99 protein-coding genes and 1 pseudogene (2 of these 100 only partly in view) are annotated in these 115,343 nt (G+C 40.2%); 43 read left to right on the forward strand and 57 right to left on the reverse strand.

Going from position 1 to position 115,343, the window contains the following annotated elements; genetic code table 11:
- The 4 genes from asnS to hemA all read right to left on the reverse strand — a co-directional run.
- Positions 1 to 1,229: the 5' portion of an asparagine--tRNA ligase gene (gene asnS, locus ACWIB3_RS01670; protein WP_185211227.1), read on the reverse strand. 217 nt of this gene lie to the left of the window's left edge; 1,229 of the gene's 1,446 nt are visible here — the first part of the coding sequence; it begins with the start codon at positions 1,227 to 1,229; the stop codon falls past the left edge of the window.
- A gap of 69 nt (positions 1,230 to 1,298) precedes the next feature.
- Complete coding sequence (hemB, locus tag ACWIB3_RS01675) at positions 1,299 to 2,270, reverse strand: porphobilinogen synthase (protein WP_093101539.1); 972 nt, start codon at positions 2,268 to 2,270, stop codon at positions 1,299 to 1,301.
- Positions 2,271 to 2,331: 61 nt separating this feature from the next.
- Positions 2,332 to 3,918 carry a hydroxymethylbilane synthase gene (hemC, locus tag ACWIB3_RS01680; protein ID WP_185211226.1) on the reverse strand — a complete coding sequence of 529 codons (1,587 nt, stop codon included), beginning with the start codon at positions 3,916 to 3,918 and terminating at the stop codon, positions 2,332 to 2,334.
- Positions 3,919 to 4,024: 106 nt separating this feature from the next.
- Positions 4,025 to 5,266: a glutamyl-tRNA reductase gene (gene hemA / locus ACWIB3_RS01685; RefSeq protein ID WP_093101537.1), complete on the reverse strand. Its 1,242-nt coding sequence runs from the start codon at positions 5,264 to 5,266 to the stop codon at positions 4,025 to 4,027.
- A 332-nt stretch (positions 5,267 to 5,598) separates the two neighbouring features.
- Here hemA and ACWIB3_RS01690 point away from each other — a divergent pair, with 332 nt between their 5' ends.
- Positions 5,599 to 6,012 carry a hypothetical protein gene (locus ACWIB3_RS01690; RefSeq protein WP_185211225.1) on the forward strand — a complete coding sequence of 138 codons (414 nt, stop codon included), beginning with the start codon at positions 5,599 to 5,601 and terminating at the stop codon, positions 6,010 to 6,012.
- A gap of 873 nt (positions 6,013 to 6,885) precedes the next feature.
- On the opposite strand, the gene ACWIB3_RS01695 is transcribed toward ACWIB3_RS01690, so the two are convergent.
- The 4 genes from ACWIB3_RS01695 to rbfA are packed head-to-tail and all read right to left on the reverse strand — an operon-like array spanning position 6,886 to position 9,633.
- Positions 6,886 to 7,524, reverse strand: coding sequence for a hypothetical protein (locus ACWIB3_RS01695; protein ID WP_185211224.1), 639 nt, complete (start codon positions 7,522 to 7,524; stop codon positions 6,886 to 6,888).
- Positions 7,521 to 8,600, reverse strand: coding sequence for an aminotransferase class V-fold PLP-dependent enzyme (locus ACWIB3_RS01700; RefSeq protein WP_454290719.1), 1,080 nt, complete (start codon positions 8,598 to 8,600; stop codon positions 7,521 to 7,523). The genes ACWIB3_RS01695 and ACWIB3_RS01700 overlap by 4 nt, the downstream gene beginning before the upstream one ends.
- Positions 8,578 to 9,246, reverse strand: a complete 669-nt coding sequence (gene aat, locus ACWIB3_RS01705) for a leucyl/phenylalanyl-tRNA--protein transferase (protein WP_454290720.1) — start codon at positions 9,244 to 9,246, stop codon at positions 8,578 to 8,580. The genes ACWIB3_RS01700 and aat overlap by 23 nt, the downstream gene beginning before the upstream one ends.
- A gap of 15 nt (positions 9,247 to 9,261) precedes the next feature.
- The gene (rbfA, locus tag ACWIB3_RS01710; protein ID WP_185211221.1) at positions 9,262 to 9,633 is read right to left on the reverse strand and encodes a 30S ribosome-binding factor RbfA; all 372 of its coding nucleotides are present in this window, start codon (positions 9,631 to 9,633) and stop codon (positions 9,262 to 9,264) included.
- A gap of 1,604 nt (positions 9,634 to 11,237) precedes the next feature.
- On the opposite strand from rbfA, the gene argH reads away from it, so the two are divergent.
- Positions 11,238 to 12,572 carry an argininosuccinate lyase gene (argH, locus tag ACWIB3_RS01715; RefSeq protein WP_454290721.1) on the forward strand — a complete coding sequence of 445 codons (1,335 nt, stop codon included), beginning with the start codon at positions 11,238 to 11,240 and terminating at the stop codon, positions 12,570 to 12,572.
- 188 nt (positions 12,573 to 12,760) lie between these two features.
- Here argH and ACWIB3_RS01720 read toward each other — a convergent pair whose 3' ends face one another.
- On the reverse strand, positions 12,761 to 13,822 hold the full coding sequence (locus ACWIB3_RS01720; protein WP_454290722.1) for an aldose epimerase family protein: 1,062 nt from the start codon (positions 13,820 to 13,822) through the stop codon (positions 12,761 to 12,763).
- Between the two features lie 191 nt (positions 13,823 to 14,013).
- Here ACWIB3_RS01720 and ACWIB3_RS01725 point away from each other — a divergent pair, with 191 nt between their 5' ends.
- From ACWIB3_RS01725 to ACWIB3_RS01775, 11 genes are all read left to right on the forward strand, one after another.
- A complete protein-coding gene (locus tag ACWIB3_RS01725) occupies positions 14,014 to 14,490 on the forward strand; it encodes a hypothetical protein (protein WP_185215946.1) in 477 nt (158 codons plus the stop codon).
- 114 nt (positions 14,491 to 14,604) lie between these two features.
- On the forward strand, positions 14,605 to 15,951 hold the full coding sequence (locus ACWIB3_RS01730) for a deoxyguanosinetriphosphate triphosphohydrolase (RefSeq protein WP_454290723.1): 1,347 nt from the start codon (positions 14,605 to 14,607) through the stop codon (positions 15,949 to 15,951).
- A 68-nt stretch (positions 15,952 to 16,019) separates the two neighbouring features.
- Positions 16,020 to 18,131, forward strand: a complete 2,112-nt coding sequence (locus ACWIB3_RS01735; RefSeq protein ID WP_454290724.1) for a DNA topoisomerase 3 — start codon at positions 16,020 to 16,022, stop codon at positions 18,129 to 18,131.
- A gap of 18 nt (positions 18,132 to 18,149) precedes the next feature.
- Positions 18,150 to 18,800: an alpha/beta fold hydrolase gene (locus ACWIB3_RS01740; RefSeq protein WP_185215949.1), complete on the forward strand. Its 651-nt coding sequence runs from the start codon at positions 18,150 to 18,152 to the stop codon at positions 18,798 to 18,800.
- Between the two features lie 86 nt (positions 18,801 to 18,886).
- Positions 18,887 to 19,867: a hypothetical protein gene (locus ACWIB3_RS01745; protein WP_454290725.1), complete on the forward strand. Its 981-nt coding sequence runs from the start codon at positions 18,887 to 18,889 to the stop codon at positions 19,865 to 19,867.
- A 54-nt stretch (positions 19,868 to 19,921) separates the two neighbouring features.
- Positions 19,922 to 20,356, forward strand: a complete 435-nt coding sequence (locus tag ACWIB3_RS01750; protein ID WP_454290726.1) for an energy transducer TonB — start codon at positions 19,922 to 19,924, stop codon at positions 20,354 to 20,356.
- A gap of 245 nt (positions 20,357 to 20,601) precedes the next feature.
- On the forward strand, positions 20,602 to 23,874 hold the full coding sequence (locus ACWIB3_RS01755; protein WP_454290727.1) for a SusC/RagA family TonB-linked outer membrane protein: 3,273 nt from the start codon (positions 20,602 to 20,604) through the stop codon (positions 23,872 to 23,874).
- Positions 23,875 to 23,896: 22 nt separating this feature from the next.
- The gene (locus tag ACWIB3_RS01760; protein WP_454290728.1) at positions 23,897 to 25,384 is read left to right on the forward strand and encodes a RagB/SusD family nutrient uptake outer membrane protein; all 1,488 of its coding nucleotides are present in this window, start codon (positions 23,897 to 23,899) and stop codon (positions 25,382 to 25,384) included.
- 12 nt (positions 25,385 to 25,396) lie between these two features.
- Positions 25,397 to 26,950, forward strand: coding sequence for a S10 family peptidase (locus ACWIB3_RS01765; protein WP_214648380.1), 1,554 nt, complete (start codon positions 25,397 to 25,399; stop codon positions 26,948 to 26,950).
- Positions 26,928 to 29,357 (forward strand): alpha/beta hydrolase family protein, encoded by a 2,430-nt coding sequence (locus ACWIB3_RS01770; RefSeq protein ID WP_454290729.1) that lies wholly within the window; start codon positions 26,928 to 26,930, stop codon positions 29,355 to 29,357. Before ACWIB3_RS01765 ends, ACWIB3_RS01770 begins: the two co-directional genes overlap by 23 nt.
- Complete coding sequence (locus ACWIB3_RS01775) at positions 29,350 to 32,052, forward strand: M14 family metallopeptidase (protein WP_454290730.1); 2,703 nt, start codon at positions 29,350 to 29,352, stop codon at positions 32,050 to 32,052. The genes ACWIB3_RS01770 and ACWIB3_RS01775 overlap by 8 nt, the downstream gene beginning before the upstream one ends.
- A 28-nt stretch (positions 32,053 to 32,080) precedes the next feature.
- Here ACWIB3_RS01775 and uvrA read toward each other — a convergent pair whose 3' ends face one another.
- A complete protein-coding gene (uvrA, locus tag ACWIB3_RS01780) occupies positions 32,081 to 34,930 on the reverse strand; it encodes an excinuclease ABC subunit UvrA (protein ID WP_254526468.1) in 2,850 nt (949 codons plus the stop codon).
- 128 nt (positions 34,931 to 35,058) lie between these two features.
- On the opposite strand from uvrA, the gene ACWIB3_RS01785 reads away from it, so the two are divergent.
- On the forward strand, positions 35,059 to 36,099 hold the full coding sequence (locus ACWIB3_RS01785) for a DUF2157 domain-containing protein (RefSeq protein ID WP_454290731.1): 1,041 nt from the start codon (positions 35,059 to 35,061) through the stop codon (positions 36,097 to 36,099).
- A 4-nt stretch (positions 36,100 to 36,103) separates the two neighbouring features.
- On the opposite strand, the gene ACWIB3_RS01790 is transcribed toward ACWIB3_RS01785, so the two are convergent.
- Together ACWIB3_RS01790 and lpdA (ACWIB3_RS01795) are read right to left on the reverse strand one after the other, a co-directional pair.
- On the reverse strand, positions 36,104 to 36,598 hold the full coding sequence (locus ACWIB3_RS01790; RefSeq protein WP_185211203.1) for a YdcF family protein: 495 nt from the start codon (positions 36,596 to 36,598) through the stop codon (positions 36,104 to 36,106).
- Between the two features lie 275 nt (positions 36,599 to 36,873).
- Positions 36,874 to 38,262, reverse strand: a complete 1,389-nt coding sequence (gene lpdA, locus ACWIB3_RS01795) for a dihydrolipoyl dehydrogenase (protein WP_185211201.1) — start codon at positions 38,260 to 38,262, stop codon at positions 36,874 to 36,876.
- Positions 38,263 to 38,452: 190 nt separating this feature from the next.
- Between lpdA (ACWIB3_RS01795) and ACWIB3_RS01800 the strand changes: the two genes are divergently transcribed.
- Positions 38,453 to 38,749, forward strand: a complete 297-nt coding sequence (locus ACWIB3_RS01800; protein WP_185211199.1) for a DUF3817 domain-containing protein — start codon at positions 38,453 to 38,455, stop codon at positions 38,747 to 38,749.
- Here the strand turns inward: ACWIB3_RS01800 and ACWIB3_RS01805 are convergent.
- Together ACWIB3_RS01805 and lpdA (ACWIB3_RS01810) are read right to left on the reverse strand one after the other, a co-directional pair.
- Entirely contained in the window at positions 38,746 to 39,153 is a 408-nt protein-coding gene (locus ACWIB3_RS01805; protein ID WP_454290732.1) for an acyl-CoA thioesterase, read from the reverse strand. The genes ACWIB3_RS01800 and ACWIB3_RS01805 overlap by 4 nt on opposite strands.
- Positions 39,154 to 39,408: 255 nt before the next feature.
- Positions 39,409 to 40,815, reverse strand: coding sequence for a dihydrolipoyl dehydrogenase (gene lpdA, locus ACWIB3_RS01810; protein ID WP_185211197.1), 1,407 nt, complete (start codon positions 40,813 to 40,815; stop codon positions 39,409 to 39,411).
- Positions 40,816 to 41,591: 776 nt separating this feature from the next.
- Here lpdA (ACWIB3_RS01810) and ACWIB3_RS01815 point away from each other — a divergent pair.
- Positions 41,592 to 41,876 (forward strand): GIY-YIG nuclease family protein, encoded by a 285-nt coding sequence (locus ACWIB3_RS01815; protein WP_254526464.1) that lies wholly within the window; start codon positions 41,592 to 41,594, stop codon positions 41,874 to 41,876.
- Between the two features lie 283 nt (positions 41,877 to 42,159).
- On the opposite strand, the gene ACWIB3_RS01820 is transcribed toward ACWIB3_RS01815, so the two are convergent.
- The 5 genes from ACWIB3_RS01820 to ACWIB3_RS01840 form a co-directional block, all read right to left on the reverse strand.
- Positions 42,160 to 42,705 (reverse strand): plastocyanin/azurin family copper-binding protein, encoded by a 546-nt coding sequence (locus ACWIB3_RS01820; RefSeq protein ID WP_185211195.1) that lies wholly within the window; start codon positions 42,703 to 42,705, stop codon positions 42,160 to 42,162.
- Between the two features lie 62 nt (positions 42,706 to 42,767).
- Positions 42,768 to 44,393, reverse strand: a complete 1,626-nt coding sequence (locus tag ACWIB3_RS01825; protein ID WP_185211193.1) for a response regulator — start codon at positions 44,391 to 44,393, stop codon at positions 42,768 to 42,770.
- 8 nt (positions 44,394 to 44,401) lie between these two features.
- The gene (locus ACWIB3_RS01830; protein ID WP_185211191.1) at positions 44,402 to 44,971 is read right to left on the reverse strand and encodes a chemotaxis protein CheB; all 570 of its coding nucleotides are present in this window, start codon (positions 44,969 to 44,971) and stop codon (positions 44,402 to 44,404) included.
- Between the two features lie 2 nt (positions 44,972 to 44,973).
- On the reverse strand, positions 44,974 to 45,807 hold the full coding sequence (locus ACWIB3_RS01835) for a CheR family methyltransferase (RefSeq protein WP_185215955.1): 834 nt from the start codon (positions 45,805 to 45,807) through the stop codon (positions 44,974 to 44,976).
- Positions 45,795 to 49,220, reverse strand: a complete 3,426-nt coding sequence (locus tag ACWIB3_RS01840) for a response regulator (RefSeq protein WP_454290733.1) — start codon at positions 49,218 to 49,220, stop codon at positions 45,795 to 45,797. Before ACWIB3_RS01840 ends, ACWIB3_RS01835 begins: the two co-directional genes overlap by 13 nt.
- A gap of 534 nt (positions 49,221 to 49,754) precedes the next feature.
- On the opposite strand from ACWIB3_RS01840, the gene floA reads away from it, so the two are divergent.
- The 3 genes from floA to ACWIB3_RS01855 all read left to right on the forward strand — a co-directional run bounded on the left by floA (position 49,755) and on the right by ACWIB3_RS01855 (position 52,228).
- Positions 49,755 to 50,732 (forward strand): flotillin-like protein FloA, encoded by a 978-nt coding sequence (floA, locus tag ACWIB3_RS01845; protein WP_185211185.1) that lies wholly within the window; start codon positions 49,755 to 49,757, stop codon positions 50,730 to 50,732.
- Between the two features lie 381 nt (positions 50,733 to 51,113).
- Complete coding sequence (locus tag ACWIB3_RS01850; protein ID WP_313260844.1) at positions 51,114 to 51,632, forward strand: KdsC family phosphatase; 519 nt, start codon at positions 51,114 to 51,116, stop codon at positions 51,630 to 51,632.
- Positions 51,632 to 52,228: a Maf family nucleotide pyrophosphatase gene (locus ACWIB3_RS01855; RefSeq protein WP_454290734.1), complete on the forward strand. Its 597-nt coding sequence runs from the start codon at positions 51,632 to 51,634 to the stop codon at positions 52,226 to 52,228. Before ACWIB3_RS01850 ends, ACWIB3_RS01855 begins: the two co-directional genes overlap by 1 nt.
- 68 nt (positions 52,229 to 52,296) lie before the next feature.
- Here ACWIB3_RS01855 and ACWIB3_RS01860 read toward each other — a convergent pair whose 3' ends face one another.
- The 10 genes from ACWIB3_RS01860 to ACWIB3_RS01905 form a co-directional block, all read right to left on the reverse strand.
- Entirely contained in the window at positions 52,297 to 54,960 is a 2,664-nt protein-coding gene (locus tag ACWIB3_RS01860) for a TonB-dependent receptor domain-containing protein (protein WP_454290735.1), read from the reverse strand.
- A 59-nt stretch (positions 54,961 to 55,019) separates the two neighbouring features.
- On the reverse strand, positions 55,020 to 55,472 hold the full coding sequence (locus ACWIB3_RS01865) for a hypothetical protein (protein ID WP_454290736.1): 453 nt from the start codon (positions 55,470 to 55,472) through the stop codon (positions 55,020 to 55,022).
- A gap of 273 nt (positions 55,473 to 55,745) precedes the next feature.
- Positions 55,746 to 56,504, reverse strand: coding sequence for a tryptophan synthase subunit alpha (gene trpA / locus ACWIB3_RS01870; RefSeq protein ID WP_454290737.1), 759 nt, complete (start codon positions 56,502 to 56,504; stop codon positions 55,746 to 55,748).
- A gap of 1 nt (position 56,505) precedes the next feature.
- Positions 56,506 to 57,690 carry a tryptophan synthase subunit beta gene (gene trpB, locus ACWIB3_RS01875; protein WP_185211175.1) on the reverse strand — a complete coding sequence of 395 codons (1,185 nt, stop codon included), beginning with the start codon at positions 57,688 to 57,690 and terminating at the stop codon, positions 56,506 to 56,508.
- Positions 57,668 to 58,309, reverse strand: a complete 642-nt coding sequence (locus tag ACWIB3_RS01880) for a phosphoribosylanthranilate isomerase (protein ID WP_185211173.1) — start codon at positions 58,307 to 58,309, stop codon at positions 57,668 to 57,670. Before ACWIB3_RS01880 ends, trpB begins: the two co-directional genes overlap by 23 nt.
- Positions 58,302 to 59,291 (reverse strand): anthranilate phosphoribosyltransferase, encoded by a 990-nt coding sequence (gene trpD / locus ACWIB3_RS01885; protein ID WP_454290738.1) that lies wholly within the window; start codon positions 59,289 to 59,291, stop codon positions 58,302 to 58,304. The genes ACWIB3_RS01880 and trpD overlap by 8 nt, the downstream gene beginning before the upstream one ends.
- A 205-nt stretch (positions 59,292 to 59,496) precedes the next feature.
- Positions 59,497 to 59,970 carry a hypothetical protein gene (locus tag ACWIB3_RS01890; RefSeq protein ID WP_185215964.1) on the reverse strand — a complete coding sequence of 158 codons (474 nt, stop codon included), beginning with the start codon at positions 59,968 to 59,970 and terminating at the stop codon, positions 59,497 to 59,499.
- A gap of 130 nt (positions 59,971 to 60,100) precedes the next feature.
- On the reverse strand, positions 60,101 to 60,322 hold the full coding sequence (locus ACWIB3_RS01895) for a DUF2795 domain-containing protein (protein WP_002996718.1): 222 nt from the start codon (positions 60,320 to 60,322) through the stop codon (positions 60,101 to 60,103).
- Positions 60,323 to 60,457: 135 nt separating this feature from the next.
- Positions 60,458 to 61,195, reverse strand: a complete 738-nt coding sequence (locus tag ACWIB3_RS01900) for a lysophospholipid acyltransferase family protein (RefSeq protein ID WP_185211167.1) — start codon at positions 61,193 to 61,195, stop codon at positions 60,458 to 60,460.
- A 69-nt stretch (positions 61,196 to 61,264) separates the two neighbouring features.
- Positions 61,265 to 62,635: a dipeptidase gene (locus ACWIB3_RS01905; protein WP_185211166.1), complete on the reverse strand. Its 1,371-nt coding sequence runs from the start codon at positions 62,633 to 62,635 to the stop codon at positions 61,265 to 61,267.
- A 221-nt stretch (positions 62,636 to 62,856) separates the two neighbouring features.
- Between ACWIB3_RS01905 and ACWIB3_RS01910 the strand changes: the two genes are divergently transcribed.
- Positions 62,857 to 65,643: an outer membrane beta-barrel protein gene (locus ACWIB3_RS01910; protein ID WP_185215965.1), complete on the forward strand. Its 2,787-nt coding sequence runs from the start codon at positions 62,857 to 62,859 to the stop codon at positions 65,641 to 65,643.
- An 8-nt stretch (positions 65,644 to 65,651) separates the two neighbouring features.
- Positions 65,652 to 66,437 carry a GLPGLI family protein gene (locus tag ACWIB3_RS01915; protein ID WP_185211162.1) on the forward strand — a complete coding sequence of 262 codons (786 nt, stop codon included), beginning with the start codon at positions 65,652 to 65,654 and terminating at the stop codon, positions 66,435 to 66,437.
- A gap of 305 nt (positions 66,438 to 66,742) precedes the next feature.
- Here the strand turns inward: ACWIB3_RS01915 and ACWIB3_RS01920 are convergent, their stop codons facing one another.
- Together ACWIB3_RS01920 and ACWIB3_RS01925 are read right to left on the reverse strand one after the other, a co-directional pair.
- Positions 66,743 to 66,922 (reverse strand): histone H1, encoded by a 180-nt coding sequence (locus tag ACWIB3_RS01920; protein ID WP_185211160.1) that lies wholly within the window; start codon positions 66,920 to 66,922, stop codon positions 66,743 to 66,745.
- A gap of 127 nt (positions 66,923 to 67,049) precedes the next feature.
- Positions 67,050 to 69,188: a S46 family peptidase gene (locus ACWIB3_RS01925; RefSeq protein WP_185215966.1), complete on the reverse strand. Its 2,139-nt coding sequence runs from the start codon at positions 69,186 to 69,188 to the stop codon at positions 67,050 to 67,052.
- Positions 69,189 to 69,269: 81 nt separating this feature from the next.
- Between ACWIB3_RS01925 and ACWIB3_RS01930 the strand changes: the two genes are divergently transcribed.
- From ACWIB3_RS01930 to ACWIB3_RS01955, 6 genes are all read left to right on the forward strand, one after another.
- On the forward strand, positions 69,270 to 70,631 hold the full coding sequence (locus ACWIB3_RS01930; protein ID WP_409529762.1) for a DEAD/DEAH box helicase: 1,362 nt from the start codon (positions 69,270 to 69,272) through the stop codon (positions 70,629 to 70,631).
- The gene (locus ACWIB3_RS01935) at positions 70,628 to 70,870 is read left to right on the forward strand and encodes a hypothetical protein (protein WP_185211156.1); all 243 of its coding nucleotides are present in this window, start codon (positions 70,628 to 70,630) and stop codon (positions 70,868 to 70,870) included. The genes ACWIB3_RS01930 and ACWIB3_RS01935 overlap by 4 nt, the downstream gene beginning before the upstream one ends.
- 2 nt (positions 70,871 to 70,872) lie before the next feature.
- Positions 70,873 to 71,223, forward strand: coding sequence for a gliding motility protein GldC (gene gldC / locus ACWIB3_RS01940; RefSeq protein WP_185211155.1), 351 nt, complete (start codon positions 70,873 to 70,875; stop codon positions 71,221 to 71,223).
- A 49-nt stretch (positions 71,224 to 71,272) separates the two neighbouring features.
- On the forward strand, positions 71,273 to 71,683 hold the full coding sequence (locus tag ACWIB3_RS01945; protein ID WP_185211152.1) for an EVE domain-containing protein: 411 nt from the start codon (positions 71,273 to 71,275) through the stop codon (positions 71,681 to 71,683).
- Between the two features lie 159 nt (positions 71,684 to 71,842).
- Positions 71,843 to 72,580 carry a LytR/AlgR family response regulator transcription factor gene (locus ACWIB3_RS01950; protein ID WP_185211150.1) on the forward strand — a complete coding sequence of 246 codons (738 nt, stop codon included), beginning with the start codon at positions 71,843 to 71,845 and terminating at the stop codon, positions 72,578 to 72,580.
- Positions 72,581 to 72,585: 5 nt separating this feature from the next.
- Positions 72,586 to 75,795, forward strand: a complete 3,210-nt coding sequence (locus tag ACWIB3_RS01955; protein WP_454290739.1) for a histidine kinase — start codon at positions 72,586 to 72,588, stop codon at positions 75,793 to 75,795.
- 201 nt (positions 75,796 to 75,996) lie between these two features.
- Here the strand turns inward: ACWIB3_RS01955 and ACWIB3_RS01960 are convergent, their stop codons facing one another.
- Genes ACWIB3_RS01960 through ileS form a run of 6 tightly spaced genes read right to left on the reverse strand, consistent with a single transcriptional unit; the run spans position 75,997 to position 82,961 of the window.
- Positions 75,997 to 76,524 (reverse strand): acyl-CoA thioesterase, encoded by a 528-nt coding sequence (locus tag ACWIB3_RS01960; protein ID WP_185211147.1) that lies wholly within the window; start codon positions 76,522 to 76,524, stop codon positions 75,997 to 75,999.
- 2 nt (positions 76,525 to 76,526) lie between these two features.
- Positions 76,527 to 77,456 carry an SDR family oxidoreductase gene (locus tag ACWIB3_RS01965; RefSeq protein WP_454290740.1) on the reverse strand — a complete coding sequence of 310 codons (930 nt, stop codon included), beginning with the start codon at positions 77,454 to 77,456 and terminating at the stop codon, positions 76,527 to 76,529.
- The gene (locus ACWIB3_RS01970; RefSeq protein ID WP_454290741.1) at positions 77,444 to 78,394 is read right to left on the reverse strand and encodes a M20/M25/M40 family metallo-hydrolase; all 951 of its coding nucleotides are present in this window, start codon (positions 78,392 to 78,394) and stop codon (positions 77,444 to 77,446) included. Before ACWIB3_RS01970 ends, ACWIB3_RS01965 begins: the two co-directional genes overlap by 13 nt.
- A 58-nt stretch (positions 78,395 to 78,452) precedes the next feature.
- Positions 78,453 to 79,103, reverse strand: a complete 651-nt coding sequence (locus tag ACWIB3_RS01975) for a lipoprotein signal peptidase (protein WP_185211141.1) — start codon at positions 79,101 to 79,103, stop codon at positions 78,453 to 78,455.
- 57 nt (positions 79,104 to 79,160) lie between these two features.
- Positions 79,161 to 79,544, reverse strand: a complete 384-nt coding sequence (locus ACWIB3_RS01980; RefSeq protein ID WP_093100778.1) for a TraR/DksA family transcriptional regulator — start codon at positions 79,542 to 79,544, stop codon at positions 79,161 to 79,163.
- Between the two features lie 3 nt (positions 79,545 to 79,547).
- Entirely contained in the window at positions 79,548 to 82,961 is a 3,414-nt protein-coding gene (ileS, locus tag ACWIB3_RS01985) for an isoleucine--tRNA ligase (RefSeq protein WP_454290824.1), read from the reverse strand.
- 881 nt (positions 82,962 to 83,842) lie between these two features.
- Here ileS and ACWIB3_RS01990 point away from each other — a divergent pair.
- Positions 83,843 to 84,112, forward strand: coding sequence for a hypothetical protein (locus ACWIB3_RS01990; protein ID WP_454290742.1), 270 nt, complete (start codon positions 83,843 to 83,845; stop codon positions 84,110 to 84,112).
- 297 nt (positions 84,113 to 84,409) lie between these two features.
- Here the strand turns inward: ACWIB3_RS01990 and ACWIB3_RS01995 are convergent, their stop codons facing one another.
- Complete coding sequence (locus ACWIB3_RS01995; RefSeq protein WP_185211139.1) at positions 84,410 to 84,763, reverse strand: HesB/IscA family protein; 354 nt, start codon at positions 84,761 to 84,763, stop codon at positions 84,410 to 84,412.
- Positions 84,764 to 85,119: 356 nt separating this feature from the next.
- Here ACWIB3_RS01995 and ACWIB3_RS02000 point away from each other — a divergent pair, with 356 nt between their 5' ends.
- The 10 genes from ACWIB3_RS02000 to purE all read left to right on the forward strand — a co-directional run bounded on the left by ACWIB3_RS02000 (position 85,120) and on the right by purE (position 95,378).
- Positions 85,120 to 86,391: a serine hydroxymethyltransferase gene (locus ACWIB3_RS02000; protein WP_185211137.1), complete on the forward strand. Its 1,272-nt coding sequence runs from the start codon at positions 85,120 to 85,122 to the stop codon at positions 86,389 to 86,391.
- A 235-nt stretch (positions 86,392 to 86,626) separates the two neighbouring features.
- Positions 86,627 to 87,217, forward strand: coding sequence for an RNA polymerase sigma factor (locus ACWIB3_RS02005; protein WP_093100770.1), 591 nt, complete (start codon positions 86,627 to 86,629; stop codon positions 87,215 to 87,217).
- A 342-nt stretch (positions 87,218 to 87,559) separates the two neighbouring features.
- A complete protein-coding gene (locus ACWIB3_RS02010) occupies positions 87,560 to 88,243 on the forward strand; it encodes a zinc metallopeptidase (RefSeq protein ID WP_185211135.1) in 684 nt (227 codons plus the stop codon).
- Between the two features lie 204 nt (positions 88,244 to 88,447).
- Positions 88,448 to 89,077, forward strand: a complete 630-nt coding sequence (locus ACWIB3_RS02015; protein WP_185215972.1) for a hypothetical protein — start codon at positions 88,448 to 88,450, stop codon at positions 89,075 to 89,077.
- Positions 89,078 to 89,768: 691 nt separating this feature from the next.
- Entirely contained in the window at positions 89,769 to 91,112 is a 1,344-nt protein-coding gene (ffh, locus tag ACWIB3_RS02020; RefSeq protein ID WP_093100765.1) for a signal recognition particle protein, read from the forward strand.
- A 404-nt stretch (positions 91,113 to 91,516) separates the two neighbouring features.
- Positions 91,517 to 91,696, forward strand: coding sequence for a hypothetical protein (locus ACWIB3_RS02025; RefSeq protein WP_454290743.1), 180 nt, complete (start codon positions 91,517 to 91,519; stop codon positions 91,694 to 91,696).
- A 915-nt stretch (positions 91,697 to 92,611) separates the two neighbouring features.
- Entirely contained in the window at positions 92,612 to 93,199 is a 588-nt protein-coding gene (locus ACWIB3_RS02030) for an NADH-quinone oxidoreductase subunit A (protein WP_185211131.1), read from the forward strand.
- Positions 93,196 to 93,708, forward strand: coding sequence for an NADH-quinone oxidoreductase subunit B (locus ACWIB3_RS02035; RefSeq protein WP_093100762.1), 513 nt, complete (start codon positions 93,196 to 93,198; stop codon positions 93,706 to 93,708). The genes ACWIB3_RS02030 and ACWIB3_RS02035 overlap by 4 nt, the downstream gene beginning before the upstream one ends.
- An 8-nt stretch (positions 93,709 to 93,716) precedes the next feature.
- On the forward strand, positions 93,717 to 94,859 hold the full coding sequence (locus ACWIB3_RS02040; protein WP_185211129.1) for a 5-(carboxyamino)imidazole ribonucleotide synthase: 1,143 nt from the start codon (positions 93,717 to 93,719) through the stop codon (positions 94,857 to 94,859).
- Between the two features lie 18 nt (positions 94,860 to 94,877).
- Positions 94,878 to 95,378: a 5-(carboxyamino)imidazole ribonucleotide mutase gene (gene purE, locus ACWIB3_RS02045; protein WP_185211127.1), complete on the forward strand. Its 501-nt coding sequence runs from the start codon at positions 94,878 to 94,880 to the stop codon at positions 95,376 to 95,378.
- A 54-nt stretch (positions 95,379 to 95,432) separates the two neighbouring features.
- Here purE and ACWIB3_RS02050 read toward each other — a convergent pair whose 3' ends face one another.
- The 4 genes from ACWIB3_RS02050 to bshA form a co-directional block, all read right to left on the reverse strand.
- Positions 95,433 to 96,428 carry a sugar phosphate isomerase/epimerase family protein gene (locus ACWIB3_RS02050; protein ID WP_185215974.1) on the reverse strand — a complete coding sequence of 332 codons (996 nt, stop codon included), beginning with the start codon at positions 96,426 to 96,428 and terminating at the stop codon, positions 95,433 to 95,435.
- Between the two features lie 99 nt (positions 96,429 to 96,527).
- The gene (gene frr, locus ACWIB3_RS02055; RefSeq protein WP_093100755.1) at positions 96,528 to 97,091 is read right to left on the reverse strand and encodes a ribosome recycling factor; all 564 of its coding nucleotides are present in this window, start codon (positions 97,089 to 97,091) and stop codon (positions 96,528 to 96,530) included.
- 27 nt (positions 97,092 to 97,118) lie between these two features.
- Positions 97,119 to 97,823 (reverse strand): UMP kinase, encoded by a 705-nt coding sequence (gene pyrH / locus ACWIB3_RS02060; RefSeq protein WP_185211124.1) that lies wholly within the window; start codon positions 97,821 to 97,823, stop codon positions 97,119 to 97,121.
- Positions 97,824 to 97,877: 54 nt separating this feature from the next.
- On the reverse strand, positions 97,878 to 99,026 hold the full coding sequence (gene bshA / locus ACWIB3_RS02065; RefSeq protein WP_185211122.1) for an N-acetyl-alpha-D-glucosaminyl L-malate synthase BshA: 1,149 nt from the start codon (positions 99,024 to 99,026) through the stop codon (positions 97,878 to 97,880).
- Positions 99,027 to 99,149: 123 nt separating this feature from the next.
- Between bshA and arfB the strand changes: the two are divergent.
- The 4 genes and pseudogenes from arfB to ACWIB3_RS02085 form a co-directional block, all read left to right on the forward strand.
- A pseudogene (arfB, locus tag ACWIB3_RS02070) lies at positions 99,150 to 99,530 on the forward strand (alternative ribosome rescue aminoacyl-tRNA hydrolase ArfB); the annotation flags it as partial.
- Positions 99,531 to 100,290: 760 nt separating this feature from the next.
- On the forward strand, positions 100,291 to 100,662 hold the full coding sequence (locus ACWIB3_RS02075) for a BlaI/MecI/CopY family transcriptional regulator (protein WP_185211117.1): 372 nt from the start codon (positions 100,291 to 100,293) through the stop codon (positions 100,660 to 100,662).
- 10 nt (positions 100,663 to 100,672) lie between these two features.
- Complete coding sequence (locus ACWIB3_RS02080; RefSeq protein WP_454290744.1) at positions 100,673 to 102,043, forward strand: energy transducer TonB; 1,371 nt, start codon at positions 100,673 to 100,675, stop codon at positions 102,041 to 102,043.
- Between the two features lie 104 nt (positions 102,044 to 102,147).
- Entirely contained in the window at positions 102,148 to 102,951 is an 804-nt protein-coding gene (locus ACWIB3_RS02085) for a hypothetical protein (RefSeq protein WP_454290745.1), read from the forward strand.
- 34 nt (positions 102,952 to 102,985) lie between these two features.
- On the opposite strand, the gene ACWIB3_RS02090 is transcribed toward ACWIB3_RS02085, so the two are convergent.
- The 3 genes from ACWIB3_RS02090 to ACWIB3_RS02100 all read right to left on the reverse strand — a co-directional run bounded on the left by ACWIB3_RS02090 (position 102,986) and on the right by ACWIB3_RS02100 (position 104,967).
- Complete coding sequence (locus tag ACWIB3_RS02090; RefSeq protein ID WP_185211111.1) at positions 102,986 to 103,669, reverse strand: phosphoribosylaminoimidazolesuccinocarboxamide synthase; 684 nt, start codon at positions 103,667 to 103,669, stop codon at positions 102,986 to 102,988.
- Between the two features lie 71 nt (positions 103,670 to 103,740).
- Positions 103,741 to 104,016 (reverse strand): chaperone modulator CbpM, encoded by a 276-nt coding sequence (locus tag ACWIB3_RS02095; protein WP_093100743.1) that lies wholly within the window; start codon positions 104,014 to 104,016, stop codon positions 103,741 to 103,743.
- A gap of 3 nt (positions 104,017 to 104,019) precedes the next feature.
- Positions 104,020 to 104,967, reverse strand: a complete 948-nt coding sequence (locus ACWIB3_RS02100; protein WP_454290746.1) for a DnaJ C-terminal domain-containing protein — start codon at positions 104,965 to 104,967, stop codon at positions 104,020 to 104,022.
- A 150-nt stretch (positions 104,968 to 105,117) separates the two neighbouring features.
- Here ACWIB3_RS02100 and ACWIB3_RS02105 point away from each other — a divergent pair, with 150 nt between their 5' ends.
- Entirely contained in the window at positions 105,118 to 105,672 is a 555-nt protein-coding gene (locus ACWIB3_RS02105; protein WP_185211107.1) for a ferritin, read from the forward strand.
- A 55-nt stretch (positions 105,673 to 105,727) separates the two neighbouring features.
- On the opposite strand, the gene ACWIB3_RS02110 is transcribed toward ACWIB3_RS02105, so the two are convergent.
- From ACWIB3_RS02110 to plsX, 12 genes are all read right to left on the reverse strand, one after another.
- Complete coding sequence (locus tag ACWIB3_RS02110) at positions 105,728 to 105,919, reverse strand: hypothetical protein (protein ID WP_454290747.1); 192 nt, start codon at positions 105,917 to 105,919, stop codon at positions 105,728 to 105,730.
- 12 nt (positions 105,920 to 105,931) lie between these two features.
- Positions 105,932 to 106,708 (reverse strand): hypothetical protein, encoded by a 777-nt coding sequence (locus tag ACWIB3_RS02115; protein ID WP_454290748.1) that lies wholly within the window; start codon positions 106,706 to 106,708, stop codon positions 105,932 to 105,934.
- Positions 106,709 to 106,710: 2 nt separating this feature from the next.
- Positions 106,711 to 107,064 (reverse strand): GntR family transcriptional regulator, encoded by a 354-nt coding sequence (locus ACWIB3_RS02120; RefSeq protein ID WP_185215980.1) that lies wholly within the window; start codon positions 107,062 to 107,064, stop codon positions 106,711 to 106,713.
- On the reverse strand, positions 107,065 to 107,844 hold the full coding sequence (locus tag ACWIB3_RS02125; protein WP_454290749.1) for a hypothetical protein: 780 nt from the start codon (positions 107,842 to 107,844) through the stop codon (positions 107,065 to 107,067). It lies immediately after the preceding gene.
- Positions 107,841 to 108,812, reverse strand: a complete 972-nt coding sequence (locus ACWIB3_RS02130) for an ATP-binding cassette domain-containing protein (protein WP_454290750.1) — start codon at positions 108,810 to 108,812, stop codon at positions 107,841 to 107,843. The genes ACWIB3_RS02125 and ACWIB3_RS02130 overlap by 4 nt, the downstream gene beginning before the upstream one ends.
- A 24-nt stretch (positions 108,813 to 108,836) precedes the next feature.
- Positions 108,837 to 110,423 carry a M28 family peptidase gene (locus ACWIB3_RS02135; RefSeq protein ID WP_454290751.1) on the reverse strand — a complete coding sequence of 529 codons (1,587 nt, stop codon included), beginning with the start codon at positions 110,421 to 110,423 and terminating at the stop codon, positions 108,837 to 108,839.
- Positions 110,424 to 110,440: 17 nt separating this feature from the next.
- Positions 110,441 to 110,878 carry a ribose 5-phosphate isomerase B gene (rpiB, locus tag ACWIB3_RS02140; protein WP_185211093.1) on the reverse strand — a complete coding sequence of 146 codons (438 nt, stop codon included), beginning with the start codon at positions 110,876 to 110,878 and terminating at the stop codon, positions 110,441 to 110,443.
- A gap of 6 nt (positions 110,879 to 110,884) precedes the next feature.
- Positions 110,885 to 111,757 carry a twin-arginine translocase subunit TatC gene (tatC, locus tag ACWIB3_RS02145; RefSeq protein ID WP_185211091.1) on the reverse strand — a complete coding sequence of 291 codons (873 nt, stop codon included), beginning with the start codon at positions 111,755 to 111,757 and terminating at the stop codon, positions 110,885 to 110,887.
- Between the two features lie 90 nt (positions 111,758 to 111,847).
- Complete coding sequence (accC, locus tag ACWIB3_RS02150; protein ID WP_185211089.1) at positions 111,848 to 113,209, reverse strand: acetyl-CoA carboxylase biotin carboxylase subunit; 1,362 nt, start codon at positions 113,207 to 113,209, stop codon at positions 111,848 to 111,850.
- 68 nt (positions 113,210 to 113,277) lie between these two features.
- Positions 113,278 to 113,760: an acetyl-CoA carboxylase biotin carboxyl carrier protein gene (accB, locus tag ACWIB3_RS02155; protein ID WP_185211087.1), complete on the reverse strand. Its 483-nt coding sequence runs from the start codon at positions 113,758 to 113,760 to the stop codon at positions 113,278 to 113,280.
- 66 nt (positions 113,761 to 113,826) lie between these two features.
- On the reverse strand, positions 113,827 to 114,816 hold the full coding sequence (locus ACWIB3_RS02160) for a beta-ketoacyl-ACP synthase III (RefSeq protein WP_185211085.1): 990 nt from the start codon (positions 114,814 to 114,816) through the stop codon (positions 113,827 to 113,829).
- 5 nt (positions 114,817 to 114,821) lie between these two features.
- Positions 114,822 to 115,343: the 3' portion of a phosphate acyltransferase PlsX gene (plsX, locus tag ACWIB3_RS02165; protein ID WP_185211083.1), read on the reverse strand. Its footprint extends 417 nt past the window's final position; only the last 522 of its 939 coding nucleotides appear in the window; its start codon lies off the right edge, out of view; its stop codon occupies positions 114,822 to 114,824.

Genomic DNA, 115,343 nt, shown 5'->3' on the forward strand with positions numbered 1-115,343 from the left:
TGTGAACCGCCAACCATTTCACCGATTCCTGGGAACAAGATATCCATGGCGCGAACGGTTTGTCTTCCGTTAGCATCTACTGGGTTCTGTTTCATGTAGAAAGATTTGATCTCTCTTGGGTAATCAGTAAGGATGACAGGTTTTTTGAAATGCTTTTCAACCAAGAAACGCTCATGCTCCGACTGTAGATCGGCACCCCAACTTTCTATCAGGTATTTGAATTGTTTCTTCTGGTTAGGCTTGCTTCTCAACAAGATCTCGATGGCTTCTGTGTAAGTCACGCGCTCAAAATCATTGTTGATGACAAAGTTTAATTTCTCGATCAGGTTCAATTCAGAGCGTTCGTTCTGAGGTTTAGATTTCTCCTCCTCCAATAAACGGTTGTTCAAGAATTCAATCTCTTCCGGACATTGCTCCAAGGCATAACGGATAACATATTTCAATAGATCTTCAGCAAGATCCATGTTGTCTTCCAATTCATAGAAAGCCATTTCCGGCTCGATCATCCAGAATTCAGCCAAGTGACGGGTCGTATTGGAGTTTTCAGCTCTAAAAGTAGGGCCGAAGGTATAGATATTTCCAAAAGCCAATGCCGCCAACTCACCTTCAAGCTGTCCAGAAACAGTCAGGTTAGTAGATTTTCCGAAGAAATCTTCTTTAAAATCGACATCACCGTTTTCTGTACGTGGAATATTGTTCAGGTCCAAAGTTGTCACACGGAACATTTCTCCAGCACCTTCAGCATCCGAACCTGTAATGATTGGCGTATGCATATAAATGAAGTCACGTTCTTGGAAGAACTTGTTTACTGCAAATGCCAGGGCATTACGTACTTTGAAGATGGCGTTGAAAGTTCCGGTACGGAAACGCAAATGTGCAATCTCACGAAGGAATTCCAAGCTGTGTTTCTTCGGTTGCAAAGGGAATTTTTCAGGATCCGAGTCTCCAATGATAGAAACATCGGTTGCTTTGATCTCTACTTTCTGTCCTTTACCCAATGATTCTACCAAATTTCCTTTTACACGCACAGCCGCACCGGTAGTAATCCTTTTTAGGATTGCATCCGATGTGTTTTCAAAATCAATGACCGCTTGAATATTATTGATTGAAGATCCGTCATTGATAGCTATAAATTGATTGTTACGGAAGGTACGAACCCACCCTTTAACAATAACTTCTTTTCCGAAATCCTCTGATTTTAATAATTCTTTAATTCGTGTATGTTCCATTTTGTAGAAAAAATATTTTAATGGTCGCTTTATAGGCTTACAAAAATAGCCAAATAATTGATTTATGGTCTATTTTACCCAGCCTTTTTCAATAACTTCTTTTGCATGGTAGGTCAAGATCGATGTCGCTCCTGCTCGCTTGAAACTCATCAGGGTTTCCAAGATAACCTGCTCGCTCAACCAACCATTTGCGATGGCAGCTTTCAGCATGGCATATTCACCGGAAACATTGTAAGCTGCAATCGGTAGGTCAAAATTATCGCTCAACAACTTGATGACGTCCAAATATGGCAATCCTGGCTTTACCATCAAGAAGTCAGCTCCCTCTTGGGTATCCAACTGAGCTTCGATCAAGGCCTCCTTGCTGTTTGCAGGGTTCATCTGATAGGTTTTTTTATCGCCTTTTTTAGGGGCAGAACCTAAGGCATCACGGAAAGGACCATAATATGCCGATGCATATTTTGCCGTATAGGACATCAATGACACATTGCTGAATCCGTTCTCGTCCAAAATATTGCGTAGGTACCCAATTCTTCCGTCCATCATATCCGATGGAGCAATGATATCAGCACCACTTTCTGCATGTGCCAACGCCATTTTACCCAATACTTCTAAAGTTTCGTCGTTCAGGATCTCTCCATTTTCAACAATCCCATCATGACCATCAGAACTATAAGGGTCCATCGCCACATCGGTAACTACACAAGCTTCAGGGAAGTTTTTCTTAACCGCTTCAATAGCTTTTAAGTATAATGTGCCTTTTCTGTAGCTTTCTGTAGCATATTTATCTTTTAGGGATTCTTCCACAGCTGGGAATAGATCGAAGGCTTTCAAGCCTAAATTCATACAGCTTTCTACCTCACGCAATAAATTATCGATCGAATAGCGGTAGATACCAGGCATGGAGGATACTTCAACTTTTTGGTTGTCTCCATCTACAATAAACAATGGGAAAATCAAGTTGGCAGCAAACAGATGGTTCTCTTGAACCATGTCGCGGATTACAGCTGATTTTCTGTTTCTTCTAGGACGGTGTAACATGTTTTTGTTTTTTTTTATGTAAGAGCGAAGGGGGATAATTCCCCCTTCGCTATATTATTTTCTAATAATCCAATCCGAATACAGCTTCCGCCAATCCAATTTCGTCTGGCGTGAATGGAAGGGTATATTTTAAGCCTAATGCTTCAATAGCTTTGGCTGTAGAATAACCGATACAGATAATCTTTTGATCAGGATCCGCCAAGTTCTCCCGGAAATAAGCTTCCACATTGCTTGGGCTGGTAAAGATCAATACTTGGGCATTGCTCTTATCCACTTCTTCTTCGATTACCGATTCATAGATTGGCATATCGATGATTTTGGTATTTTCAGTCAATGCTTTCTGGATCGTTTGCAAAGAACCTTCAGCGCGTGGGATCAATACGGTCTGACCATCCACCAACTTCGCAAACTCCTGTGCTATTCCTTCCGTATCGATACCTAAGTTATCACCTGAAAAATCAGCAATACGGTTGAATTTGCGCAAAGTATCTTCCGATCCTCTTCCTAGGACACCGATCTTTGTTTTCTTCAGGATCCAAGGTTCCAATTTGAAGAAATGTTCAATGGCATTTTTGGAATTGAAGAAGATCCAATCTGCTCGCTTCAAAATGAAGGAATCTAATTTATTGATGGTAGGGAAAATGCGGATCAATGATCTGGCGTCTACCTGAATATCATGTTTCTTAAGGAAACGGGCTAAATACGAATTTTCAGCAAGATCCCTGGTGATAAATACCGAAGAAGGTAATTTTCTGTCCTTTTGGTATTTTGCGAAAATCTTCTCTGCCATTCCCTCTGTCGTCTCAGACTCCAAGAACACACGGTCAGGAAAGTCTTCGTTGGTATCAGCAATGGAAGTCCAAGATTGGAATACGCCATCTTTCTTACGGCAATAGCTGCCTAGAGGTGCATGACAACCTGCATCGAACAAATTCAAAACTTTACGTTCTACTGAAATAGCTTCAGCTACCTCTTTATCGTTGATCTGTTGTAAGATGTCAAACAGTTCTTGGTCACTTTCACGAATCTGTATGGCCAATACCCCTTGTGCAGGAGCAGGCACAACTTCTACAGGTGCGATCTCTTCCAAATGGAAATCCGAAAGCTCCATGTTGATCCTTGCAATCCCAGCCTTAGCCAATACAATGGCATCATATTTCTCATCACGTAATTTCTGAACACGTGTTTGAAGGTTTCCACGAAGATCTTCAAATTCGAGGTCCGGACGTAGAGATAGGAGTTGTGCTTTTCTTCTGTTAGAAGAGGTTCCAACCGATGCATTATGTTTTAAGGAAAGACGCTTGGTGATATCGACACAATCTTTGTGTATAATCAATAATTCCGATGGGTCTTCACGTTCTGAAACTGCCGCAATGATCAATCCTGGAGGATTTACCGTGGGTAAATCTTTATGTGAATGAACTGCCAGATCAATTTGGCCAGACAACAATTCTTCTTCTAACTCTTTTGTGAAGAATCCTTTTCCTTCAAGTTTGTCTAGTCTTAAATGCTGAACAATATCCCCTTGGGTTTTGATGATTTTTAATTCAGCTTCGATTGATATTTCGGCTAATCGATCCTTTACAAAGTTTGCTTGCCATAGTGCCAATTCACTTCCACGGGTACCGATAATTAGTTTTCTGTTCACGTTCAAAGATTTACAAATGAATAATCCGGAGGCAAATTTAAGGAAATAGCCTCTTAATTCTGATGATTTAATGTCAGAATCAGAATATTTTTAAGAAAATTTAATATTAATTGCTTTCTGATTCGGCAGATTTAACCAAGATCTCTTTCGCCATCACCATAGGAACTTTGATATATTTCTTTTCCATATAGTTGATGACCTTATTCAGCACTTCACGTGCTTGTGGGTCCAGTTGCTCAACTTCATTGGCAAATACTTCCGATAAAGCCATGGCTTTGATTTCCTTGATTTTCTCAGGAACCTCCTTCATAGCAACCTCAACGCGACGTTGTTTCAGGATCGGTAAGAATTCTTTGATGTTTTGCTCAATGATTTTTTCAGCATTATCCAGCTCTGCATAACGCTCTTGGATATTCTTCTCCGCGATCTGTTGCAAGCTGCTTACTTCGATGTAGTGGATTTGGTGTTTTGCAATCACAGCTGCATCAATATCATTTGGAATGGCTAAGTCAACAATTACCTTTTTATCCTCCTCACCATTCAATAAAGACTCGTAAAGATCTTCGTGGATAATGGCTTCAGGGGCACCCGTACAGGTAATCATCATATCAAATCCCTTTTTGTAATTCTTCAATTCGCTCAAAGGATAAACAGGCGCCTGCAATTCTTCAGCTAATGCCTGCGCATTGGCAACTGTTCTATTGAAAATAGTGAAATTACTGTATTTATGTTTTTTAAGGTATTTTGCTAAATTTTGGTTGGTCTCCCCAGATCCAATGACCAAGATCCTAGGGTTGTCCTTTAATTTCACTTCACGAAGCTTGCGATAAGCTAGGGATACTACCGAAATAGGATTGCGTGAAATATTGGTGTAGGTATAGACTTCTTTTGCGGTTTTTACCAAGCGGTCCATCATCAGTCTCAGGAAATCTCCCGTAAACCCCGCCGCTTTACAACGGTCGTAAGCACGACGGATCTGAGCTAGGATTTCTTTTTCGCCAACTACCAAACTCTCCATGGAACATGAAGTGCGGAATAGGTGGTTCAAGGCGTCAAGACCTGAATATCTGTTGACCTGTCCCAAGTAACATTGCATACGCTCCGCTGGAACACAGAAATTCATGCTGTCTAAAAACTGCACTACAAAATCATCGTTCAACTCATGCGCTCCATAGAACACAAATTCCACACGGTTACAAGTACCGATATAAAATATCTCAGGAATGTCTAAATTGTTTTTTAGGTTAATAAGGCGACTATCCAATTCTTCATTGCATATCACCAGATTCCCCAAATCTTTTAGATCGACATGTTTATGGGTAAACGCTATAACTTTTAAATTCTTCAAAGCCTAATTATTTCTCCAATAATTTTGTACTGCAAATGTAGATTAAAACAGCGTTGCTATTGTCAAGAATGTGTCAATACAGTGAATTTAGAACGATTATAAATAGTGTTAAAAATATGTTAACAATCTGATGTACAATGTTATAGGTTTGTTAAAGCGCTAATATTGTGATGACAATCATTTCTAATGCGGATAATAAATGACATTAATTACAGTTTATACTTAACGATTATCGATAAATCATGCATTTTTTCTGCCTTTATTCAGTTTAAATCCCAAATTTTCTTTCCTAAATCCCGTCAAATGTTCATCTTTGAACTATAATTTTTATCATGAGAAGTTTAAACAAACCTTTGGCATTAATAGGATTTTTTGTGGTGTTTTTTTCTGCAATATTCTGCCCATTCCTGAAAGTTCCACTGCAGGCAAATTGGAATCTTTATCAAGTTGATACCGCCTTGTTCATGATCACAAATGGTTTGCTTGGCCTATGTGTCCTGCTTTTCTTTATGCGTAAATTAAGTCCCTTCCGGATTGCTGCCTGGGTGCTCATCGGATGGATAGTCCTTTCTTTTATATTGGTGTTTTTCCAGATCAACAATTACCTCGGCCTAAAATTAATCGATGGGCTTCTTTCCAAAACCCTTAATATCAAATGGGGCTGGGGAGTGTTGCTGTTCGGAGCCTTGTTGATTCTGTTTTCTGTAGGGAAGAAGAATCATAAGACAGTGGAAGATAGACAGTAGACATAAGAATTTTTCATTCGCCTACCTGAATGGCGTTGAATAGGTAAGATTTATTATTAGGCTTGAACAGATCTAGATCTTAGACCGAATAGGGGATAGAACCCCCAGAAGGGGTGAAATCTTTTTCTGCACATCACCTTTTTGAAGGAAAATAGTTCGTTCGCTGTGCTCACGATGACAAAATCCTCATAAAAAAAAGAAATAGATTCTTCGCTTCGCTCTGAATCCCTCTTATTACAATTCCAATTCTGAACGAATAGTGAAGAATCTGTACGGTTCACTAACCCTAGATTTTGTCCCCCTTTATCGAAGGTAAAGAAACAGTACGTTGATATAAATCTTATCATTTTTACCATTAAATCAGCATTTTTCAGAGAGTCTTCCTTCGTACCAATTACAAGTTTGGTAGAATTGTGGTTCTAACCATTCATGCCCAGATTTATTTACCAGAAGATATTTCTAATCGCCATAAATCCCCATCGGGGATGAATTATTTTAGCATGAAGGTATTGAACAATATAGGGTTAATGCAAAAACGATGTTCGATTAATCGAACATCGTTTTTGCGCTACCTCAAGGATAACGAGCCATGTCTGCTAAAATAATGGAACCCCAAAAGGGGTTATATCTCTAAAATTAAAAAAATGGTTTACTGGCTAGTATGTTACGGACGTATGCAATACGCTCCTGTCAGATATGCCGAATATATACGGGAATTTTGATCTTGGTCTATCCTCCCATCCCTTCAATCCTGGTTCAACCCATTCGATATTCCCCTTCAACGACATAAGATAATGAATCAACCCCCTCTAATGCGCGAGGGTCTTATGTCTGATGTCTTATGTCTGATGTCTGATATCTATTGTCTCCTGTCTACCCCGGCCTATGCGAGATAAAATGCTGTTTCAATTTATCTAGCCCAATATTTTCCTCCACTTTGTCCAGTTCATAGATCCATGCCTTTTCTGGCAAAACTTCCAGATTCTCTTTTGAATTGATCAGATCAAGGGGTTTTACCTTGATTGACTTTTCGATGGGAGGGAACGCGTTGTGTTGTCTTCTCGAGGTCCTTAAGATCTGGAATTCCAGATTAGGCCATTTGTTGATGGCGGAGAAATTGCCTGTATAGAACTGGTTATATTCACGTGCAGGAACGATATTGGCGAATATCCCTGTTCTTTTGTTTCCTACAGATTCAGATACTGTAACCAACAATTCAAAGGAAGTCTCATTGACAATAAAGAATTTGACCAATCCTTCTTTCTGTTCACCGGTCAGGGCTAAGTATATGCCCTTTTCGATAAATTTCCCCGTCTGAACCACCTGGGTTGGTTCCTCATCCTCCTCCATACGCATGTTGCCATGGACTAGGGTGATCTTATCTTGCATCACCGGAATCTCAAAGCCAGTGTCATCCGTCACCCCAACAAGTCCGTTGCTCAAAAAAGCGGTAATATGGCCCTCAATGGGTTCATCAACAAACCTGACTAAATCTCCTATTTTAAAATTCATCGTAAACTCTCAATAATATTAACAAAATTATGAATATCCTTTAAATCATTATAAAGGTGTATTCCTATCCTAATCCCAGTTCCACGGGGAAAACATTTCACGCCCATGTTCATCAGGTTTGGGTAAAGCTCCTGAGGGAGCTGCACGTTTATCAAGGAAGAACGAACCGAGCGCTCTGCTATATAAGGTAGGATCAAATCCCTTTCCAATAACAGTCGGTATGCCTCATCCGATAGCTCCTTGATGTGTTGCTGTATATTTTCTAATCCTTGTGCTTTCAAGAAAGTTAGACTGCTCTTCAAAGTTCCATGGCTTAGGGTATCCTGATGACCAGGTTCAAAAAAGGTATCCAAGATGCTCTTGTGTTTCCACATTGCAACCTCAGGCAGTGGAACCTCAGCTTTCAGGTCTTCCAGCATCAGTTTCAAGCCATCGCTGATCAGCATAAAACCATTCCCAAATCCTGACAAGAGCCATTTATAACCAGAAGCCCCCAAGACATCAATCCCCGAATCCTGAAAATTAAAAGGACCTGTTCCTAAAAATTGGGTACCATCAGCAATGATCCAGAGATTAGGGTATTCTGCCTTTATCCTTTTGATAAAATCTAAGTCTATCATCAGTCCTGATATGTACTGCACCAAGCTCAGGATCAAAACGTCCGGATTGTGCTTCTCAATAGCTTTTTGAAGCTCATCTTCCACATTCGCCGATACAGCAACAGAGGTATGTTTCAATTTTCTGTTGACTATGGGGTATTGTAGGGATGGGTATTCATCTTCCAGGACCAAATAGCTCAGGTCCTTGGGCAGCAGGTCCACCAAGGTGGAAAATCCAAATGAGAAATTAGGGGTCAAGAAGGTGTTCGCTGCTTTTGTTCCGAAAAAATCCGCAACGGTCTCTCGAACTCCATTGATAAACTCCGGCTGTTCATCCCTTAGATTAGAATTGATATCAAAGAATTCCTGCTCCCAGGTCTTCCTCCAATCCAAGGTTACCTTCGGCAACAATCCATTGCCAGGTGTGTTGAGATAAACAACATCATTTGGAAGGTTAAAGTTTTCCTTCAAAGTCATAAGGCAAAATTTCTTGTTCGTCTAGAATGGATAAATATTCATGTTGACTGATCATTTCTGCCCCCATTTTGCGCAAATGATCTGAGGGGATCTGACAATCGATTAATTCAAGCCCAAAATTTTTAGCTAAGTGAAATAAGGCAACCTTTGATGCGTTTGGGGCCAAGGAGAACATACTCTCTCCGCAGAAAACATGACCAATTTTTACGCCATATAACCCTCCCACCAAAGTATCATCTTGCCAAACTTCCACGCTATGTGCATAGCCTTCTTCATGCAACTGTAGATAGGCTTTCTGCATATCTGAAACGATCCAGGTCCCATCCTGATCCTTTCTAGGGATATCGGCACAGGTCTCGATGACAGCTTTAAAATCCGTATCAAAGCTAACTTTAAATCTGTTTGACCTGATGACCTGCTTCAAGCTTTTGGAAACCTTCATTTCTGAAGGCCTTAAAACAAACCTTTCCAATGGTGCATACCATAATATTGGACTGTCCTCATTGTACCATGGAAAGATGCCGTTTTCATACGCCAACATCAATCTGTCAACACTAAGGTCGCCACCAATTGCCAGAAGTCCGTCTTCATCGGCTCGGGAAGGGTGGGGGAAAACCAATCTGTTTTCATCCAACAAGTACGGCATGCTATAGCGATTTGCCTATTCAGGCTGTCTTGGTTCCTTGCTGATCTCATCAAAGATCTTGTCCATATGTTCAACGTATTCGTTGGTATCATCTAGGAAGAATTCCAACTGTGGAACGATGCGGGCTTGGTTCTTGATCCGTGCTCCCAATTTATAGCGTATCTCGTTAGTCTTTGATTTGATGCTATCGATGTCTGCCTTGGCAGTTTTGGTGTTCAAGAAGCTCAAATAAACCCTAGCAATGGCCAAGTCAGGAGTGACACGTACCCTGGTAACGGTAATAAAAGCACCGGGAGCCCAAGAGTTGCCCTCACGTTGAAACATTTCTGCAAGATCTTGTTGTATTACTCCAGCAAATCGTTGTTGTCTTTTACTTTCTGTTCCCATCTTTTGATTTGATTGCGGAAAGCTGCATTGCATTTCCTCTTACAAATATAGGGCTTTTCTATAAACTAGTATATGTTTGGAAGAACCTTTGGCGATCAAGCGAAGGAGGTGTTTTGAGTGCTATTTTTGAACTAGGATGTGGCTCGACTCCGCTCGCCAACCGGGGATGGGAGGATCTTTTGAAAGCATACCAAGGCCAATCCCATCGCAAAGGGCAACGGCATTCTAATCATTTTTCCGCTACTGGAAATGAGCCGATTGCTAAAGGACTTCCTGCGGAAGGATGGTTGTTAGTATAAATTAGGAACCCCTGGAAGGGGTGATATCTTTGTAGAAAATCGGATTGTTTATCGGATAACCCACAGTGTGGGTGAAATGTTTTTAATAGGTCTTTCGGTTCACCCTGAGGGTATCCTGAAGGGTCTCGGAACTTTCCACAATCATTTGAAATAGTTTCCTCATCTTTCGATTACGGAATGATAGCGGCTCTAAATAAAATTAAAAATAGATTCTTCGCGTTGCTCTGAACCCCTCTTTAGCGTATTTCCATTTCTGAACATCTCGTGGAGAATCTGAACGGTTCTTCTTCCTAAAGCCTTGTCATCCCTTGCCGAAGGCAAAGTAGCTGTAAGCCAATACAATACATGATGTTTTTGATTTTGAAATCTTGCATGATGAGATACTTCGGATGAACCTCAGCGTGAAAAAAAACCTTAACTTGTCGACGTAGTCCAGCGGGAATGAAATCAATGAGGAAAGATGGACTGTAAACGGCCAACCCTAACGGGGCTGGAATATTTTTCAGCAAATCTTCCAGCTTGGAAGAAAGGTAGAAGATATATTTGAGCCATCATATTGACCTCATTCGAGACACATTCCGAAATTTCGCAAAATGTACCGTATACAGTCCATGGATTTCCCGAATATGTCTCGAATGAAAGCAAGTTTTGACCTGAATATTTCATTCGAAAATATCGGCGAAAAAAGGCATAAAAAAAGACTTGTCGTGGGCATGGTGACAAGTCTTTAATCAAAATTAGTTTATAATTGGATAGAATAATTCTTTTCGTAGTTTTAAGACTTTCCGGTCTATCATGTTTAGTAATTTGTAGTTGGCTATTAAACGTGAGTGGAAGCTCACTTATTAATATTATTCATTCCCCTTTACATCACAAACATAGAGCTTTAATTACGATGTGACAAGATGTTTTTTAAAAAAAAGTAAGTGATTACTTAATTGACAAAAGCTATTTTTTGTCCTATTTCTTCATGATTTATTCATCGTTTCTTAATAAATTAAATTCAAAAATTGTGAACCTATTGAAAGATAAATGCTTGTTTTTTAGTGTGCTAAAACGGAAAAGCTTTAACAAAATTTAACATTTTGTTTTTGGAGGAAATCCTAGCGATGTTCTTCAAAAATTAACCAAAAAGGCACAGAAAATTCATGCATTTTCCTAAAAAAATTATTGAATGTCAAAAAAAATAATTGGCTGAAATGGATAAATCATTGTAATAATTCTGGAAATTACTAATCAGGCCAGTCCCTTGTTGCCTTGCATTTTCCCTATATATTGGTACTTTTGTTCGACAAGATTTTGAACATGAAGATTTGGCAAAAAAATATTGATGTAGATTCCTTTGTGGAAACCTTTACCGTAGGGCAAGACCGTGAAATGGACATGAACCTGGCAGCCGCCGATGTTCTTGGTTCTTTGGCCCATACCAAAATGCTGAACAGCATTGGATTGATGACCGACCAAGACTTGGAGGATGTGCAAAAAGAACTCAAGAATATCTACAGAGAAATTTTGGCCGGAAATTTCAAAATTGAGGACAGCGTCGAAGATGTGCATTCCCAAGTAGAAATGATGCTGACCGAACGCATCGGTGAGGCCGGAAAAAAGATTCATTCTGGCCGTTCCAGAAATGACCAAGTCTTAGTGGACCTAAAATTATATTTCAGGTCTGAAATCGAGAGCATCTTTAAGAATACGGAAGAACTGTTCGATCAGTTGATCAGCTTAAGCAATCAATACAAATCGGTACTGATGCCGGGCTATACGCACCTTCAGATTGCCATGCCATCTTCCTTTGGATTATGGTTTGGTGCCTATGCAGAAAGCCTCGTGGATGATCTGCAACTGTTGAAAGCGGCTTGGAATGTCTGCAACAAAAACCCATTGGGTTCAGCAGCGGGTTATGGATCATCTTTTCCCTTGAACAGAACGATGACGACCAACTTGCTTGGCTTTGAGGATCTTAACTACAATGTGGTCTATGCACAGATGGGCAGGGGGAAAACCGAACGGATATTGGCACAGGCCATGAGTTCGATTGCAGCGACCTTGGCAAAATTTGCCATGGATGTTACCCTTTTTATCAATCAGAATTTTGGGTTTATTTCCTTTCCGGCACACCTGACAACAGGTTCTTCTATAATGCCACACAAAAAGAATCCCGATGTGTTCGAATTGATCCGCTCGCGTTGCAATAAGATCCAGGCATTGCCAAATGAAATTGCCCTGATGACCACCAACCTTCCGGTTGGATACCATCGTGACCTGCAGCTGTTAAAAGAAAATCTTTTTCCTGCATTCCAATCCCTGAATGATTGCTTGGCTATCGCTAAATATATGTTGGAGAATATTTCGATCAAAGATAATATCCTGGATGATCCGAAATATGATTATTTATTCTCGGTTGAAGTGGTAAATAATGAAGTGTTGAACGGGGTTCCATTCCGCGAAGCCTACCGCAAAATCGGTCTGGATATCGAAGAAGGAAAATTCCAGCCAGCAAAAGAAGTTAACCATAGCCATGAAGGAAGTATCGGCAACCTTTGCAATGATCAGATCCAAAGAATGTTTGAAGAAGTGAAAGCTGATTTTGGCTTCGAAAAAGTAGATGCTGCCCTAGATAGCCTTTTGGCGCAGTAAATAAGAGACATAAGACATAAGACACAAGACATAAGACATTAGACCTGGACAGGTTTAATGTCTTTTTTATGTTAAATACTTTCTTTAAGGGGGTAATAATAAAGTTGGGTTATCCTGATTCAGTAAAAAAAGAAGACGCCAGTAGGTCTTATGTCTTGTGTCTATTGTCTTATATCTCTTAAAAAGTCTTAAGACTTTTTAATACAGAACTTATATCTTGTTTCGCTTTCGAAAACATCTCCTGGATTCAGTTTCACCGAAGGGAATTTTTCTTGGTTAGGACTATCGGGATAATGTTGGGTTTCGAAGCAAAGGCCACCATAGCGCAGGTACTTTTTGCCGGATTTCCCTTGGTCATCGTCGAGGAAGTTTCCGCTATAGAGGTGCAGGCTCGGTTCGGTGCTGAAAACCTGGAGTTCTATGCCGGACTCTTTTGAGAAGGCTTTGGCAATGGGTTCGCTAATGGGTTGTTTATTGATAAAGCTATGGTCATAACCATTGGCGATCTGGATCTGTTCCTCTGGGCTATTGATATCTGTTGCCAAAAGTTTGGGTTGGCGGAAGTCGAAAGCAGTTCCTTCTACTGGATAGATATCACCCGTTGGGATCTGGTTTTCATTGAGCTGAAGGAACTCATCTGAAAGAATGCTGATTTCATGGTTCAGGGTATCACCGTTTCCTTCGCCATTTAAATTGAAATAAGCATGGTTGGTCAAGTTGAGAACCGTAGGGGCATTAGTAGTTGCTCTATACTTAATAATGATTTCATTCTCATTGCTCAACTCGTAGGAGACGGTTGTCTTTAGCTCACCGGGGAAGCCTTCTTCTCCATCAGGGGAAACATAATAGAAATCGACTAATTTATTGAAGCTCACCTGTCTGTCCCATACACGGTTGTGGAAACCGTCGACTCCTCCATGCAGGCAGTTGCTGCCATTGTTCTGTGCTAAGCTGTATTCCTTTCCATCGAGGGAGAATATTCCGTTGGCAATACGGTTGCAGAATCTGCCAACTGTAGCTCCATGATAAAACTGCTTTGCCTGAAGGTAACCTTGAATGCTGTCAAACCCTAATATCACATCGATCAGGTCACCATTTTTGTCGGGAACCAATGCACTTACCAGTCTAGCGCCATAATCGGTCAATGCGATTTGCATTCCAGCTCGGTTGGTAAGGGTGATAAGATGGGTGTTTTTACCATTCAATTTACCTTCAAAGTCTTTAGGAAGAGGGAGTTTATAAGTCGTCATTATGTTTTAATTGCTTCTGTTAAAGATAATAATAAAGGGGGGCGTTCCAAAGAACTAAGGAAAAGGAATGGTAAATACCTGTTCATTGACGTTCTTTTGGTTCCCAGCGATTCATTTATTATTTATTTTTTAGTTCATAATCGTATTTTAAAAATCGATGAGATTTTATTATTTTGTTGGAAATCAGTGTTATGTTTAAGGTTTCGTTATTATTTCTTGCTGTCGGAATTTTGGTTCTTGCCTTTGCGGTATTTGTGCCGGCAAAGGACTCCTCCATTACGATAAATACCTACGATACCTTCTTTATTATCTCATCTATATCGCTTTTTAAGTTTTTGGGTTTACTGGGGCTGATTTTTGCCGGCTTATACTATTTTACGGAGCAGATGCTCTATTCCAAAACTTGGAGCATCATGCATTTGATCAGTTTCTTATGTCTCATTGTTAATTTATGGACCTGGGGATTTGTGGAAAGGGTTTATTTTGGGAATATTGAATCCCAGGTTTCCGGTAAAGCCTCAAACCTGGCTGAGGTAGAGCGGTTTTACAAGATCCAACAGTTTTATGTAGGCTCCTTTATTATGTTGCTGGTCATGCAATTTGTGTATGTCCTGAATCTTTTGTTTGGAATGATGACAAGAAATAGGAGCAGTGAGGATCTGGACTGATAATTACCTATGACAACGAATTATTGGCTGTAATAATTAAGGACTAATCCATCTACATAGGGTCCTTGAAATTTTTAAAATGGTATATTTGCCATTCAAAATCTGAGATTTTACATGAATTGGAAACAACTGATATCGGCAAAGCGCTGGGGCTATGAAAGTCGTGCGAACAATGATCAATTTGATGCTCGTTCTGAATTTCAGCTGGATTATGATCGTTTGATCTTTTCTTCACCATTTCGTAGGCTTCAAAACAAGACGCAGGTATTCCCTTTGCCGGGAGCTGTTTTTGTTCATAACCGCTTGACCCATAGCCTAGAGGTTGCATCGGTAGGAAGATCCTTAGGGCGTTTGTTTTACAACATGTTGAAGCAGGAGAATCCTAATATTGATGAAGAAGCACCTTTTTTGCAGGAGGTGGGGAATATTGTGTCGGCAGCATGTCTGTCTCATGATTTAGGGAACCCTGCATTTGGACACTCTGGGGAAGCTGCCATTTCCACCTTCTTTACCGAAGGGAAAGGGCAGAAGTACAAAGAGATGGTCAGCAAGGAGCAGTGGGAAGATTTGATTCATTTTGAAGGGAATGCCAATGCCTTACGGATTTTGACCCATGCATACAATGGGAAAGACCCCAAGGGATTTGCCTTGACCTATACGAGCTTGGCTTCCATCGTTAAATATCCTTGTTTAGCAATTGATGGACATGTGAAAGGCTCTCACCATAGAAAGAAATATGGCTTTTTCGATTCTGAAAAAGCGAGTTTTGAAAAGATTGCTTTGGAATTAGGCTTGGAAAGGGACCCTTCAAATCCTAATGGCTATTTGCGCCATCCATTAGTTTACCTGGTTGAGGCAGCTGATGATATCTGTTATAATATCATTGACCTGGAGGATGCCCATCACCTGAAGATCCTTTCGTACAAGGAAGTGGAGGAATTGCTCCTGCCGCTTTGTGCTGGGGAAGATTTAAGGGAGAGATTGGATTCACTGGGTGATACCGCAAGTCGGGTTTCATTATTGAGGGCAAAAGCTATCAACACCCTGATTTGGGCCTGTGCAAAGGTTTTTGTAGAAAACCAAGAGCAATTCTTGAAGGGTACCTTTGAGAAACCGCTGATGGATGCGCTGGATCCGGAAATCGTGCAGCATATGAAGGTAATCTCGAAGATTTCCGTTGCACGTATTTACAATGCACCTACGGTGGTGCAGATTGAAATCGCAGGTTTCAAGGTGATGAATGCTTTATTGGAAGAGTTTGTGCCAGCCTATCTGAAGTCTAACAAATCCATGTTTGACAAAAAGTTGGTGGCGATGATTCCTGAGCAGTTCCATACGGATAAGGATGATACCTATTCCAAGATCCGTGCTGTCCTTGATTTTGTTTCCGGGATGACGGATGTATATGCAGTGGAACTGTACCGTAAGATCCAAGGGATTTCTATAGCTTCTTTGGAATAAAAATTTCATTTTTCGTTAGATTTAAGATGTGATATGGCTTTCGATTGAAGGCCAATATAAAGTATTGAATGAAAGTAGTAATAGCTGAAAAACCTTCTGTAGCGAGAGATTTGGCCAGGGTGATGGGCGCGAAAGAGGTTAAGGATGGATATATTTCGGGGAATGGCTATGCCTTTACTTATGCATTTGGCCATTTGGTGCAACTGTGTACTCCGCAAGCCTATGGCTTCCATAATTGGTCCATTTCCAACTTGCCGATCATTCCCGAGCAATTTGCCTTGGAGGTGAAGAAAGTCAAGAGAGATGGCAAACAAATGGATGATTTGGGTGCCTTGAAGCAATTGAATACAATTAAGGCTTTGTTGGCCCAAGCCGAAGAGATCATCGTGGCAACGGATGCTGGGCGAGAAGGAGAATTGATTTTCAGGAATATCTATTATTACTTGAGGTCCAATGTGCCTTTTAAAAGGCTGTGGATTTCCTCGCAGACGGATAAAGCCATCAAAGAAGGTTTTGCCAACCTGAAGGAGGGTGTAGAATACGACAGTTTATATATGTCGGCCAGGTCAAGATCTGAATCGGATTGGTTGATCGGTATCAATGCAACCCAAGCATTGACCTTAGCTGCAGGGAATAGAGGGCTCCTATCTTTAGGTAGGGTGCAGACCCCAACCCTTGCGATGATCTGTTCGCGATATCTGGAGAACAAAGATTTTAAGCCTCAGGCTTTCTATAAAATCCAGGCCGGTTTTGAGAAAGAGGGCATTCAGTTTAAAGCTACTTCGAATAAAATCGATAAGAAGGAAGTGGCCGAAGAAACTGTTGCCAAACTACAGGTTGGGATGCAGGCGATGGTCAAGAATGTAGAGGCCAAGGAAACGAAGGAGCAACCACCGCTGTTATTTGATTTGACTTCCCTTCAGCAGGATGCCAATAAGAAATACGGCTATTCGGCGGACCAAACCTTGAGTATTGCCCAGACTTTATACGAGAAAAAAGTAATTACCTATCCACGTACAGGTTCCAGGTATATCGGTGAAGATGTTTTTGAAAAAATTGAGGAGCTCTTCCAGCATTTAGCGGACACCGCACAGGAACAGATTGCCGTCATCAGTAAGAACCTGATAGGCGCCAAGCTGAACAAGCGATCGGTCGACGATAAAAAGGTGACGGATCACCATGCCTTATTGGTAACCGATGAAAAACCGGGGCCAATGCCTATGGACCAGCAGAACATCTACAATATGATCGCTAAACGTATGGTAGAAAGTTTCTCGGAGGTCTGTTTAAAGGATATCACGACAGTGACAATTGACGCTGCGGGGGTGGAATTGATTGCCAAGGGAACCGTGATCAGACAATATGGTTGGCGATTATCTGCAGACCAGGTTGAATTGCCAGATGAGGATAAAAACACGGATGACCAAGACAATGAAAATGCCCAGTTACCAAAATTGAGCATAGAGGAAATGCTTGAAGTATTGACCTTGGAGTTGGCAGAGCGATTTACCAAGGCAAGACCTATCCATACGGAAGCCTCCTTATTGAAAGCGATGGAGACATCTGGTAAGGAAATCGAGGATGAGGAGATGCGCCAAGCCATGAAAGACTGTGGTTTGGGTACACCGGCAACCCGTGCTGCAACCATTGAGACCTTGTTTCAACGGGATTATATCAAAAGGGACAAGAAAAAATTGATCCCAACGGAGAAAGGTCTTTCGGTTTATTTCCTGATCAAGGATCGCTCCATTGCGAAAGTTACCCTGACAGGTAAATGGGAGCAGAAGCTTGAAGAAATGCGAGCGAACAAGGTGAGCTATGATGTGTTCATGAAACATATCAAAGATTATACGGAAAAGATCACGAAAGAGCTTTTGCAATTGCGGGTAGCCATTGCCCATGAGGAACTGAAACCTTTGCAAAAAGGAAAGATCAAATGCCCTAAATGTAAGGCTGGCCAGGTGCAACTGTATGATAAGGTTGCCCAGTGTGACCATTATGCGAGGGGATGTGACTTTAAGATTTGGCGTACGCTAAATGGTGTTTTCCTCGATGAAAAGGAGATGAAGAACCTGTTGGAGAAAGGGAGAACTTCGGTGCTAAAAGGACTGAAGGGACAAGATGGGCAGGTTGTTTCCGCGCCTTTGCTTTTCGAAAACTTTAAAGTAAATATTGGTTGATTTCCTTAACTTAGATAGATGGACACTATCTATGTTTTCTCTGGTTTAGGAGCGGATCGTCGGGTCTTTGAAAAACTTGATTTTTCAGGGATGCAGGTGGTTTATGTGGACTGGTTAAAACCAAGACCTGCAGAAGCGTTGGAAAGTTATGTGTTCAGGCTTGCCGAGCATTATCAAATCCCCAAACAGGGAGCAAATGTACTGGGACTTTCTTTTGGTGGAATGTGCATTGCTGAGCTCTCAAAATACTATGATTTCAAGAAAACCATTTTAATTTCTTCGGCGAAGACCAAGGATGAATTGCCGAAGGTCTTGGGCGTTTCCAAATTCCTTTCTCTGCACAAATTGTTTTCTGGAAACCAATCGAGATTTGCGAATTCCAAAGTTCTGTATTGGCTCTTTGGACTGAAGTCGGATGAAGAACAATTCCTATTTGATACGATGTTGGCAGATACAGATCCGGACTTTCAAAAATGGGCCGTGGACAAGATCGTCAATTGGGAGAACAGTCATGTTCCTGTTAACTGTCTGCATATCCATGGTGATAAAGATCGATTGATCCCAATCCAGAACGTAGACTATAGCATTCGGGTAAAAGGGGGCGGGCATTTTATGGTTTGGAATAAAGCTGCTGAACTCAATTTTCCCATTCGAAATTTTCTCCTATAATTGTACTGATTTCCTCAAAGTCATGTTGCGGTCAATTGTAGCAGCATGGTTTTCCATCTATGAGTTTTGTGTTACCTTTGCAGCTTATGGCAAATAAACTCTATAATCCCTTTTTGGATTTTAAATTTGATAACAAAACTTGCTTCTTGTCAGGAAAAGCATTGGAGTCGGAAGATGAAAAGATTCAGGTATTCCCTGTTTGGATGATGCGCATCTTTGATTTGGAAGATAAGCCGTTTAAGTTGTTGGATGAGAGTTTGGTGACTTACAAGCAATTGCAATTGCCATGTTCGGCTGAGGTGGCGGCAGTCATCGCAGGGGTAGAGAAAAAGGTGGAGGATGCAGTGAACATTGGCTATACGGCCTTAAAAGAGCTGGATCAGCTGACCCTTTTTCAATGGGTTGGTAAAATCCTGTACGGTGTGGTGTTCAACGAGATCCAAGTAGGGATTAGACAGGCTTTCCTTTCCGGAGAGCAGTTGAATTTTTCCCAAGCATTGGTACATAAGTTCAAGAACCTGCATTTTATGTTGCAATCGCTGATCACTCCGATGGAGTTTGAACATAAAAACCCCTTTACCATTTTAGTGTTGCCTGTTGACAGTACCCCAGAAACCTTTATGTACCGAGATGAGATCAATACCTTGATCTTTTCGATCCGTATGAAGGATTTTGCCATCATTGCGACCATGCAAGATAATGGTGTGCATGAAATCTATCATGATGAGGTTTTAGCAAAAATAAAGGGGAGGGTTTTGCACCCTGTTCAATTTGAAGAGATCTGTGCTCGTTTTTTCTATTCTGCTTATTTATTTAACAGATTGCCCGAATACACCTATATGGAAGTTCCAGAGAAGGTTTTCGTGGAGCCAATGCCTTTGAATGATTGGACTCTCAAACCAATTTTTGATCAATGGACGGTTAAAACCTATGGACAGGTATTGGAAAGTTTTTGGAAGCCCTGGGGCTATACCTTATTTGAAATCATCAAGGACCCTGAGAACCCTATGAGCTTCATTACGGATGATCAAGGTGAGTTTATTTCCGATATTGATCTAGCAAAGTAATTTCTATTATTCTTGAATTTTTCTTACCTTTTAGGTGTTGATTTTAAGATCCTTATGAAGACATTTCTCACGTTCGTTATCCTATTTCTATCTGCTTTTGGGAGCTTAATGGCCCAAAATGAAGTGATTGTGGACAGCAGTGTCGTGCGGGAAGTGGATGTTATTCCTCAGTTTGTTGGCGGAGCTATAGGATGGCAACGCTTTTTGGAAAATAACTTAAACCTATCCGGTGTTTTCAGGGATATGGACAGCACTGAATATGTGAAGTATGGTCTCCGTCAGACTGCCATCTTGGAATTTACAGTCTGTGAAGATGGAGAATTATGCGATATCGACATCGTCAACAAGTCCAAAATCAGTCCTTCATTTGCGCGAGAAACCATGCGCCTCATCAAGAAATCCCCGAAATGGAAAGCAGCCATAAAGGATGATAAGCCAGTCCGCACTCGGATTAGGCAGCCGATCGTTGCAATCCTAGATGAATACTAATCCTAGCTAAAACTTATTAGCATATTCCTAATAATAATATTGTAGTAATAGTTAAATTACTGTAAAGGCATCTTTACATTAATTATTGCACTTTGTCATTTATTTTATTGGTAATTTTTTAATAAATATTAAATTTGACAAACCAAATTATGAAATTACCGCATATGAAACGACCTCCAATTTGATGGTTAATTCTTCTCTAGAATTAATCTATCATGAAAATTAGCACCTAAATTATTTCACTTATGAAACTAACCACTTGTCCAAAAAATTGGACAAAACCATTGCTGTTTACCAGTAAATGGACATTAATGGGCTTTACATGCCTGTCGTTATTTGTGTATCCTGAGCATACATTTGCGCGAATAAATAGCGACGTAATTTCTTTTCAGGAAGAAATTGAAATTAAGGGGAAAATTACTGACAAGAATGGTGCTCCCATCGCTGGGGTATCCATTACCATCAAGGGCAAAAGCATCAGTACATCAACAGATGCCAATGGAAATTTCACTTTCCGAGTTCCAAGAAATTCCGTTTTGGTATTGACTTCAATGGGGTACAGCTCAATTGAGCATGTCGTATTGAATTCCAATCCAATCAATTTGACGATGACAGAGTCCAATGAGGAATTGGATGAGGTCGTTGTAATCGGTTATGGAACGCAAAGCCGTAAGGAGACGACCGGAAGTTTAACATCTGTAAAAGGGGATGATGTGGGGAACTTGCCCGTTCAGAGTTTTGATGCTTCCTTGGCCGGTAGATCATCTGGGGTTCAAGTGAATACCAGTTCAGGTGTTCTGAATCAAGCTCCAGTGTTCAAGATTAGAGGAACTAACTCTCTATCATTAAGTACCTATCCTTTGGTCGTGATCGATGGGGTTCCAGCCTTCAATGATAATGACGATTCAGGACCAAGTTATGCGGCTTCCAATCCATTATCTGCAATCAATCCAGCCGATATTGAGAGTATAGATATCGCTAAGGATGCTGCTGCAACCAGTATTTATGGTTCGCGAGCTGCCAACGGGGTGGTATTTATCACTACTAAAAAAGGGAAAAGAGGTTCTGCCAAAGTTAATTATGAAGGTTGGTTGGGTTATACAACCGCTAACCGTTTGCCGGAGTTGTTGAATGCTGCCCAATATGTGGAAATCAAGAACGAAGCATTGAGGAACGACGGGACCTTTAATGACACTAAAAACTTTTACGGGTTGAGTAAGGATGCTAATGGAAATACCATTGACACGCGCTGGTATGATTACATCTATCAAACCGGAACTTCCCATTCACATAACATCAATATTTCTGGAGCAACAGAGAAAACCAATTATTTTGGTTCTGCAGCATATACCGATCAAGAGGGTATCTTCCAGAAAAATGGTTTCAATAGAAAGTCAGCGATGTTCAATATTGACAATACGACTACCGATTGGTTAAAGTTGGGCGTTAAGTTGAACTATGTCAATGAAAACAACTTGGCGGCAATGTCTACCGGTGCAGGTGGGCAAGGTGGTTTTCAGTCTTCTTCATCTTCTGGTGCGATGGCGCGGTTAGCATTGATTTCAGCGCCTATCATCGGTCCGTATAACAATGACGGAAGTTTTAACGTGACTTCAAATGGTTTCTTGGGATTAATGGACAATACAGGACATTTGAATCAATCAAGACTAGGTTTCTACAATCCAGTGATTTCATTGCTGAACAATTATTCAAATAATACAGGAAATAATGTGCAATCCAATGCCTATGTGCAGATTAAACCCTTGAAATGGATTACCTATAAATCTGTTTATGGTATCGATTATAGAAACGTAGATTATAACAATTATTATTCACCACTTTCGGGAGAAGGATTAGCTAGCAACGGTTCTGCAAGTAGTGTAAGTTCGAAACGCCAGCGTTGGGTTTGGACAAATACATTGACATTCGACCGGAACTATGATAAACATAGCTTTAATCTATTGTTAGGTCAAGAACAACAAAGAACGACAGGTTCTATGTTTGGTTTGCAAAGAACTGGCCAGACGGATCCATACTACACTAATATACAGGGTGGTTGGCAAAACGTTTTTGACTATAGAACTGATAACCAAGAAATCAATAACTATCTGTTCTCCTTGTTTTCCCGTTTGCAATATGACTATCAAAAGAAGTACTTCTTTACTGCCAACTTAAGACAGGATGAATATTCTGCTTTAGGACTGAACAATAAGAAAGGTACATTTTGGGGAGTTTCCGGTGGATGGGACATTGCTAAGGAAGCTTTTTGGTCAGCGAGTTCATGGGGACAAAAGATCAATGCCTTTAAGTTGAGAAGCAGTTATGGTAAAGTGGGTAATGTGGGTGGACTTGGAGACTTTGGAGCGATCAATACTTATTCTGCCACCTTATATGGAGGTCAACCGGGTTTAACCTATTCGGTAACTGGAAACCCTGACCTTAAATGGGAAACCAGTAAGAAATTTGATATAGGGTTGGATTTTGCCTTATTCAATTCAGCTATCACAGGGGAGATCGGTTATTACAAAAACTCTATCGACGGTTTGATCTTCGCGGTGCCACTACCTCCTTCAGTTGGTATTCCTAATGGTACTTCAAACAGTATTCTGCAGAACGTTGGTGAAATGTATAATAGAGGCTTTGAATTTACTATTGGAGGTGCTCCAGTCCGTAAAGAGGATTTCAGATGGAATAGCTCATTTAACCTAACTACCAACCATAATGAAGTATTGACATTGGCGAATGGCGTGCCGAGTATCATTTCAGGTTCTTTGGATGGGATGACGATTACTTTACCTGGACAACCTGCCGGTATGCTCTATGCTATTGAAACTGCTGGTGTGGACCCTGAGACAGGAAGAAGGATCTTCATTGATGGCGATGGCAAGAAAGTATTCTATCAACAGAATGTTTCAGGGATCAATGCTGTCAAATACCAATGGGAATATGAGGATGGCACCAGAGCTAGAGCTATTACTCCGTCTGATGATGCTAAACCATATAAACCAACCGCTCCTAAGTTGTTTGGGGGATGGACCAACAGCTTTAACTATAAAGGTGTTGACCTGACAGTGTTATTGACCTACCAATTGGGGGGTTATATGATGAATGGTAACCAAGGAACTATGCGTGACCTACGGTTCTGGAACAATTCAGCGGATATGATGCGTAGATGGCAGAATCCAGGGGACCAGACCGATATTCCAAGGGTTGTAAATAACGACAATGTGTCCAATGGTAATACATTGCCTTTAATACATAATATTTCTTCGACAGATTACTTGCGCTTAAAGAATGTGATGCTTTCATACACGATACCAAATACTTTGGTGAGCAAAATGAAGCTGAATAACATTCGTGTTTATGTCAGTGGCCAAAACCTAGCATTATGGACCAAGTACACTGGGTATGACCCAGATGTTACTACCAATGGTAACAATGCAATCAGACAAGGTATTGACAAGAACCAAGCACCAAATGCAAGGACATTCACATTTGGATTAAACGTTGGATTTTAAGGACAATTAAAAACTTATCACAATGAAATCGAGTAAATCTATCATATTATGTGCAACTGGACTGACCTTATTATTTAGCAGTTGTAGGAAAGAAGAGTGGTTGAATCCACAACCCAAAACATTGATCACCGATGTTACCGCGTTTAGTACACCAGAGCGTATTCTGAGTCAAGTTAATGGCTTGTATGCAAGCATGAAGGCTTCAAGCTACCTAGGGAGTTGGTACATATTGATTTCTGATGTCAGGACGGGTGAATTTCACTGTAGCAACATGAATGCTGCTACGGGTGCCACCATGTATTCCATGTTACCCCAGACCACAACCTCCGATGTCAATGATATTTGGGTGGCGACCTATGCAACAATCAACAAACTGAACGTTTTCTTGGATGGCTTAGATAATGGTGGTGATGCGGTATTGGATGCTGCCACAGCAAATAGCTACCGTGCAGAGGCACGACTGATCCGCGGCATGACCTATTATTATCTTTTGCAATTTTATGCAAGGCCATATTGGGATGGCAATGGTAGCAAACCAGGACTTCCGCTCCGTTTGAAAGGAAATACAGGACCAGGGAATTATGATTTGGAGCGAAGTACTGTTGCAGATACCTATAAACAAGTATTGGCAGACTTGGATTTTGCTGAACAAAACCTGCCAGCGAATTATACCTCAGCGTTCCTAAATACTACCAGAGCTCATAAAAACACGGCCATTGCTCTAAAAACGAGAGTTTACCTGAGCATGAGGGATTATGCCAAGGTAATCGCTGAAGCAAATAAGATTGTTCCTGCTTCAGCACCTTTCAGTGCAGGAACTGGGGTAGCCAATAAATTGGAAGGTAATTTTGAAGATCTCTTTAAGTCTCCTTACACTTCTTCGGAGTCGATTTTTTCAATGCCATTTACAAATAATGATGCTCCCGGAAGTGCCCTGTCCAGATATTATTTGCCAGGTACAGGTGACGGCGGTACATCTACCAGTAATGGTGCTGGTGAATATTCCCTGAATAAAGTGGAGGGAATCTATGCTTCAGCGGAATGGTTGGGTACTGATGCCCGAAGGAAATTGACCAAAACAGGAACAAAGACGGGGAAAGCATGGTTAACGAAGTTTAATCAAGCATCTCCTTATATCGATTATGTTCCAGTAATCCGATATTCTGAGGTTTTGTTGAACCTTTCGGAGGCTTTGGCTAGATCCTCCAATACCGTAGATGCCCGCTCATTAGCATTATTGAATGCGGTATATGGCCGCTCAAATCAAGGGGTATCCCTAACTGCAGGGTCATTTGCCAATGTAACCGCATATTTAAATAGAATCATCGAAGAACGTAGGATAGAATTCCTAGGTGAAGGAATCCGTAATGGTGACTTGATGCGTTTGGGATTAACCATTCCAGCGAAATCACAGCATGCCATTGCTGCCGTGCCGACTGATGATCCTGCTTATATTCTACCGATTCCAAGTAATGAATTGATATTGAATAATTTAATGGATAATAACTAAAATAAATAATGTATGAATGATTATAAAATTAAGACGATTAGTTTCATAGCTTTCATGTTCATCTTTGGAGATCTATGGGCGCAGAGTTTAGCGCCCGTAATCCCAAGGGGGCCGCAATACAGTAAAAACAAGGCCATCGAAACATTGAAACTTGATACGTCAGTAGTGTCTAACAATTCAGCCATCATTCCTGAAGTGGTAGAAACCAAGCATGTAGCCAAACTGAGGTCTGGTAGTATTGAGTATAAAGCCCAGTCAGGCTATATACAGTTGAAAGATGAAGACGGCAATCCCAAAGGGAATGTTTTCTTTATCGCGTATGTTGCAACCAACCGGAAAGACCGGCCGGTTACTTTTGCATTTAATGGAGGTCCAGGTTCGGCCTCTGTTTGGGTTAATATGGGATTCATGGGGCCTAAGCGACCTAATTTGACGGAAGCTGGAGATGCCGTTTATCCATATAGCTACGGAGATAATCCGGAGACCTGGTTGGATAAGACGGATCTTGTATTCATTGATCCGATCTCTACAGGTTACAGCCGTGCTGTAAAAGGGGAAGATCCCAAACAGTTTCATGGTTTTGTGGAGGATGTGCAGTCGGTAGCCGACTTCATCAGGTTGTATGTAACCAAGAATGAACGCTGGAATTCCAAGAAGTATATCATGGGCGAAAGTTATGGTACGCCAAGGGCAGCCGGTCTTGTTCAATATTTACAGAACCGATACAGTATGTATTTTGATGGAGTCATTATGTTGAGTTCTATATTAAATATGCAGACGGCAAGGTTTGAGATCGGGAATGACCTGCCTTATCATCTGTTTTTGCCTACCTATACGGCAACAGCCTATTACCATAAACAATTAGAACCTAGCTTACAGAGCAACCTGAGAGCGACATTGGATGAAGTTGAGAAATTTGCTAACAACGAATATATCTTGGCACTGAATAAAGGAACTGATTTAACAGAGCAAGAATATGATCAGATCGCGACTAAATTGGCTAGGTATACCGGTTTGAGCAAAGCCTATATCAAAGAGACCAACCTTAGGATCAACATCCATAAATTCTGTAAAGAATTGAGGCGCGATGAAGGATTGACGGTGGGAAGGCTTGATAGCCGTGCTATTGGTCGAGACTATGATGATTCGGGCGATCGTTTCGAATTTGATCCAGCAGGAAATACAGCAGGTACCTTTTCTTCGGCAATGAATCATTATATTAGGACCGAACTTAAATTCAAGAATGAACTGCCTTATGATTTTTCCGGTGGGGTATCCCCATGGAACTACAATAATGTTCAGAATAAATATTTAAATGCTTCAGAGCTATTGAGGCAAGCCATGTCTAAGAATCCTGACCTAAAGGTTTGGGTAATTGGTGGTTATTATGATTTGGCAACGCCTTATCATGCTGCTGAGTATGTTATGAAACATATGAATTTAAGGCCAGAACAGAAATCGAAAGTATCATTTACCTATTATGAGGCAGGTCACATGGTGTACATGCCGAAGGATTGCATGGTACAGCTAAATAAAGATGCAGATGAATTTTACAAGAAAAACTAACCGAAATTATTTGAAAGCAGGATTTTTCATTGCTTTCTTGGCAGGTTCAACCATGACCCATGCCCAAGAGGCAATCAAGTATCAATTACCTCCTCAATCCATCGTTGATCTTGTGGATGCCCCACAGATACCAATGGAGGAGTTCAGTCCAGATGGACGGTACATGTTGGTACTGGAAGTTCCAGGTTTTCAAACCATCATTCAAGCTTCACAACCTGTATTAGGTGTTGCCGGCTTGAGGATCAATCCCATTAGTAATACCACTGTAGCAGAGAATCTGGGGACATTCAAAGGTCTGAAGATTCGTGATTTGAGCAATGGCTCAGAGTTCAGCATCCAAGGGCTACCTCAGGACTTACAGATTGCCGATGTAAAATGGTCATCCAAACCTGGTGTATTTGCCTTTTTGAATAAATCATTAGAGGATACGGAACTATGGCTTGCCGACCTGAACAGTAAAACAGCTAAAAAGTTGTTGAGCAAGGTCAATGACACCTACGGAAGTACCTTTCAATGGAATGGAGATGGAACAGCTTTGCTTGCCCAGCAAGTGAACAGCTCAAGAGGATCTGTTCCTGTCCAAAATCCTGTGCCTACAGGTCCTGTAGTGCAGGAAAACCTTGGCGGAATCACCCCTTCAAGAACTTATCAGAACCTATTGGCAAATGGATACGATGAGACCCTAATGGAATATTACCTGACTTCAGACCTTATCGAGGTCGATCTTCAGGGGAATGCCAAGCCTATTGGCATTAAAGGCATCTTTAAATCTGTTTCCTATTCTCCAGATGGGAAATATATCCTGACAGAAAAGGTCGTAAAGCCCTATTCTTACTTGGTTCCCATCTATCTGTTTCCGGCAGAAGTGACCGTTTATTCTTCTACTGGATCAAAAGTAAAAGATATCTATACCATCCCATTAGCGGATAAAATGCCGATTTCATTTGATGCGGTATTGGAAGGCCCTCGAGATTTCGAATGGCGAAAAGATAAGGATGCTTCCTTGGTTTATGTGAAGGCATTAGATAAAGGCGATCCTAATATGAAGACCGAGGTCCGTGATGAATTATTTGAAATCGGAGCGCCATTTGATCTTTCTTCTTCAAATAAGATATTCTCAGGGACCTATCGCGTTAGGGATATTCAATGGGGAGATGGAGTGGCTATCGTTTCAGAAAACTGGCGAAAGGACCGGTCCTCAAAATTGACATTAATCAACCCGACGACCAATCAGGTAGTTAAAGTGCTTTCAACCCGCAAGTCTGAGGATACCTATACCGATCCAGGAAGCTTTGTAAAAAATGAAAAAGGACAGTTGCTGACAGATGGCAAAGGTTCTGTTTTCACGCAAGGATTAGGAGCTTCTCCAGAAGGAGATCGCCCATTCCTGATGAAATGGAATGTTCAGAATGGTAAACAGGATACCTTATACAAATCTAAACGTGGCTATTATGAAGAACCGATTTTCTTCAACAATACCGGAGTACTGTATGTCTCTAGGGAATCTGCAAAAGATGCTCCGAATGTCTATTCGGTAAATATCAAGAACAAGAAGGAAACGAAGATTACCAATTTTGCAGATCCATACCCAAGTATTGCAAATGTTCAGAAAACCTTATTGTCTTACCCAAGAAAAGACGGATTGAACCTTTCAGGAACGCTATATGTGCCGGCGGATTTCAAAAAAGGCGATGCTCCATTACCTGTTTTGGTATGGGCATACCCGCGTGAATTTAAGACCAAAGAGGCTGCGGGACAGGTAAAAGGATCACCAAATAGGTTCCCACGCTTGGCCTTCCGATCTCCGGTTTACTGGGTGACCCAAGGATACGCAGTCGTGGATCAAGCTGATATGCCAATCGTTGGTGAAGGGACTTCTGAACCTAACGACACCTTTGTTGAGCAGATCAAGGATAATGCAAGTGCATTGATAGAGCATATTGTAGGTCTAGGTGTGGCTGACCGCAACAGAATTGGAGTTGGTGGCCACTCTTACGGAGCCTTTATGACGGCCAATTTATTGGCACATACTGATTTGTTTGCCGCTGGTATTGCCAGAAGTGGAGCCTATAATAGAACTTTGACTCCATTTGGATTCCAAGGCGAGGCAAGGACCTATTGGCAAGCCAAAGACACTTATGATGCCATGTCGCCATTTACCTATGCACCACAGATCAAGAGACCATTATTGATGACACATGGTATGGACGATGAGAACTCAGGGACATTCCCTATACAGAGCGAGCGTCTTTATGCAGCGATTAAAGGGCATGGTGGAATCGTGCGTTTGGTGATGTTGCCTAAGGAGTTCCATGGCTACAGAAGTAGGGAAGGAGTCCTTCATACCTTCTGGGAACAACATCAATGGCTAGAGAAATATGTAAAAAAAACAACAAAAAATGATTAAGAATACCATAAAATCGATTCTGGTAGCCTTATTGATTGGGCAGTTCAACTATGGAACGGCGCAACAGGTTACCAATCCGAAAACACATTTTGGATTCAATATCGGTGATGACTATATGCTTGCCAACTACAAACAGATGGAAAGCTATTTTTTAAAAGTTGCCAAAGAATCCAACAGAGTACTCATACAGGACGGGGGACTAACAGAAGAGGGCAGGAGACAACACCTGATCATTATCTCTTCTCCTGAGAACCTGAAGAACATTGAAAAATACCGTAAGATATCCCAAACCTTAGGTCGTGCCGAAGGAATCACTGAAGCCGAAGCGAAGGAGCTTTCCCTGGCAGGAAAACCTGTGGTATGGATTGATGGAGGTATGCACTCCAATGAGATGGTTGGATCGCATCAATTAATTGAAACCTTCTATCAGTTGACCAACCGGAATGATGCTGAAATCAACAATTACTTGGATAAAGTGGTGGTCCTGATGTGGCATGTCAATCCAGACGGTCAGGATCTATTGGCAGATTGGTATATGCAATACGATGACAAAGAAAAGCGTAACATGTCCATTCCTACCTTGTACCAAAAATATGTAGGTCATGATAACAACCGTGATTTCTTTATGTTCAACATGAAGGAAGCGAGTAACCTGGCCAAGGTAGTCTATGTAGATTGGTTGCCGCAGATCATCTATAACCATCACCAAACCTCTCCAGATGGCACTATTGTCGCTGGTCCGCCATATCGTGATCCATTCAACCATGTATTCGATCCATTATTGGTGACCGGAATTGATGGTGTTGGATTTGCAATGATCAACCGCCTTAATGAAGAAGATAAACCTGGCTATGTCCGCATGGATCAATCTGGATTTTCTACTTGGTGGAATGGAGGATTGAGAACTGCTCCATATTTCCATAACATGATCGGTATCTTGACCGAAATTACAGGACATCCAACCCCTTCAGAGATTCCATTGGTAGCAGAAAGGCAGATCCCTAGAAATGGCTTGCCTTTCCCTATTGCACCTCAAAAGTGGAATTTCAAGAAATCAATTGACTATTCCGTCTCGATGAACTTCGCCATCCTAGATTATGCTGCGCGTAATGGCGATAAATTATTGTACAATATCTACAAGATGGGTAAAAACTCCATTGACCGAGGGAATGAGGATTACTGGACAAAATACCCTAAATATGCCGAGTCCATTGAGAAAACCTATGATGCAGATGTAGCGGCAGGTAAGGTGAAGAAAGAAGAAAGCAATACTTTCTACCGTTCAAAAACCATCCCTAAAAGCTATTATGATGCTATTTTCGCTGATAAGTCTAAACGCGACCCAAGGGCTTTCATATTATCGGCCGATCAAGAAGATTTCGGAACTGCCGTTAAATTTGTGAATACCTTGATCAAATCCGGAGTATATGTTTATCAAGCGAACGCTGACTTTAGTGTGAATGGAAAGAACTATCCAAAGGGTTCCATCGTTGTCAAAACTAATCAAGCCTTCAGGCCGCAGGTATTGGATATGTTCGAACCTCAAGATCACCCACACGATGTGGAATATGAGGGAGGGCCTCCAATCCGTCCGTATGATGCAGCAGGCTGGACCTTGGCTATGCAAATGGGTGTAGAATACGATAAAGTATATGATGATTTTAATGCGCCTTTACAGAAAAAAGAAACAGGTGTTCTGTTGAGCCCATTGGCTAGAGAGGTTGCCTCTTCAAAAGGTGGATATCTGATCAATGGAAAAGCAAATGATGCTTATTTGGCGATCAACCAACTATTGAAAGCTGGCGTGAAAGTATTCCGTGACCTTGATTCAAAAGATTTCTATGTAGATGCAAAAGCAGCAGCTAAGGTGAAAGAATTTGGTGCTAGCTTAGGCTTGGAAAGCAAAGCGGTTTCGAGCAAGCCAAAACAATTGAAACCAGTTGAAGCCATCAAGATCGGTTTATTTGACCATTATGGTGGTAGCATGCCTTCAGGTTGGGTAAGATGGATGTTGGAGCAATATGGATTTGACTACAAATTATTCTACCCACAAGATATTGACAACAGTAGCATTAAAGATTATGATGTGCTGTTGTTCGTAGGTCAGGGTATTCCGGCGTTTGGTTCCAATGCTTCAGGCCGTTCGGTAGACGCAAGCATCGTTCCGGATCAATATAAACACATGTTGGGTTCAGTAACAGCTGCCAAGTCCATCCCTGTGCTTAAATCCTTCGTAGAAAATGGAGGACAGATCGTAACTATTGGTTCTTCCTCAGAACTTGTTTACCATTTTAACCTTCCGGTTGAAAATCCATTGATGGAAATGGGCAAGGATGGCAAGAAAGTGAAGTTGTCCAGTGTGAAGTTTTATGTTCCTACGAGTATTTTAAAAGCTGAAGCGGATATCAGTAAGCCTGAGAACTACGGATTGGATAAAGACCTGAACATTGTGTTCAATAACAGTCCGGTCTTTAAGTTCCAGAATTCGGACAATCTGTATTCATTAGGATCCATTAACTCTGATCATTCGCTATTGAGTGGTTGGGCCCATGGACAGCAATATTTAAAGGATGTCAATATTGGATTGGTATCCAAGATTGGAAAAGGGAAATTAGTGGCCATTGGTCCTGAGATCACGAACAGGGCACAAAGCCATGGAACATTCAAAATGTTATTTAATCAACTATACCGATAAAAATAAAGGGAGCGAAAGCTCCCTTTTATTATTTATTGTAGTTCATCTCTATTTTCAGGAATCTTCCTGTTTCAGAGTTTTTCTGTTTGATCAATTCCTCCGGTGTACCTTGGAAAAGGACTTTTCCACCGTTTTTACCACCTTCAGGCCCCATATCAATGACCCAATCGGCCGCTTTGATGACATCTAGGTTATGCTCAATGATCAGAACCGTATTACCTCGGTCAACCAAGCGATTGATTACTCCCAGCAATACATTGACGTCCTCGAAATGTAGCCCTGTCGTTGGTTCATCCAATATATAGAAGGTCTTTCCGGTATCTTTTTTAGAAAGTTCCGTTGCCAATTTTACCCTTTGGGCCTCGCCACCAGAAAGGGTTGTCGATGATTGTCCCAAGGTAATATAGCCTAGACCTACATCCTGTAGGGTCTTTATTTTCCGATAGATGGAGGGGATATTTTCGAAGAAGGTTACCGCTTCATCGATGCTCATGTCCAGTACATCTGAAATGGATTTTCCACGATATCTGACCTCTAAAGTCTCTCGGTTATAGCGCTTTCCGTTACAGGTTTCACAGGGAACCTGAACATCAGGCAAAAAGTTCATCTCAATGATCTTCATCCCTGCACCTTGACAGGTTTCACATCTTCCGCCCTTCACGTTGAAGGAAAAGCGTCCAGGTTTGTAACCCCTGATCTTCGCTTCTGGTAACTGTACATATAAAGCACGGATATCGGAGAATACACCGGTATAAGTGGAAGGGTTTGACCTTGGCGTCCTCCCGATTGGAGACTGATCGATTTCAATCACCTTATCGATGTTTTCCAAGCCTTCGATTTTTGTGTAAGGTAGCGGTTTAGCTTTTGCCCTAAAGAAATGGTGGTTCAAGATTGGGTATAGGGTGTTGGTGATCAAACTAGACTTGCCAGAGCCCGATACGCCCGTTACAAGCACCAATTCTCCTAAAGGGATATCTATGCTCACATTCTTTAAGTTGTGGCCTGTGGCGCCCTTTAAAGTAAGTGTATGGCCGTTTCCTTTTCTTCTTTCATCAGGTATCTTGATTTCTCGGGTACCATTCAGATAATCCGTCGTTAAGGTATTTTCCTTCATCAATTGTTTCGGGGTACCTTGGGCCACGACTTTCCCTCCGTGAACTCCCGCAGCCGGTCCCATATCGATGACATAATCCGAATGTAGTATCATGTCCTTGTCATGCTCCACGACCAAAATGGAGTTACCGATATCGCGAAGATTTTTAAGAGCATTGATCAAGCGTTCATTATCACGTTGGTGCAGACCGATACTCGGCTCATCCAAGATATAAAGTACATTGACCAATTGTGAACCGATCTGTGTGGCAAGGCGGATACGTTGTGCCTCTCCACCGGATAAGCTTTTGGAGCTGCGGTTTAAGGTCAGGTAATTTAGGCCTACATCCAACAGGAATCCAATCCTGGTCTTGATTTCCTTGATGATTTCCGTGGCAATGATGTTCTGTCTTTCCGAAAGCCTGTCTTCAACAGCATCAAACCATTCATTCAAGGCTACAATATCCATTTCTGCCAATTCCGAAATGTTCTTATCAGCAACTTTGATATGTAGCGATTCTTTTTTCAAGCGCGCTCCATGGCATTCTGGACAAACAACCTGTGTACGGAATTCATCCAAGCCCTGTGCGTCATCGCTGTATTTTGCGCTCATTTCCTCCAACATCTTGAAGATGCCGGCGAATTGTACCTTATATTCCCTGGCTCCATAAGAACCGTAGGAAACCGTTAAGCTTATCGGTTCCTCTTCTCCAAAAAGAAGGTTGTCGATCAGTTCCTCGGATAGCTTGTCGATAGGGGTCGTTAAAGAAAAATCATATTTCTTGGCCACTGCTTTCAGTACCGCAAAGTTCCAGGAGTCTTTTACCGGTCCCAATGGGATTATTCCGCCTTTTTGTATGCTTTGGCTTCTATCAGGGATAACGATCTTTTTGTCGATTTCATAGATATATCCCAAACCATCACATTTAGGACAGGCTCCATAAGGGGAGTTAAAGGAAAAAGTGTTAGGTTGCGGTTCATCATAGGAAATCCCAGATTCCGCATCCATTAAATATCGACTGAAAAATTGCTCCTTATTTTCTTTATTGGCAATCTTGATGATCCCTTTGGCAGTTTTTAAGGCTTGGCCAATGGAGGTAAAGAGTCTTTTCCTTGATTCCTTCTCCACAATGATCCGATCCACGACAATCTCGATATCATGGATTTTATAACGGTCGACCTGCATTTTAGGAGCTATATCCAATATTTCTCCATCCACACGTACCTTGGTATAGCCCTGTTTCCTGATTTGTTCAAAAAGTTCGCGGTAATGACCTTTACGGCCCTTCACCACAGGGGCTAGTACATAGATGCCTTCACCATTGAATTCATTGAGGATACGGTCTGTGATTTCGTCATCAGACATGCGTTCCATCTTTTTGCCGGTCACATAAGAGTAGGCTTCCCCGATCCTTGCATATAGCAATCTCAGGAAGTCATATATTTCTGTTATGGTTCCTACGGTCGATCTTGGGTTTTTGGAAGTGGTTTTTTGTTCAATCGAAATAACGGGACTCAGGCCAGAGATTTTGTCTACGTCCGGTCTTTCCATTCCTCCCAAAAATTGGCGGCTGTAGGCAGAGAAAGTCTCCATATACCGTCTTTGTCCTTCGGCATAGATCGTGTCAAAAGCCAACGAAGATTTACCGCTGCCACTTAATCCCGTGATAACGACAAGTTGGTTTCTTGGAAATGATACATCGATGTTTTTAAGGTTGTGTACGCGGGCACCAAATACTTCTAATTCGCTTTGATCCCCAAGGTCTACTGCTTTTTTTACGGCCATTAATCTCTCCTTTTAGCAAAATGCAAAGTTACAGATTTTTAGCTAAGGATTTTTATTTGCTCAACCCTAATCTACTATTAGGCAGGATTATTGAAAAGTATTACCTTTAAACTACAAAGCACATCAACTTGAAAAAACTAGACGTAAATAAATCGGAGCGCGAAATCATTGAACAGGCATTGGAGCATTGGGAAAAGGAGCAGTTGCTATCGCAGGAAAAGTCTGAGGAATTAAAGGGAAATTTAGATGATAAAGGCTTTGAATGGGGGATGTTGGCTAGGTATGCCTTTTGGATAGCCTTGGCCTCATTGATATTCTCCGTGGTTTCCTTGTTTTCCGATGGTTATCTATCCGACTTGGTGGAGAAATTTTACGAGACCCCGAATGTAATATTCTGTTTAGGTTTTGCAGGATTGGCTGTTTTGTTCTATATCCTAGGTTTTCGGAATAAGTCGAAAAACCCAGAAAAGAACTTTTCAAATGAGACCTTGATGCTTGCTGGCGCATTCTCTACAGCAGCTAGCATCGGATTTTTAGGGCAGGTCCTGGACCGGAATGAAAACCATTTCACCCTGCTATTCCTCCTTTCCATCATTATTTACGGAATCCTTTCAGTCAAGCTTACCTCAAAATTGCTTTGGGTTTTTACCTTAGTGGCCCTCGGGATTTGGTTTGCAACGGAAACAGCGTACCATAGCAATTGGGGATTTAAGTTCTGGGGGATGAATTACCCCTTAAGGTTTACCATTTTTGGGATTATTCTAACTGCTTTTGCTGTATTGCTACAGCCTAAAATAAAGCCATTGGCCGTATTCGGGTCCACTTCCTTTGTGGTTGGTCTGCTCTACACCATGATCGCCCTTTGGTTGCTTTCCATATTTGGCAACTATAGTGATTTCGACAAATGGTCCAGTGTCAGGCAATATGAGATTTTTTACTGGGGGCTTTTAGGGATTGCCATTTCCCTGGGCTTGGCCACCTATGGCATGAAAACCAAGGACCATATCTCGCGTGATATTGGTTTCGTATTCTTTATCCTGAACCTGTATACCCGGTTTGTGGAGTATCTGTGGGATAATATCAATAGAACGATATTCTTTTTGTTATTGGCGGTTTCCTTTTGGTTTGTTGGCCGTTGGGCCGAAAGTATCTGGAAGAAAAAGGAATGAGGTATTAATACTTTACCCCATTTTCCTTTAAGAAATTCACTGCAATTTTCTCATGTTCGATCAAAGGTTTCAACTCAGAATCCATGAGGGAAGAAGCAACAGAAACAAAGAATTTATTGATCGATGGAATCAAGGTCTCAGAAATAAGCTGTACCCTTTCCATATGAAATTCAGAGGTGATAATGATCAATAAGTCTGGTTTTATTTCTTCGATTGTCTTTTGTGAAAGGGAAAAATCTTCAATAGTGTTCTTTGAAGGGATCCCGGGCAGAAAACGGTCGGGATTAATGCCTTTGAGGCTCAAGAAATTTTGAGCATAATACGTATGTGGTTTGTCCGTAATATTAAAGTGGTCGCCTTGGCCACCCGTACATAAGATCAAAGCGGATTCGTTATTGATGGCTAAATCATATGCTCTATATAGCCTATCGAGTGCTATAGCCGAAAGGTGTCCGTACTCGTCATTAGGCGCGCCCAACACCATGATTATTGTTTTCATGAACAAATGAATTAATTACCCAAAACTATAAAAAAGGATATAAATAAAGTAAGGTTTAATAATTATTTCTTGGAATTTAAAATATTAACCAATCTAGTTTTACATTCTAATTATAATAAAAATTTATAACAACTGGAATTGATGTATCCACGGTAATTTACGAAAAATATTAAAAAAGGACAAATTGGTCTTAAATATGAGGTTACAGAAAAAAAGAGGTCGGAATTTTGTTCCGACCTCTTTCAACTCCATCAGGAGTTATTATTTTTAAAATCTTATAAGTGGATTACTTCACCGTACGCATCAGCAACAGCTTCCATAATAGCTTCACTCATGGTTGGGTGAGGGTGAACCGATTTAATGATCTCATGGCCAGTAGACTCTAATTTACGAGCTACAACCACTTCAGCGATCATTTCAGTTACGTTAGCACCAATTAAGTGAGCACCTAAGAATTCACCATATTTAGCATCGAAGATTACTTTTACGAAACCATCTTTTGCACCTGCGGCAGAAGCCTTTCCAGAAGCGGAGAATGGGAATTTACCCACTTTGATTTCATAACCAGCATCTTTAGCAGCTTTTTCAGTGAATCCTACGGACGCAACTTCTGGTGAACAGTAAGTACATCCAGGAATGTTGTTGTAATCGATAGGGTCAACATGTAAACCTTTGATTTTTTCCACACAGGTGATACCTTCAGCAGATGCCACGTGCGCTAGAGCTTGACCTTTCACGATATCACCGATTGCATATACACCGTCGATATTCGTTTTGTAGAAGTCATCAACAAGGACACGTCCTTTATCTGTTTTTACACCAACTTCTTCAAGGCCTAGGTTTTCGATGTTAGGCGTAATACCCACAGCAGAAAGAACCACTTCAGCCTCTAAGGTTTCAGTACCTTTTTCTGTTTTGATGGATACTTTGCATAGATCACCTTTAGTGTCTACTGATTGAACTTCTGATTTCGTAAGGATATTGATACCAGCTTTCTTCAAGGATTTCTCTAATTGTTTAGAGATTTCTTCATCTTCTACAGGCACGATACGGTCCATAAATTCAACGATAGTCACTTTCGTACCGATTGCGTTGTAGAAATATGCAAATTCGACACCGATAGCTCCAGAACCTACGACAACCATAGATTTAGGTTGTTTAGGTAAGTTCATTGCTTGGCGGTAACCGATAATTTTCTTTCCGTCTTGAGGTAGGTTAGGTAATTCTCTGGAGCGAGCACCAGTTGCAAGGATCGTGTGTTTAGCTGTATATTCTTTGGTAGAACCATCTGCAGCTTTCACTTCGATCTTACCAGCTTTTTTAATTTTTGCAGTTCCCATGATCACATCGATCTTGTTCTTTTTCATCAAGAACTGGATCCCTTTGCTCATGCCATCTGCTACACCACGACTTCTTTTTACGATGGCTTCAAAGTCGGCTTCACCACCGTTCACTTTGATTCCATAATCAGCAGCATGATTTAAATATTCGAATACTTGTGCACTTTTCAATAGTGCCTTGGTAGGAATACAGCCCCAGTTAAGGCAAATTCCACCTAATGCGTCACGTTCGATAATGGCAGTTTTGAATCCCAATTGAGCTGCTCTGATGGCGGCTACGTATCCACCTGGACCACTACCGATAACAATAATGTCGTAATTCATAAATATTAATTGTCGTTATGTTTGCAAATACAATTCTTCAAAAATACACATTTTTTATTTAGTCAGGACATATCTTTTCCCCTATGGACTGATTTTTACGCGGTATATGTCATATCGAGGTCAATCCTTTTCCTCGATTTCTTTTCCCTAAAGGATTTCCTTTTCTTTGCGCTGACTAATAGTAATTTATATGTTAAGAATATTTCAGCAAGTTGCCCTTTGGGAGGCAATCTCTACCGTTTTGTTGTTTTTTGTTGCTATGCCATTGAAGTATTTTGGAGGAATTCCAGAAGCCGTGCGTGTTGCCGGATCAATCCATGGTTTCCTCGTTGTACTTTTTGTTATCCTGTTGATTGCCTGCTGGCAAACCTATAACTGGAAAATTGGCCGTGTAGTCAAATATTTCTTCCTTAGCTTGATCCCAATCGTTTCCTTTTGGGTAGAAAAAGATCTTAAAAGAGAGATTACAGCTCAAAAAGCTGCTTAATCCCTTTTCTTGATATCAGACTCGATCCCCATATAGGCGTAGGTAATTTCCGTTTTGCCATGTGGGGTTGGAGTTCCTTCCGAATCTAGGTTGACAAATACCAACTTGTCGATCGAAAGAATCACCATCCTTGTTATTTTATTGCGGACCACGCAGCGCATCGTTAACGAGGTCCTTCCAAAATTGATGGCCTCGATTCCGAGCTCAATGATATCCCCTTGCTTGGCCGAACTGACAAAGTTGATTTCAGAAATGTATTTAGTGACTACATGTGGATTCCCGAGTTGGACGATGGCGTAGATTACCGCTTCTTCATCTATCCAGCGCAATAGAGTTCCTCCGAATAAGGATCCATTAGGGTTTAGGTCCTCGGGTTTGACCCATTTACGAGTATAAAAGTTCATAATACAAATATCTAAAAAAAAAGTTTATTCACTTTCTGAATTTACTCGAAAGATTCAAGGTGTCCTTCGCTCAAATTTTTAAGGGAATGCCAAGTTTAGGGACCTGTCAACTGACTGAAAAATCCGTTTCGCAAACAGTTGATTGGGAGTATATTATTGGGGATTGATTCGAATAAGACCAATAACTCCACTAGATTCAGGGACAAAAAAAGAGGCTACCTGAAAAGATAGCCTCTAGAAATAATATTTTTGATTTTAAGCATGGATCGCTCTATTTGCAGTTGCTGCTAGAGCAGCTTCTTTAAATGCTTCCGTGAAGGTAGGATGAGCGTGGCAGATTCTACCGATATCTTCAGCAGATGCACGGTATTCCATTGCAACAACAGCCTCTGCAATCATATCAGCAGCACGTGGTCCGATCATGTGTACACCTAGGATCTCATCTGTTTCGGCATCAGCCAATACTTTGATGAAACCATCTGTGTCACCTGATGCTTTCGCACGTCCAGACGCTTTGAATGAGAAACTTCCAGCTTTATATTTCTTGCCTTCTTCTTTCAGTTGTTCTTCAGTTTTACCTACAGACGCAACCTCAGGCCATGTATAAACTACTCCAGGGATCAAGTTGTAGTCGATATGTGGTTTTTGACCAGCAATACGTTCAGCAACATAGATACCTTCATCTTCAGCTTTGTGAGCCAGCATAGCACCTTTGATCACATCACCGATGGCATATACACCAGCAACTGATGTTTCCAAATGCTCGTTTACAGGAACTTTATTTCCTCTTTCTTCAGTTTTGATGCCGATATTTTCAAGGCCTAGACCTTCTGTATACGCTGTTCTACCAACCGCTACGATACAGTAATCGCCTTGTAATTCTACCGCTTGGCCTTTAGCATCTTCCGCTGTAACCGTTACGTTCTTACCTTTTACTGTTGCACCGGTAACCTTGTGGCTCATAAAGAATTCTACGCCTAGATTTTTCTTCAGTACACGTTGTAATTCTTTGCCTAGTCCGGCATCCATGGTAGGGATGATAGATTTGGCATATTCAACAACGGATACTTTAGCGCCTAAACGGGCATATACAGAACCCAGCTCCAATCCGATAACACCGCCACCGATAACGATTAAGTGTTTAGGGACTTCAGTAAGGTTTAATGCTTCAGTCGAAGTAATGATACGTTTTTTGTCAACAGGAAGGAAAGGTAATGCTGAAGGTTTGGAGCCCGAAGCGATAATTACGTTTTTCGCGCTTAACTCTTCTACTTTACCATCTGCAGCAGTCACTTTAATGGTGTTTTTGTCAACGAATGAACCTACGCCTTGGAAGCTGTCAATTTTGTTTTTCTTGAATAAGAAGGTAATACCAGCAGTATTTTGGTCAATAACACTGTTCTTTCTGTCGATCATTTTTTTCATGTCGACTTTCAGGTTACTTAAGCTAATGCCGTGTTGTTCAAAATTGTGAGCAGCATTGTGGTAATGTTCTGATGAATCCAACAATGCTTTGGATGGGATACATCCAACATTAAGACAGGTTCCTCCAAATGTGCTGTATTTTTCAATTACGGCAGTTTTTAAGCCTAATTGAGCACAACGGATAGCGGCAACATAACCACCTGGACCACTTCCGATTACGATTACGTCGTATTGCATAGAGATTTTTCTTTGTTTACGAGGCAAATTTACTATTTAAATGCATATTAAGCGAAGATTAATAGGATTAAAAATTGGGTGTATTTTGTAATTAGACGGAGAGATTACAAAAGGAAAGCAAGGTTACACTGATGGATTCTGATTCTGAGCATGAAGCGAGGAATATGTTGTCTTTAAAAAAATTGAATGTCGTCCTTGACCGAAGGTTAAGGAACTGTTCGTATGCTGGAGTAATGGATGGTTTTGGAAGAAAAAGGTAAGTATTGGAGAACAGTTCCTGTTTGCTTCGCAAAAGGATGACAGCGATTTTGAGGAGCGAGGTACTGTTCGTATGCTGGAGTAATGGATGGTTTTTGGAAGAAGAAGGTAAGTATTGGCGTACAGTTCCTCTTTGCTTCGCAAAAGGATGACAGTGACATGGAGAGGCGAGGAACTGTTCGTATGCTGAAGCAATTGTTGGGTTTTGGATGGAGAAGGTGAGTATTGGTGTACAGTTCCTCTTTGCTTCGCAAAAGGATGACAGCGACAGGGAGAGGCGAGGAACTGTTCGTATGCTGGAGCAAAGGTTGGGTTTTGGGTGGAGAAGGTAAGTAATGGTGTACAGTTCCTCTTTGCTTCGCAAAAGGATGACAGCGATAGCGAGTGGAAAAACGTACAGATTTCTCGCTATTCGCTCAGAATGAAATTTATTGAAATTCAATAAAAAACATAAACTTTACATGGTTGGAACGAAGGCTTAATAGTAAAATGCTTATTTGTAAAAAAATTAATATATAGTGTATTACGTTTATATTCTAACAAATTCCAATCGAACTGTCCTTTATGTAGGTGTAACTAATGATTTAAAAGTTCGATTAACTTATCACAAATCACCAACCCTATCTCAAAATTCCTTTACCAACAGGTATAAAGTGTATTTTCTAATTTATTTTGAGACCTTTTCTCATGTTTTGGACGCAATAACTCGAGAGAAGGAAATTAAGGGATGGTCAAGAAAACGAAAAGAGGAATTAATTAACACTCAAAACAAAGAATGGAAATTTTTAAATGACACAATTTAGAGCAGGATTCTGATTCTGAGCGAGGAATCTGTAGCCATAAAAAAAAGAATGTCGTCCTTGACCGAAGGTTAAGGAACTGTTCGTATGCTGGAGTAATGGATGGTTTTTGGGTGACAAAGGTGAGTATTTGCGTACAGTTCCTCTTTGCTTCGCAAAAGGATGACAGCGACAGGGAGTGGAAAAGCGTACAGATTTCTCGCTATTCGCTCAGAGCTGAATACAGGGGGATAAAAATATAAAAGGCTCCAATTTGGAGCCTTTTATATATGTTCTTTTACTTTGATTATTCAGCAACGATTTGACCATGCATAATTCCAAAGTGACCAGGGAAGCTACATAGGTAAGGATAAACTCCTTTTTCCAATGTAAACGTGATTTTGTCTTCTTGACCTGGACCTAATAATTTCGTGTGTGCAACAATTGAAGAAAGAGCTGATTTAGGGATATACTCGTTATCCGCTGCAGCCGTAGCTTCACCACCGAAAGTAGCAACATCAACACCTGGTTTCAATACAACCAAGTTGTGTCCCATTGATTCAACAGGCATAGAACCTACGTTTTTCAAAGTCAATTCTACTGGTTCACCAGCTTTAACACGGATTAATGTAGTATTGAATTGCATTTGATCATTAGCTTCAACTGTCCATTGGTTTGACAATGTTACATTCTCAATACCTTCTACAGTTGTAGTAGATGCAGTTTCAGTAGCTTCAGGTTCAGTTGTAGTGGTTTCGGTTGAAGCGCCTTCTTCTTTCTTCTCAGCGTTATTGCCACAAGAAGTAATTCCAATTGCTAAAACTAGCGCTGGAATAATAAATAATTTCTTCATAGCTATTTTTAATAAATTTTATACGAATTTAACATAAATTATTGATTTAAACGAGGATTAAATCATTGTGAAGTCAATTTTGGGTTTTTATTTTTGTTGGTGACCTGTATTATTTTCTGATATAATTCTATTGGGTCGAAAGGTTTTCCAATAACACCGTCGGCTCCGGCTTGGAATGCAGCTGCTTGTTCATGTTCTAAAACCGATGCTGAAATGGTAATGATCGGTATGCCATGTTTTTCAGGGATTATATGGTTTTTGATTTCCTTGATGGCCTCAAATCCACTCATGATTGGCATGTGCGTATCCATTAAGATTAGGTCGTACTGCTCGTTCTCTACTTTTTCAAGGGCTAGTCTACCGTTCTTAACGATATCCACAGCACAGTTCCAGCTCCGTAACATATGGGCCAGCATAAAAGAGTTGAGCTCATTGTCTTCAGCCACCAGAACTTTCATCTCTTCAAATTTTGGAAAACTGTTGTAGGTCGGTACTTCTTTTTCCTTCTCGACCTCACTTTGGGCTGATTCTTCAAACCAACCTTCAAAATAGAATTCAGAACCTTCCCCATAAATACTTTTGGCTCCCACATCGCCGTTCAAAAGCTTTGCTAACCGCTTCACGATCGCTAATCCTAAACCCGTTCCGCCGAATTTTTTGGTGATACCATCATCAGCCTGTTCAAAGGCCATAAAGATCTTGTCGACGGAATCTTCACGGATGCCGATACCAGAGTCTTTAACGGAAAACTTAAGCCTAAAGCGTTCGTAATCTTTATTGACAACCTTTACAGAAAGCTGTATGGAGCCTTTTTCGGTGAACTTAAGACTGTTCGATACAAAGTTGCTGATGATCTGTTGCAACCTCAATGAATCGTAATGTATGTATTGAGGGACATCTTCGTCCACTTCGATATGGAATTTCAGGTTCTTATGGGTTGCCTTGATCTTGAATATCCTATTGATATCCTCGATCATTTTGGTGAGACTGAAATCCTCAAATTCAATCTTTAACATCCCTGAATCGATCTTAGACAGATCGAGGATGTCATTGATGATAAGCAATAGGGAATGAGAAGCATTGTCCAGCCTTTTTAACCAATCTTTTTGTTCAACGGTGAGTTCCGAACTCTTGAACATGTGCATGATCCCCATAATCCCATTAATGGGAGTCCGGATTTCATGGCTCATATTGGCCAGGAATATCTCTTTGGATTTTCTGGCTTGAATTGCCTCTTCACGTGTTTTGAGCAGTTCAATCTTGGATTCCTCCAATTCCTTATTCTTTTGGATAAGTTCTTGTTGGATCAAGATCTGTTGAACGAATGACTTAACCTTTGCTATGGTAATCTCTGGGTTCAGCGGTTTATATAAATAATCTACTGCGCCGCTTTCCAAACCTTTCAATAGGTATTTGTCTTCCTTAGAAATAGCGGTGACCATGATTGCCATGATATGGCTAGTCTTGGGGTTAGATTTTAAAAGGGATACGAATTCGAATCCATTTATTTCTGGCATCTGTACATCGACCAGGGCAATTGAGATATCATCCTTCCAACAGATTTTCAGGGCTTCATTAGGGTCTGTAGAGCTCACGATGTTGACATGGTCAACTTCCTGAAGCAGCGCATGCAGACTGATGATGTTTTCTTCCTTATCATCCAATATCAGAATATTGATCGTTTTCATAGGTGACATTACTTTAATTGACTGAAATAATCTACGATATGTTGATTTGAAATGACTTGCACTTTTTTAGAGACCTGTGTTCCAGCCAAGGGCATGGTGTCAATAATGGCTTCTTTGGGGTCTTGGACATAACATGCTGCACCTTGATCAACCATGGCCTTCAGGCCGGATGATCCATCGTTGTTGGCTCCTGAAAGAAGAAAAGCAGTCGCATCCTTGTTGTAAACAGCCGCTACAGAGTCGAAAAACACATCGATAGAAGGTCTTGAAAACTGTACGGGGTCTGAAATGTCCAAGGAAAATATATAATCTGGTTCTACCAGTGTATGGTAGCCCGGGGGAGCGAAATAAATATGGTTTTCCAAAATAGGCAGTTTATCACGTACCGAAATAACATTCCGGTTCAATCTTTTAGATAAACTCGTTTCGATTTTAGTTTCGTATTTCGAATTTCTATGCAATACAATGACAATAGCATCGGCAAATTTGCTGGGCAGATGATCGAGGATCTCCACGATCAATTCATAAGCGCCTGCAGAGCCACCAATTACTATGATATGTTTTGCCAGGTTTTCCATTTCTATTTTATTTTTTGATAGATGTTGTACTCCTTGTCGATGACCTTAAAATTATCCATGATCTCATGCCTCATTAAAGTCTCTTTTGTACCTAGGCATAAAAATCCAAACAGTGCCAAGGATTGGTAAAACAGGTTGATGACATGTTCCTGAAGTTTGAGATCAAAGTAAATCAGCACATTTCTGCACGTTATTAATTGGAACTCATTAAAGACTTGATCGGTTGCCAGGTTATGGGTTGAGAACAGGATGTTTTGCCTCAGGTCATGGTTAATGATCGCTGCATCATATCTTGCCGTATAATAGTTGGAAAGACTTTCTGTTGAGTTGTATGCATTGAAGTTGTCAGAATATTCCTTGAATTTATTGATGGGATAGATCCCTTTTTTGGCAACTTCGAGCACTTTACTGTTGATGTCCGTTCCATAAATAAAAGCACGGTCACTTAGATTGTTTTCCTTTAACAGAATGGCCAGGGAATAAACCTCTTCACCGGTTGAACAACCTGCACTCCATATTTTTATCCTTGGGAAAGTCTGTAAGTAAGGGATGATATCCTTGTTGAGTTTGTTGAAGAATCCAGGGTCCCGAAACATTTCAGTCACATTTACCGTGACTTCCTGTATGAAATATTGCTGGAATCCCTCAACGTTGACCAATGCATTCTTTAAATCCACCATATCCATGTCCTCCAGGTTCATGATACGTTGGATTCTGCGTTTCAATGAAGAGCGAGTATATCCGGACAGATCAAAATCTGACACATTCTTCAATAGAAAGACAATTTCTTCTACTTCTGAAAAACTCAATTCATTGGAATCTCTTAACTCAGCCATACTTGCATTAATGATACTAATTTATCAAGGTCGATGGGTTTGCTCACATAATCGTTTGCTCCCAATTCAATGGATTTTTCCCGATCTCCCTTCATTGCCTTCGCCGTAACGGCGATAATAGGCAGGTCTTTAAATTTCTTGTTTTTCCTGATTTCTTGGATGGCCTCATAACCATCCATCTCTGGCATCATGATATCCATCAGGACGATGTCCACTTCCTTTTGCTCATCGTTAATGATGTTTAAAGCTTCCAGGCCGTTGTTGGCAATCTCAATCTGCATGTTATATTGCTGTAGCGATGAGGTCAATGCAAATACATTTCGCATATCGTCATCTGCTATTAGCACCGTTTTATGATCCAATGTGCTTGTTCCATAATTTTCTTTAGGACCAATCTTCTCTGGATGCTTGATCGGATTATATGCCGGAGCAGATAGCTTGTTTAAGAAAAGGTTTACCTCATCGATCAATCTATTGTTGGATTTACTTGATTTTAATACCATAGATTGTGTATGGCGCATGATTCTTTCGGTCTGCTCAGAGCTCAAATCATATGCTGTATTGATGATGACCGGAAGTTTCTCAAATTTTGGATTCGATTTGATGACATCCAACATCTCAAGACCGCTACCATCAGGCAGTTTCACGTCCAAGATGATACAGTCTAGATTCTTTTCCTGTTCAAGTTTTTTCAATCCTGATTCTACCGTGAAGGCTTGGATTACATTGATGTTCTGTTCAGCAAAAGCCTTTTTGATCAGGTCACTTTGGAATTCCTGATCTTCGATCAATAGGATCTTTTTAAGGTCCTTATTGATGTTGAGTTTAATGTTTTCAAAGGCTACTCCAATGCTTTCTCCAGTAACCGGTTTTGCCATAAAGCCTATAGCGCCACTTTCAAGGAAATCTTTCTTGTTGAAATTAGCTGCAGACATCATGTGGATCGGGATATGCTTGGTCGTCTCGTTTGCCTTTAAGGTTTTCAGGACTTCCCAGCCATCAGCCAATGGAAGCATCACATCCAGAATAATAGCATCAGGAATATTTTCCTTGGCCATCTGGATACCTGCAACACCATCATAGGCATTTAAGACATTGAAGCCAAATTCTAGAGCAAATTCCTTCAGGATATCCGCAAAATTAACATCGTCTTCAATGATCAGGATAGATTTCTTCTCTCTTACGACCTCTGCAATTGGTCCAGGTTCTACGACAGCTGCTGGTTTTGCTGCTGCTGTTTCCTTAATTGCTGGCGGAGTTGTTTTTATGGCTGCTTCTTTCGCAGGAGCTGCGTCTTTATATTCCGTAAATGGAATGATCAAGGTGAATTTACTTCCTTTTCCAGATTCACTTTCCAAGGTAATGCGACCGCCTAATAAAGAGGAAATCTCCTTCGAAATCGACAAGCCCAGACCTGTTCCACCATATTTGCGGCTTGTAGAGCCATCTTCCTGACGGAAAGCTTCGAATATCAAAGCTTGTTTGTCTTCTGAGATCCCTTTTCCATTATCGGAAACCGCAAAGTGTAAGTTTCCAGATTGTTTGATGATCTGCAGATTGATCTCTCCATTTTGATCGGTGAATTTGAATGCATTGGAAAGGAAGTTCTTTAATACTTGTTCCAAGCGGTATTCATCGGAAATAAATTGTTCCGGCGCCTTTTTAATATCGATGTTAAATCGGATAGACTTTTCTTTTGCCACCTCTTTAAATAGGGATTCAAGATTGGCAGCAAAATGTTTGCTATTGATGCTGTCCTTGTGGATCTCTACTTTTCCGGATTCAATTTTCGCTAGGTCTAAGAGTTCATTGATCAATTGCAGTAGGTCCGAACCTGCATTATGAATTACGGAGGCATATTTGACCTGTTCTTCACTTAGGTTGCTATGTTTGTTGTCCTGTAACAACTTGGCAAGGATCAAGATACTATTGAGTGGAGTCCTTAGTTCGTGGCTCATATTGGCCATAAACTCGGATTTATATTTACTTGCCTGCTCTACTTCCGTGATTTTCTGTTCTACGACAGTATGGGCATGATTAAGGTCGTTATTGCGCTTTTCAAGCTCCGCAGCTTTTTCGTTAAGCTCTTTATTGGCTTGAGAAAGTTCTTCCTGCTGTACCCGAAGCTCTTCTTCGGAAGCTTCCAGTAGATTGGTCTTATAAACCAGTTCTTCATTGGTTATTCTCAATTCTTCCTGTTGAGCTTCTAATTCTTCCGTTTGTCTTTGGGTTTCTTCAAGCAGGCCTTCAACTAAGGCATGGCTTTGACGGCTATGTAAAGCTGAACCTATAGAACGGCTAGTTCGGGTTAGGTAGCTGATGATGTTTTCTTTCTTGGAATCTGGAAAGGATCCGATGATCTCTATCAGAGCGATGCAATAATCTTCATATACCACTGGGAATAAAATCACGTCGGCTTCAATGGATTTGATTACCCCGGTTTTTATCTTGCTATTGCTGACGTCAATCGAGGATAGAATCTGCGGTTTTTTAGATTCTACGACCGATCCCAAAATCCCTTCGCCATGACGGAAGATCTCAATTTTATCTTTTGGGTCTAGGCCTTTTGAGTCACGTATCCTGAATTCATAGGAGTCGATCTTTCGGACATAAAATGCCCCAGCAAAAGAATTGGTCACTTCTGAGATCACATTCAGTGAAGTTTTGGCAATTTCAGATTCCGTAGAAACGCCTGAGATGTTATTATGGAGTTTGGAGGAATTGGTAAGCACCCAATTGACACTTTCCAGTTCTTCAGAGGTTTTGGTCAAGTTGTGGTTTAATTCCTTTTCCTTTCTTGTATTTCTTCGCAGGTATTCAAGAATACGCAGCGTTTGGATGAAAGCAAAGAATATACCTAATAGGGATAGGATACCAAAAACGGCGGTATACACCCTTGTGCTAGCAAGTTCTTTGGATTTTTTATCAGTAAGCTTTTTCCTGGCTTCAATCACATCATTTGTGAAGGAATTTCTAGCCTGATTTATTATCGTTTGTTCATTGGCTAGGGACTTAAAGATTTCGTCGGTTGACTCGGTGTTGAAATCGTGTTCGTTAGCACTAATGGAAGCCGTTATAGCTTTAATATGTTCCACAGACTTTGGTGGAGTCTGGTACAGCTCATTTGGACGTTCGATCTGTAAAATCAAGCCATGGATTTCATCTTCTAGTTGTTCCACTGTCAGGGGATCTGCACTTTTTTCCAGGTTCTTGTATTTGGAGAGTTTCTGGATATCAAGTTCCCATTCTTGGATGTTGTAGAATTGTTTTTGCGCCAGTTCTATATAACCGTTAATGGTCTCTGAATACTCGCGTTGTTTGTTCAGGAAATACCAATAGGAGAATATTATGATTAGATTAGCGACAATAATGCTGACTATAAATTGCCACTTTAATTGACTAAACTTATTCATGTTAGAATAGAATGTTAACTTTAAATTTCATAAGTATAAATTTCATTATCCAGCACAGAGATGTAAATAATGTTCTTCTAATTAAAACTTGAAACCACAATCAAGAGAAGTGATTAAATCGCGTTAGTTTTTAGAAAATTATGACAAAGGTAATGAACTAAATAAGAATCATTAGCACCATATATCTGTTTTATACTTAGTAACACTTGTTTTTCCATAATTTACTTGGTCCAATTCTATAAAATTGTCGAAATAATAAAATCTAAATTAATGATTTAAATTTTAATTTTGTCGGTATAAAAAATTAATAATTAGCGTTTTAAGAATGAATTCTGTATTAAAAAATATCGAAATCATTCCTTTTACCAATCGGTTGCTTGGTGTAACACCTAAATTTAAAAATAGTTTTTTATTGTTTATTAATTTTTTATAACCTTTTTTCGTTGAAATATCATGGATATTGAGGTAAAGCTGACATGTTCGGAATATTTTTTTATCTTTAAGAAGTCAGAAACAATATTAATCTAAAAATTAATGGATTCACCGATTCAATTAGTTCTAATCATTACTGGGTCAGTAATAGCTATTTTTTTCCTGTTGTATTTGTTGCCAGTAAATCTTTGGTTTACGGCCCAATTGTCGAATGTAAAGATCAGTCTTTTGAATTTAGTACTGATGAGATTGCGTAAGGTTCCACCATCCTTGGTGACCAATGCCATGATTACCTCGACTAAAGCCGGCTTGAAAATTACTTCCAATGAGATCGAAACCCACTATTTAGCGGGAGGAAATGTAAATAAAGTAATCAAGGCACTGATTTCTGCGGATAAAGCAAATATTCCTTTGGATTTTAAGTTGGCCACAGCCATTGACCTTGCGGGACGTGATGTTTTTGATGCGGTACAGCTTTCCGTAAATCCTCAGGTTATCAATACGCCTCCAGTTGCAGCCGTCGCAAAAGATGGTATTCAGTTGATTGCGAAGGCAAGGGTTACCGTTCGTGCAAATATCAATCAATTGGTCGGGGGTGCTGGTGAAGAAACCATTCTTGCCCGTGTCGGTGAAGGTATTGTGACAACAATTGGTTCCTCTGCCAACCATAAGGAGGTTTTGGAAAATCCAGACCGTATTTCAAAAACTGTTCTTTCCAAGGGATTGGATTCCGGAACGGCCTTTGAAATCTTATCCATTGATATTGCAGACATCGATATTGGTGAAAACGTAGGTGCGAAACTTCAGACCGATCAGGCCGAGGCAGACCTAAAAGTTGCTAATGCAAGAGCGGAAGAACGTAGAGCGATGGCTGTTGCAACCGAACAGGAAATGCGTGCGAAAGCTCAGGAAGCCAAGGCTAAGGTAATCGAAGCTGAATCGCAAGTTCCAATGGCTATGGCTGAAGCATTCAGAAATGGCAACTTGGGTATAATGGACTACTATAAAATGCAAAATATCCAAGCGGATACCGATATGAGAACATCTATAGCGAAGCCGCAAGGACCTGATAAAAAATAAATTATCTCAATCAATAAGAAAAGCCATGATTAAGAAAGTTTAGCGCTTTCTGAAATCATGGCTTTTTTTATGGAATTATGCAGGTTTATTAACGAAAAAACCCTGACGATGGGCGCCAGGGTTTGATACTAACCAATTATAAACCTAAATTATGAAAAGACAATTTTAATATAAATTCTACTTATCCTTCGAATTATGAAACAAAGGTACGGTGAGAATTAACATTTACAAAGAAATGTCGATAAAAAGTTTCCCTTGCAACCATTTTCTGACAATACCGTGATTTATCTGTTGCAACAAATAAAACTTTGGCGTAAATGAATTAACAATTCAAAATTTTGGTCTATAAAAAATATTTACTTTTGGAAATATCAATTGATTATGGTGCTTAAGAAATTTGCTGCAATCAAAGCAGTTGTTTTAGATGTTGACGGGGTCCTGACGGATGGCCGACTTTTGGTTACAGAAGCGGGTGAACAGTTGCGTTCTTTTTTTGTGAAAGATGGCTATGCCATGCAATTGGCAATTAAAATGGGTTTAGATATTTGGGTGATATCAGGTGGAAATTCCGAGGGGGTCAGAAAGAGATTGGAAGGTCTGGGTATTCAAGAGATACATTTAGGTGTAAAAAATAAAATGGATGTCATGACCCAACTTACCGAAAAACACGAATTGCAAATGGAGGATTTGATGTACGTAGGAGATGACATGCCAGATTATGAGGTAATGCAGGTAGTGGGAATCGCTGTCTGTCCTAGTGATGCCGTGGAGGATATCAAGACCATCTCGCATTACATGTCACCGAAAAAAGGAGGGGAAGGAGTTGTCCGTGATGTCTTGGAGAAAATATTGAAATTGAAAGGCCGTTGGGGCGTACAGACAGAAATAAAGAGTGTTTAATGATAGTCCAAGAGAAATTAAAAGCGATCCCAATCATCTTGGGTTCTAAATCACCCCGAAGAAAGGAGCTATTGAAGTCCATGGATATAGATTTCACGGTAGAGGTTCGGGAAACCGATGAATCCTTTGATGAAACCTTGTCTCCAGAAGAGGTCGTTCAACATATTGCAGAAGCAAAATTGGCGGCATTCCATGAACCTTCATTATATGATAAGTTAATTATTTGCGCTGATACCATTGTCGTGGACCATTTGTCTGCTGTAATAGGGAAGCCAAAGGATGCCGAAGAGGCTGTAGAGGTAATTACTGGCCTAAGCGGCAAGGCACATCTGGTCTTTACTGCAGTTGCCATGGCTTATCAAGGCGAGACAAAATCATTTGTTGAGGCGACGAAGGTATGGTTCAACAAATTGGAGAAAGAGGAAATCAATTATTATGTTAAAAACTATCAGCCCATGGATAAGGCAGGCTCTTACGGCATTCAAGAATGGATAGGCAGAATTGGTATTGAGAGAATTGAAGGTTCTTATGAAAATGTGATAGGATTGCCTACGGCCAGGTTGCAAAAGGAACTCAAGGAAATGTTTGCTGTATAAATCTAGCTTTAGATATTAAAATAAAGGGCGGAAAATTAATTTTCCGCCCCATTTATTTACATTTACCCTTACTTAATATGATATCTAATTCCTGTGTAGAACATTCTACCGGTCATAGGTCCCCAAAGCATGTTTGTGTCAAAATGTTGACCAAATGGTTGGTCAAACGCCAAGATTGGATCTTTTTGATAGAAGTTGCTTAAGTTTTCCCCACCGATATAAATATCAAAGTTTTTGTTCTTGCCCAATGTTTTGCTCACCTGAGCATTCATGGTTACATAGGCATCAGATTGACTTGCCAATTGATATTCTACTGGATTACTGCTGGTATTAGGCAATCTTTTCTTGCCCACTACGTTCAACGTATAGTCAAAATGCCAGCCTGAATGGGTATTGTAGGCTAGGTTCATGAATCCACGGTGCTTAGCAGTCAACGGTTTCTGTAGCTTTCCTGATTTATATTCTGTTTCCACATCGAGCATACGGTAAGCCATTCTGGCTTCGAAGTGTGGAGCGGGCATAAATCTGAATTCAGCCTGTAAGCTATTGGAGTATGATTTCCCGTCTAAGTTATAGAATGATACTTCACGAGGGTTTTCAAAATCAACGACCACTTGATTTTGGAAGTTGTTATGGAATAGTTCCACGGACACGCCAGATTCCCTTCCGAAAAGCTGGAAGCTTTGGTCAACAGTAAATCCTGTATTCCAAGATACTTCTGGTTTAAGTCCATAGGCATGTTCGCCACTAGCAAGGTTTGCCAATCCGTTGATAGCCCTGCTTGAGGCAAAGATACCTAGGTTTTCGGCAAAGATATTGGCAGTACGCTGTCCGCGACCTGAGCTTAAGCGGAGGGTAGTTCCCAGGATTGGCTCATAACGCAAAACTGCTCTTGGTGTAGTAAACCAACCATATAGATTGTTGTAATCCTGACGGATTCCCAATACAGCATCAAACTTTTCGCTAGGGCTGAAGGTGTATTCTGCAAATACGCCAGTTACAGCCTCTTTACGGCCAAAATTGTAGGCATAGTCATTGTTGGAATTTACGCGTTTCAGATCTTCATCATAGTGGTCATATTGAACAGAAGCTCCAACCTTATATTTGTGGGATACATCGCCGATGATATCCTGGAACAATAGGTTTGCATAATAGGAGTTTTGTTCATTATCGTAGGTGTTCAATCCAAAGAAACTTTCTTGTTTATATTGACTTGCAGATAATTGAAGCCCGATACTACGGTGTTTGTTTGTCGGGAATACATAGCCCAATTTACCAAAACCTTCAATTCTTTGGTTTTTGAATCCTAGACCATATTTATTGGTCGTCAATTTATCCGTATTCTCGTTGAATTCAATCTGTCCACCAATTCTATCATCGTGAAGGAATTTCACGCCGAACTGGGCAATGATTCCTTTGCCGTTTTCGAAATGCCAACGGTTTACACCTGAGAATAGGTTTCCTACTGGAATATCACGGAAGCCATTGTCACTGAAGTTCATTTTCTTGTTGTACATGAAGTTATCATGCAGCAATAGTCCTACTGACCATTTCTCATTGATATGATGCGAAAGGTTTAGATTGACATCGGTACGGCCCATATTGTTGGCGTAGGCATTAAAAAATAACTTCTCGCTATTATGGGGTTTCTTCAGTTCAACGTTGATTTGGCCAGCCATGTTTTCAAATCCATTGGCCACTGAACCAATGCCTTTGCTGATATTGATGGCTTCGATCCAAGTTCCGGCAATGCTGTTCAATCCTAAGGGAGAAGCGAAGCCTCTAGGTCCTGGTAGACCTTCAACGGTAAGTTGTGTATAGATACCAGCAAGTCCTAGCATTTGGATCTGTTTACTGCCCGTTACGGCATCGCTGCTTACTACATCCACGGAAGCATTCGTCTCAAAGCTTTCACTTAGATCACAACATGCCGCCTTGAAAAGTTCTTTCGCCGTGATAGTCTCTACACGGTTTGGGGTCAATTTAGAAATGTAATTGGATTTCTGTCTTCTAGTGACCACGATTTCCTGTAAAGTGTTGTTCTTTGCCTGTACAACGAGGACTTCATGTAGGTTTTTTACCTCGATGGTATCCCCCTGCATACTGGCATGTGAGATCACTAACTTTCTATAAGGCTTCTGGTGCATGATTTTGAAAACGCCATTTTCATTGGTCTTAACCTTTTTGCTCGGGTTGTCCAACCAGAAAATGGTAACTTCGGTAATAGGGGTCAAATCCCCTTTTTCACTTTCATTAACTACGACTCCAGTAACCTCATGGTCATGGTCGTGGTTATGTCCGCCATCGTCATCGTGATTGTGTTCTTGGCCTTCCTCATGCTGATGGCCTTCCTCCGCATGGTCATGGTCATGGTCGTGGTCATGCTCCTGCTCTGCATCCATTCTAGGGTACAGACAGCATTCATGTAATTCTTCATAGGTGGCATCCGGTGCACGGAATTCTTTGGTGTCATGACCGGCTTCAGCGATTCCCTGTTTAATTTTATCTAAGGAATTTTTGCTGGAATCATAGGTTACAGTAGCAATACCAGTACTGCTATCCCATTCAATGGATTTTGCGCCGGCATCTTTGCCCGCAGTCTCGATCCGTTTCTTACACATGGCACAATTGCCAGAAACTTCAAATTTCTCGGTGTTAATATTGTTTTGGGCGAACAGTCCTGTGCCCACAGCTATAAAAATAAATACTAATAAATATCTAAATAAGTGCATAGTTCATCGTAATTAATAAAAATTCAAAAAGTCTAGATTGATTTTGAAAGTTTATTTAATCAAATGATGAATGTGCAGTTGAGAAGGTATACAGAATGGGATTCTGCGAATAGAGAGGGTTTGAAAGGATTGGGTTCTTCGGGTTTATCTTCAATGATTTGTACCCAATGATTGATAATCCAAGGGATCAATACGATAGCCGGAGAAAAGTCGAAAGTACTGCCAAATAGCATTTTTGAACGCAATTGATCACTTTCGGTAGTCAATTCTAAATTTACTTTGGAATCTTGACAGGTATGGTCATCTTCACATTGGCTGTTGGTTTCCAGATCATCGGCATGATCGTGGTCTTGGTGCAAATTGCTGCACATAGGGCAACTGTCATGTGATACTTTGGATTCCTCAAGAACCGAGAACATGGTACTTTTTCCACAATGGTGCATATGGATAGTAGCCCCTGTACTGCATACAGAATAAATCAATAGTAAGCATATGGCTACAATTTTTCTCATGTCGGTTTCAAATATAGGAAACTAACACTGAATATGTGGATAATTAATTGTAATTTTTTCTTGTCAAAAGAATTCACACTAATTATATTCGAATTGACTTATTACTTTATAAACCTTTGACTTATGGAAACTTTAGCTGCACATCCAAATCTGTTGTATTTGGGCTTGGTAAGCCTAGTATCAGCAGGAATCTTGGTAATTTTCCTATTCAACAAAATTCTGAGAAGAGTTAATTAAATAAAAAACCTGATTCAACTGAATCAGGTTTTTTTTCTATCCTTTAATGGAGGAAATGAAATCTGGTATTTTCTCCAAGTAGTTTTCCTCTGTCAATAACTTGACAAATGCAGTTCCTACAATGGCGCCATTGGCATATTTTGTAGCTTTTTGAAAGGTGTCCTTATTGTGGATCCCAAAACCTATCACGACAGGGTTCTCTAGCTCCATATCCTTAATCCTCTGGAAATAGCTTTCTGATTGTTCCTGAACATTTAATTTTGTTCCAGTGGTCGCATTCGAAGAAAGGAGATAAATAAAGTTTGTCGAAAGAGAGTCGATTTTTCTAATTCTGTCGGCAGATGTCTGTGGGGTTACCAAAAAGACATTGCTCACTTGGTTCTCTTCAAATACTCCTTGGTACAGCTCTTCATATTCATACATTGGAAGGTCAGGGATGATCGTGCCGTTCACTCCGACCTCCTTGCAGGCTTTGCAGAAGTTCTCAACGCCATATTGAAGGACGGGATTCACATAACCCATTAGAAATACTGGGATACTGACTCTTTTTCGTAGATCCTTCAATTGTTCGAACAAAACCTTTAAGGTCATGCCGTTTTCCAGTGCTACTTCTGAACTATGTTGGATGGTAGGTCCATCGGCAACCGGATCCGAGTAGGGGAATCCAATTTCAAGGAAATCCGCACCTGCTTTTTCCAGTGCTTCTGCAATATCAATGGTGCTGTCCAGCGTTGGGTAGCCAGCGGTAAAATATATAGATAGCAATCCGTTTGCCTGTTTGTTAATCTTTATCATGTTATAAACCGAAATATTTCATGTAATTGTCCAAATCCTTGTCGCCACGTCCAGAAAGACAGATGACCACAGTTTCGTCTCCTTTAAAGTTCATTTTCTCTAGGTGAGCCAATGCATGCGAACTTTCTATAGCCGGAATGATACCTTCTAATTTTGTCAATTGTAGTCCTGCCTGCATGGCTTCATCATCTGTCGCACTCACATAGGAGCCGCGACCGGATTTGAAAAGCCAAGCATGTTGGGGGCCAATTCCTGGATAGTCCAGTCCGGCCGAGATGGAATAAGGTTCGATGACTTGGCCATCTTCCGTTTGCATCAGGATCGAACGGCTGCCATGTAGTACACCTTCATTTCCTAAAACCGTGGTCGCGGCGGATTCTCCACTGTCTACACCATGGCCAGCAGCTTCAACAGCAATTAATTGTACATCTTCATCATCTAAAAAGTGATAAAACATGCCTGCTGCATTTGACCCGCCACCTACGCAGGCCATAACAATATCTGGTGTTTCCTTGCCTGTTTTTTCTAATAATTGTTTTTTTGTTTCTTCCGAAATAATGGACTGAAACCTTGCCACCATATCTGGATAAGGATGTGGTCCTACCACGGAGCCGATGATGTAATGCGTGTCGACAGGGTTGTTTATCCAATCTCTCAAAGCTTCATTGGTAGCATCTTTCAGGGTTTTGCTCCCTGATGTGGCAGCTACTACTTTTGCACCCATCATCTTCATTCGGGCTACATTGGGAGCCTGTCTTTGGATATCGATCTCGCCCATATAAACCACACATTCCAAGCCTTTCAGGGCACATACGGTAGCCGTGGCCACACCGTGCTGCCCAGCGCCAGTTTCTGCAATGATACGCTTCTTGCCTAGTTTCTCGGCAAGCAAGATCTGTCCGATGGTATTGTTGATCTTGTGCGCTCCTGTATGGTTCAGGTCTTCACGTTTCAAAAATATTTTGGCATTGTATTTTTCCGAAAGACGTTGAGCATGATATAGGGGAGAGGGTCTGCCTACATAATCACGTAATAAGTATTCAAATTCTTCCTTGAAAGAAGGGTCTTCCATTATTTGCAAGTATTGGTTTTGCAATTCTTCGACATTTGGATAAAGCATTTCAGGAATATAGGCCCCGCCGAATGGTCCATAGTATCCTTTATTATTTACTTGATATTTGCTCATTTCTGATGGTTTTCAATGCTAATTTTAATTTTTCTATATCTTTTAGGCCAGGTTCGATTTCAAATTTTGAATTGAGATCCAGGCCGATCAGTTTCAAGTCTTCAAAGTTTACGGCTTCCTGTAAGTTTTCCAAAGATAGCCCGCCACTTAAGAAATATGGCGTATCGTAGGGGTACTCTTTTAGTTTTTGCCAATTGAAGGTAACTCCAGTGCCGCCATAAGCTGGGCTCTTGCTGTCAAATAGGAAGTAATCGACCTGCCCAATATATGGTTCCAATTGTTTCCAATCAAAGTCTTCATCAATTCCAAAGGCTTTGATGACTTCCAAGCCTTTGGCCTTTAATGCTGCAGCAAGCTCAACTGGTTCAAGTCCATGTAGTTGGATGCTGTTCAGGTTGAATCTTTCAGTCGCATCCATGATTTCGGCAAAGTCGGAATTTACAAAAACTCCTGTTTTTTTGATGTCATTTGCCATGGAAATATTAACCAGGTCTCCAACATATCGTGCTGATTTCTTATAGAAGATATGCCCAATATACTGGATAGGAAGCTCAAGGAGTTGCAAAATGTTTTGCTCTTCCTTCATGCCACAGACCTTTACTAATAGTTCCCTAGCCATTTATCAAAGTTTTAAAGCTTTTCAAGGCCTTGTGACCCAATAGGGACTCTTCTGCCTCGTAATAACAGTCTGCAAAGCTTTTTTCTGGATGGAAGGTTTTTATTCCAAAAGCTGCATTGGTTAAGACGACATTGTTCTGGATGTCATTTCCTTCACCCTCGATAATCTGTTTGAAAATCTTTGCCGCATCTTCGATGGATTCACCACCTGCAAGATCTTGTGGAGCTACTGCCGTAAAGCCAAGCTCGTCCACCGTATAGTAGTTCTCCCCTTGATTATTGATTACCTTGAAGTCGCCCGTCAAGGAAATTTCATCATAACCATCCATGGCATGCATGATGCTGTATTGTTTGTCGGTGTTTTGATAGAGGTATGCATAGAGCCTAGCTAATTCCAAACTAAATACTCCAACCGATTGGAATTTCGGGTTTGCAGGATTGGTCAATGGTCCCAACATATTGAAAAAGGTCTTCACCGCTAAAGCTTTGCGGATTGGCGCTACGGTTTTCATCGCTGGGTGAAACAATGGGGCATGTAGGAAACAGATGTTGGCTGTTTCTAATTGTTTCTTTAGAACATCTTTGTCAGCAGTAAATGTATAGCCCAAGTACTCCATAACGTTGGAGGATCCGCAACTGGATGATACGCCTACATTGCCATGTTTGGCAACATGGTAACCAGCGCCTGCCACCACAAATGAGGCAAGTGTGGAAATATTGAAGGTGTTTTTTCCATCACCTCCGGTTCCACACATATCAATCAGGTCAAAACCATTGAAGTCTAATTTATTGCAAAGGTCATACATCGCGTCTCGGAAACCGCCTAGCTCCTCCACTCGGATACTGCGCATTCCATAGATGGTCATAAAGGCAGCAATCTGATGAGTATCGTATTTTCCAGTTGCAATGTTCGTCAGGATATCGTAAGCCTCTTTTCTGCTGAAGGACTTGTATTCAAATAGATGCGCTAAAATTTCTTTCATATTTTTTTCAATAAAAAAGGGCTTGCCGAAAAGGCAAGCCCACTATTATTTAGTTCTTTAATTCAACCAATAGGTGTCTGCCACAACATTATTTGTTGTGCCACCACCAAGCTGTATTGAATTGTACTGTTTTCATCGTTAGTTCAACAAATATCCAAGATGTTTTTGAGAATTGCAAGAAATCCTTTCAAAAAATGATTTTTTGTTAATAAGTGACAAAGTGAGCCATTTCATTCCCTTTGGATACCAAAGTAAATGATCCGATTTTATCCCCTTCTACGTAGACGCTGGTAACCAGTCTGTTCTTGTAATAAACGAAGAACATATTATCTACATCCAGATCTTCTGGATCGATATCACGAACCTCCTTACGAGGAAGTTCAGCGTAGTTTTTGATTTCTATCTGTTCAATATTTTTACTGTTTAGGTTCAGTCTGATTTCTTCCAAACTGACTTCTAAATAGTCATATAGTTCATCGGAAGGTTCATTCACGATGACCCATTTGCTCAGGATGACATCCAAAGCGATTTCATTATCATTCAGATCGTAGATGAAGTCTGTTGCGACATCCCTGCTATTGACAGCATATTCTTCGGTTCGATCATCTCCATGTTCAAACTGTGCGAAGCTGATCGTTGGGCTGAGAAAAAGCAAGAAATATAGTAAGTAATGTTTCATTCAGTAAATTTTATTGTCGTTCTATGGACATAAAAAATGCAGAAAGGATTAATTTGTTTGGAGGTTTGCAACATATAATCCCCATGATATTAAAAAAGCGCCCTTCTTCAAGGCGCTTTCTATACCGATTTTAATATTCGTCTTCGTTGAAAAAGAAATCATCTTTTGTTGGATAATCTGGCCAGATTTCCTCAATGTTTTCATAAGGTTCACCATCATCTTCCAACGCCTGAAGATTCTCAATTACTTCAACTGGTGCTCCAGAGCGAATCGCATAATCAATTAATTCGTCTTTTGTCGCTGGCCATGGAGCGTCTTCTAAATGAGAAGCTAATTCAAGTGTCCAATACATATCTCTTTAATTAAGTTTCACGTTTTCGCAAAAATAATATTTAATTTAACTAATGCAAGGAAATTATCTTTAATTCTTTGTTAACAGGTATATTTCGCAGAAAATCAACGTTTTAAAATGAAACATTTCTTAAAATCAACTCCCTTGATTCCATACTTTTTTCATTTTTTCATAGACTTCTATTTCAATAGAGTCATATTTTTGACTTGAACTGTTGTCATATGTAATCGGTTTGAGTACCGATATTTTTATGACGCCTGGTTTTGAACCAAATCTTCCGCCATCATCCCATAAGATCTCCCATGCATTATGGATGACAACAGGGAGTATTGGAATGTTGTTCTCAATGGCCATTTTAAAGGCGCCAGCCTTAAATTTATGCAATACAGGTGGGAATTCTTCATCAATCTTCCCTTCCGGAAAGATAACAACCGATTTACCCTCATGTAGCAGTTCAGTGGCTCTTTTAAAAGCCTTGAAAGCTGAAATCTTGCTCTGACGGTTGACAGGGATGTCGATCGATTTAAAGAAAATACGTGTGACGGGATTCTTTAACAATTCAACCTTTCCAATAAAAGAAAATTCCTGCGGACAAAGGTAGGTGAGTGCTGTAATATCTAATATAGAGGTATGGTTAGGGCAGATGATGTAGGGTTTGCTCCAGTCGATTGCTTCCTCATATTCTATTTTGAACCTGATGCCTACTAAATGAACACTTAAGATGGAAATCCATTTCCTAAACCAAACAATGGAGGAGTAATGTTTATTGGGGTTCTTAGAAAGGAAATATAAAAAAGGAAAACATATTGAAAAGAAAAAAAGGACGGATATGAAATATAATAACCTATGTATTTTCTTTAAAAATATTAACATATCTTCCTTAAACGTCTTTTCTGATGGTATAAAAATATAAAAAGCTTCACAATCGTGAAGCTTTTTATTTTATTTACTTAGTTCAGCATAATATTTATGGAACAATGGAATAGTTTCAATTCCTTTTAAATAGTTTTCAATACCGTACTTTTCATTTGGAGAGTGCAGGTTATCTGAATCCAATCCAAAGCCTAAAAGCACTGTTTTGATGCCCAATTCTTTTTCAAATAGGGCAACGATTGGAATAGATCCACCACCTCTTGTCGGGATAGGTTTTTTATTAAATGTTTCTTCCAATGCTTTTTCAGCAGCTTTATATGCGATGCTATCAGTAGGAGTAACTACTGGTTCACCACCATGGTGGGGTTTAACCTCTACTTTTACAGATTTAGGAGCGATCTTTTCAAAATGTTCTTTGAACAATTTAGTGATACGCTCTGAGTTTTGATTAGGGACCAAACGCATAGAGATCTTTGCGAAAGCTTTTGAAGGCAATACGGTCTTTGCTCCTTCACCAATGTAACCACCCCAGATACCGTTTACTTCCAAAGTCGGACGGATACCAGTACGTTCGATAGTAGTGAACCCTTTCTCACCCCATAATTCTTGAACACCTAAATCATTTTCGTATTCCTGAACATCAAAAGGCGCTTCGTTCAAAGCTTTTCTTTCTGCATCAGTCAACTCCAATACATCATCATAGAAACCTGGAATCGCGATGTGGTTGTTTTCATCATGCAACGAAGCGATCATCTTTGAAAGAATGGTCGCAGGGTTAGCTACAGCACCACCATACACACCAGAGTGAAGGTCGCGGTTAGGACCAGTAACTTCAACTTCAACGTATGAAAGACCACGCAATCCTGTTTCTAATGAAGGATTTTCAAGACTGATCATGGACGTGTCCGAAATAACGATTACATCAGCTTTAAGGCGTTCTTTGTTTGCATTGACAAAGATGCCCAGATTTGCAGAACCTACTTCTTCCTCTCCTTCGATCATGAATTTAACATTACATGCCAATTCATTTTCTTTCATCATATATTCAAAAGCTTTAACGTGCATATAGAACTGACCTTTGTCGTCAGCAGCACCACGAGCGTAGATTTTACCGTCTCGAACAGTTGGCTCAAATGGAGGAGTTTCCCAAAGTTCAATTGGGTCTGCCGGTTGCACATCATAATGTCCATAAACCAAAACTGTCGGTAAACTTGGGTCGATGATCTTCTCCCCATATACGATTGGATAGCCTGCAGTTGGACAAATCTCAACGTTGTCTGCACCAGCATCCTTAAGTTTTTGAGCTACAAATTGTGCGGTATTGATTACACCTTCCTTGAACTGTGGGTCAGCACTAACTGATGGAAAGCGCAATAATTCAAATAATTCTTCTAAGAAGCGATCTTTGTTTGCTTCTACATAGTCTTTGATTTTTTGCATTTCAAAAGTGTTTTTACAAAGGTAATGAAATAAATTTTACAAGAGCTGTAACTTTTTCTTTCTCCCGACGACATATGTTTACATAGATTTTCAATAAATGAAATCTCGTTTTTTAAAGCATTGTGTTAAATGATTGTTAAAGATCTTTTAGTTTTCTGTTATTTCTCACAATAGTGATAATTTAGTGCTGCCTTTATTTGATTTGAAACTTTAACTTTTTTATGAAACCACTAACCAAAGTAATCTTAAGCCTATTTCTCGGTTTATTTTCACTTGCAAGTTTTGCCCAAACTAAAATTACGGGTACTGTCGTTGATGAAACGGACAAGACGAAGCTTATCAATGCGACCGTCATGCTTTTGCAGGCGAAAGATTCCATCCTCGTAGACTTTACGAGAGCAAATCAAGAGGGCAAATTCTCCCTCAACAATCCTGATACCACGGATTATTTAGTCATCATCAGCTATCCAAAGTTTGGTGACTTCTTTGAAACTATCAGCAAAGGTTCTGGAGACAAGAATCTTGGTGAAGTCACTATGCAGAGTGCGGCCAACCTGATTGAAGAAGTGTTAATTACTGGTAAGATCCCCGTTGTCATTAAGGGAGATACCGTAGAATATGATGCATCCAGTTTCGTAACTGAAAAGAATGCAAAGGTAGAAGACCTGCTAAAGGTGCTCCCTGGTATTTCAGTAGATGCATCGGGTAAGATTACTGCCCAAGGAAAGACCGTTGAAAAGGTGCTTGTCGATGGGGAGGAGTTTTTCGGAGATGATCCTAAATTGGTAACCCGTAATATCCGATCGGATATGGTGGATAAGGTTCAGGTCTTCGAGAAAAAATCTGAAGAAGCTGAACGTACGGGTGTTGACGATGGAACCCGCGTTCAAACCATTAACGTGAAATTAAAAGAAGATGCCAAGAACGGTATGTTCGGCAAGCTTGAAGCTGGCGGAGGATTAGATGATAATTCTGGATATTATCTCGGTAAAGCTGCCATCAATAAATTCAAGGGTTCCCAAAAGATCTCTGCATACGGCATTACATCCAACGATGGAACTACCGATCTAGATTGGCGCGAAGCTGAGAAGTTTGGTGTTGATAACGGAAATATGACTGTATTGGATGATGGTGGAATCATGATCTCTGGTGGTGGTGGATTCCTGAACAACACCAATAGGGGGCAACCAAAAGCCTTGACCGCTGGGGTTTCGTTTATGGATGCTTGGAAGGAAAAGAAACATAAGTTGAACCTGAACTATAAATATGGTATGGCTGAAAATGAAATCAATACCAATACCATTAGCCAAACTCCTTTGACGGAGGGTATCTCAAACTCTGAAACTGATAATGATGATATCTCCAAAAGTACAGGACATCGCCTGAACACTAAATACGATGTAAGTATTGACTCCTTGACAACCCTGACCTTGCGTGTTGCTGCTTCAAAAATGAACAGTGAAAATAATACCCAGAGAAGAGGAAAGAGCTTTAAGAACGGCGAATTGCAATCGGAAGATGAACGTTCTCAAGATATCAATTCATCAAATGACAACTTCAACTATGATGCAAACTTCACAAGGAAATTTGCAAAAGAGGGGCGTTCCATCAACTTGAAATTCACTGGAAACTTAGGTAAAACGGAGTCTGACATGATGTTGAACTCTTCATTGAAAAATGTTGTAGAAGGAACAGAGACCATTGTTGATCAGTTTAAAGACAATTCCAATAACTCCAATTCGATCATGGCCGCTGCAACTTATACAGAGCCATTTTCCAAGAAGATCAATATGGCTTTTGGTTATGAGTACACCAACTCGAAGGCTCACTCGATCAATAGTGCCTACAACAAGGATGCTTCTGGCAACTATACCGATTTCGATGAGGAATTCAGTAATGACTTTAACTTCAATACAGTTAGGAACGCAGCCAACATTTCATTCAATTATAAAGCCGATAAAATTGAGTTTAACTTAACCAATAACATCAGACATGATGATATGTTCCAAAAGAACAACTTGGCAGGAAATGAAATGAGTAGAGATTACCTTACTTACAACCCTAGAGCTCGTTTCAGATATAACTTCACTAAGGCTAAATCATTGAATTTATCTTACAACAGATCCAATTCATTGCCTTCTCTGTTCCAGATTCAACCTTTGAAACAGAACGAAGATCAGATGAACCAATATTTCGGTAATGAAAGTTTGAAACCATCCGTTTCCAACAATTATAACTTGAACTATTATTGGTATGATATGCTGAAAGGAAAGAATATCTACACCGGTATCGGTATGACACAGACCTTAAATGCAATCCAGACTGATGTTGTTATCCATCCTTCCCTGAAAAGAGATCTTTACTATGTCAATACCGATAAGGCAATGACCAATGGTTATATTTATGGAGGGTACTTCTTCGATCTGATCAAGAAAAAGCAGATTAAGATGAACTTAGGGTTGAATGCAAACCTAAATAACTATTACAACAAGATCAAAGACCTTTCTGATGTCAATAATCCAAAGGATTTTGAAGAAAACAAGAACATCAGCTACAGCTTCGGAACGGATATCGGTTTCCAAAAAAATACAACCAAAGGCTTTGATTTTTACCTGAATTTCTCTCCAGGTTATAGAGTGTTGAAAACCACCCTGAACCCTGAGTTGAACTCTGAAGGTTTCACTTTCGACTCTTACGGTAGATTTACTTACTACCTGCCAGCGAAGATCCAGTTGACCGGTGAGTTGAACTATGAGTATGAAGCGGCAACTAAATCATTGCCAACAGATTTCAGTAGGTTGAAGTTCAGTCCAGGTATTTCCAAGAAATTCATGAAAAATGAAAGTCTGATCGCATCGTTCTACGTGAATGACGTATTTAATCAAAACGTTGGATTTAGCAGAAGCCAGTCAGGACAAGCGATCACCCAACAGCGCTTTAACAATATCGCAAGATATTACATGCTGAAACTATCTTGGGAATTCACATCAATGAAAGGAGCTGAGTAATTATGAAAATGAAATATATATTATCGACAATACTTTTGGCCATCCTGAGCATGGGATTCGCCAATGCACAATATGCTTTCTTCCCTGAACAAGGAACCATTACTTATGACAAAACTGTTCACGTCAAGAACCTGATGCGTAGACATATCCAAACCTTGAAAGATGGAGATTTCTCCAAGAAGTATTTTGAGGAAATGATGGCCAAAGTACCGGAGACAGCAGTATTAAATAAAAAACTATCCTTTAGTGGATCTGAATTCTCCGTGGAGCCTATTGAGAAGGACCAACCGCAAATGATTGCAAACCTTTTGCGTATGGGTCTTTTGGATTACGGTGCCAAGATTTATCAAAACATAGCAAAGAACGAATCCTTACAGACCATGGAAATGGGAGGCTCACAGATCAACATTAAGGACTCTCTGACGAACGTTAAGTGGAAGATAACAAATGAATACAGAAATATTGCTGGATACGATTGTAGACGAGCTAACGGCGTCACATTGGACTCTGTGTATGTAGTTGCCTTCTACACCGATCAGATTCCGACTGCCGGATCGCCTAGTACCCTACATGGCTTACCAGGAATGATCCTAGGGTTGGTTGTTCCAGAACAGCATTTCAATATTTACGCCACAAAAGTGGAAATGCAAGCGACGACAGTTAACTCCAATATCTTTAAGAAGAAAGCTGATACCATGACCAGGCAACAGACCAAAGACCGCATGAAGGAAATCTTTGGCCGTTGGATGACCGACAAACAGTTCAACCTGATTATGGCAGCCATATTCTTATAGGATCATATTAAGATCTTATTTATTAAGCAATTCAAAATTAATGATGATGCAAAGAGCCGGATTTATCCGGCTCTTTTGCTTTGAAAGAGTATTTAGTAGAAAGTATTTAGTATTTAGACCTATGTCCATCCCAAATTAGGGTTGACCTTCCTAATGAGTCGTGATTCCATTCAACTGGGATATGAATAATAATCTTGGTCTATCCTCCCATCCCTTGAATCCTGGTTCTAAAGAATACCCAAATCCTGGCGAAAAAAAAATCCCGGACAATATTGACCGGGATTTTTATGCTTTAATTCAACGAATTATTTCTTCTCGTTTTTCTTAGAAGTAACATCGTTACGAATTTCTTGAGCTAAAGTTTTGATCTCTTGTAACCCTTTACGAACGCGTGTTCCTGCAGCAGAGTTTCCGTTATTGAAGAATTTTTCTGCGTCAGCTTCGATTGAAGCTACTAGCTCTTTTAATTTAGTGTAGTTTTCCATTTTTTAATTAATATAATTTTAGTTTTTCTTAATTAATTCTCTAATATATCATAAATATACAAAAGGAATGCAAACAATGCGAATTTTAAAATGTTTTTTTGTGTTATAAACGCCTTTTTTGTGGCATCTACTCTACTATTTTCAATTCGTCGATGATGTTTTGAGCACCCGCAAACTTGTCAATTATGAAAAGAACGTATCGGATATCAACCGAAATAGTACGTTGCAATTTTGGATCAAAAATCACGTCTCCTGCCATTGCTTCAATGTTTCCATCAAAAGCCAAGCCAATTAATTCGCCATTTCCGTTTAAAACAGGTGATCCGGAGTTACCGCCGGTGATGTCTTGGTCACTTAAAAAGTTAACCGGTAGATAGCCAGCTTTATCTGCATAACGTCCAAAATCCTTATTTTCATATAGTTCCATTAACCTTTTTGGTAAATCGAACTCCTCATCTCCTGGTTTATATTTTGCAATGGTACCTTTCAATGTGGTGTAATAATTTTCTTTGGCATCATTCCTTTTGTCCTTAGGCAATGCTCTGATCGTTCCATAAGTCAAACGTAATGTTGAGTTAGCATCTGGATAGTATTTGCCATTAGGATCCATTTTTAATACTCCAGCGATGAATTTTCTGGATGCTGCCAAGAACTCATCATTCATCTTTTCAGCCTCTGGAGAAGTTTCACGGTATTTATCCATCAAAGATGATGATAGTTTGTAAAGAGGGTCTGCATCAATCAGCTCTGCTTTAGGGTTTTTAAGGTATTCAGCCAATTTTGCCTGTGATCCAAAAATGCTGTTGTCAAAAGCTGTTTTGATATCCGATTGGAAGTTTCCGCTGTTCTTGTTTGCCATTTCACGAACATAAGGAGCGATTTCACCACCTTTTGCTGCGTATAGGTTCAATTCATCAGCCAATACATCAATTTCCAATGGCATATATGCTTTCTCATAGTTATCCGCGATAAATGCTTCCAAGCGTGGAGCCATTTCTTTGCGTTTAGCTTCGTTTTCTTGTGCATATTGTTTCAAACCATTGCCTAACGTAGCAGGGATTGCTGCAAAAGTCGAAGAACGTAACATTCCGATCAAGTAATTGTCTTGTCTAGCCTTATCGTTTGTTTTCGCGTAGAAATCATTGATTACCGCTAGGACATTGCCATATTGTTCCTTGTTTTCAGGACGGTTAGCCCATTTGTTGAATTTCTTCTCTTGCTTGCGTTTTGCCGCTGCGGTCTTATGCTTTTTCAAGGCATCGATCATCCCTTGTCTATTTTTCCAGTAGTTTGCCACTCCAGAATATTTAGAAGCATAGTTTAATTTTACCGCTTGGTCTTTATCCATGTATTTTTTCATGGCATCCATACCTACTTTAGAAGCTTCAACCCATGCTGGATACGCATAATTAACGTTTTGGTCAATTCCTGCTGCATTCATCCAACGGTTTGTACGGCCTGGGTAACCTAAGATCATGGAGAAATCTCCATCTTGGAAACCTTTGATGCTTACTGGCAAGAATTTTTTAGGCTTCAACGGCACATTGTCTTTTGAATATTCAGCTGGGTTACCATCTTTATCCGCATAAACACGGAAGATAGAGAAATCACCTGTATGGCGAGGCCATTCCCAGTTGTCGGTATCACCTCCAAATTTACCGATGCTGCTTGGCGGAGTCCCTACCAAACGGACGTCCGTAAAGTCTTGGTAGACGAAGTAGTAATATTCATTTCCATTATAGAATGGACGAACAGAAACTACATATTTACCGTTTTCGCTGTTTTCTTGTTGGATCTTGGCAATTTCTTGATTGATCACTTTTTCGCGTTCCTTTTCCGACATCTTATCGTTTACCAATCCTAGGATACGTTTAGAAACATCATCCATACGGACAAAGAAACGAACGTACAAAGATTTAGGCTTTAATTCCTCAGCATGGTTTTTAGCCCAAAATCCATTGGTAAGATAATCATGTTCTGGAGTAGATAATTCTGCGATAGCGCCATAACCACAGTGGTGGTTCGTGAATACCAATCCGCTTCCTGATACAATCTCTGCGGTACAACCGCCATTAAACTGCACGATTGCATCTTTCAAGCTGGAGTTATTGATGCTGTAAATTTCTTCGGCTGTGAGTTTTAAGCCTTTTTTTTGCATGTCAGCTTCGTTCAGACGCTTTAGGTGCATCAAGAACCACATGCCCTCATCCGCAAATGAGAAAGTGCCAACGAGCGTCAGCACACATAGTAATACTAGTTTTTTCATATCAACCTTTTTTGTGGTAGGACAAATTTGCTGGAATTTAGGCGCAAATCAAAATGATTTGTAAGGAAATCAGGCCACTGCATGTCCTTGGATTTAACTATCTTTGCCAAGATGGCGTCATTTGAAGACTTTAAATTTAATAAGCAGATCCTAAATGCAATAGCCGAAGCAGGCTATACAACCACGACTGAAATCCAAGAAAAGGCGATTACACCGATTCTAGCGGGGCAAGACGTGATGGGGATTGCGCAGACAGGGACCGGAAAAACTGCAGCATTTGTGCTGCCGATGCTCATGAAGCTGAAATATGCTCAAGGTAATGACCCAAGAGCATTGATTTTAAGCCCTACCCGAGAACTTGCTATGCAGATTGAAGAGCATATCAAGCAATTCTCCACTTACTTAGACTTAAGAACCGTTCTGTTATATGGTGGTTTGGGACCAAAAACCCAAAAGGAACTCCTTGCCAAAGGCTGTGATATCATTGTTGCTACTCCAGGCCGTTTCCTCGACCTCTATTTAGAAGGTGATATCAATGTCAAGAGCCTTAAATTCTTGGTCCTTGATGAAGCAGACAAGATGATGGACATGGGTTTTATTGGAAAAATCCACCGTGTCCTGGAAATCGTCCCTAGAAAAAGACAGAACCTTCTTTTCTCCGCAACCATGAGTGAACTCGTGCGTAAGATTGCAGGTGATTTCTTGGCATTCCCAACCGTTATCGAAGTAACTGAACAGGCAACTCCGGCACAAACTGTGACCCAGGAGCTGTATCATGTTCCCAACTTAAAGACGAAGATCAACTTATTGCAACATTTCTTCAAAGACGATGAAACCTTCAGTAGAATCATCGTTTTTACCAAGACTAAGGTGGTTGCTGATCGTATATATGCCTTCCTAGAACGTAAATATGGTCCTGAGGAGGTTCGCGTAATCCATGCAAACAAAGGCCAGAATACCCGCATCAACTCCATTAATGCCTTCAAAGAAGGTGAAGTTAGGATCTTGGTTGCTACGGATGTTGCTGCTCGCGGATTAGATGTATCGCAAGTGAGCCATGTGATCAATTTCGATGTTCCCATCGTTATCGAGGACTATGTACACCGTATCGGCAGAACAGGCCGTGCATTCCAGACAGGTGATGCCATTACCTTCTGTAATCCAGCCGAAGAGTATTATGTGGCAAAAATTGAAAAACTGATCAGACAGACCATTCCTGTGAAGGAATTGCCTGCGGATGTGGTTATTGAAAAGACACCTTTCGACGAGAAACAGGATATCGCTAGGGAAATTGATAATCAGAAGAAAAAAGATAACCCCGATTTCAAAGGTGCATTCCACGAGAAAAAATATGCCATTAAGGCAAATAATTCAAAAAGACAGGCTCGTGGTAAAGCTAAGCCGGTAAAAAAGGGAAATAGCAAACCAAGCAAGAAAAGATGAAGTTAACCCCATTGAATATTACCTTGGCTTGTATCCTTGTATGGGCAATATCTGAAATGGGTTCGGTAGAAAAGCCATTGTTTTCATGGGCTTGGCTCCTTATCCTTTCTATAGTGCTCATCGTTGTGGATATCCTGTTCCGCTTATGGACCAAGAATACGCAACGCTTATGGATCATGCAGATAGGTTTTATTTTGGTGGTGGGTATCATTTCAATGTTAATAAAATTACAGTTTTAGATATGAAGAAAGCAGAAATCAAACTCCAGATCGAGTTAGATGATTCCAACGTTCCAGATTCCATCCAATGGAGTTCTACAGATGGGCAGAATACAGAAGAATTACCAGCAAAAGCTATGTTCTTAGCGCTATGGGATGCCCAGTATAAAAATTCATTAAGAATTGACCTTTGGACTAAAGATATGCCTTATGATGAAATGAAGCGTTTCTTCTATGAAACTTTGCAAACATTAGGCGACTCATTCCTAAGGTCTTCAGGTGGTGATCCAATGGCTGAGAAAATTATTGGCGATTTACGTGACTATTGTGCACACTACGCTGATAAAATGGAAATCTTGGAACAACAGAACTAATTGAATTTGGAATCTGCCAACAGGTTCGTTGGCTAATCAATATGCAGATATGAATTACTTTTTGGTGAAATCTGAACCATTTAAATACAGTTGGGAACAATTTAATAAAGATGGGGAGACCTTTTGGGATGGCGTACGCAACTATCAAGCTCGAAACAACCTAAAAGCGATGAAAAAAGGCGACCTCGTACTTTATTACCATAGCAATGAGGGTAAAGAAGTTGTAGGTTTGGCAAAAGTCGTGAAAGAATTCTACCAAGATCCAACCACAGAAGATGAACGTTGGGTAGTGGTGGATCTAGCTCCAGTGGAAACTTTCAAACATCCAGTTACCTTGGAAACAATCAAGGCAGATCCATTGCTTCAAGATATCGCATTGGTCAGACAAGGTAGGCTATCCGTGATGCCCCTTAAGGCTGAAGAGTTTGATCGGATCGTTCAACTCGGAAATGCTGACTAAAGACATTGAAACTCCCCAAACTGGGGAGTTTTTTTATTTTCTCATTATCTTTCCGCTTTCAATAACTAAAATCCCTACTTTGCTCATTCTTCCTGTTTAATTCAAAAATTTCAAATAACTTTATATCAGCTGACTCATTAATAACCAATTAACAGACATATGATAAAGGCAGTTATTTTGGATGATGAAATTCGTGGTTCCGGATTATTGCAACATAAGCTGCAACAATTCCAGGAGCTATTGTCCATAACGGCCGTATTCAATGACCCTCAAGAAGCCTTGCTTCAAATGCCCAATATGGAATGTGATGTCCTTTTTCTCGATGTTGAAATGCCATTTATGAACGGATTTCAATTCCTCGAAAAACTGGGTCAATTTGAATTTGAAGTCATATTTGTCACTGCCTATAACATCTACACCTTGGATGCCTTGAAGGCAAATGCACTCGATTATCTCCTAAAGCCAGTAAACAATGAGGAACTCAAGAAAGCCATGGTCAAACTTGAACTGCGGATCACCCAGCGGGAAAAGTTGAAAAAAGTGGACTTAACGGAAAATCGCCCAGTGATGGGAAGATTAGCATTGCCAACTGCCGAAGGGATACATCTGGTGAAAAAGGATGATGTAATCCGTATCGAAGCCATGAGCAATTACAGTATCTTCTTCCTGAATAATCTCTCGAAAATCATTGTTTCCAGAACATTAAAGGAATTTGAAATGTTATTGGAGAATACGCAGCTCTTTCGTGTCAATAGAAGTGTCATTGTCAATTTAGATTACGTCGTAAAATATAAAAAAGGAGAAGGAGGGACCTTAGAATTAGTCGATGGTTCGGAGATCGAAGTCTCTCCAAATAAAAAAAAGCAATTGATGGATAGGTTGTTTACAGCCTTCTAAACCCAATGAATTTGAAGATAATTCTATCTTTTGTCCTTGCTGTATGCTTAACCTGTTCTATTACCTATGGACAAAGACGAATCTATAACTTTCTCCATTTTACCGAGAAGGAAGGGCTTTCCAACAATGAAGTGGAAGGGCTTGAGCAAGACAGCAATGGATTGATCTGGATTAGTGGTAAACGTGGGCTTTCCTATTTTGATGGTCAGAAGTTTACCGATGTGAAATTTGAACATACAAACGGGGTGATGCTCAATTACCTCGGTAGCATGGCTATTGACCAGAAAAATAGAATTTGGATTACCAGCAATAGCCATGGACTGATCTGCTATGATCGAAATAAGCCTATAGGAAATAACCTGAGTTCGTATACGGCAAAAGTGAGCAACAAAGGCTTGGTAAAATCCAACCTTTATGATGTACTAGCTTCTAAATCGGGTATGATTTATTTTTCAGGGCAAGAGACAGACCTCCAGTCCCTAGATCCTGAAACGGGTGAAATAAAACAGATCTCTATGCCTGGGATAGTGAGTAAAAATTATCTTTCCATCTTTTCCTTGGATGAGGACTCTTTGGGGAATATCTGGATGGGGACCCGTTATGATGGTTTGATATGCTATAATCCGATAAAACATACAGCAAAACAGATTAATCTTGAAAATGAAGGGGAAAATGCGGTAGATGGTATTGTATTGCGTCCAGATCGTATCTATGCTGGATATTATGACCATGATCTTATCGCTGCTGATTATAGCTTCAAAAACACCATTTCCTCTATTCTGGGCTGGGACAAAAGCATCAATTTTTATGATAATAGCATCAGTTCCATTGCCTTTTGGCCAACTGAAAATAAAATCCTGATTGGCCATGTGTCCAATGGCATCTATACTTATAAGCCTGAAACCAAGAAAATCGAGTATATTTCTATAGAAACATTAATGCCGATTACACCGAAGGCAACACGGATCTTTGATTTTTGTATTGTAAAGGATGGCTATTGGCTGGCAACTAATTCGGGCCTGTTTTATTATTCTACCAAACTCAACCAAATAAATAGTCTTATTGAAGATCGATACGCCGATCCAATCGTAGAATTGTTCAATTGGAAAGGTAAAGTTTGGTACAGGACTGAAACTGATTTCGGTGAACTGGATGCGAATAAGGATTTTAGATTGTCAAAATATTCCTTAAAAGATCTCAAGATTGGAACCCTGATGACAACAGATGAGGCCATTTATATCTCAACCATCGATCAAGGAGTTTATGAATTTAAGGATCCTAAAAAAGGGTTGGTTCCATTGGAAATCAGAAATGAAGATTATGGTTTTAGAAAAGCTGATTGCAATAGCATTATCTTGGATACCATTGCCAACGAACCCATACTATGGATAGGGTCCTGGAGTTCGGGCTTATATAGATACCATTTAAATACTAAGCAGATATACCTGTTTGCGGAAAAGGAGGGATTACCAGACCCAAAAGTTATCTGTGTTGGCAAAGATGCTTTTGGTTCAATTTGGTTAGGAATGGATGGCTATGGATTGGTCCTGTTAGAAAACAAGCTCGACCCTCAATTCAAACAATTCACCCATAATAAACAAAATCCAAAGACCCTCCAATCCAATACGGTATTCTCCTTTCTGTTGGATCAGGACAAACGGTTTTGGTTCAGTAATGCCAGTTCAGGAATTGCTGAAATCAAGAAAAATAATAGGAGAGAGTATGAGTTTATCCAATATCCAGAAAGTAATACGCAACCCTGGTTATACTCGGTCAAGATGCAAGCAGATAAAAATGGACTTATTTGGATGAAGTCGCTTGATGGCACCATGTTTTTCCAACCAGATTCCAAGCTATTCTTCCATCTCAATGAATCTGCAGGGATATTCCCCCCTGAGGAGTACATCACATACAGTTTTTTTGTCCGAGGTAATGAGCTCTTCTGGTGTACTAATTGGGGGTTAGTCAAGGGGGATTTGCCCGTTTTTCATCCAGATAAGACGATCAATTTTAAGCCTTTGATCAATAAGTTTTTCGTTCAACATCAAGATAGATCAGAAGACCTATTCAAAAAGGTAATCGAATTAGGTCCAGATGAAAATAACTTCACCTTTAACTTCTCTGCAGCAGAGCAACTCTTGGAACAAGGACTGAGGTTTCAATATCAATTGATCGGATTTGATCCCCAATGGGTGGAAAGTTCTGAAGAGCAGATTGCGGTATATAATAATTTGGAAGGAGATGATTATCAATTTCAGGTCAGGGTAGGAGATCAGTTTGGAAATTGGTCAACACAGATTGCTTCAATTGACATTAGCTTGGCTTCACACTGGTATGCTACGGTTTGGTTCAAGCTTTTGTTTGTGGTCTTATTTCTCTCTGCTGTTACGCTCTTTTATTTCTATCGGCTACAAGAACATAAGAACATTAACCGACTTCAGGCAGAATACAACCTTAAACTCCAACAGGAATTGATGATGAATGAAACGAAGATCAAGGAGCAAGCCGCCGATATAGAAAAAGAGAAACAGGAACGATTAGAAAATGATTTTAAGCAAAAGCTCTATGAAAGTGAATTAAAGGCAATCCGTTCCCAAATGAACCCTCATTTTATTTTTAATGTGCTGAATTCCATTGAGGCTTATGTAGTAGAGAAGGATAGTAAAAGTGCCAGTGATCTAATCCAAAAATTCGCCAGCATTAGTCGCTTGGTCTTGGAGAATTCTCAGTATTCCATTGTCGGCTTGAGTTCTGAAATACAATTATTGAAACTTTACCTAGAACTGGAACAGGAACGCTTTAACCATGCATTCGATTTTGAACTTGAGATTCAAAAAGGATTGATAAAGAAGGATAAGAAAATCCCTTCTATGTTGATCCAACCCATTGTTGAAAATGCCGTGCACCATGGTGTCCGACATTTGAAATCTAAAAAAGGCTTGATCCGAATATCCATTGCCGAAGAGGACCAGAAAATTATCATTCAGATAATGGATAATGGAATAGGATTTAATAAGGATGCAGAAAATAAATCATCTGCATTCAAACAAAGCTCCTTTGGAATAAAGGGTGTACAGGAAAGGATCAATATCATCAATAGCTACTATCCGACGCCTATTGCATCCTTACGGATCAATCAGGGAGATGAGGATTCCGTATTTACCACCATCGTCTGCATAACACTGCCATCAAGGACCGATCGAATGGATACATAAGAGCTTTGTATATTAAGCCTAAAAAGGGATGAAATCTAAGGGTATGCATTCAATTCGCCCCGAAAATTAATATCTTTAAAGAGGAATATGGATCACGATCCTGGTCTATCCTCTCATCCATTGAATCCTGGTTAATTCCATGATCTTGGTCTATCCTCTAATCCCTTCCATCCTGGTTCAACTCAGAAATCACAACTCCCCTTAGCCCTTATGCTCAAAAAGATTGACTAAATTCTTGATCTCTGTGGCATTTTCTGGTTTTAGTTTGCCTGCCAATAACAACCTTAATTCCCTACGTTGCATGGCCTCGTCATATAAAGTCTTTTCCTTATCAGACTCTGGGATCAATTTAGGGATAGCTTTCGGACGATCAGACTCGTCGATGGAAACAAAGGTATAATATGCCTCATTGGACTTAACTTTAGTGCCCTGAGGGAGGTTTTGCGCAAAGATTTCCATTCTAACTTCAACGGAAGTGTTGAAAGCGCGGGTTACTTGTGCCTCGATGGTCACCACTTCACCTAACTTGATGGAACGTTTGAAAGACACATTGTCTACCGAAACGGTTACCACTTGGTTATTGCAATGTTTCTGCGCCGCCATTGCCGAACAGATATCCATCCAATAAAGAAGTCTTCCCCCCATGAGGTTTCCGAAAGTATTGGTGTCATTGGGAAGTACCAATTCGTTCATTTCGGTATAGGATTCCCTTGCGTATTTATCTTGCATAGTTATTTTCTAAAGAATGTATATTGTTGATTGATATAAGTGAGCGACTCGCGGAAGGGCGTTGGTTTAAAACCTAGTTCGCGTATCGCCTTATCTAAAATAAACCCAGTTTTTCGCGGTCTGTTTTCGGCTTGTCCAATTTCAGCGGCTTGGATAGGACTGATCAAGGATTTGTCGAAACTCCAATAATCGGCTAATTCCTCAACTGCTTCCAGGACACTGAACATTTTGTCGCTTGAAATGTGGTAGATGCCCTCTGCATTCCTTTCAATGCAGCGCAAACAGGCATTCGCCAGATCATCTACCCAGGTTGGCATACGCCATTGGTCGCTGACCACCTTGATTGCTTCTTGGGCTTCCAGTTTTGATTTTGCCCATAGGACCAGATTTGATCGGTTCCGATCAGCAATAATCCCATAAACTAGAATGGTCCTCAAAATTGCCGCACGGCAACCTGAATGGAGTACTGCTTGTTCCGCATCCAGTTTACTCTGTCCATATGCATTGCATGGATTGGTTTCGGCAAGCTCATCATATGGGCCATTTTTCCCATCGAAAACAAAATCTGTAGACAGGAAGGTAAGGTGGATGTCCTTCGCTTTACATTGCTCTGAAAGCAATTTGACTACCTCGACATTGAGCTTGTTGCAGGTCTCAGGGTCTTGCTCGCAAGCTTCAACACTGGTCATGGCTGCGGTATGGACAATATGCGTAGGGTTAAATGAGCCTAAAAGTTGGATAAGGCCTTCTGAATCCAACAGGTCCAATTGTGCAAATTGATAGCCCTGATTATTGGGATTCCTGTTTTCCGAATGAGAAGTACAGCATAGGCTATAGTCCGTCTCTTTCAAGATAAAATCTGTTAATTTCTGTCCCAGAAAACCATTCGATCCCGTGATCAAGACCCTGATATTTGAACTTAGTTGGTCCATTGAAAGTCCATCTTAGGTTGTTTCATGGAATTGTCCAGTACATCAATTTCCAATTTAAGGATTGCTTCCATTGCTTTGTAGTCTATCCTTTCTTCATCATCGGTAGGTTTGTGGTAATCATCATGTCCACCTGTATGGAAGAAAAGGACTGGAATATTCTTTCTGTAAAATGATGTTTGGTCTGAACCGCCATTTCCATCACGGCTCTTATTGAATTTGATGGTACTGCTTATACCTTCAAAGATCTTTGGGAATGCTGAACTCGTCCCATAACCAATGACTGCCAATCCATTATCTGGATTATACCGGCCGATCATATCCATGTTCAACATCCATTGGATGGATGCTAAAGGAATGGTTGGATTTTCGGTGAAATATTTTGAGCCTATCAATCCCAATTCTTCCGCGCCAAAGCCGATAAATAAGAAATTAAAAGGTTCTTTGATGTCATTTGTTGCATAATGTCTTGCCAACTCCAACAATCCAGCTACGCCGGAAGCATTGTCGTCCGCTCCATTATGGATTTTTCCTACACCAAGTGAATCTTTAGAACCTCCGATCTCACCTTTACCTAAGTGATCATAATGAGCACCGATAACAATGGTATAGGGAGCGGCATTATCTAGGAAACCTATGATATTGTCCGATCTTCTTTCGGCATTTTCTATCTTAACCTTGGTCACCTTTGCAGGGAAGTTTTGTCGATAGCCGTTTTCCCCTTTAGGTTCCAACTTATATTCTTTAAAGTATTTCTCAACGTAGTCTGCGGCTTTTGAAGAACCTTTCATGCCCGTTTCTCGCCCAAGCATTTTGTCTGCGGAAAGATATTTGATATGTTTCTTCAGATTCTTAGGGTTGACTTGTGCGATTGCCAAGTGTGCTGAACCTAAAATTGCCAGACAAAGGGCAATAGAAAATAGTACTCGGAGATTTTTCATGTCCAAATATACGGAATAAGCGAAAAGTGTTGTAATTAGCTTTGTTAAATCGGAAAGTTTAATCCTCTACGATTTCACTGTTGGCATGTGATTTTTCATCATGTTCTTCCTTGAAATAACGCTTTTGGAAGATCAGGATCAAGAAAACTCCCACGGATATCGCCGAATCGGCAATATTGAAAACTGGTCGGAAGAACAAGAAGTCCTCTCCGCCCCAGATTGGGAACCAAGTAGGGAAGGTCCCACTGATGAGTGGAAAATAAAGCATGTCTACGACCTTACCATGTAAGAAAGAGGCGTAACCACCTCCATCCGGAAACAGGACTGCTTTGGAGAATGGAGTACTCTCACTAAAGATCAATCCATAAAAGGCACTGTCAATGATATTGCCTAACGCTCCAGCAAATATCAAGGCTACATTCAGGATAAAGCCACGGTTATACTTGTTCTTCACCATATAGTGAAGTCCATAACCAATGCCCATTACAGCAATGATACGGAACACACTCAGGAAAAGCTTGCCATATTCGCCACCGAATTCCATTCCATAGGCCATGCCTGGATTTTCAATGAAGTGAATCAAGAACTTATCACCTAAAACTTTGAAATCCTGACCGATGGTCATGTTTAATTTGACCCAAAACTTCGAGATTTGGTCAACCAATAAAATGATAATAATCAGTAGAACGGGCTTGGAGTATCCTTTCATAGCATATAAAAATGGTCTTTGCTGTTGATAACAAAGACCATTTATTTAATCTTTTGCTTAATATTGTTTGTTTTTTGCCTCAATACTCAAGGTGGTATGAGGTACAGCTTTCAATCTTTCTTTTTGAATCAACTTACCAGTCTCTCTGCAGATTCCGTAAGTCTTGTTCTCAATGCGCACTAAGGCTGCTTCAAGATTGTCGATAAATTTCTTTTGACGAGCTGCTAATTGGTTGATTTGTTCCTTCTCCAATGTTGCAGAGCCATCTTCTAATGTCTTGTAGGTACCTGCTGTATCGTCAGTTCCATTCGCATTGCTATTACTTAAAGAAGTAGTCAAAGAGGTTAATTCCTCTCTCGCTATGCGCAACTTCTCAAGAATTATTGCTTTAAATTCCTGTAATTCAGCATCACTGTACCGTGTTTTCTCTGTGTTTCCCATACTTTAAATTTTTTCTATTGATAGCAATAAATTCTCTCCGTCAATTTCGATAGCATCGCCATTTGCCAGGGCACTATCGAATTTCAGACTGTCGGCCAAAATTTCCGTACAAATATACGAGAAATTATTATCTACAGCTTGTTGAATTTCAGTATTTTGACTTAAGGTCACATTTATTCGGTCAGTAACTTCAAATCCTTTATCTTTTCTGAGATTTTGGATGCGGTTAATAAGCTCTCTTGCCATCCCTTCTTCCTTTAACTCTGCAGAAATATTAACGTCTAAAGCTACCGTTAAACGTCCTAAATTAGCAACTTGCCATCCTTCTACGTCCTCTGCTATGATTTCTACATCTTCGCTGCTAATTACATATTCCGTGCCAGTTAACTGGATGGATCCTTGATTTTCTAATGCTTGGATCTGGGCAGCATCCATATTTTGGATCGCACTGGCTACCACTTTCATATCCTTACCTACCTTAGCACCAAGGACTTTGAAGTTAGGTTTTACCTTTTTCTTAATGATACCGGTAGTGTCCGTAATAAATTCAATATCCTTGATATTTGTTTCTGAAAGGATCAGGTCTTTTACCTTTTCTACTTTCTCTTGGAAGGAACTGTCCAGTACAGGCACCAAAATCTTGCTCAATGGTTGTCTAACATTGATCCCAGTTTTCTTTCTCAAGGAAAGGGTCAAGGATGATATATCTTGGGCCAAGGCCATACGTTCTTCCAATTCTTTATCTACCAAGTCCTCATGGTAAGCTGGATAGTCTGCCAAGTGAACCGACTCATACTTTTCTTTGCCTGTTGCTGCATTTAAGTCCAAATACAATTGGTCTGCAAAGAATGGTGAGATCGGTGCTATTAATTTTGCAATGGTATCCAAACAGGTATATAAGGTTTGGTAAGCCGAGATCTTATCTTGTGAATATTCTCCTTTCCAGAAACGGCGACGGCATAAACGAACATACCAGTTGCTCAAATGCTCATCTACAAAATTCTGGATTGCACGTGCTGCCTTGGTAGGCTCATAATCTGCATAGAATCCATCAACTTCCTTACTCAAACTGTTCAATAAAGAAAGGATCCAACGGTCAATTTCAGGACGGTGTTTTAATGGAATCTCAGGCTCTGCATAATTGAATTTGTCAATATTGGCATAAAGCGCAAAGAATGCATATGTATTATATAAGGTGCCGAAGAACTTACGACGAACTTCATCCAAGCCTTCTACATTAAATTTCAGGTTGTCCCATGGTGCGGCATTGCTGATCATGTACCAACGGGTTGCATCTGCTGAATATTTGTCGATCGTAGCAAATGGATCCACGCCATTTCCTAGACGCTTGGACATCTTGTTGCCATTCTTGTCCAGTACCAATCCATTCGAAACTACGTTCTTGAAGGCAATCGATCCGCGTACCATGGTTGAAATCGCATGCAAGGTAAAGAACCAACCGCGTGTTTGATCAACACCTTCTGCGATGAAATCAGCAGGGAAAGCCGAAAAGTATTCATCCTTGAATGGAAGCGCTTCACCTTTTTCCAATTTATCGTAATCCAATCCCCATTGCGCATAAGGCATTGCTCCTGAATCAAACCATACGTCGATCAAGTCCGGTTCACGGAATAATTTCTGCCCGCCATCGGAAACCAAGATGATATCATCCACATAAGGTCTATGTAGGTCTAATTCATCGGTTCCAAATTTATCCAGATAGGATTTGTTGGTTGCTTTTTCATCTTCGGTCAGGACATCTGAATTTAATGAAGCTTCCAGGTAAGATTTCAGTTCAGGCATTGAACCTATGCAGATCTCCTCATTCTCGTCTTCACTTCTCCAGATAGGCAGGGGAGTTCCCCAATATCTTGAACGGGAAAGGTTCCAGTCAACCAGGTTTTCCAACCAGTTGCCAAAGCGCCCAGTTCCTGTTGCCTCTGGCTTCCAGTTAATAGTTTTATTCAAAGCCACCAGTTCTTCCTTTACCGCTGTTGTTTTGATAAACCAGCTATCCAATGGATAGTATAGTACCGGTTTGTCCGTTCTCCAGCAGTGCGGATAGGTGTGCTCATATTTCTTAACATCAAATGCTTTGTTCTCTTCCTTAAGTTTGATGGCGATCAATACATCCGTTGGACGGAAATCTTTGTCCGCACGCTCTTCATTGGAATAATATTCTTCTTTTACAAAACGGCCAGCAAAATCGGTGATTTCTTTTACGAATTTACCGGTCTTGTCCACGGTTGGCACTTCTTTTCCGTTTTCATCAAGAACCATGATGGATGGAATACCATTCTCACGAGCTACCCTAAAGTCATCTGCACCATAGGTTGGTGAAGTATGCACGATACCAGTACCGTCTTCAGTGGTCACAAAGTCCCCTAAGATGACACGGAATGCTTTTTCCCTTAGCTCTTCAGAAGTCACATAAGGCATCAATTGATGATAGCGCAAGCCTTCGATTTCTGCTCCTTTAAATTCCTCTACGATTTCCCAAGGGATAACCTTATCACCAAATTTATAGTCTTGGAAGGAAACCTGCTGACCATCTGCTTTAAAGTGCTTTGATATCAGGTTTTTTGCCAAGATCACCGAAACAGCCGTTCCAGTGTATTGGTTGAAGGTTTTCACTTTGACATAGTCAATATTTTTACCCACTGTCAAGGCGCTGTTTCCAGGTAAGGTCCAAGGTGTGGTCGTCCAGGCCAAGAAAGCCACGTCCTCATCTTGGTTTTCCACCAAACGATCCATCATTGGGTGGATCTGTTGTTTATCCAAACGGAATTCAGCAACAATCGTAGTGTCCTTAACGTCCTTATAGGTTCCAGGTTGGTTCAATTCATGCGAACTCAATCCCGTTCCCGCAGCAGGAGAGTATGGTTGGATCGTATAGCCCTTATAAAGCAATCCTTTTTTGTAAAGATCCTTCAATAAGAACCATAGGGTCTCGATATATTCATTTTGGTAAGTGATATAAGGATGTTCCAGGTCTACCCAATAGCCCATTTTCTGGGTCAGGTCGTTCCATACATCCGTATATTTCATGACTTCCTTACGGCAGGCATCATTATAGTCCTTCACGGAAATTTTCTTACCGATATCTTCTTTAGTGATACCTAAAGTCTTTTCAACAGCTAATTCAATCGGCAAACCATGGGTATCCCAACCACCTTTACGTTTAACCTGATAACCTTTCAAAGTCTTATAACGGCAAAAAATATCCTTGATCGTCCTCGCCATAACATGGTGGATACCAGGCATTCCATTCGCTGATGGAGGTCCCTCGTAGAAAGTGTAGGGTTTGCTGGCTGGACGGTTGGAGATACTCTTCGCAAAGATGTCGTCAGTCTCCCAACGTTTCAATACTTCTTTGCCTATTTCTGAAAGATTTAACTGCTTATATTCCTTGTACATCACGTAATCTAATTCTGATTTTTAAAGGTGGCTAATTTAGTGAAAAATTTGCACAAATTATAGATAGCTGGGATTGGGGGATTTGAACCAGGATGGAATGGATGGGAGGATAGGCCAAGATTATGGAATGAACCAGGATGGAATGGATGGGAGGATAGGCCAAGATTATTTTTGAACCCCAGCAGGGGTGACATATTTGTAGAAATTGGATGTTTGAAAAGGCGAACCCAAAGGGTGGGTGAAATGTTTTTCAACAATTCCTCTTTATGGGTTTAAAACAAAAAAAAACAGGCTACTCATCTTACGATTCGCAATGATCAATATCCTCATAAAAAAAACAATAGATTCTTTGCTTCACTCTGAATCCCTCATTAGCACATTTTTATTCTGAACGATCAGTGAGGAATCTGTACGGTTTTCCCATCTACGACCCTGTCATTCTTTACCGAAGGTAAAGGACCTGTACGCCAATGCAAAAGATAATGTTTTGATTTTAGAGATATGTATGGGGAGATAATAGGATGAACCTCAGTATTCCCTATAAAACCTTAACTTAATGACATTGCCCAGCGTGGGTGACATATTTGTAGAATTTGAAGGTTAGAAAAGGCGAACCCAAAGGGTGGGTGAAATGTTTTTCAATAATTCCTCTTTATGGGTTTAAAACAAAAAACAGTTTGCTCATCTTACGATTCGCAATGACCAACATCCTCATAAAAAAAACAATAGATTCTTCGCTTCACTCTGAATCCCTCATTAGCACATTTTTATTCTGAACGATCAGTGAGGAATCTGTACGGTTTTCCAATCTACGACCCTGTCATTCTTTACCGAAGGTAAAGGACCTGTACGCCAATGCAAACTTTGAGGCAATACTTTTTATGTTGTTTTTTAATAATTATGGGATTGCAGTATTCCGAGATTCTTCCTTCGTCAGAATGACTGGAAGGCGGAAACCGCAGTTGCAGGACCTGTACGCCAATGCAAACTTTGAGGCAATACTTTTTATGTTGTTTTTTAATAATTATGGGATTGCAGTATTCCGAGATTCTTCCTTCGTCAGAATGACTGGAAGGCGGAAACCGCAGTTGCAGGACCTGTTCGCCAATGCAGCTTATGAGGCAATACTGTTTTTGTTGTTATTTAAATAAATATGGGTTTGCTGAATTCCGAGATTCTTCCTTCGTCAGGACGACTAGAAGGCGGAAACCGAAGGTTGTTGGTTGTTGATCCAAGAAAATTCTGTAGGTATTTTATTCCTTTAGGGCATCATAATGCTAAGTGGAAGAGGCATTAAAAAAGGCTTCGCCAAAATAGACAGTTTGAATAGTTTTGCTGCGCAGGCGTGTAAAAATTAAACAACAGATTTTTGGGTATTCTCGCTAGCGATATTTCAATACTGACTGTCGATGTACAAGGCGAAACCTTTTAACGGCAATATTTTTTATTTATGCAGAGAAGCTGCTTCCGCAACCACAAGTGCTTGTTGCGTTTGGATTATTGAATGTAAATCCGCGAGCATCTAGACCGTTTTTAAAGTCGATCTCCATTCCTGCTAAATATAGCCCATGAGCTTTGTTCATAAAGACACGCATGCCCTGAATGTTATATTCTGTATCGCCATCCTTGATTTGGTCGAATCCCAAAATGTAGCTCATCCCTGAACAACCTCCACCCTCTACGCCAATGCGCAATCCAAAATCAGCACCGATTTCTTGTTGGTCGATCAGTTTGTTTAGTTCGTTTAGTGCACCTTCGGTAAAAGTTACCGGAGCTACAGCTGTCAAATTATCTGAAGCCATATTAATTTCCTCTGAATTTACAGCTACAAAAATACATATTTTTCGCTTTCCTTTTAGTAAGCAACCTTATTATGACAATCGGCAAACAGAGACCAGAAGGGGAATGAAGGGCATATGGCAGTAGAAAAATTGCTTATTCATCGAATAGGGAGGCTCAGGAATACTATCGCTAACATGTGGTCGTTTTATGATTGGGAGGTTCAACAGTCCGTTATTCAATTGAGAAAAAACTTAACAAAATGGCAATCCTTAAAAATCATTGGAGAAATTTAGGTAATTATAAGCCCATTTCTTTGTAATTATCTATATTTGCAACAAATTTGAAATTTTAATACCCCCCAATAAAAAATATCAATATGGAAAGAGATCAATCCATTTTTAATCTAATTGCCGAGGAGCTAAAACGCCAAGAAGAAGGTATTGAGCTTATCGCTTCAGAAAACTTTGTGAGCAAGCAGGTTATGGAAGCCGCTGGTTCTGTTTTGACCAACAAATACGCAGAAGGACTTCCAGGAAAACGTTACTATGGAGGTTGTGAAGTTGTGGATAAAATTGAAACAATTGCCATCGACCGTGCAAAAGAATTGTTTGGCGCTGAATGGGTGAACGTACAGCCTCACTCTGGCGCACAAGCCAATGCTGCTGTTTTCCTTGCCATCTTAAAACCTGGCGATAAAATCCTAGGATTCGATCTTAGCCATGGTGGTCACTTGACTCATGGTTCTCCAGCAAACTTCTCTGGTAAACTTTATCAACCATTATTCTACGGTGTAAAAGAAGATACTGGTCTAATCGACTACGAACAATTAGAAGAAACTGCTCGTCGTGAAAAACCAAAAGTGATTATCTGTGGTGCGTCTGCATATTCTCGTGACTGGGATTATGCCCGTATCCGTAAGGTTGCTGACGAAATCGGTGCTCTAGTTGTCGCTGACGTTTCTCACCCTGCTGGTTTGATCGCTCGCGGTCTATTGAACGATCCAATCCCTCACTGTCATATCGTAACGACTACGACTCACAAGACACTTCGTGGTCCTCGTGGTGGTATGATCATGGTAGGTAAGGATTTCGAAAACCCATGGGGCATCAAAACGCCTAAAGGAGAAACACGTACGATCACCCAATTATTGGATCTAGCGGTATTCCCTGGAACGCAAGGTGGTCCTTTGGAACACACCATTGCTGCTAAAGCAATTGCTTACGGTGAAGCGCTTTCTGATGATTACTTGACATACATTAAACAAGTTAAAACAAATGCTGCTGCCTTAGCTCAGTTCTTTGTAGAAAGAGACTATAAAATTATCTCTGGAGGTACAGACAACCACTTAATGTTGGTAGACCTTAGAAACAAAGATATCTCTGGTAAAGATGCAGAAGCTGTTTTAGGCTTAGCAGGTATCACAACCAATAAAAACATGGTTCCTTTTGATTCTCGCTCACCATTCGTTACATCAGGTGTACGTTTCGGTACTGCAGCAATCACAACTCGTGGAATCAAAGAAAACGAAATCATTCAAATCGGTGAGTTGATCGACGAGGCATTGAACAATCGTTCAGACAATGCTGCGCTAGATCGTATCCACGGAAAAGTAAGAGAAATGATGGCTCAATTTCCTTTATATAAGTAATTGAGTAAAATATAACATTCAGATGGCTCTAAAGGATAACTTTGGAGCCATTTTTGTTATTAGGATTTAATGTGAAGAAATGTTAAAATACCAATCCATTTTTTGATTAATCGGAAATTTTAATTCTCTTTGAACTAATAACATTAAACAAATCGCTTATCGAAACACTACTACGCTTAAACTAAAATATTACAAAGACATAGAAAACTCTTACATCATTTGTGGAGGCATAATTATGAAACTATTGAATAAGAAAAGTGACCAGGAACTGGTACAAGCGTATGTTAAAGGCGAAGAAAGAGCCTTGCAAGTACTGTTAGAACGTTATAAAACGAAAATCTATACATCGATCTACCATCAGGTTAAAGATCAATACTTAGCTGAAGATATTTTCCAAGAGACTTTTATCAAAGTTATCAATACCCTAAAAGCTGGTCGTTACAATGATGAAGGTAAGTTCTTGCCTTGGGTCATGCGTATTGCCCATAACATGGTTATCGACCATTTCAGAAAAGAAAAAAGAGCACCTAACGTAGTCAATAACGATGGTTTCGATATCTTTGAAATCTTGCAGTTCTCGGACGATAGCGTGGAAATGAAAATGGTAAAAGATCAACGGGATGTGGATCTTAAGAAAATCATCCAATTGCTTCCTGACGACCAAAAAGAAGTGCTGATCATGCGTCTTTTCTGTGATATGAGTTTTAAAGATATCGCGGACATTACAGAGGTAAGTATCAATACGGCCTTGGGGAGAATGCGTTATGCATTGAGCAACTTGAGAAAGATGATCGAGGAAAACAATATGATGTTTCAATTAGGATAATATAAATAGGATCAAGATAAATTTCAAATAGGCCTGCAAAAATTGCAGGCCTATTTTTTGTCATCGCCTTCTGGGTTTTGACTAGGTTTTATTCGAGACACATTCCGAATTTCAGCAATGTGTCTCGAATAAGACTCGAATAAGGTTTAGAGAAATCCTTCAGATTTTTAAAGGTCGGAAGTTGATTTTTATTTAACTCTTGGGTAAGTTTTCTGTCACTTTGTCCTCTTTGTGTACATTTCGACTTGTTTTCGCGGTAATTTTTTCTTTCTTTGTGGTAAAAGATCTATTGGAATTAGATTTGATAGGATAATAGAAAAAAGAAAAATAAGATATTAAGATATGTACTGGATAATTTTTATCGGAATCATGGTAGTGAGCTGGATAGTTCAGTTTACTTTCAGAAATAAGTTCAAGAAATACTCGGAGATGCCACTGTCTTCAGGGCTTTCTGGAGCGGAGATAGCACAGAAGATGCTAAATGAGAATGGAATCAGTGATGTACAGGTTATTTCTGTGGAAGGACAATTGACAGACCACTACAACCCTGCACACAGAACGGTTAACTTAAGTCCTGATGTTTATCATGGACGTTCGGTTGCTGCTGCTGCCGTAGCTGCCCACGAATGTGGCCACGCGGTTCAACATGCAACAGCCTATTCTTGGTTGCAGTTCCGTTCTGCTATGGTGCCAATCGTAAGTGTTGCCTCAAAATTGACCACATGGGTGTTGATGATCGGGGTAATCATGATGGCATTCTCTGGTAATGTGTATGTGTTGGCTATCGGAGTTGCTGCGCTTGCATTGACGACTTTGTTCAGCTTTATCACTTTACCTGTAGAATTTGATGCTTCAAAACGTGCTTTGGCTTGGTTGGATGCTTCCAATATTACCCATAGCACTGAAGAACATGATGGTGCTAAAGATGCTTTGAAATGGGCTGCCATGACTTATGTGGTTGCTGCACTTTCAGCATTGGTTACTTTACTGTACTACGCATCTATCTTGTTCGGTAGAAGAGACTAAGGCTTATAAAACCTATACAAATAAGGCCCTGATTTTTCAATCAGGGCTTTCTTTGTTTTATGTCTTTTTTGAACGGAATTGCTGAGAAAAAATTGACAATAAAATAATTCCTGACAGTTAAACTTTTTTCATATATTTCAGTCAAAAGCTATAGTAAAACTTCCAAGAAGATTTACACTTAGAGACTAATTAATTGCTAATCATATGAAAAAGTTGCTGTTTACCATGCTGAGCATGTGTTTTATGTTTGCTGGCTATGCCCAGAATGATGTTCTGACCATTAAAGTGGATTCCGCTGGAAATACGGTCTGGAAAAAGGAAGCCGAAATTTTTGAGATTCCTACTTTAAAGTTGAATTCCAGCGGTAAATTAGTTTGGCAAAAGGTATATGAGACCGGCCTAAGTCCAGAAGAAGTTTTTATGCGTATTAATGCCAAAGGTTTTTTAATGGACCATTTCCGAAATGGGAATCAATTCTCAGGTCGACTGGTGAATGTGACTCCGAATCACGAGAATGCAAAAAAATATGTGAGCACTAGGACTCCAAAATTAGAATGGGCGGTGATTAATGCCGGTTTTCTTTTAGAAGTGAAAGATGGAAAGTATGTTGTAACCATTTCCAATATGATTCTCGAGCGAGTAGCCACTAAGCTCCATCAGGCAGATTTCTATCCCAAAGGAGAGCTATCCCCCATTGAAGGATTAGCTTATCATAGAGGAAAGATAGGTCCTATGTTTTTGAAGTCTTATGGTGTGATTATCGATGATACCTTTGATCAATTGTTCCGTGATATCTCCACTCAATTGAAGGACGCAAGGGCAATTGTGGAGTAGGGGGAAGTAGAGATTAGTCATTAGACAAAAGACAATAAGACAATAGAATAGGGAATTTAGAGCCAGGGTCCCTTCAGCTCCCCAAGTTAAGGCTTAGGGCGATGTCATTGAGTTTAGAAAAAAACAAAATTTAAATTCTTTGTTACTTTTGGAGCCCAAAAGTAACCAAACCGACGAAGGAGCTCACGGATACCAAAAACAACTCGAATCCGTAAAACCTTCGGCTCATTTAAGGTGGCTTTTCGTACATTCCAACGCGCATGAAAAGAATGCCTTGTTGTCGGGAATATCTTTCAATAGATCATCCCTTTTAATGGGATGATCTATTGAAAGCATTCCAAGGCCAATCCCATCGCACAGGCATCGGCATTCTTTCCATTTTTCCGCCACTGGAAATGAGCCAGGGGCTAAAGAACTTCCTCTGGAAGGATTGAAGTTTGTTGAGTGTACCCCAACAAGATTGTAACTTCAGCATAAAAAAACCTAACTTAATGATATTGGCTCAGGGATTCTGTGCTTAGGCATTTTTATTCTCTTTTTCCTTGAAAAATAAGGGATATTGAAGGCAAAATCTTAAATTAAAAAAGCAAAAAGCTATATTTGTAGGATTAAGTCAAATCAGGTTTATGCCTAAAGTTTTCAGTTTAATACTGTTAACGGAACAAAGTATTGATTTTTAGAAAGTTAAAAGATGTTTTCAAATCTACAGGATAAATTAGACAGGGCCTTTAAGGTATTAAAGGGGCAGGGTAATATTACAGAGATCAACGTTGCGGAAACCATGAAAGAAATTCGCAAGGCATTATTGGATGCCGATGTGAATTACAAGACTGCCAAAACGTTTACCGATGATGTAAAGCAAAAAGCTTTAGGTGAGAATGTATTGACCAGTATCTCTCCAGGTCAGTTGTTGACCAAGATCATGAACGATGAGCTTACGGAGTTGATGGGTGGTACGGTAACCGAGCTTGAAATTACGAAGAACCCGACTATTATCTTGATTGCTGGTTTGAACGGTGCTGGTAAGACGACCTTCTCTGGTAAGTTGGCCAACTTCCTGAAAGCATCTAAAGGCAAAAAACCTTTATTGGTAGCGGGTGACGTTTATCGTCCTGCGGCGATCGATCAATTGGAGGTGTTGGGACAACAAGTTGGAGTTCCGGTTTATGTTGATCGTGAATCAACAGATCCAATCGGAATCGCTGTTGCCGGTGTTGAAGAAGCGAAGCGCAATGGTCAAAACGTGGTTATCATCGATACCGCTGGTCGTTTGGCGATTGACGAAGCTTTGATGAAAGAGATTACCGCGGTGAAAGATGCTACTCAACCACATGAGATCTTGTTCGTTGTGGATTCCATGACGGGTCAAGATGCGGTGAACACAGCGAAAGCTTTCAACGACCGTTTAGATTTCACCGGTGTGGTATTGACCAAATTAGATGGTGATACCCGTGGTGGTGCTGCTCTTTCCATTAAATCAGTGGTAAACAAACCGATCAAGTTTATCGGTACCGGTGAGAAAATGGAAGCATTGGATGTTTTCCACCCTGATCGTATGGCTTCCCGTATCTTAGGTATGGGTGACGTGGTTTCCTTGGTAGAGCGTGCTCAACAACAATTTGACGAGAAACAAGCAGCGGAACTTCAGAAGAAAATCCGTAAGAATAAATTTGATTTCAACGACTTTAAATCGCAGATCCAACAGATCAAGAAAATGGGTAACATGAAGGATTTGATGGGCATGATTCCAGGTGTTGGAAAAGCAATTAAGGATGTTGAGATCGACGATGATGCATTCAAACCGATTGAAGCCATTATTGATTCCATGACTCCGTTTGAGCGTGAAAATCCAGATGCAATCGATCCTAAAAGAAGGAACAGGATTGCAAAAGGTTCTGGAACTAGCCTTGATGAAGTGAACAAACTGATGAAGCAGTTCTCGGATATGCGTAAAGTCATGAAGCAAATGTCTAACCCAGGTATGGCTGCCAAGATGATGCGTAATATGCCTAAGATGCCTGGAAAACCTTTCTAGGCTCTATAAAAGATATAGAAAGAGGTTGCGAAATTTTTCGCAACCTCTTTTTTTTGATGAGGTAGGGTGAGGGTGGGAACAGTTCCTGCACCTGAGGTCATCCCCATTTTGTCGTCCTGAGAGGTAAAAAATTGGGATAAATTTATTGGAATGTGATGACAGCATGTTGGCAATGAAAATAAATTAGCTCTTTTATTTATAATTATAGAACCCCCTTTGGGGTTCCATTATTTTAGCTGGCATGTCAGCTTAGCCTGGAAATCGCGCAAAAACGATGTTCGATTAATCGAACATCGTTTTTGCATTAACCCTATATTGTTTACCATCCATGCTAAAATAATTCATCCCCGCAGGGGAAGTATGGCGGATAAAAATATTCTTCAGATAAATAAAAATGAGCCTGAATGGCTAGAAACGCATTTCTATTAAACTTGGCACTGGTACGCAGGAAGGATCTCGGAAAGCAGAAAAAGTATTGCTTCACGGGTTGCATTGGCGAACAGGTCCTTTACCTTCGGTTTCCACCTTCCTGTCTTTCGGACGCAGGAAGGATCTCGGAATACAGCAAACCCATATTTATTTAAAATCAACAAAAAAGTATTGCTCCACGGGTTGCATTGGCGAACAGGTCCTTTACCTTCGGTTTCCACCTTCCTGTCTTTCTGACGAAGGAAGAATCTCGGAATACAGCAAACCCATATTTATTTAAAATCAACAAAAAAGTATTGCTCCACGGGTTGCATTGGCGAACAGGTCCTTTACCTTCGGTAAAGAATGACAGGGTCGTAGAGTGGAGACCCGTACAGATTCTTCACTAATCGTTCAGAATAAAAATGCGCTAGAGATGGATTCAGAGTGAAACGAAGAATCTATTTTTTTATTTTTTTTTGAATTTGGGGTCACTCCGAAATCCTGAGATGAGGAAATCATTTCAAATGAAGTATGGATGGTTCCGAGACCCTTCTGGCGTGCCCTCAGGGTGACACAGAAAGGGTATAGAAAAACATTTCACCCACGCTGTGGGTTGGCCCTTTCTAACCTTCAAATTCTACAAATATGCCAGTCCTGCTGGGGTGGGTTATAGAAATTGTACGCATGGAATTTTGAAAATCGACGTATTTCTTTAATCAGAAAATGATATAAATCCATGTTTGTATGGGGCGTGCGTATTCGATATGCCCCTACAGTATCGGGGAATTTCCAGCAACATTTGATCATAATCATGGTCTATCCTCGAATCTTTTAAATCCTGGTTCAAAACCAGATCTTGGTCCATCCTCTCATCCAATCCATCCTCTCATCCAATCCATCCTGGTTCAAACCACAAGACATAACCAATACCCCCAAACGTAAATTGATTGCTATAGTCCGACCATTTATCCGGAAAAAGGATCGATATTTTGAAAAATGGAGGGCCATTTTGTAAATTCGTGTACATTGATTGGCCAAGAAAGCTAAAATCCTATAAATCGCATTGAATTAATTGTTAATTTTGTAACATGGACGACCCCGGGCAGATATCGGAATATGGTAAGATACTTTTAATGGCTATCATTGGTATCGTATTGGTTTGTGCCACCATGTTCCTAGCTCGAATCTTGTCGCCGAAAAATCCTAATCCTATTAAATTAAGTACCTATGAATGTGGTGAGGAGACCACGGGAACTTCTTGGGTACAGTTTAATCCGCGATTTTATGTAATTGCCTTGGTATTCCTGTTGTTTGACGTGGAATTGATCTTTATTTTTCCATGGGCAACGGTATTCGGGAATGCAGAACTCAATGCCATTGATCCTCGATGGGGTTGGTTTACCTTGATTGAAATGGCGATATTCCTTGCTGTTCTGATCGTAGGATTGCTTTACGTATGGAAAAGTGGGGATATCAGTTGGATCAAGCCTAGGCATGTGAAACCGACCGTTGCGGTGGGGATTCCGGCTTCTGCGTATGAACAATTGAATGCACAACAATATGTTGTGAAGGATTACAAAGAACAGGAGATAGAGGAAGTCTTGGCAGAGAAAGCCGCTTCGCCGGTAAAAATGGGATTCAAGCCTAAGTTTAAGAAACCAAGTTCAGAATCATGAGTTTAGACCAACAATTGCAACAAAATAATGGGGTAATCATCGCTAAGATGGATGACCTCTTAAATTGGGCTAGGTTATCCTCGATGTGGCCTATCAGTTTTGGTATTGCTTGCTGTGCCATAGAGATGATGGGCGCGATGGCGGCGACTTATGATCTGGATAGGTTAGGGGTATTTCCAAGGCCTTCGCCTAGGCAATCTGATGTCATGATCATTGCCGGCACGGTGACATTCAAGATGGCAGACCGGATCAAGAAACTCTATGAGCAGATGCCTGACCCGAAATATGTCATCTCCATGGGTTCCTGTTCCAATTGTGGCGGACCGTATTGGCAGCATGGTTACCATGTGGTCAAAGGGGTTGATAAAATCATACCTGTGGATGTCTATGTGCAAGGTTGTCCTCCCAGACCTGAAGCACTGATCGGTGCATTTTTAGAATTACAGAAAAAAATAGAACAACAGTCTTTGCTGAAAGGGGATATTTTCCCAGTAGAAGTAGAGCAATAGAATAATTTATGGCAAAAGATTTTTATGGTGATTTGCGCCTAGGAATTTTAGGCGGTGGCCAATTAGGTCGTATGCTTATCCAAGAAGCAATAAACTTTAATGTAAACGTTCATGTATTGGATCCTGATCCAAATGCTCCTTGCAAGAAATTGTGCAATCAATTTGAGGTAGGTTCGCTAGCCGATTTTGATACCGTTTATAATTTCGGTAAGGATTTGGATATGGTAACGATTGAAATTGAGAAGGTGAATGTAGATGCCCTTGAAGCATTGGAAGAAGAGGGTGTTTTGGTATATCCTCAATCCAGGGTAATTAGGTTGATCCAGGATAAAGGTCTGCAGAAGCAGTTCTTTAAGCAAAATGATATCCCGACTTCGGCATTTCAATTTATTTCCAATAAAGAAGGTTTGGCAAACTGCCAGATTACATTACCTTATATCCAGAAATTGCGTAAAGACGGTTATGATGGCAAAGGTGTAAAGAAGATTAATTCGCAGGCTGATTTTGAGACGGCATTTGATGCGCCGAGTATCGTAGAGGAGCTGGTTCCTTTTGAAAAGGAAATCGCTGTGATGGTTGCCCGCAATGATAAGGGAGAAATGATGACTTTCCCAATGGTAGAAATGGAATTCAATCCTCAGGTGAACTTGGTGGAATTCCTGATCTCTCCATCTACCTATTCTTTTGATATACAGATGAAAGCGGAAAGCATTGCGATGAAAATCGCGAATGACCTTCAGATTGTCGGCGTTTTGGCAGTGGAGATGTTCCTGACTGCTGATGGAGATATTTTGGTCAATGAATTGGCCCCACGACCACATAATTCAGGCCATCAAACGATCGAAGGAAACTATACTTCGCAATTCGGTCAACATTTAAGGGCAATCTTTAACCTGCCGTTGGGCAATACCGCTTCAAGAGCGAATGCCATTATGGTCAATTTATTGGGTGAGCCAGGTTATGAAGGGTTGGCAAGGTATGAAGGTATTGAGGAGGCTTTGGGCATTGAGGGGGTATATGTACATTTGTACGGTAAGAAATATACAAAACCGTTCCGCAAGATGGGTCATGTGACGATCGTGAATCAAGATCGCGCAATCGCTATCGAAAATGCGAGAAAAGTTCAGGAATTGATCAAAGTAATAGCATAATTTTTTATTCAGATAATAATGGAAAACGCAAAAGTAGCTGTAATCATGGGAAGCAAGTCAGACTTGCCAGTGATGCAGGATGCCATTGAGGTTTTAAAATATTTAGGGGTATCGTATGAGGTGAGCATTGTTTCGGCGCACCGTACTCCAAAACGTATGTTTGATTTTGCTGAGCAGGCGGCAGGTCGTGGATTGAAGGTGATCATTGCTGGAGCAGGTGGTGCTGCGCACTTACCGGGCATGGTTGCATCGATTACGCATTTGCCAGTGATCGGTGTTCCGGTCAAGTCTTCTAACTCGATTGACGGCTGGGATTCCGTGCTTTCTATCTTACAGATGCCTAATGGTATTCCGGTGGCTACAGTGGCCTTAAATGCAGCGAAAAACGCGGGTATTCTTGCCGCTCAGATCTTGGCGACCAGTGATGAGCAATTAGGAGCTAAGATTTTGGACTTCAAGAAAGAACTGAAAGAAAAAGTAGAGGAAAATGCTGAAGAGGTAGAACGTTTGGTATTTTAGTCTTCTTTTGAAAGATAATAGAAAGGGCGGAAATTTATTTCCGCCCTTTTGTTGTTATTTGAATGTCTTTTGAACATAGTCGTAGCTCTTCTTGATGCTAGCGTATTTATCAGGTGAATAGATTTCATCCTGTTCTACGAAGGCATATTTCAATCCACTTTCGCTGGCGAACTGTGAAATAGAAATAAAGTCAATGCTACCGGAACCCACTTCGGCATACTTGATGCTTTTCATGGTTTCCATCAGGTCTAGGCTATCCCTTTTACCGGTCTTAGGATCAATTTTATTGATATCTAAAGGGGTGGAGAAAGCTCTATCCATGTCCTTGATATGCCATAATGGGAAACGCCCTGGATGTTTAGAGAAATAGGACTGTGGTGTAACACCAGCTTTGGTGATCCAGTACATATCCAATTCAAAATCCACGAGATCTTTTTCAGTGAATGCCAATAGGACATCTAGGCCGTTTGTTCCATTTCCGAATTCCTTAAATTCCCAGAAGTGGTTGTGATAGCCCATTTTGATACCTGCTTTTTTGGACATTTCGCCGGCTTTGTTCAGCTGTTCGGCCATGTACTGATAGTCAGATTGATTGAGTTGATTCAATTTGTGCATCGGCGGGACAGGAGCAATGATATATTCCTGGCCAAGGTTATGCGCAATTTCGATGTATTTCTCGATGTTTTCCTTGTCTGTACTATCTTTATCTAGGTATTTTCCTAGATCATAGTGTCCACTGTGTGTTTTTAGGTTATTGTCGTTCAGGATCTTTTTGAGCTCATCGACGGAAATTCCCCAGAATGCACCATTGTGCGGATCAGCGCCATAGGTTTCGACATGGGTATAGCCGACCTTAGCAACCGATTTTAAAACTTCTTGAGGGTTTTGTGCGAGAAGTTCGCGAAGAGTGAATAACTGTAAACCAATGTTTTTAAGTGGAGAGCCTGATTTTTTGTTCAAGCTATCACAAGAAATCAAATGAGGAGCAACAAGACCACCAACTAATCCCATGCTCGCAAGCTTTAGGAAACTTCTTCTTGATTGTGTCATGCAGAATGTTTTTATTAATTGAATATAGGTAAATTTTTAATAAAAAAAGGATTCTTAATTTTAAGAATCCTTTATAGAATATTCTTTTAAAAGATCGACTTAGATCGTCATGATATCTTTTTCTTTCAATTCGGCTAACTGGTCAACTTTTGCGATATACGTATCGGTCAATTTTTGTACTTCAGCTTCACCTACCTTGATTTCATCTTCAGAAGCACCGTCGTTTTTCAATTTCTTGATTTGCTCGTTGGAATCCTTACGGATGTTACGGATAGCAACACGACCTTTTTCAGTTTCTTCTTTAACTTTTTTCACTAAATCACGACGACGTTCTTCAGTAAGGGGAGGAACCGCTAGGCGGATGATTGAACCGTCATTTTGTGGGTTCAAACCTATGTTAGAGTCCATGATAGCCTTCTCGATAGTTGAAAGAAGGTTTTTTTCCCATGGTTGTACAACGATGGTTCTTGCATCTGGTGTGTTTATGTTGCTGACTTGCGATAAAGGCGTTGGCGTGCCGTAGTAATCAACATAAATTCCATCAAGCATACCAGGACTAGCTTTACCTGCACGAATCTTGGTTAATTCAGATTCAGTATGAGCTACAGCTTTCGTCATACCATCTTTGCAGTCGTCCAGTTGAAGTGAAATTAATTCGTTCATATCTTGATTATTATTTGCTTTTAATTATTAACTAACCACAGTTCCAACATGTTCACCGTTGGCAAGTTTCATGAGGTTGCCTGGTTTATTCATGTCGAAAACGATAATAGGTAGGTTGTTTTCTTGGCAAAGCGTAAATGCCGTCATATCCATTACATTCAATCCTTTTTCGTAGACATCAGTAAAGGAGATATGGTCGAATTTCTTCGCCGTAGGATCTTTCTCAGGGTCTGCAGTATAGATACCGTCTACACGAGTACCTTTAAGTACAGCGTCAGCATTGATTTCAATAGCACGTAAAGATGCCGCGGTATCGGTAGTGAAGTATGGGTTACCCGTACCAGCACCGAAGATAACGATACGACCTTTTTCCAAGTGACGTACAGCACGTCTGCGGATAAATGGTTCACAGATCTGTTCCATTTTGATCGCTGTCAATAGACGAGTTTTCATGCCTTCTTTTTCAAGGGCATCTTGTAATGCCATTGAATTGATCACGGTAGCTAACATTCCCATGTAATCTGCCTGTACACGGTCCATACCAGCTTTTTCAGCGCTAAGGCCACGATAGATGTTTCCTCCACCGATGACGATGGCGATTTCCATGCCTAAGCTATGAAGTTCCTGAATGTCTTGTGCGTATTGTTGAACACGATTAATGTCGATACCGTAGCTTTGCTCGCCCATTAAAGCTTCGCCACTAAGTTTAAGTAGGATGCGTTTGTATTTCATATTTGACTTTTTGGAGTAGTTCCAAAAGCCAAAGATATGACTTTTTGCTTGCGATTAATTAGATTTATTTCCTTTTTTTACCTTTTCGATGACCTGTGAATAAAATTCCTCGTAAATAGGGACGATTTTGCTGAGTTCAAAGTCCTTTGCTCGCTGTAGGGCATTCTCTTTAAATTCATTCAGACGTTGGCAGTCTTCCAAGATATAGATGGAGTTTTTAGCCATATCGTCAATATCACCGACGTCACTCAGGAACCCACTGAAACCCTCTTTGTTCAGTTCCGGTAATCCGCCTGTATTGGAGGAAACGACTGGAACCTTGCAGGCCATGGCTTCCAATGCTGCCAAACCAAAGCTCTCTGAACCTGAAGGCATCAAGAATAGGTCGGCAATGGAAAGGATCTCTTCGATAGCGTCTTGCTTGCCCAGAAAACGGATGCAATCCGTAATGTCTAATTCCCTTGCTAATTCTTCGGCATTTCTACGTTCTGGACCATCACCTACCATCAAAAGTTTACTAGGGACCTTTTGGGTTACTTTATGGAATATACGTACAACATCTTCAACGCGTTTTACTTTCCTGAAATTGGAGGTATGGACAATGATGCGTTCCTGGTTTGGTGCAATTGCTTTTTTAAAATGTTCGTGGTTCTTATTATGGAATCTTTGCAGATCGATAAAATTTGGAATGACCTTGATGTCATTTGTGATATCGAAATAATCCAAGGTTTGTTCCCTTAAATTTTCAGATACCGTAGTTACGCCATCGGATTTATTGATGGAGAAGGTAACAACTGGGCTAAAGCTCTTGTCCTTTCCGACCAAGGTGATATCTGTACCGTGGAGGGTAGTGACTACGGGTATATTGATGCCATAGGTTTCCAGAATCTGTTTTGCTAGGAAAGCCACGGAGGCATGAGGGATTGCATAATGCACATGTAAAAGATCCAAGCCTTCGAAACGAACCACATCAACCAGTTTACTGGCCAATGCTGTTTCATAAGGAGGGAAATCAAAAAGTGGATATTGGTTGATTGCTACTTCGTGATAGAATAAGTTCTCTGAGAAAAAATCTAGTCTTGCAGGTTGGCTATAGGTGATAAAATGAACCTGATGTCCGTTGTTTGCTAATGCTTTACCCAGTTCGGTTGCGACTACACCACTTCCCCCAAAAGTTGGATAACATACAATGCCTATCTTCATATTACTGTTTTTCGTTTCTTAAAGATAATAATGTCTCTATATAAGTGTTGCAAAATTTTTCACGCAAAGGGAAAAATTGTAATTTTATTACAAATGCATGTAAATAAAGAACAGTTAATACAGGAATTGGGTTTTAAAACTTCGCGTTCCGGTGGTAAGGGTGGTCAGAACGTCAATAAGGTGTCTTCTAAAGTGATGTTGAATTGGGATGTGGAGAATTCATCGGTTTTTGATGATGATCAGAAAGCTTTGATCAGGGAGCGATTGGCGAATAGGATTTCCAAGGAGGGCTTATTGCAGCTGGACTCCAGTATTGACCGTAGCCAACTCAAGAATAAGGAATTGGTGATAGAACGTTTTTTTAATCTATTGACAGATGCATTGAAGGTAGATGCCAAACGTCTGCCAACAAGGACCCCAAAATCTGTTATCCTGAATAGATTGGACCGCAAGAAAAAACAAGCTTCGAAAAAAGCCGATCGGCAATGGAGGTTTGAGGGGTAGGGAGAGTGATAAAATGGAAGGGTTTCCCAGTAGTGTCTGGATAAGGGGATGGACTAAGATCTGGTTTTGAACCAGGATTAAAGGGATGGGAGGATAGACCATGATCTGGTTTTGAACCAGGATTAAAGGGATGGGAGGATAGACCATGATTATGATCAAGTGTTGCTGAAAGGTCCCCGATACTGTAAGGGCGGATCGAATATGCCCTCCTTATACAAACATGAATTAAAATCATTTTCTGATTAAAGAAATACCACGATTTTCAATTTCATGCCTATAATTTCTACAATCCAATCCCACAGCGTGGGTGAAATCTTTATAGAAAATGGATGTTTGGAATGGCCAACCCCTAGCGGGGGTGAAATGTTTTTTTAACCAATCTACTTAAATAAAAAACAGTTCTTTCGCTGTGCTCAAGATGACAACGATCCTAAAAAAATCAAAAAATAGATTCTTCGTTTCACTCTGAATACCTCCTTAGTGCATTCCCAATTCTTCACTAAATGTTCACAATTTGAAGGTGCTTAGCTGACGGTATGATCTTGGTCCGTCCTCTCATCCCATTCATCCTGGTTCAAATACCTGATACATTTTCCTCAATAAATAAATGCTAATAAAATTAAACATGTTGATATACAGCTGGATAACTATTTATTTTGATGCATAACTAATTATTTAGTTGTATAACTAAATAATTAGTTATACATTAGTTTTATAATCGATTATAGGCAATATTGTCTTTTTAAATTTTCACAGAATAATGAACGAGTTAAAAGAACTAACAAAGGCGGAGGAGCAAATCATGCACAGTCTATGGGAAATGGGGGGTGGATTTGTGAAGGATATCATTGAAGTTTTACCAGAACCGAAGCCGGCTTATAATACAGTATCAACCATTGTGCGGATTCTCGAGACCAAGGGTTTTGTGGATCATGAGTCTTTTGGGAAGAGCCATCGCTATTTTCCAAAGATTGAAAAAGAAGAGTATAAGAAATTAATAACCGGAAAACTCTTACAAGGTTATTTTGAGAATTCTGCGAGTTCAATGCTTTCTTTCTTCTTGGAGGAGAAAAAGCTGGATGTGCAGGATTTGGATGAAATCATGAAACTTATTCAGAAGCATAAGAAATAAATTTGAAGCTATGACCTATCTACTGATATCAAATCTGTCTTTAGCACTGTTTTTCCTTATCTATCGATATGGATTGAGGAAGCTGACCTTCTTTACGATGAACCGCTGGTATTTATTGTGCAGTGTCTTGATTGCCTATATCATGCCTTTGTTTCTCTTTATTGAATTACAGGTTCCGGAAATCATGCAGATTACATTGCCGGTGTTGGACCTGACGGGGAATGCTGTGCAGGTAAGTCCAACTTCAGCTGAAGTGCAATCTCAACAACCGGGATGGTTGGCGGATAAATGGATGCAGTTGGGCTATTGGCTTGGGGTCCTCATTGCAGCAGGGTTGTTGATATCTCGTGTTTTACAGTTAGTTGTAAGTAGGTTGTCCGTTAGGAATATACATGGAAGTTATTCATTTTTTAACATCGTTAAGTTGAATGTTAAAAACGAGGATACAAAAATGATCCGAGCGCATGAGGATATCCATGTTAAACAAGGACATAGCTATGATATTATGTTTATGGAGATTATCCGGGTTTTCAACTGGTTTAATCCGCTATTAATCTGGATAAGGGATGAGCTGAAGTATCAGCATGAATTTATCGTTGATGAGCAATTTGCAGAAAATAAAGTTGCCTATGCGGAATTGCTGGTTGCTTATGCCATGAATGTTCATCCGAATCAACTGAGTCATGAGTTTTCCAATAATTCACTTTTAAAGGAAAGAATTAATATGATTTTTAAAGATAAATCGAATACAAGAAACAGACTGTTTTACCTGTCCGTATTGCCAATTGCAGCATTGATTATGGGTTTGGTGGTGAATTGCAAATCACCCAATAAGGATAAAACGGAAAGAACAGCTGTCGTTGAGGAGAACACAAATCCTCAGATATCTGCAGATTCGAATAATAATGCTGAGATGGATCAAGGCACAGTATCAAACGAGGTGCAGGGCAGTAGTTCTGGGCAGGAAAATGACCTGAAAAAAGAGTCCGAGGTCAATGCTGCAAACAAGGCGAATCCCCATGATGAACCTGGCAAAAAAGTTACTGGCAATTTTGGGGTATTTGATTTTGACCAAGTTGAAGTAAAACCAACCTATCCAGGAGGAATTGATAAATTTAGGCAGGAAGTTGGCCAGAACTTAGAATATCCACAGGAAGCTATAGATGCAGGTATTAGAGGGAAAATAGAACTTTCATTTGTAATAGGTAAAGATGGTGAGATAAAGGATGTTAAGGTTATTAAGGATTTAAATTATGGTACAGGGCAGGCTGCAGTAAATGCTTTAAAGGGCACCAAAAAATGGAGTCCAGGAATTGCTTATGGATTTCCAGCCGAGGTAAGATATATCCTTCCCCTTAGATTAGATCTTTCTCAGTTTTAAATTTGTCCTTCTAAATCTTCATTAAATAACATAAAAACAGATTTTCATTCAATTTTATGGCTTTGATTTTTAGGGCTTTCATAAAGTTCCTACTAGGAATTCTTTTGCTTGTACTTTTTTCATGTAAAACACAGGAATTTACCAAGACCGGCTACTTCACGGCTGAGGTTGATAAATATTTCAATGAGAAAGAAAAATTAAATGTATGGCTCTACCGTGCTTTTCAACCAAGTGATACAGGACACACGGGGCTGAGGAAAGATAGCTTTTATCCCCTTGATCGAAGAATGATGAAAATGGCTGGCATAGGCAAGAAAGGAGATAAGGTCTTATTTTCGGTAGTCCCAGAAACGAAACCTGAGTATAATATGATTGCCATCAAACATAAAAAGAGAAGGTTTGATAGGGCTGATTTTGTCAAGAAAGAATATTATAAGGCTCCTTATTATGAAAAGGATTATTCCTCGGAAGGGATGGAAATTAAGCATGTCTATATTCCATATGCGGAAAAAGAGGGGTTGAGCCTATTATTTTACGCACTAAAAGTGGAAGGGCGCACAAAGGATAAGCCAGTGAATAAATTTGAATACTTGGCGAAAATCAATGCCTTGGAACTGTTTGAGCAGAAAGATTATAAAACGACTTGGCAGATATTTGATTGTGAGGAGAGAGAAAGGATGGATTGGATCCTTAGTCCAAGAACGGATTTACTAAAGGATCGTGAAACGATATATTTAAAATTATTTGACATCTACGGTCCTAATAAGACGATATCTTTTTTCAAACTGATCCAAAAGGATGATGTAAAAGAGATTCAATTGAAATTATGCCCAAATGAGTATGTGCTGGAATATCATGATGAGAAGGGCATGATATTGGATAAAAGCGGTTTTAAGGTAGTTAATTAAAAAAGGTCCTTCTGGGTAGAAGGACCTTTGTTTTTTAGGAAAGGAACAGCTTTTCAAGTTCTAGAGGAGCGACATATTTGCCATCCTTATAAACTCTCATGTTTCCTCCGGATATTTCATCGATCAGGATAATCTGATTGTTGGTTTTATCATGACCGAATTCCAATTTGATATCGTATAGTTCAAGACCTTTTTTAGCAAGTTCATCCTTAACGATGCCACAGATTTTTTTGGTCAAGTCTTTTAATTCTTGGTATTGCTGATTGTTCAGCAGACCCAACATAGCCAAAGCATCTTCAGAAATAACAGGATCACCACGTTCATCATCCTTAATGGTTACTTCGACAAAGCTATCCAAAGCTTGGCCTTCTTCGCAGTAAGCAGCATATCTTCTAAGGAAGGAACCAACTGCTCTATAACGGCAGATGACCTCCAAACCTTTACCAAATACCTTAGCATCTTTTACGATCATCTGGACTTTCTCGATATCTGAAGAGATAAAGTGAGTAGGCACACCCAGTTTATTCAATACCTCGAAGAAATAGGTAGTCATTTTAAGGCCAGATCTTCCGGCACCTTCGATCGTTAGTCCCACTGTATTTGCTCCAGGATCAAAAACGCCGTTTTCACCGGTCACATCGTCTTTGAACTGTAATAGGATTTGGTTGTCGCCAAGACTGTAAACGTCTTTAGTTTTTCCTTGATAGATTTTTTCCATGATGGTTTCAGTTAATTGAGGCGAATTTATCAAAAAATGATAGAGATGCCTAAATTATCCTTAAAAAACGCTTATTTTTCCAATTTAAGAAGGCGCAATTCTCGCTGCAGTTCTTCAATTTTATCAATCAGGTTGTTGACCACTTCTATGCCCTGAACATTGAGTTCGAGTTCATAGTGCCAAGTGGAGAAACGTTCTACGTGCAGGACCTGTTCTTCTTCCAGAAACTCCTGTTCTTCTTGGATAATGATTTCAATAAGTCCATTATTATGTAGTTCCTGGATAAAGGTACGTTCGATATTATTGGTTTTGCAGATGTCGATTACTCTAAATAATGTCTTTTCCATGTCTTATTTCTTTAATGAATCCGCTAATTGTTCTACTATTTTCTTTTGCTCCTCAGTGAGGTCGGTCGGCAATTTCACCTGGATTTCTGCATATAGGTCGCCAAAGTCGCCATCTTTTTTATAGACAGGGAATCCTTTACCCTTAAGTCGGATCTTACCTCCGTTCTGGGTTCCTTCTTTAATCTTAACGTTGATTTTTCCGGTTAATGTATCGACAATGGTCTCGCCACCTAACAAGGCAGTTGGGAGGTCGACTTCAATGTTCGTATAGAGGTCGTTTCCTTTTCGTATGAACCTTGAATCAGGTCTGATGGAGAAAGTGATGAACAGGTCACCTTTAGGTCCACCATTGACACCGTCGCCACCTTGACCTTTAAGTTTAATTTTCTGTCCATCTTCCACTCCGGCAGGGACCGTGATACGGATGTTCTTGCCGTTGACCGTAAAGGTCTGTTTGTGGGTTTGAGAGGCTTGGAGCAGGGTTAGATCGACCGTAGTTTCATAGTCCTGTCCACGGTAGCTGCCCCGTTTTCCCGAAGACCTGCCACCACCAAATCTAGAACCAAATAGATCTTCGAAGAAATCAGAATATTCGCCAGTATCGTAATTGCCATTGTAATTATTGAAGTCAAAGCCTTCGAAAGGATTTTGGCCAGCTCCTGCAGAGCTTCCTCGGGATCCTCTAGAACGGGCATACTCTTGTTGGGCTTTTTCATATTCCTCGCCATGTTTCCAGTTTTCACCATATAGGTCGTATTTTTTTCTCTTCTCTGGATCGGTCAGAACCTCGTTGGCCTCGTTTATTTCCTGGAATCTTTTCTTTGCACTTTCGTCATTTGGATTTAAGTCAGGATGGTACTTTCGAGCCAGCTTTCGATAAGCCTTCTTGATATCATCTTGACTTGCGGATTTATCCAAACCTAATACACTGTAATAGTCTACAAACGCCATATTGATTATTGATTTAAAAAAAGAACAAGTAGAGTAGGGTTTTGTTTATTAATAGCCTTTCTCAAATTTACAATGTATATGTGTAAAAGTAAAGGGAGAAAAGGTAAACAAAGTAGGATGTGAAGTGTTAAAAGAGAAAAAGGAATTATTATGGATACCAATAGACTTTCAAAAGCGATGGAAACATCGTTGATTAAACAAATGACAAAAGAAAACCAAGCTTCCCAGATCTATTTGGCTTTGGGATGTTGGGCAGATACGAAAGGTTATGGCGGTGTTGCAAATTTCTTGTTTCGCCATGCTCAGGAAGAACGGAACCACATGATCAAGATCATGATGTATATTCTTGAAAGAGGAGGGACTCCAAAAGTTGAAGCCGTAGCTGAGCATACCAAACTGCCTAAATCCATGTCGGAATGTTTCAATATGGTTTTTCAGCATGAGGTAGATAATACCAATGCAATCTATGGATTGGTTAACCAGTCGATGGAGGAAAAGGATTGGGCGACATGGAACTTTGCGCAGTGGTTTGTAAAAGAACAGACGGAAGAAGAGAAATTAGCATTATCGCTGATCGATAAATTGAAGATTGCCGGTGGAGATCGTGCTACTGACGAATCGCTGTTTGAATTGGATAAATATTTGGGAAATGCTCCTGATGATGTGCCATTGGCTAGAGAATCGACAGCAGATAATCCGGAATAACGAAATTTGGCTGACAGAGCTGAAAATGAAAGGGCAGAATATATTCTGCCCTTTTCTATTTATTGATTAACTGATTGGAATCATGCCATTCCATTCTTGTTTTCTTGTGCTGCATGGAAATGCTATTGGATGCTTCGGTTCTTGCTTCATCCTTTTTCCTTTCTTCAATTTTCACAAAGGAATGGAAGTAGGGAATGAGAGCCATTAGAAACGGGCAGAGATATTTGACCAGTATTTTGAATAGCATGGTTTCTTTCAATTATTGAGGTCTTCTGGAATTGTAATAGTCCAAGTTTCCTGAAAGGACCAATGATTTCACGCGTTTATCTTCTGGGTACTTTCCAACGATAATATTGCTGAGCCCCTGTAGATCGGCATTCAGGGAGTCTATATGGTTATTGTTAAAAACTTCCAGCAACCCATCATTCAAGGTAACATCAAGTTTGTTGAAGCTGAGATTATCAAAGGTTATTTTCGATTTACCTGAGATTTGCATGCTAAAAGGATTGCTGAAATTTTGGCTTTCCCTGGAATAATTTCGAATTTTTGATGAGCTATTCTTGAGAACGGTAATTTTGTTGAGGCCTTTGGCAATACTATCCGTAGGGATGATCTCGATAGATCCTTTATAATGCTCTAGGGTCAAACCGTAGGACTCCTGAGGGTTTAAGGTAAGTTCAACCCTCGAATAAACTTTCTGGCTTAGGGTGACCTGTAAGGTATCGCCAATTCTTTTATGATCAAAATTGATAACTTGATTACTTTGCTTTACGGAAATTTGTGTTGTATCAGCATATACAACTGATAGGAAGGCACCTTTATCATATCCGATAATCTTAATGTTCTTAATGCCATCTAGGGATACTTTTTCCATTTTATCTGTATTGTCGAAGTTTTTGACAAAAGCTGAAACTATATCGCGGGGTTCATGGCTTAAGGGATCTGCAAAGACAACGCCTTGCAGCGGTTTTATGACTAAGCAGACCAACCATAGAATAGCAAGGGCAGTAAACAATAATATATTTGACTTTTTCATAATTAGTTCGATTTATAGAGTTCGATTAATTCTTCTTCCGTAATCTTCAACAGTTTGGCAGTCTGGAAGAATTTGGGAGCTTCTACCTGGATGAAATTTTCCTTCTTTTCCTTCAGGATGATCTGAATGGCATTTTCAGCTACAAATAGGCCTAATCCCCTTTTATTGAAAATAATTTCATCTTGCTGGAGCTTGTCATAAGCTCTCATGACGGTATTGGGGTTTACTTCCACAGAGGAGGCAAAGTCCCGGACAGAGAGGATCTTCTCTCCGACCTGCCATTCATCTTTAAGGATTTTCTCCATGACGATGTCGATGATCTGCAGGTATATGGGTTTATCTGATTGAAACTGCATCTAGACCTCCTTTTCCTTTAAAAAATAATAAAAACCGATATAGGTAATTAAGGCAGCAACAAAGGTCGGTACCCAGCTGTAGAAAGTATTATAGGATAGGTTGGAAATATTATAGGAATACCCTTCCCAAATATTTGAGCTAATAAAAACTCCTAAAGCTACTCCCGAGAGTAGAATGGCTGCTGAAATAACTAGGCTGTATTTCCTGAAATAGAGTGCAGCAAACAAGAAATAAGGATAGAAGAGGAAGAACAACAATGCCATCGGAGCAGATATGATCGTGAAGCTGCCGTTATAAAAGATGCTGTATTTTGATATTTCAGTGTAGAGTTTGCCCTGGCGGTCTAATGCTGCTATAACCTCGTCCCAATACTGTTGCCTGAAATATATTTCAATGATATAATTGAGGCCAAGGATAATGAGGTAATTATAGAAGAGAATGAATAGCCCGATCAATAGGTAAGCAGTTAGTTTCTGCCAGGAGTTCATCGGAATAGTGAAATCATAACTTTTATAGAATAGGTTGGAAATAAAGGTTAAATGAATGAAAGGCAACCCTACAATCAATGCAAAGCTCCATCTGATATTAGTGCTGTCCACAAGATTGATTAACATATTGTCATTGATTTCGCTTTTTGCCAATAGGAAGTAAGTAGAAATATCATTGCTGGCAAAGATCAACCCTACTAAATAGATAATAATCGCGATGACCGGAATTGAAATCAAAAAGTATCGATGAGACGCAAAAATGCAGTTGAGGTATTGAAATACTGTCTTCATAATTCAATTGGTTTAGGGTTGTTGGTAAAAGCATTAAAGAGGAATTCAATGTCCAATTTGGATTCGGATTCTGAATGGTTGTGCACTAAATAATAAGGTCCTGACAGTTCCTCTTGTACATACAACGCTTGTTCAGCATCTGCTGAGGATTTGCTGACCTTGAATTTTTTGGATAATTGATAGATGTTTTCATCTAAAACCAAGCTGCCACTTTTCATGATCATTAAATGATCAAATAATACATCTACATCACGGATTTGATGGGTTGCAATCAGGAAGATTCGGTCCTCATTGATAAACTTGCTGAGTAATTTTCTGAAGACTGCCTTAGAAGGGATATCCAATCCATTGGTTGGTTCGTCCATCAACAGGACCGAACTGTTGCAGGCTAATGCAAAAGAAAGATGGACCTTACGGTGCTGTCCTAATGAAAGTGCTCTAAGCCTATTGCTGATCGGGATATTAAACTCCTTGATACAGTCCAAGTACTGTTGATGGTCGTACTTGCTGTAGAACGCACCATACAGTTTTCCGAATTGTTCGATCCCAAGATCAGGTAATTTGCTGTAATCTGGGAGAAAATAAACCTCATTGAAATATTCGGCAATCCGTTCTGAACTGAAATGTCCTTTGAATTCGATGCTTCCATCCTTTGGTATCAACATGCCGACGATAAGCTTCAGTAAAGTGGTCTTGCCCTCACCGTTTAACCCCAATAAGCCATATATGCTTCCGGGTTTTAAAGTTGTGTTTATATTCCAAAGAATATTCTTGTTCGGTTTATAATAATACGATAATGATTTAACGGTTAACATAGCGTATTGTTTTAGTGTATTAATGTGGTAGTACACTACAAATATACAATCGTATTTATGATCTGCAAGAAAAAAGTGAAAATATTTTGAGTGATAAGGTTGTAGCGTAGAGGGGATTGCAGAAAAAATGGGCAGAATTCTTATTCTGCCCATTTTTATATTGTTTGCTCAAATTGCTTATTGTGCTGGAGCTGGCGTTTTATCTACCACTAATTTTTTGTCGCGGTTAGCGATTTCCCAAGCTGTATGGAAAACTAGTTTTTCGCGTTTAGCCATCATTGGGAAGTCGATTTTATCCACGGTATCATTTGGAGTATGATAGTCTGGGTGTAATCCTGAGAAGAAGAAAATCACTGGAATACCATGTTTGGCCAAGTTGTATTGATCAGAACGGTAATAGATGCGCATAGGATCCTTAGGGTCATCATACATGTAATCTAATTCCATTTGCGTGTAGTCTTTATTGGCTTTCTCATTGATGGCTTTCAATTCCGAACTCAACATATCTGATCCAATAGCATGGATGTAGTTGTGGTTTCCGTTCAAGTGCTTATCATCTATACGACCGATCATATCCATATTCAAACAGGTTACTGTGTTGCTCAATGGGAAGATCGGGTGCTGAGAGTAATAATTTGATCCTAATAGACCTTTCTCCTCCGCAGCAAATGCCATGAAAAGGATAGTCCTTCTAGGACCTTTGCCATCTTTTTTAGCTGCTGCGAAAGCTCTAGCCAATTCCATAACACCTACAGTTCCTGAACCGTTGTCATCTGCACCTGGGAAGAATGTGCCATCAGGAAGGATTCCGTCATGGTCATAGTGTCCAGAGATAATCACAACTTCATCTTTAAGGTCGGTTCCTTCGATTAAACCTAGTACGTTAGGGTCATGGAATTCCTCTTTCTTAACGCCCATGGTAGCATCTACTGATGCTTTAACATCAAATGAATTTGCTTTTCCTGTATTATTGATCGATTCTTTGACTTTTTCTACAGTAGTGTTTTTAGCTGCTAAGATTTGATTGGCAGTTTCCACAGTAATGTTTGCTACTGGGATATCCATGCTAGGTTGGTTGGTCTGGGTTTCATTAGATTTTAATGAAAAGCGACCTCCTGTCAAACGGTTTCCAAAACGGCTGATCATTTCTGCATTCTGAGAACTAACTGCCAAGATCATCTGTGGCTTAAGTTTGCTCAGTTCCTGGATTCTTTTGAAACGGCTTGTTGACCAATCAGAAGGTGTGGAAGTTCCAGAAATCAAAGAATTGCCGTCTTTGGTCGGTTCTCCTTCGTTGATGACCAATACCACTTTACCTGCAATATCCAAACCTTTAAGGTCATTGTATTTATCAGATTGGATACCGTAGCCTACGAAAACGATATCAGAAGCCTTAAAGTCTCTACTGTTGTTGTTGCCTTGGATAAATAGGTCCTTTCCATTTTCCAATGCTTTGTTGTTGATGCTGAATTTATCAACGATATAGGATGTTCTTTCCAATGCTACAGGTTGGAAATAAGAACCATTTACTGCTGGTGTTAAGCCTAATTCTTTGAATACATTTGCAATGTATTCAACAGTTTTTTTACCGCCTTCTTGCCCAGTTCCACGTCCTTCAAACTCGCGGGAAGCAAGAATGGTCAGGTGTTTTTTTGCCGACTCTTCGGTTAAGAGATCAGCATATTTCTTTTGATTTGCTTGTTGAGCTACCGAACAGCTGAAAAGCGACGGTATCAAAAAAGAAAGAATAAGTAATTTTTTCATTATCGATTTTAAATTGGTTATGCACAAGAAATTTTGTTCACACGGTTAGCATGACGGCCACCTTCGAAGTCTGTTGTCAAGAAGGTGCGAACAATACGTTTTGCTAGGTCAAGATCAATAAAACGAGCTGGAATACAAACGATATTTGCATCATTGTGTTGACGAGCTAGGGCTGAAATTTCCTCCAACCAGCAAATTGCAGCACGAATGCCTTGATGTTTGTTAGCTGTAATGGCAACTCCGTTTGCACTGCCACAGATCAAGATGCCTAACTCATTTTCTTTGCTCTCTACACTTGAAGATACAGGATGTGCAAAATCTGGATAGTCAACAGAATCTGCAGTAGCAGGACCGAAATCCTGAACAGTATAACCTAATTCATTTAAGAATGTGATTAATGCTGTTTTATATTCAAACCCAGCGTGATCACTGCCAATTGCGATTTTTTTAGACATGATGTATTATTTTGTATTATAAAATTCTTTTTCTGCAAGTTCCTTCGCCTTTTTAACATTCGCCGAAACCATGATGCTCAATTCGTATAAGATAAACATTGGAGCACTTACCGTCAATAACGTGATAACATCCGCTGTAGGGGTGATGATAGCTGCAATGACCAAGATGATCACAATGGCATATCTACGGCTAGCACGCATAAACTCTGGGGTCATGATTCCTATCTTAGATAAGATAAAGATCAGGATAGGAAGCAAGAAGATGATTCCACAACCTAGTGTTAAAGTCGCAATGGTCGATAGATAAGAGTCTATTGTAATCTGGTTCGTGATTTCATCACTTAATGATACGTTTGCAAGGAAGTTAACCGACAAAGGAACCACGATATAGTAGCCGAATAACGCGCCTATCACGAAGAGCACTGTGGCGTAGAACACAAAACCTCTAGCCGATTTTCTTTCAACATCGGTCAAAGCCGGTTTAATGAATAACCAGATTTCGAATAGCAGGTAAGGGAAACCCAATGCAACAGCCATCAATAGACAGGAGTTGATCTGAAGCATAAACTGACCCGCCAATTCCGTATTGATGATATTGAATGGAATCTTCTCTACACAGAAACCTTCCAGGTTCAAGGCCGCCCCAACCTTACACATCATTCTATAGGTCCAGAAGTCCAAGTTCTTCGGTCCCATGATGATCTGGTTGAAAACAAAATCGTAAAATGTAAATGAAAGGATCGCAAATACGGTAATAGCAATTACAGAACGGATGATGTGCCACCTTAGGATTTCCAAATGATCGAAGAAGGACATTTCAGCCTCGATGTTCTTTCCTTTATTCTTGATTGCCTCTATGAGTTTGATATTCTTGGACATGTAGTTTTAATGCGGTGATCTAATCGTAAGAAAACAAAAATACCATTCTTCTCTCGAAGAATGGCATGTTTTGTATATGTAAAGTAAATTTTATACAACCTCCTCATCAGGATACTCCGTAAGGTCGAAAGTTTCCATGAATTTAGTCGTGAAATTACCTGCCCTAAAGTTCGGGTCACGCATTAAACGAAGGTGAAGTGGGATGGTTGTTTTTACGCCTTCAATTACGAATTCACTTAACGCACGCTCCATCGTATTGATAGCCTCTTCACGAGTTTGGGCTACACAAATCAATTTGGCGATCATGGAATCGTAGTTAGGAGGGATAGTATATCCTGAATAAACATGCGTATCTACACGCACACCATGACCCCCAGGTGAATGGAAGTTGGTAATTTTACCTGGTGACGGACGGAAGTTGTTGAACGGATCTTCCGCATTGATACGACATTCGATTGCATGCATGGTTGGCTCGTAGCTCTTACCAGAGATCGGAATACCTGCTGCAACTTTAATCTGTTCTTTGATCAAGTCGAAGTTGATTACCTCTTCAGTAACTGGGTGCTCCACTTGGATACGTGTGTTCATTTCCATAAAGTAGAAGTTGCGGTGTTTGTCAACCAAGAACTCAATTGTTCCAGCACCTTCATATTTTACAGCTTTGGCACCTAAGATAGCAGCTTCACCCATTTTAGCACGCAATTCTGGCGTAATGAATGGAGAAGGAGCCTCTTCAACTAATTTTTGGTGTCTCCGTTGGATAGAACAGTCACGCTCAGAAAGGTGACATACTGTTCCATATTGGTCACCGATTACTTGGATTTCAATATGGCGAGGATCCTCAACATATTTCTCTAGGTAAAGACCGTCGTTTCCGAACGCTGCACCAGACTCTTGACGAGCAGAATCCCAAGCATTTTCAAAGTCTTCATCTTTCCAAATGATACGCATACCTCTACCACCACCACCGGCAGTAGCTTTAAGGATGACAGGGTAACCCATATCTTTTGCAATTTGCAAACCAGTTTTTACATCTGGCAACAAACCTTCAGAACCTGGGATAGTCGGAACACCAGCTTTCTTCATGGTCTCTTTAGCCGATGCTTTGTCTCCCATTTTTTCAATCTGTTCCGCTGTAGCACCGATGAATTTGATGCCGTACTCAGCACAGATAGCAGAAAATTTAGCGTTTTCGGATAAGAAACCATATCCAGGGTGGATTGCATCAGCATTTGTAAGTTCTGCTGCAGCAATGATATTTGGAATATTTAAATAGGAATCTTTACTAGCAGGAGGGCCGATACAAACAGCTTCATCCGCAAAGCGAACGTGTAAACTATCACGGTCAGCAGTTGAATAAACTGCAACACTTTGAATACCCATCTCTTTACAAGTACGGATAATTCGAAGTGCAATTTCACCTCTATTTGCAATTAATATTTTTTTGAACATAATACTCTTTGATGTAACACTTTATCTCTTAGCACAATAAAAAAAAGTTTCTGGAATTACTCCAAAAACTAACTAGGGTCTACTAAGAATAAAGGTTGGTCGTATTCTACAGGTTGAGCATCATTTACTAAAATCTTCACGATTTTACCTGATACTTCAGATTCGATTTCATTGAACAACTTCATTGCCTCAACGATACAGATAACCTTTCCAGGTGTAACATCATCACCTACATTCACAAATGATGCTTTGTCTGGTCCTGGAGAACGGTAAAATGTTCCGATAATTGGAGACTTAATAGTGATATATTTTGAGCTTTCATCAGCAGCAGGTGCCTGAGCTGCAGGAGCAGCAGCAACTGGTGCAGGAGCCGCAACTGGAGCAACTGCTTGAGCAACCTGAGGTGCCGGAAGTGTTGCCGTTACGTAAGTAGGCTCTTGATTAGTCTTTATCGTAATTTTAAAATCTTTCTCTTCGATCGATACTTCATTCACGCCCGATTTGGAAACGAATTTGATAAGATCTTGAATTTGTTTAATATCCATACTCATATGCTAGTAGGTTTGTTTAATAATTTTAAAAAATAAATAGCTATAAAGGTAATAATAAAATGCAGATTAATACGCCCATCTTAAATAAATAGAGCCCCATGTAAACCCGCCGCCAAATGCTGCTAAGATTAGGTTGTCTCCTTTTTTAAGCTGGCTTTCCCATTCCCATAAACACAATGGAATGGTGCCACTGGTAGTATTACCGTATTTTTGAATGTTTACCATTACTTTTTCCTCAGGTAGTCCAGCACGTTCTGCCGTTGCATCAATGATACGCTTGTTCGCCTGATGAGGAACTAACCAATTAACATCTTCCGAGGTCAATTTGTTTCTCTCCATCACTTCAACAGCTACATCAGCCATATTGGTCACGGCAAATTTAAATACTGTACGTCCTTCTTGGTAAGCGTAATGAAGGCCAGCGTCTACCGTTTCATGAGTCGCCGGGTTCAACGAACCACCGCCTTTAATGTTCAGGAACTGTCCGCCAGATCCGTCTGTTTTTAATACAGCGTCGATCAGGCCATTTCCTTCTTCATTTGGTTCCAGTAATACTGCTCCACATCCGTCTCCGAATAGGATACAGGTATTTCTGTCTTTATAATTGACTACTGATGACATCTTATCGCCACCAACAACCAATACTTTTTTGTGTTTTCCAGATTCAATGAATTGAGCTCCGGTGGTCAATCCGAATAGAAATCCCGAACAAGCTGCTTGAAGGTCAAAACCCCAAGCTTTTTTAGCTCCAATTTTGTCTGCCAAGATATTTGCTGTAGCAGGGAATAACATATCCGGCGTACTTGTACAGAAGATTATTAGGTCGATATCTTCAGCAGAAATCCCTCTTTTCTCCAATAGGCCATTTACTGCTGGCACGGCCAGGTCAGAAGTAGCTTTTGTTGGATCTTTTAATATTCTTCGCTCACGGATTCCTGTGCGGGTTACGATCCATTCGTCGTTAGTGTCTACCATTGTTTCCAACTCCTTGTTGGTCAGGATGTAGTCCGGAACGTAACCATGTACTGCAGTAATAGCTGCGTGAATTTTAGACATATGTTTTAGTTAAATGCAGATTTGATCCTCTCAATGAATTTTGAGGCGATCATATCTCTCGACAATAATACCATATTTTTTATAGCCTTCGGCGTTGAAATTCCGTGGCCAATGATTACAGGGGCATTTACCCCTAAAATTGGGCTGCCGCCATATTGCTCGTAATTGAACCTGTCAAAGAATTGGTCCTTGAAACCTTTCTTCAGAGTAACTACATAAAATGATTCAGCTAGCTTCAGTACTACATTTCCAGTGTAGCCATCACAAACAATTACATCGGCATGATCACTGAATAGATCACGGCCTTCTGCATTTCCAATAAAATTAATCTTGTTGTTTTCTTTTAAAAGAGGGTAGGTTGCGATGGTTAGGTTGTTTCCTTTTTCTTCTTCTTCACCAATATTTAGCAAGCCAACTTTTGGTGAGGATATGCCGTAAACATGTTCTGCATACAGGCTTCCAAGGATAGCAAATTGGTTCAGCATTTCCGGCTTACAGTCTGCATTGGCCCCTACGTCCAACAAGAT

This window comes from Sphingobacterium sp. NPDC055431 (assembly GCF_053644255.1).

Coding starts and splice junctions, on each gene's coding strand:
- hemB (WP_093101539.1), bottom strand. CDS start 2,270: ATGTTACACCGTCCTAGAAGAAACAGAAAATCAGCTGTAATCCGCGAC.
- ACWIB3_RS01690 (WP_185211225.1), top strand. CDS start 5,599: ATGAGAAGTTTAAACAAACCTTTGGCATTAATAGGATTTTTTGTGGTG.
- ACWIB3_RS01695 (WP_185211224.1), bottom strand. CDS start 7,524: ATGAATTTTAAAATAGGAGATTTAGTCAGGTTTGTTGATGAACCCATT.
- ACWIB3_RS01700 (WP_454290719.1), bottom strand. CDS start 8,600: ATGACTTTGAAGGAAAACTTTAACCTTCCAAATGATGTTGTTTATCTC.
- aat (WP_454290720.1), bottom strand. CDS start 9,246: ATGCCGTACTTGTTGGATGAAAACAGATTGGTTTTCCCCCACCCTTCC.
- rbfA (WP_185211221.1), bottom strand. CDS start 9,633: ATGGGAACAGAAAGTAAAAGACAACAACGATTTGCTGGAGTAATACAA.
- argH (WP_454290721.1), top strand. CDS start 11,238: ATGAAGATTTGGCAAAAAAATATTGATGTAGATTCCTTTGTGGAAACC.
- ACWIB3_RS01720 (WP_454290722.1), bottom strand. CDS start 13,822: ATGACGACTTATAAACTCCCTCTTCCTAAAGACTTTGAAGGTAAATTG.
- ACWIB3_RS01725 (WP_185215946.1), top strand. CDS start 14,014: ATGTTTAAGGTTTCGTTATTATTTCTTGCTGTCGGAATTTTGGTTCTT.
- ACWIB3_RS01730 (WP_454290723.1), top strand. CDS start 14,605: ATGAATTGGAAACAACTGATATCGGCAAAGCGCTGGGGCTATGAAAGT.
- ACWIB3_RS01735 (WP_454290724.1), top strand. CDS start 16,020: ATGAAAGTAGTAATAGCTGAAAAACCTTCTGTAGCGAGAGATTTGGCC.
- ACWIB3_RS01740 (WP_185215949.1), top strand. CDS start 18,150: ATGGACACTATCTATGTTTTCTCTGGTTTAGGAGCGGATCGTCGGGTC.
- ACWIB3_RS01745 (WP_454290725.1), top strand. CDS start 18,887: ATGGCAAATAAACTCTATAATCCCTTTTTGGATTTTAAATTTGATAAC.
- ACWIB3_RS01750 (WP_454290726.1), top strand. CDS start 19,922: ATGAAGACATTTCTCACGTTCGTTATCCTATTTCTATCTGCTTTTGGG.
- ACWIB3_RS01755 (WP_454290727.1), top strand. CDS start 20,602: ATGAAACTAACCACTTGTCCAAAAAATTGGACAAAACCATTGCTGTTT.
- ACWIB3_RS01760 (WP_454290728.1), top strand. CDS start 23,897: ATGAAATCGAGTAAATCTATCATATTATGTGCAACTGGACTGACCTTA.
- ACWIB3_RS01765 (WP_214648380.1), top strand. CDS start 25,397: ATGAATGATTATAAAATTAAGACGATTAGTTTCATAGCTTTCATGTTC.
- ACWIB3_RS01770 (WP_454290729.1), top strand. CDS start 26,928: ATGAATTTTACAAGAAAAACTAACCGAAATTATTTGAAAGCAGGATTT.
- ACWIB3_RS01775 (WP_454290730.1), top strand. CDS start 29,350: ATGATTAAGAATACCATAAAATCGATTCTGGTAGCCTTATTGATTGGG.
- uvrA (WP_254526468.1), bottom strand. CDS start 34,930: ATGGCCGTAAAAAAAGCAGTAGACCTTGGGGATCAAAGCGAATTAGAA.
- ACWIB3_RS01790 (WP_185211203.1), bottom strand. CDS start 36,598: ATGAAAACAATAATCATGGTGTTGGGCGCGCCTAATGACGAGTACGGA.
- lpdA (WP_185211201.1), bottom strand. CDS start 38,262: ATGAATTACGACATTATTGTTATCGGTAGTGGTCCAGGTGGATACGTA.
- ACWIB3_RS01800 (WP_185211199.1), top strand. CDS start 38,453: ATGTTAAGAATATTTCAGCAAGTTGCCCTTTGGGAGGCAATCTCTACC.
- ACWIB3_RS01805 (WP_454290732.1), bottom strand. CDS start 39,153: ATGAACTTTTATACTCGTAAATGGGTCAAACCCGAGGACCTAAACCCT.
- lpdA (WP_185211197.1), bottom strand. CDS start 40,815: ATGCAATACGACGTAATCGTAATCGGAAGTGGTCCAGGTGGTTATGTT.
- ACWIB3_RS01820 (WP_185211195.1), bottom strand. CDS start 42,705: ATGAAGAAATTATTTATTATTCCAGCGCTAGTTTTAGCAATTGGAATT.
- ACWIB3_RS01825 (WP_185211193.1), bottom strand. CDS start 44,393: ATGAAAACGATCAATATTCTGATATTGGATGATAAGGAAGAAAACATC.
- ACWIB3_RS01830 (WP_185211191.1), bottom strand. CDS start 44,971: ATGGAAAACCTGGCAAAACATATCATAGTAATTGGTGGCTCTGCAGGC.
- ACWIB3_RS01835 (WP_185215955.1), bottom strand. CDS start 45,807: ATGGCTGAGTTAAGAGATTCCAATGAATTGAGTTTTTCAGAAGTAGAA.
- ACWIB3_RS01840 (WP_454290733.1), bottom strand. CDS start 49,220: ATGAATAAGTTTAGTCAATTAAAGTGGCAATTTATAGTCAGCATTATT.
- floA (WP_185211185.1), top strand. CDS start 49,755: ATGGATTCACCGATTCAATTAGTTCTAATCATTACTGGGTCAGTAATA.
- ACWIB3_RS01850 (WP_313260844.1), top strand. CDS start 51,114: ATGGTGCTTAAGAAATTTGCTGCAATCAAAGCAGTTGTTTTAGATGTT.
- ACWIB3_RS01855 (WP_454290734.1), top strand. CDS start 51,632: ATGATAGTCCAAGAGAAATTAAAAGCGATCCCAATCATCTTGGGTTCT.
- ACWIB3_RS01860 (WP_454290735.1), bottom strand. CDS start 54,960: ATGCACTTATTTAGATATTTATTAGTATTTATTTTTATAGCTGTGGGC.
- ACWIB3_RS01865 (WP_454290736.1), bottom strand. CDS start 55,472: ATGAGAAAAATTGTAGCCATATGCTTACTATTGATTTATTCTGTATGC.
- trpA (WP_454290737.1), bottom strand. CDS start 56,504: ATGATAAAGATTAACAAACAGGCAAACGGATTGCTATCTATATATTTT.
- trpB (WP_185211175.1), bottom strand. CDS start 57,690: ATGAGCAAATATCAAGTAAATAATAAAGGATACTATGGACCATTCGGC.
- ACWIB3_RS01880 (WP_185211173.1), bottom strand. CDS start 58,309: ATGGCTAGGGAACTATTAGTAAAGGTCTGTGGCATGAAGGAAGAGCAA.
- trpD (WP_454290738.1), bottom strand. CDS start 59,291: ATGAAAGAAATTTTAGCGCATCTATTTGAATACAAGTCCTTCAGCAGA.
- ACWIB3_RS01890 (WP_185215964.1), bottom strand. CDS start 59,970: ATGAAACATTACTTACTATATTTCTTGCTTTTTCTCAGCCCAACGATC.
- ACWIB3_RS01895 (WP_002996718.1), bottom strand. CDS start 60,322: ATGTATTGGACACTTGAATTAGCTTCTCATTTAGAAGACGCTCCATGG.
- ACWIB3_RS01900 (WP_185211167.1), bottom strand. CDS start 61,195: ATGTTAATATTTTTAAAGAAAATACATAGGTTATTATATTTCATATCC.
- ACWIB3_RS01905 (WP_185211166.1), bottom strand. CDS start 62,635: ATGCAAAAAATCAAAGACTATGTAGAAGCAAACAAAGATCGCTTCTTA.
- ACWIB3_RS01910 (WP_185215965.1), top strand. CDS start 62,857: ATGAAACCACTAACCAAAGTAATCTTAAGCCTATTTCTCGGTTTATTT.
- ACWIB3_RS01915 (WP_185211162.1), top strand. CDS start 65,652: ATGAAATATATATTATCGACAATACTTTTGGCCATCCTGAGCATGGGA.
- ACWIB3_RS01920 (WP_185211160.1), bottom strand. CDS start 66,922: ATGGAAAACTACACTAAATTAAAAGAGCTAGTAGCTTCAATCGAAGCT.
- ACWIB3_RS01925 (WP_185215966.1), bottom strand. CDS start 69,188: ATGAAAAAACTAGTATTACTATGTGTGCTGACGCTCGTTGGCACTTTC.
- ACWIB3_RS01930 (WP_409529762.1), top strand. CDS start 69,270: ATGTCCTTGGATTTAACTATCTTTGCCAAGATGGCGTCATTTGAAGAC.
- ACWIB3_RS01935 (WP_185211156.1), top strand. CDS start 70,628: ATGAAGTTAACCCCATTGAATATTACCTTGGCTTGTATCCTTGTATGG.
- gldC (WP_185211155.1), top strand. CDS start 70,873: ATGAAGAAAGCAGAAATCAAACTCCAGATCGAGTTAGATGATTCCAAC.
- ACWIB3_RS01945 (WP_185211152.1), top strand. CDS start 71,273: ATGAATTACTTTTTGGTGAAATCTGAACCATTTAAATACAGTTGGGAA.
- ACWIB3_RS01950 (WP_185211150.1), top strand. CDS start 71,843: ATGATAAAGGCAGTTATTTTGGATGATGAAATTCGTGGTTCCGGATTA.
- ACWIB3_RS01955 (WP_454290739.1), top strand. CDS start 72,586: ATGAATTTGAAGATAATTCTATCTTTTGTCCTTGCTGTATGCTTAACC.
- ACWIB3_RS01960 (WP_185211147.1), bottom strand. CDS start 76,524: ATGCAAGATAAATACGCAAGGGAATCCTATACCGAAATGAACGAATTG.
- ACWIB3_RS01965 (WP_454290740.1), bottom strand. CDS start 77,456: ATGGACCAACTAAGTTCAAATATCAGGGTCTTGATCACGGGATCGAAT.
- ACWIB3_RS01970 (WP_454290741.1), bottom strand. CDS start 78,394: ATGAAAAATCTCCGAGTACTATTTTCTATTGCCCTTTGTCTGGCAATT.
- ACWIB3_RS01975 (WP_185211141.1), bottom strand. CDS start 79,103: ATGAAAGGATACTCCAAGCCCGTTCTACTGATTATTATCATTTTATTG.
- ACWIB3_RS01980 (WP_093100778.1), bottom strand. CDS start 79,544: ATGGGAAACACAGAGAAAACACGGTACAGTGATGCTGAATTACAGGAA.
- ileS (WP_454290824.1), bottom strand. CDS start 82,961: ATGTACAAGGAATATAAGCAGTTAAATCTTTCAGAAATAGGCAAAGAA.
- ACWIB3_RS01990 (WP_454290742.1), top strand. CDS start 83,843: ATGTTGTTTTTTAATAATTATGGGATTGCAGTATTCCGAGATTCTTCC.
- ACWIB3_RS01995 (WP_185211139.1), bottom strand. CDS start 84,763: ATGGCTTCAGATAATTTGACAGCTGTAGCTCCGGTAACTTTTACCGAA.
- ACWIB3_RS02000 (WP_185211137.1), top strand. CDS start 85,120: ATGGAAAGAGATCAATCCATTTTTAATCTAATTGCCGAGGAGCTAAAA.
- ACWIB3_RS02005 (WP_093100770.1), top strand. CDS start 86,627: ATGAAACTATTGAATAAGAAAAGTGACCAGGAACTGGTACAAGCGTAT.
- ACWIB3_RS02010 (WP_185211135.1), top strand. CDS start 87,560: ATGTACTGGATAATTTTTATCGGAATCATGGTAGTGAGCTGGATAGTT.
- ACWIB3_RS02015 (WP_185215972.1), top strand. CDS start 88,448: ATGAAAAAGTTGCTGTTTACCATGCTGAGCATGTGTTTTATGTTTGCT.
- ffh (WP_093100765.1), top strand. CDS start 89,769: ATGTTTTCAAATCTACAGGATAAATTAGACAGGGCCTTTAAGGTATTA.
- ACWIB3_RS02025 (WP_454290743.1), top strand. CDS start 91,517: ATGGCTAGAAACGCATTTCTATTAAACTTGGCACTGGTACGCAGGAAG.
- ACWIB3_RS02030 (WP_185211131.1), top strand. CDS start 92,612: ATGGACGACCCCGGGCAGATATCGGAATATGGTAAGATACTTTTAATG.
- ACWIB3_RS02035 (WP_093100762.1), top strand. CDS start 93,196: ATGAGTTTAGACCAACAATTGCAACAAAATAATGGGGTAATCATCGCT.
- ACWIB3_RS02040 (WP_185211129.1), top strand. CDS start 93,717: ATGGCAAAAGATTTTTATGGTGATTTGCGCCTAGGAATTTTAGGCGGT.
- purE (WP_185211127.1), top strand. CDS start 94,878: ATGGAAAACGCAAAAGTAGCTGTAATCATGGGAAGCAAGTCAGACTTG.
- ACWIB3_RS02050 (WP_185215974.1), bottom strand. CDS start 96,428: ATGACACAATCAAGAAGAAGTTTCCTAAAGCTTGCGAGCATGGGATTA.
- frr (WP_093100755.1), bottom strand. CDS start 97,091: ATGAACGAATTAATTTCACTTCAACTGGACGACTGCAAAGATGGTATG.
- pyrH (WP_185211124.1), bottom strand. CDS start 97,823: ATGAAATACAAACGCATCCTACTTAAACTTAGTGGCGAAGCTTTAATG.
- bshA (WP_185211122.1), bottom strand. CDS start 99,026: ATGAAGATAGGCATTGTATGTTATCCAACTTTTGGGGGAAGTGGTGTA.
- ACWIB3_RS02075 (WP_185211117.1), top strand. CDS start 100,291: ATGAACGAGTTAAAAGAACTAACAAAGGCGGAGGAGCAAATCATGCAC.
- ACWIB3_RS02080 (WP_454290744.1), top strand. CDS start 100,673: ATGACCTATCTACTGATATCAAATCTGTCTTTAGCACTGTTTTTCCTT.
- ACWIB3_RS02090 (WP_185211111.1), bottom strand. CDS start 103,669: ATGGAAAAAATCTATCAAGGAAAAACTAAAGACGTTTACAGTCTTGGC.
- ACWIB3_RS02095 (WP_093100743.1), bottom strand. CDS start 104,016: ATGGAAAAGACATTATTTAGAGTAATCGACATCTGCAAAACCAATAAT.
- ACWIB3_RS02100 (WP_454290746.1), bottom strand. CDS start 104,967: ATGGCGTTTGTAGACTATTACAGTGTATTAGGTTTGGATAAATCCGCA.
- ACWIB3_RS02105 (WP_185211107.1), top strand. CDS start 105,118: ATGGATACCAATAGACTTTCAAAAGCGATGGAAACATCGTTGATTAAA.
- ACWIB3_RS02110 (WP_454290747.1), bottom strand. CDS start 105,919: ATGCTATTCAAAATACTGGTCAAATATCTCTGCCCGTTTCTAATGGCT.
- ACWIB3_RS02115 (WP_454290748.1), bottom strand. CDS start 106,708: ATGAAAAAGTCAAATATATTATTGTTTACTGCCCTTGCTATTCTATGG.
- ACWIB3_RS02120 (WP_185215980.1), bottom strand. CDS start 107,064: ATGCAGTTTCAATCAGATAAACCCATATACCTGCAGATCATCGACATC.
- ACWIB3_RS02125 (WP_454290749.1), bottom strand. CDS start 107,844: ATGAAGACAGTATTTCAATACCTCAACTGCATTTTTGCGTCTCATCGA.
- ACWIB3_RS02130 (WP_454290750.1), bottom strand. CDS start 108,812: ATGGGCAGAATAAGAATTCTGCCCATTTTTTCTGCAATCCCCTCTACG.
- ACWIB3_RS02135 (WP_454290751.1), bottom strand. CDS start 110,423: ATGAAAAAATTACTTATTCTTTCTTTTTTGATACCGTCGCTTTTCAGC.
- rpiB (WP_185211093.1), bottom strand. CDS start 110,878: ATGTCTAAAAAAATCGCAATTGGCAGTGATCACGCTGGGTTTGAATAT.
- tatC (WP_185211091.1), bottom strand. CDS start 111,757: ATGTCCAAGAATATCAAACTCATAGAGGCAATCAAGAATAAAGGAAAG.
- accC (WP_185211089.1), bottom strand. CDS start 113,209: ATGTTCAAAAAAATATTAATTGCAAATAGAGGTGAAATTGCACTTCGA.
- accB (WP_185211087.1), bottom strand. CDS start 113,760: ATGAGTATGGATATTAAACAAATTCAAGATCTTATCAAATTCGTTTCC.
- ACWIB3_RS02160 (WP_185211085.1), bottom strand. CDS start 114,816: ATGTCTAAAATTCACGCAGCTATTACTGCAGTACATGGTTACGTTCCG.